This is a genomic window from Plantactinospora sp. BC1 (assembly GCF_003030345.1).
Taxonomy (GTDB): domain Bacteria; phylum Actinomycetota; class Actinomycetes; order Mycobacteriales; family Micromonosporaceae; genus Plantactinospora.
Window position 1 is genome coordinate 1,492,067 of record NZ_CP028158.1, and the last position, 113,647, is coordinate 1,605,713.

A 113,647-nucleotide genomic window follows, 5' to 3' on the forward strand; every position below is an offset into this window, starting at 1 on the left:
GACGGCGACCGGACGCCGGCCTACCGACGTCTCCGTTCGGACCCTGCCCTGACGCCCGGACGAGGTGACGGGCCCGAGGGCCGGCTCACCGGCGAGCGACCGTGCCGTGCCGGCAGCCGGAACAGGACACCCGGGTGATGCCGGACCAGGTGTTCAGGTCCGGGCTCGTCGCGGTCCAGATCCCGCCGTTGGTGTAACGGTCGATGTAGATCCGCCAGGTACCGTCGTCCATCCGGAGCACCGACGGCCCCTCGTGTCCCGCCGTCCAGAGCGCGGCACGCTGCACCCATCCGCTGGTCAGGCCCGCCGTGGTCGTCCAGTGTTCGATGTACTTGGACGTCTCGTCCTTGACGAACGCGTGATACGTGGCACCGTCCTTCACGACGAACGTGTCGATGTGGTTCGTGCCGAGGCCCCATATCTGCGCCGGACCGCTCCACGAGGTCAGCGTGCTGTTCTGCGCCGTGTAGACGTACGGCCGGAAGCAGGCCGAGCAGGTCGTCTGGGCGACGCTGGCGATGATCCGGATCGTACTGCCCTCGACGAAGAACTCCGGTGCCCAGACGAAGCGGGTGTTGGCGATGCCCGAGGCCACGCTCGCGACGTGTGTCCAGGACGTCAGGTCGGTACTCGTCGCGACGTTGAAGTGGGTCGAGTTCGTGGTCCACGACTGGACCGTGTATGCGATGTAGTACCGGCCGTTGTGTCTGATGATGCTCGGATCGCGCAACACGCCGGTCGGCCCCCGGTAGTTGGTGTCGGCGAGGACGCTGAAGCTGGTGCCGTTCGTCGACTGGTAGACCCACAGTTCCTGGTCGGCGGCACCGTCGCCCTTGAAGGTGGTGTACACGTAGCTGCTGGCGGCACTGGCCGGGCCGGCCGGCACGGCGAGCAGACCGGCCACGAGCATGAGCACCCCGACCAGTGCGGCCCACCATCGGCCACGACCGGACACGACCGTCTCGTCGGTTACCACTTCGGCTACCTCCTGGGAATCTCGTCGGAGAGCGGAACCCGGATCCGAACTCTGTGAGCGCTCACATCGGCGGCGGTTCTCCCTGGTACGCGACCGAGAGTCGGTGGCCTGACGTTGGCCTCCGAGGGGCTGCAAGGGTTGTACGCTCACGGTCGCAGGCCGGGCATCCGCGTCGGCGGAACGCCATCGGTGGTACGTCCGGCGTTGCGGGAAAGTGTTAGCGATCACATCAAGCCCTGTCAACCCTCGAAGACTGCCAATCCTTTCTCCGTACCGCTCCGCACGCCGCAGCCGGTCCGGCGACCGGAGCCGGCCACCGGCGGTCGGTGCGCGCCGACGGCGGCGTCGGGCTCCGGCGAGGCCGACCACCGGCAACAGCCTTCGACGCTCATCTATAGACTGGCTCCGACGTTCCAAGCCTGAGCTGGGCAGATGATTCTAGCGTGGATCGGACACGTCGCGGCAGCCACTGATGTTCGTTTATGAATGTCCGTGGATGAATCGGTTCGAAGTATGGCGCGCTGGTTGACGCTCGATTACCAAGGTGTTGCCGGACCGTCAACACCGGCGACCTGGCTGGCCGGTCGGAGGCCGGCGCCAGCACCGGAGGGCCGGGGCCGGGACGTGCCAGGCGGCACAGCAGGGCCGGGCCGCCCGCCCGACCACACCGGACGAACAGAAGGGACACAGCAGTGAAGAGGGAGAGGCGGTTGCTATCGCTGGGGCTGTCGCTCGCCGTCACCGCGGCGGCGATCGTGACAGCGGTGGCCGGGACGAGCACGCCCGCCCAGGCGGAGCCGGTCACCATCACCAACGGTACGCAGTTCAGGGACACCAGCGGCAACCTGCTACAGGCCCACGGCGGCGGGGTGCTCAAGGTCGGCAGCTACTACTACTGGTTCGGTGAGAACCGCAACGCGGACAACACCTTCCGCGCGGTCTCCGTCTACCGCTCCACCAACCTGCGCGACTGGGAGTTCCGCAACAACGTCCTCACCCAGTCGTCCGCGTCCGAGCTACAGGTCGCCAACATCGAGCGGCCGAAGGTCATCTACAACGCCAGCACCGGTCGGTACGTGATGTGGATGCACAAGGAGAACGGCTCCAACTACAGCGAGGCCCGCGCCGCCGTCGCCTCGTCGGCCACCGTCGACGGCAACTACACCTACCACGGCAGCTTCCGGCCGCTCGGCCAGCACATGTCCCGGGACATCACGCTCTACAACGACAACGGCACCGCGTACATGATCTCGGCCGCCGACGAGAACTACGACCTGCACATCTACCGGCTGACCGCGGACTACCTCAACGTCGCCACCCTGGTCGGCAACTTCTGGAACGACGCCCACCGAGAGGCACCGGCGATGTTCAAGCGGGGCAGCACGTACTTCCTGCTGACCTCGGCGGCCACCGGCTGGAACCCCAACCAGGCCAAGTACGCCACCGCGTCGAGCATCTCCGGCCCGTGGACCGGCTGGACCAACGTCGGGGACTCGACGACCTTCCGGTCCCAGCCGACGTTCGTACTCCCGATCCAGGGCAGCTCCACCACCAGCTACCTCTACATGGGCGACCGCTGGGCCGGCGCCTGGAGCGGACCCGTCAACGACTCCCAGTACGTCTGGCTGCCGATCACCTTCCCGTCCAGCACCAGCATGCGCCTCGACTGGTACCCGTCGATCACCATCGACGCCAGCACCGGCACCATCACCGGCCAGTCACCGCCGTACTACCGGATCACCGCCCGGCACAGCGGCAAGGTCATGGACGTGGTGAGCAGCTCGACGGCGAACAGCGCCGAGGTCAAGCAGTACGGCTGGAACGGCGGCGGAAACCAGAAGTGGGAGTTCCAGGACGCCGGCAGCGGTTACTTCAGGATCGTCAACCAGAACAGCGGCAAGTGCCTCGACGTCGCATCCGCCTCGACCGCCGACAGCGCGAACATCGTCCAGTACACCTGCGGGAACGGTACCAACCAGCAGTGGCAGTGGGTCGCCACCGGCAGCTACTACCAGCTCCGGGCGCGGCACAGCGGCAAGTGCCTCGACGTGGTCAGCAGCGGCACCACCGACGGCACCGACATCACCCAGTACACCTGCGGCAGCGGCACCAACCAGCAGTGGACACGCACCCAGTCCTGAGAGCCGGCACCGGTCCGCGCGCCCCGGGCGACCCCGGTCGGCACGGGCCTTCGGCACCGGGCCCGGACGGCGACCCGGAAGGTGGCCGCGATATCCGATCGTCCCCGACCCCGTGGAGAAAGGCGGAGAAGTGATGACCAGAGCAGCGATGCGCTGTCCGCGCGGCGCGGAGAGGTGGTGACGATGATCCGGACAGTCCGAGCCGTGCTCGCCCTCAGCACCCTGCTCGCCGGCACCGTGATGCTCGTCCAACCGCCGGCCCGGGCGGCCGCCTGGGAGACGCTGATCGACGGCTCGTCGTTCGCCGACCGCAACGCGCTGATGGCCGAGTGGAACTTCCGCTACCCCTGGGGCTCCGACCACAACGGCAGCGCCCGAATGTACGCGAGCGCCACCGACACCAACCACGTCTACCTCTCCCCCAGCGGACAACTCAACATCAAGGCCACCCGCATCACCTGGGACGAGGGGACCAGCTCGGCCGACCCACACCTGCCGATCCGGTACCACTCCGGCGCCATCCACGCGAAAGATCAGGTACTCGTCAACGACCAGTTCCCGAACTACGAGGTCCGCGGCGAGTTCCAGGCACCGTCGAGCCGTGGCACCTGGCCGGCGTTCTGGCTCACCGGAGCGAACAGTTGGCCGCCGGAGAGCGACATACTCGAATACAAGGGCGACGCGCGGAACTGGTTCAACACCTACGACGGGGCGTGGGACAACACCATCGTCGGTGTGTCGAACCCGGGCGCGTGGCACGAGTACCGGGTCTGGATCGCCAAGGTCAACGCGACCGACGTCGACATCCACTACTACCTCGACGGTCAGTGGAAGGGTCAGCACCGAGGGTCCAACTTCGTCGGCAAGCCGATGTGGCTGATCATCAACCTCCAGATGGAGGGCTCCTCCGGCTCACCCGGCCCGACGGCGGAGACCCTCTACCGCGCCCGCAACGTCTACCTCGGCCGTACCCGTAACTGACGACCCCGGCGGACCGGGACGTGGGCGCGGCCCGCCGGTGCCCACCAGCCGGGGTGCGGTCCGGGCGACTCGTCGGTGTGGCGTCCGGTCAGCGCGGCGATCGTCCAGGGGGCCGTCCCTGATCCCGGCGCATGTTCGTCTATGTCTGTTTGTGAACGAGTCGGTTCGGAAGATGGTGTGAGCGTTCACATTGAATTAAGAAGATGTTGCTGGAGTGTTGCGGCCCGCCGCCACGGCGTTTCCCGTCCGGGCCGGCCCCACCGGTGCACACCAAGAGGAAGGACGAGACATTGACAACGCAGCAGGGCATCCAGATCGGCCGAGGCATGCCCGACCCTCGACCCGACGAGGTGCCGACATCCCGTCGACGATCACTCGGTCGCGTCCTCGTCGGCGCCCTGGCCGCGGTGGCGCTGATTCCGGTCGCCGCCGTCAGCGGCGCATCCCCGGCCGGCGCGGCCACCAACCAGTTCAGGGGGATGAACTGGGCCGTGCTGGGCGACAACTTCAGCACGGGCCCACTGGTCGTCCAGGGCCTGAGCCAGTCCGACAGCAACGCGACCGTACGGGCCAAGGCCAACGCCCTCTACGACGACATGGCAGCCGTCGGCGTCAACACGGTCCGGCTACCGATCAACACCCACACCGTCGGTACGACGTGGTGGAACAACTACCGGGGCGCCATCGACGCCGCCACCGCCCGCGGATTCAAGGTCATCCTCGCCTACTGGGAGGACGGCGCCGCCTCCGGCGGCAGGATCACCAACCTCGCCGCGTGGAACACGATGTGGTCCCGGGTGACCAACACCTACGGCTCCAACACCAACGTCTACTTCGAACCGATGAACGAGCCCCACGGCTACAGCTCGGCGGACTGGCGCAACGTCGCGGCGAACTGGCTCAGCTACCACTACTCGGCGGTGCCGAGCCGGGTGCTCATCGGCGGTACCGGCTACAGCCAGGACCTGCGGGACGTCTGCAACGACAGCCGCTTCAGCGGGACGCTGCTCTCCTTCCACCACTACGCCTTCTTCTACAGCGCGATGACGTACGACGCCTTCCGGAGCCACATCCAGACCCGCCTCGGCAACTGCGCCTCCCGCGCGGTCGTGACCGAGTACGGCGCACCGATGTCCACCGGCCTCGACTACGCCAACGCGAACAGTACCGACAACTTCGTGCGTCACATCCGCGCCGTCACCCAGGTCATGCGGGACAACCGGATGGGCGGCACCTACTGGCCGGCGCTCGGCGGCAAGCCGACCGGAAGCCTCGGCTACGACCACTACTCGATGTTCGCCCTCAGCGGCAGCGGCACCAACCTGAACCTGACCGCCCGCAACGCCTCCGGCCGCGACCGCATCCGGTACGGCTGGGGACTGTAACTCCGCTCCCCGCCACGGGCGGTGGACCGCGCCGCCCAACGCTCGTCGCCACCTGATCGGCGATTCGCGGTACCAGGCGCCCCGGTGCCGAGCGTCGTGCGTCGTGCTCGGCACCGGGGCGCCGTCCGGGTCGGTGGGGCCACGGGTACCTTCGTGACCGGGCCGGAACCTGGTGCTCGTTACCTCGCGGTGATCGGGTAACCGATCGCGGCGAGGTCCTCCGTCAGGTCGGCGAGGGTGTGTCGCGGGTTCAGCGCCCGCAGCACGGTGTCGGTGAGCGGACGGTGGGCAACGACGTGCTCCACCGCCGCCCGGTCCGGCTCGATCTCGTAGTAGTCGGCGGCGAACTCGACGAACCGGTCGACGATGTCGTCGAGCAGGATCTCGAGCATCCCGGACCCGTCCGGCCCGCCATCATCGTCGAACCCGCTCGGTGGCGGGAAGGTGATGCCTTCACCGGCGTGCCAGCGGTCGTCGCCAACCAACCGCCACAGCACCGCGGTGGCGACGAACCGCCCGGCCTCGTCGCCGAAGGCGGGCTCCTCCACCAGCGGACGAAACACCACGGGGAGACCGTCGAGCAGGCCCGGCCACAGCTCGTGGTCCGGACCGCCGTAGGGCGACATCGCCGACTCGTGATCGAAGACCCGGATGAACGCGCCGTCGGCGGTGAACACCACGGCCCACTCGTCGCCGCTGCCGTTGCTCATCAGCGCCGCCTCGTCCGCACCCCAGGCCGAGGTGTAGGCGTAGTAGCCGTCCCCGTCGTCGATGATGCGGTCGAGCACGGCCAGTGCCTTGCAGCGCTGCCGCAGCCGGTCGATGCCGGGCAGTCCGGCGGCGATGTCGTACGCGGTCACCGGGTGACCGTACTTCGGCGGACAGCGCCCTCGATCACCTGACCTGACGCGCCCACCTGCGCCCGGTCGCCGCGCGCCCTGCCCCGTCGCCGTCCGCGCCGCACCGCCTCCTTTCGGGGGGTGACCCATAATGGCGCGATGCGGCCCGTTGACGACCTGATCCACACTCCGGACCCGGCATGGCCGGTACTCGAAGCGGAGCTGGCCGCGCTCGGCCCGGCTGTCGAAGTCCTTCCGGTCGATCCGGAGGCCGGTCGGGATTGCCTGCACCGGCTCCAGGTCACCGCCCGGTCCCGTCTGGGCGCCCTGGCGCTGCACACCGGCGGCCTGTTGGTCGACGGCGGCTGGCTGCGGGTGCTCGGCGGCGGCAGCCCCGAGCGGGGTCTGCCCTCGTTGGCCGAGGCCAACGGCCTACCCGGTGACGGCCAACCGCCCGCGGCCCTGCTGGTCGGCCACGACGTGCTCGGCGGCCGGTTCGAGGTCAGCGGCGCCGGTCCGGCCGCGATCGGCCGCCCGGGCGAGCCCGGCGAGGTCTGCTACTTCGCGCCCGACAGCCTGGAGTGGGAGGAGCTCGGCTGCGGGCACGGCGCCTGGCTGTCCTGGATCGCAGCCGGCGGGACGGCCGAGTTCTACGAGTCGCAGCGCTGGCCCGGATGGCGCGCCGAGGTCGAGCAACTGCCGGCGTCACACGGGTTGGCGGTCTACCCGTTCCTGTGGTCCAGCGAGGCGCAGGAGGACCTCGCCGCCACCGCACGTCGGCCGGCCCCGCTGCGCGAACTGTTCGCGATCCAGGACGAGACGGTCGCGTTCCTCGCCGCCAATCCAGACGCGGAAGCGGTACGGATCGACGTGCGGTAGCCGGATCTCTTTGCCGGTCAGGGTCGCGGGTACGGCCGGAGGGTCGAGTGGAGGCTCTGTCGGGGGCGTTCGGCGTGGCCCTGCCGTCGTGTCGTTAGCGTTGGCCGGTGGCGGGCAGCGCCGGCGACCGAGCTGGACCTGATCGTCGCATCGAGTGGTGCTGGTGGTGGTGGCGCACCCCGCGCCGCCACCGGTCCCGGCCGTTCCAGCCGGCGACCCGTTGACCGCCCGGACGACGATGGGAACCGATACGTCGCAGGATCGTCCGGGAGGTGAGCGTCGGATGCGGAACTGCCCGCCCGAGATCACGGAGATCGTCGCGGAGACCGGCCTCGGTGAGGTGGTCGAGCGCTATCGACAGGCGGTGGCGATGGAGCTGAGTTTCGCCGTCACCTGCGGCGTACTCGGGGTGTCCGGGTTGGTTTTCGGCGACGAGGTCGGGCGGGCGATCGGTGCCGGGGCCGGTGGGCTCGGGGTGCTGTTCGCCGTACCCGCCTGGCGCAGGTCCCGCTGTCACCTGTACCTCTGCACCGGTGGCCTGCTCACCACCACCGGGACGACCACCGTGACCCGCCTGCTCCGCTGGGCCGAGGTCGCGCACGTCCGGGTCTGGACCACCCGGATCTACCAGCTCGGCCCGGTGGAGGAGTTCCCGCGCTGCGTACTGGAGCTGACCGACGGCACGACGTTGAACCTGGCCAGGCCCCCGTACGCGGGCCTCGGCCGGCTCGCCGGGGCCGTGGAGCGGGCCGTGACCGAGACGACCTACCCGCGCCGGACCGCGGAGATCGCCGAGACCGGCACCAGTGTCTTCGGCCCGATCACCCTCAGCGCCGCAGGAGTGCGCGACGGCCGGCGATTCGTGGCCTGGTCGGACGTCGCACGGGTGGAGCGGGGGCGGGTGCGGCTGCGCATCTGGAACCGGGCCGGCCGGCAGGTCATCTCCCGGCAGGTCCGGACGATCCCGGATCTCGCCTGCCTGCTCAGGATCGCGTCCACCACACGCGGTGGGACGGCGAACCCGGCGAGGGCGCTGCCTTGACCGGGGGGCGCCAGGAGCGGGTTCCGGCGCCGAGAGCGTGCTGCGCTACCCGTCGTCTCGGCGTCGGGTGTCGAGGCCACTCGGCTCCGTGACGTCCGGCCAGGCCATCCGGAACTTGCGGGGAGCACCGTTGAGTCGGGACGGGTCTCCGCCGGGCGGTGACGCCGTCGCCGTCTCGACGCTGCGGGCTCCGCAGGCGCGGTAGAAGCGCTGCGCCGCCGTGTTCTGCTCCAGCACCCAGAGGTACATCCGTTCCGCCGTCGCGTGTTCCAGGACGGCTCGGGCGGCGCGGGCCAGGAGCCTGCTGCCGACACCGGTCCGCTGGTGGCCGTGCACGACGTGCAGATTGTCGACCAGGCTGCCCCACCGGGGGTCGTGGTCGAACACGACGTGGACGAAGCCGACGAGTCGGCCCTCCTCTTCGGCCACCACGGTCCGGCTGTTGGTCGGGGCAGCCAGGCGGGCCGACCAGACCGAGTGCCGGTCAGCGGCGACGTCACCGTCGAGGAAGGAGTCGGCGTAGGCGCCACGGTAGTGCCGGCGCCAACTCTCGGCGTGCAGTCGGGCGATCTGCTCGGCGTCGTCGGCGCCGGCGAGGCGCAGTAGTACCCGGCCGGTTGGCGTGGGGTGCTGTTCGGGTGCCGTGTCCTGGTCGAAGGAAGGGATCGACGACACCGGGACCTCCTGCTTCGCGGCTTGCTCGGCATCGCTCGTGCCGAGCCTGGTCCTCACCCGGAGCACCCCGCCCGCGAACGGAGGGTTGCCGGCCAGCGAGCCGGGGCTTGGCGCTGGCGCTCATGACCTGTACCGGCGATCGTAGCACCGCCCCCGTCGCGACCGGAGCGCCGAGGAGCGCCGGAGGCGCCGGAAGGCCGGCCTCCGGACATAGCCCGATTTCGATGGATGAAGACGCGTCAGTTGCCGGATGTCTGCCGTCGGTCGGCCCGGAACGCTGTGCGTATGGCGATGGACGTCAACCGCAACGCCCCGGTGGTCGTCGAACTGGAGGTCTTCACCCGCGCCGCGCCCGGCACGGTGTGGAACCTGCACACCGACATCGACCGTTGGCCGGAGTGGAACCCGCACATCGAGCGGGCGAACCTGCGCGGGCCGCTGCGGGTCGGCGCCACCTTCGACTGGTGCACCGCAGGCTTGGAGATCACGTCCACGATAGGTGAACTCGTGCCGCAGCGGCGCATCGCCTGGGGTGGCCGGACACGCGGCATCGACGGCCTGCACGTGTGGACGTTCAGCCCGCAGCCCGAGGGCGTCCTTGTCCGGACCGAGGAGTCCTGGGACGGCGAGCCCGTCCGGGTCGATCCGACCAACCTGCGCACCGCGCTGGAGGCCTCGCTGCGCGACTGGCTGAGCGCGCTGAAGAGGTGTGCGGAAACCGGCGCCCGACCGGCAGGAGAATCGGTGTGACCACCGCACGGCCCGGGTCGACCCCGATCCTGTTGCTGCACGGCTCCTGGCACGGTGCCTGGTGCTGGACGGAGGTCATCGCCCAGCTCGTGCCGTACGGCCGCCCGACCCTGGCGGTCGACATGGCCGGGCACGGGCTGCGCGCCCGTCGACCCGAGTGCCTGACCGTGCGTCCGTTCGACCCGGCCGCGCTGGCCACCGAGGTTTCGCCGGTGGCGGAGGTGGACCTCGACCGAGCGGCCGAGCTGCTGGTCTCGCAGATCGAATGGCTGGGCCGTGGCGGCCCGGTCACGGTGGTGGCGCACAGCATGGGCGGCCCCGTCCTGACCCGGGCGGCGCAGCAGGTTCCCGAACTGGTGGCGCACGCCGTCTACCTCGCCGCCATCATGCCCGGCTCGGACCGGGCGGCCGAGGGGTACTTCGCGCTGCCGGAGAACGCGGGCGCGCTGGTGCTGCCCGCCCTTCGGGGCGATCCGGGGGTGATCGGGGCGCTGCGGCTCGACCTCGCCTCGAACGACCCCGGCTATCGTCAGCAGCTTCGCGACGCGTTCTACGGCGACGTCGCCCCGGTCGTCGCCGACGCCGCCCTGGGCCTGCTCACCCCGGACGCCCCGGTCAGCATGATGCGCGGCACCACCCGGCTGACCCGGGACGGTTGGGGCTCCCTCCCCCGCACCTACGTCGTCTGCGCCCGGGACATGGCGATCCGCCCGGCACTCCAGCGGGTACTCGTCGCGGAGGCCGATGCCGCCTTCCCGGAGAATCCGACCTCCGTCGTGACGCTGGACTCCGCACACGCGCCGTTCCTGTCCAGGCCGGGCGAGGTGGCCGAGATCGTCGGACGACGGGGCTGAGAGCCGGCCCCTCCGGTCGGAAGCGCGCAACCGCGCCGCGAATCGGGGCGCCCCGCACGTCGCTGTCGCGACCTGGGGACGCCCCGGTCTCCGCTGGCTCAGCTCGCCGGCCCGATCAGCCGCCACGGCTCATGGTCGGGGTCCGGTCCGGTACCCGGAATGTTGCCCTGGGTCCACCACTTGGCTTGCCAGACCTTGCCGCCGTACTTCACGGTGATCTGTTCGACCGGCTGGGTCGCCGGGTTGTAGACCTTGCTCGCGTCCCAGGCCGGTGCGGAGCAGCCGCCCGCCGGTGGGGCCGTCTGCGACGATCCCCGGTTGTGTTCGGAAAGGAGCGCGAACCGCTGGTCGCCCACCCTCAGCGTGGTGTTCACGGGTCCGGTGGCCGGGAGGTAGTAGATGATCGGAATGTCCAGGCTCTTTCCCGGCGGGATGATCTGGCAGTAGTCCAGCTTGAGGCCGACCCGGTGGAAGTCGCCGCTCAGGCCGCCGCCGGCGTTCGGGCCGGTGTGTCCCGGCTCCACCTGCCACTTGCCGCCCTGCTGTCCGGTCTGCCAGTTGCCGTCCTTGACCAGCGGCGGGGTGGAGGTGGGCAGGTCGAAGCGGAGTTCGACGTCCTTGCCGCCGCCGAGCGTGCCGGCGGTGTTGTTGGTGATCCGGAGCTTGGGCTGCATCGGCCACAGCTCCGTGGCCGTGGAGCCGTACTCCACCAGCTCCACGTGGACGTCGATCGCCGCCGACGGCATCGTCACGGAGCTGCCCGTGTTACGGCTGGCCCCGTAGGCGCCCACCCCGGCCAGCCGCTCGTGCAGCCTGTTGGTCATCGTGTAGCCCATCCGGCAGGGATCCTGGCCGGTGACCCGCGCCGGGCAGTCGTAGTCGCCGCCCAGCTCCCACATCATCACGCCACCGGCGCCCTTGTCGATCACGTAGTCGGCGACCTCGTCCAGGCCCTCGGTGTCCATCGTGGAGAGGAAGACGTCCTTGCTGTCGTTCCAGAGCCAGGACGTCTTCGTGGTGTCGTCCCAGCGCCGGACGTACTCTCCGCTGATCTCGTCGGAGGGGTCGTCGTCCGGGGTCAGGCCGACGCTGTTCGCGTACCCGGGCATGACGTTCTTCTCCAGGTTCTTGGCGTGCCACATCGGGCTGACGCCGGCACCCAGTTCCTCCCCCTCGGCGGTCTTGTCGTGCCAGATGTTGTCGATGCCGACGGCACCGTTGCCGCACGGCCGGACGAGGCCGGTGCCGGGGGCACAGTCGGTACCCTTCGACGTCCCCCACAGCCCCGACTGGCCGCCGGTGACGCCCCGCCAGCCCCGGGTGTAGTACGGGATGCCGATGTTGATCCGTCCCGCCTGCATCGCGCCGCGCAGGTAGTGGAACGCCCAGTCGGTGTTGAAGTAGCCGAGGCCGTCGTACTCCGGTGTCTCGTAGAGCTCCTTCAGCTCCGCGTCCTTGCCGTCGTCGTAGAGCGGGGCGTTGGGGCCGACCACGTCGTTCCAGGTGCCGTGGAAGTCGTACGACATCAGGTTGGTGAAGTCCTGGTACCGCAGCGCCTGCTGGTTCGCCATGCCGCGTACCAGGTAGCCGGAGGCGGAGGAGGCGGACGTCAGCAGGTAGTACCTGCCGTCCGTGGCGGCGGCCCGGTCCAGCTTCTCGCGCAGCGTCTTCATCAGCGCGGTGTAGCTGGCCGGCAGTCCGGGGCGGCGGGACCGCGCCGTGTCCCAGTCGTCGGGGTTGCCGGTCTGGTCCAGCACGGTCGGGTACTCGTAGTCGATGTCCACCCCGTCGAAGCCGTAGCGGCGCAGGAAGTCGACCGCTGAGTCCGCGAAGGTGTTGATCCCGCCCTGGTTGACCGTGCCGTCGGCGTTGGTGGTCATCGTGTAGAAGCCGCGTGACTCGGCCCAGCCGCCGACCGAGATCAGCGTCTTCACCCGTGGATGCAGCCGCTTGTACTTGGTCAGCAGGTTGAAGTGCCCCTGGTACGGCAGGTCGGGAGCCATCTCGGCACCGCGCGTCCCGGGCCAGGTCATCCCGATCGCCGGGTTACCCGGACCGGCCTGCCCGACCGAGATCCGGTTGTTCTCGATGTGCGCGAAGGCGTAGTTGAGGTGCGTCACCTTCGACCACGGGATGTTCTTGACCAGGTAGTACGGCGTCCCGTCGGCGCCGGTGCGGCCACCGTTGAAGTAGCCGATCACCCGTCGGGACCGGCCCTGGCCGAGCCACTCCCGGCCGTCGCTCTGGTAGACGTGGCAGTACGGCGCGGTCACGCCGGCGGTCGGCGTCATCCCGTCCGGGCGGCACGTGTGGTGGGCACCGGTCGCCGGCTTGGTACCGCCGTCGTCGCCACCGGGGTGCTGCTCCATCGGGTCGCCCACCCCGCCGTTGCGCACGGGGTCGGCCGGGGTGACGTCGTTGTACGCGTTCCAGGTGTAGCCGAGGTCGGCGGAGTCGGGCTTGCCCGGCCAGTCGAAATAGTTGTGCACGAGTTCGGCGGGGTTGGTGGCCAGGTACCCCCGGCCCGGGAGGTCGTCGGAGTCGTCCCAGGCCCACGCCGGGTTGGCGGCGTCGGTGGGGCAGTCGCCGTCCGCCGGTCCGGCCACCCCGCCCTCGCCGCAGATGGCGCCGTACGGGTTGCCGCCGTCGTCACCGGCGAAATTGTTCGACGTGGCGAACAACGTCGTCAGGTTGCGGTTGGCCCACATGCCGTTCTGCGCGAAGATGTCGATCAGGGTGTACTGCACGTCCCGGTCGTTGGGCCCGTCGGGCACCTCGGCGGTGGTGCCGGGGTGGTAGAGGATGCCGTCGCCGTTGCGGAACTGGTCTCCGAGGTCCGGGGAGGGCTTCCGGGTGGCTCCCATGGCCCACGCGGCGTGGGTGCCGGCCTGCTGGGCCGTCCACGGGCGCTGGTGACCGTCGTCGTGCGGGCTGCCCCTGGTCGCGATCACCCCGTCGACGTCCTCGTCGCCGCTGGCGAAGTCGCTGCCCTCGGGTACCCAGGAGTAGAAGTCGCTGTGCGACACCGTGACGACGGCCTTGAGCGTGCCGTGCGCGGAGCCGTCGTTGGCCACGACGACGAGGGCGCCCTCGGCGTCGTTCTCGTGCTCGGTCGCGTCCTCCTCGTAGTCGTCGAGCGCGGCGTCCGCCCAGTCGCGGGGGTGGAAGAACATGTAGATCAGGTAGGAGAAGCTCCGGGTCTGGACCACGGAGTAGTAGACGTGGGCCGCCAACGGGTACTCGCTGGCGTTCTCCCAGTTGTTGCGGCCGTTGAGGTCGCCGTCGAAGTCGTACGACGTGATGTAGTCGGACTCGCCGCCGAACGAGGTCTCGCCGCTGGTGTCGACGTCCTGGAAGTGCACCGGCGCCCACCACTGGGCGAGTTCGGCGCGTTCGGCGGCGGTGGAGGGGATCGTCGTGGCGGCTGCGGCGGGCCGGGCCGGGCCGACGGCTCCGGAGACGGCCAGCAGGGTGAGGACGGAGAGCAGGATCAGAGATCTTCGGGGTACCCGGGCAGCTAACGTCATCGCCACAGCGTCCCCGGCCTCCCGGCGGCGGACATCAGGCAACTGACGCGGCTTCACCTATCGATGTTTGTCAATGTGTTGACTTCCCGGGCGATCTCCACCCGACTGTGCAGCTCCAGCTTGGCCAGTACCCGGGAGACGTGCGTCTGCACCGTACGCCGGGACAGGAACATGGTCGACGCGATGTCCGGCGTCGACCGGCCCTCGGCGATCAGCAGGGCGACTCGGCGCTCGGTGTCGGTCAACGCCGGCCAACCGCTGACGGCGCGGGACGTCCGGGTGCCGTGGACGCCCCGCCGGATCCCCCGCCGCCGCAGCCGGGCGTCGGTGCGGCGGATGTCCCAGGTCGCGCCGAACCCGGCGTAGAGCTCCACCGCCTCGTTCAGCGCGGCACGGCAGGCGGCGGTGTCCCGCCCGGCGAGCAGCACCGCGAGATCCTCCAGCGCGCCCGCCAGATCGACGGCCGGACCAACCGCGCGGTAGTGGGCCACCGCCGCCCGCACCAGGGCCGGATCGTCGCCGAAGAGTCCCTCGCAGCGCAGCCGGGCGGCCTGCGCCCGCCACGGCTCCGCCTCGGCGGCGGCCTCGCGCCGGCTCGCCTCCACCGCACCCCGGGCGGCAGCGCGGTCCCCGGCGGCGAGCGCGACGCGTACCAGGTCCGGCAGCCACTGGTGGATCAGCGTCATCTCGCCCGGACGCCGGTCCAGGATCTCGCCGAACGTCGACACGGCCAGCCGGAGCGCGCCGTCCCGCTCGGCGGCCAACGCCTGAGCGGCCAGCAGGAAATCCCGATTCTCCCGGTCCGCAAGGGTCTCCACCGGGAACGCCGAACCGGCCGCGAAATGTTCGGAGGCGGCGGTCGGGTTCTCCCGCCGGACGGCGAGCAGGGCGGCCACCCCGTGCCGCAGCACCGTGGGCCCCCGCTCGCGCAGCCCGGCGTACGTGATCCCGGGCCCGTCCTCGTCGACCGAGTGCAGCTCGGCGATCGCGTCGTCCCACCGCCCGGTCCAGTACAGCAGGACCGCGGCCGTCACCCCGGTCGCCGAACCCATCGCGTTGCCCGGCTCCCGGGCGACCTGGCGGGTCTGCCGCTCCGCCGCCTCGGCGTCCGCCCACCGGCAGAGGTTCTGCAAGGTGAACACCCGGGCATGCAGCGCGAACATCCGCACGTCGGCATGGTCCGGTTCGTCGCCGAGCACCCGCAGCGCCCGGTCCACCCGCTCCAGCGCGGAGCGGTGCCGCCGCCGGACCGACTCGGTCAGCCACAGATCCGTCAGGGCGTACCCGATGGCGTACGCGTCGCCGGAGAGTTCGGCCGCGTGCAGCGCCTCGACGGCGGCGGCGTCGGCCGCCACCAGGTCACCCCGGCTGGCGCGCAGCGCCATCGCCGAGGACGCCAGCAGCCGGGGGTGCCAGGACCCGAGCTGCCCCGGCTGCCCGAAGACGTCCCGCAGCGCGTCGAGGGCCTCGTCCGTACGGCCGCCACCGATCAGCGCCCGGGTGAGCACCCAGTACATCTCGCCCCGGTCCTCCGGCCCGGTCAACACCGCGATCGCCCGCCGGGCGTGCGACGCGGCCTCGGAGTGGCGGCCCATCCCGAGCAGGATCCGGGCCAGCGCGGCGAGTACCGGCGCCTGGTCCCCGGCCGCCGCCGACGGCCTGCCGAGCTCCCGTCGCAGGAGCGTCGCCGCGACATCGGGAGCGCGTGCCGCCACCACCGGCGCCGTCGCCACCAACCAGCCGCGGACCCACCGGTCACCGAGCTGATCCGCCGCGAGCAGTTGCTGCGCGACCGTCAGCGGATCACCGTCCGCGTCCGCGAGCACGCGGGCCGCGTCGAGGTGCAGAGCCGCGCGTACCGGCACCGGCATGCGTTCGTAGAGCGCCTGCCGGATCAGCGGATGCCGGAACGCCATCCGCGATCCCGAGCGCACCAGGATCCCGGCCGCGACGGCGTCCTTCAGCCCGTCCGACAGCACCGACACCGGTTCCCGCACCAGCGTGGCAAGCTCGGTCACGGCGAACTCGTGCCCGAGCATCGCGGCGGTGTCGAGCGCGTGCACCGCCAGGTCGGGTACGAAGCTCAACCGGCCACTCAGCGCGTCGGCCAGGGACACCGGGACCCGGTCGGCCTCGTCGTCGGGCAGGTCGGCGACGTCGCCGCGTACCCGGATCATCCGCTCCCGCAGCAGCGCCTCGACCAACTCCCGCAGGTGCAGCGGGTTGCCCATCGCGGCGGCCACCCAGCGGGCGAGGTTGGGGCCCGGCCAGCCTCCGACCAGCGTCGCCACCAGGGTGGTCGTGTCGGTCTCGGTGAGCGGTGCGAGTGTGATCACGGTATGGTCGCGCCGGCTGACCACGGTACGGACGTTGACCACCTCGGGCCGGCGCAGCACCGGACCACAGACCCCCACCAGCATCAGCGGCATCTGCTCGACGGCCAGGCAGAGGCGCTGCCAGACCGTCACCGACGCCGGATCGGCCCACTGGAGATCGTCGATCACGAGCACGGTGGGTGCGGCCGTACAGAGCTCGTCCACCAACGCGACCAGCATCTCGGCCGCCGCCGCGTAGACCACGTCGAAGTCGCGGACGAGCCGGGGACCGCGCCTGAGCAGGAATTCGGCGATCTCGGCGCGCCGCCGGTCGGGCGACCGCGCCCGGACGCCCAGGCAGCTCGCCATCACCCCGAGCGGGGAGCGCTGCGACAGGTGGTCGGCCGTACCCCACAACACCTCGCAACCGAGGCCACGGGCCGCGGCGATGCCCGCCTCGACGAGCGCGGACTTGCCGACGCCCGGCTCGCCCTCGACCCAGACCGCCGAACCCCGCCCGCGCGCCAGCTCGCCCACGGCAGCGGTCAACAATCCCAGCTCCTGGTCGCGCCCCACAAGGCGGTCCGGATCCGTCACCGTACCCCCGTCCGGTACTGCACCGTCTCGACGATCGCCTGGCTCGACCCCGGCCGCCGCCGTACCGGGCGTGGCACGGGTACGCCAGTCAGCCCGGCCACCCCACGGACGGCTGGCGGAGACCTTGACCCGACCGGGTTGCAGCGCCGACTCGTGACATTCGGAATCGTCCTCGGTGGATAGTGGGATGGGGCAGGCGGACGGGGTGCGCGGCAGCCGGCTGCCGCCCGGTGCGCAACGTCGTCGCGGCGTCATCGCTGACACCCTGGTCGGGAAAGAGTGGCCGGGCCGTCCGGCGCTGTCCCGGACGGCATCCGGGGCGGAGTGGCGGGCGCGGCGTCAGCCGTCGGAGCACCCACCGCCGCCCCGGGCGCGACCGTGACCACGCTCCGCGCGCCAGTGCGCAGCAGCGTACGGCGGACGACGGCTCAGACATCGATACTACCCTCTGCCGGTCCCCCGGCCGGCTCCCGCCCGGGGTGTCGGTCCGAACTTCGGCGCGGGCGCCGGATCGGATCGGAGCCTCTGATCCGTGGATAACCGCTCGCCCCGCCACGGCTGCGATGCGAAGATCGCCCGGTGTCCGCATCCCGTGCTGAGCTGCTGCGATGGCAGTTCGACCTGACCTGGTCGCTGCTCGAATACCACCTGGAGCGGCTGGAGCCCGCCCACCTGCTGTGGGAGCCGGCCGCGCTCTCCTGGACCGTACGCCCCGACGACGCGGGCCGATGGCTGCCGGACTGGTCGGAGACCGAGCCGGATCCGGTCCCGGTTCCCACCGTCGGCTGGCTCAGCTGGCACCTCGGCTGGTGGTGGAGCGCGACCGTCGACCACGCCCGGGGACGCACCCCGCCGGACCGCACCGAGGTGTACTGGCCCGGCGACCTCGCGGCGACCATCGCCTGGCTGCGCGCCCTGCGTACCGAGTGGCTGTCGGTGCTCGACGGGCTCACCGAGGCGGACCTCGACGAGACCGCCCCGTTCCCGTGGCAGGGCGACCCGGCGCACACCGTCGCGCACATGGTCGCCTGGGTCAACGCGGAGCTGATGAAGAACGTCGCCGAACTCGGCCAGCTCCGGCTGCTGCACGAGGCTCGTGCGATGCCCTGAGCCTCCGCGCCGGGCACGGACCGCTGCTCCGCGAGGTGTGGGGGACGACCGAACCGCCGTGCACGGAACGGATCCCGGCCGCCGCGAGCGGGCGCCCGCCGGGGCGGGACCGTCTCAGCGCAGGGTCACCGGATAGCGGAGGATCGTCCTCAGCCTCGGCGCGGCCGTCCGGGCCGGATTCGACAGGTAGATCTCGTGGTGGTGCCCCGAGATCCGGTACCCGGACTCGTCGAGGAAAGCCATCAGCCGGTCCCGGGTCGGCCGCTCCTCGCTGTACGGTCCGATGTGCAGCAGCTGCGCGCTCGTTCCCTCCGTCAACCGGCGCAGCTCGACCCGGTCCACAGGCACCCCGGGCTTCTTCCGGGCCGTCTCCGTGAGCACCTCCGCGACCAGATCCGGCTGCGCCGCCTGCGACGGCTGGAGGATCAGCATCGTCCAGTTCCAGGTCGACCGGTCCTGGCGGGTCGGGTCCCACTCCTGCGACCCCCACCACAGCCCCTCCAGCGGTGCGACGGAGTAATCCAGCACGTCGGCCCGGCGCAGCCGGGAGCGCAGTCCGTACGCGACCGTGTACAGCGCCCGCACCGCCTCCTGGTACCCGGAGCCGTCCGGGTCCCCGACACCGTCGATCGCCAGATAGGGCAACTCCGGTACCTCCACCAGGGCCGGGGCGGCACCCGCCGCGTAGAGCCGGGAATGCACCTTCTTCAGATCGGTCCTGGTCGGCGTGGTGGTCATCTCAGCTCGGCTCCTCGTCCTCGATCGGCACGACCACCCGGGTCACCAGTTGGGCCGGCTCGGTCGTCACCGGGTCGGCCAGGTACGCCTCCCGCACCTGGCCGCACGGGCGCAGCCCGCGCTCGTGGATCCAGGCGAAGACCGCCTGGTACGTCAACGTCAGGTGTTCGTACGGTCCGACGTGCACCGCCGCCACCACCGGACCCGGCGGCAGCTCCTCGACGGCCGTCCCCGGCACGGCGTCGGCGGGTACGTCGCTCTGCACCCCCACCGCGACCCGGAGCTGGCTGCCCAGGTCGACCGGGAAGAGGCCCCAGACCGGCGGTCTCCAGTCGAGGCCCGCCATCCCGGCCATCAGTGGGCCGATCTCGCCGCCGAGCGTCGCGCCGATCTCCTCCGGTGCGCAGACCGCGCGGCGGACCAGCAGCCGGCGGGCGGTCTCGTGCGCCATGGTCACCTCGTGCCGGAGCAGCCCGTCGGTGAGCAGGTCACCGGTGAGCAGCCGGTCCAGGAGCTGCCAGCTGCGTTGCTGTGCGGCGATCCGCTCCGCCAGCCGGCTCCGTTCGGTCCGCAACACGGCGGCCCGCGCCTCGTCGTCGCCGGTGAGCACCCGGGTGATCGCCGCGAGTGGGACGTCGAGGCCGCGCAGCAGGGCGATCACCATCGCGTCCCGCACCTGGTTCCGCCGGTAGTAGCGGTAGCCGGTGGCCGGATCGACGCTCGCCGGCCGCAGCAGGCCCACCTCGTCGTAGTGGCGCAACTGCTTGACGCTGAGTCGGCACAGCCGGGCGAACGCGCCGATCGGCAGGAGTTCCCTGGTCACCGCCACATCTTGAACCCTCCCACCGAGGGAGGGTCCAGCCGGCCGACCTGGCCGGTCCGGCGCGGTGCCCGGGGTACGCCCCCGGGCGGTCAGCGGTCGGACAGGCGTTGGAAGAGGATGTGGTCCTGCCACCGCCCCGCGATCTCGACGTATTCCCGGGCGACGCCGATCCGGTCGAACCCGTTGCGCCCGAGTACCCGCTGTGACCCCGTGTTGTGCAGCAGGGTGCCGGCCATCACCTGGTGCAGGTCCAGTTCACCGAAGGCGACGTCGAGGATCAGGCCCACCGCCCGGGTCGCGACGCCGCGCCCGTTGACGGACTCGGCGACCCAGTAGCCGAGGTTCGCCGACTGGGCCGGCCCGCGCAGGATCGCCGAGAGCGTGACGGTGCCGCAGATCTGCCCGTCGAGTTCGATCACGCAGCCGTAGCCGGTGCCGTTCTCCCGTTCCAGGGTCGCCTGTCGGAGCCGGGCACGCTGTCCGGCGGGAGTGAAGAAGCTCTCCGGGCGTACGGGTTCCCAGGGGGCCAGGAATTGCCGGTTGGCCACGTACGCCTCGGCGAGCGCGACCCCGTCGTCCACACCGGCGGGTCGGATCCGGATCATGGTCAGATTCTTCCAGCCAGCCCCGTCCGACGCTCTCCCCGCGCCATGGCCGCCCCCCGGTGCACCCGGCGGGGCCGCCTTGCCGAGCCCGGTTAACCTGGCGGGGTGTTGAAGGCCCGCAGGGTGAGCGCGTGGCGCAGCCGCTACGAGATCAGCGTCCGGGACCGGGTCGTGACGACCTGGGACGACGCCTTCTGGCGCAGCGGCGGCGACTTCGAGCTGGACGGCCAGCGATACCAGGTACGCGGCAACGCCTGGGGAACCCGCTACACCCTGCTCGACGGGGCGGGCGGGGCCGTCGCCTCGGCGGACCGGGTCGGCCGCAAGCGGTGGACGGTCGAGGCCGCCGGGCAGACGTACCACTTCCAGCGCGCCTCGCTCTTCGGCACCGAGCAGGAACTGCACGCTGGCGGGCGTCGGGTCGGCTCGGTGAAGCGGATCAGCTTCTGGCGCGGCGACGTCGCCGCCGACCTGCCCGGGCTGCCGTTGCCGGTGCAGGTCTTCGTGGTCGGCGTGGTGATCACGATGTGGAACCAGCAGGCGGCCGCGGCGAGCTGAGCCGCCGGGCCCCGACGCCGCACACCCCGCTCGCCGGGCACCGCTCGGTTCTTGGCGTCCATACCCAAGCGGCGCGGCCGCGCCCGCAGATCCGCGTTCGGGCGGGCAGGCGCCCGGCTATCGTGCCCGGAACCCGGCTCGTTCCCGGGTGCGGTGGCGCAGCCGACGCAGACCGGGATTCCGAAAACCTTTTCGGAGGATAGCGACCGGGTTGTGCGAGTACCCACCGTTCCCCGCGAAGGGGCAAATTACGGCGTAGTCGGCCTAGACTAGAATCTCGGTGGCTCGGCCTTCTCGAAAGACGGTCCGAAAGGATTTCGGTGGTCAGACAACGCTCTCAATCAGTGACCCTGACCGACGTGGCACGGCGGGCCGGGGTCTCGGTGGCCACCGCCTCCAAGGCGCTGAACGCGCGGGACGAGGTTGCGCCGGCCACCCGTCGCCGGGTCCTGGAGGCGGCCGAGGAACTCTCCTTCCACCCCAACGCCCTGGCCAAGGGACTGATCTCGGGGCGTACCCGGACGATCGGGCTGCTCACCGACGAACTCGGCGAACGCTTCGCCTTCCCGGTGCTGCTCGGCATCGAGAACGCGCTCGGCAACGAGCAGATGTGCGTACTGCTCTGCGATGCCCGTGGGGACGTCATCCGGCGCCGGCACTACATCCGTACGCTGCTGGCCCGCCAGGTGGACGGCTTCATCATCCTGGGCGACTCGAACGACATCCGCCCCTCGCTGACCCGGGACATCCCGGTCCCGGTCGTCTACGTCTACGGCGAGTCCGACGACCCGAACGACCTCTCGGTGCTCGCCGACGACGCCGGTGGCGCGCGGCTGGCCGTCGAGCACCTGGTCGCGCTCGGCCGGCGCCGGATCGGGCACATCACCGGCCCGGAGACCTACCGCGCCGCCCGTGACCGGGTGACCGGCCTGCACTCGGTACTGGCCGAGGCCGGGCTGCCGCTGGCCGGCGGCGACCCGCTGTACGGCGAATGGTCCCAGCGCTGGGGCCGGCACGCCGGCCGGATGCTGCTCACCGCCGATCCGGAGATCGACGCCGTCTTCTGCGGCAACGACCAGATCGCCACCGGGGTCGCCGAGACCCTGCTCGACCTCGGCCGGCGGATCCCGGACGACGTCGCGATCGTCGGCTACGACAACTGGGAGGTCTTCGCCGCCGACTGCCGGCCGCCACTGACCACCGTGGACCTCAACCTGCAACAGCTCGGCGCGACCGCGGTCAAGCAGCTCTTCGCCGCGCTCGACGGCGAACGGGCCGCCGGGGTGATCCGGCAGCCCTGCCGGCTCGTCGTCCGGGAGTCGACCGGCCCGGTCGCCTCGCTCGGCGCCGCCCGCGCGGGCATCCGGACCGAGATGGTTACCCAGGCCGATCGCGGGTAATCCCGCCAGCGCCCCCAGCGCGGTCCGACGGGCAAATAGCGATAACAGGCGACCCTCCCGCATCTCTCGGGGCATGCTCAGATGGTCGGCGGGGAAGGGAGTACGGCGTGAGGAACTACGATGACGACTGGACCGAGGACCAGCGCGCGCTGTACGACGAGTGCTTCAACCTCGGCGAGACCTGGGCCGGCGATCCGGAGACCGACGCAGACCAGCTCCAGGACGTGATCAACCTCGCCGAGGCCGACGACGACGAACTCGCCGAGGTCGACCTCACCTATCCCCCGCTGGTCGACGCGGTCGCCGAGGCGACCGGGGAACAGGTGACGAGCGTGACCGCCGACCGGGACGATCCGGCGTTCCGTGGCTTCGTCGACGGTGTCCGGCAGGGCGCCGAGGAGGACGTCTTCGGTCTCTGAACACCGGCAGGTCGGCGCGGGAGCCGGACCGACACTCCGGGCGGTCGACCGGCGCGGGCTACCCCGATCCCTGATGAGCGGGCGGGACGGGACAGACAGGATCGACCGGGGCCGGTAGACATGCTGGCATGCGGTACGCGATATCCCTCCCGCCGGCCGGATCGCCGGCCGACCTGATCGACGCCGCGGTCGCGGCCGACCGGACGGGCTGGCACGGCTTCTTCCTCTGGGACCACCTCGGTGCCGACGGCATGCCGATGCACGACCCCTGGGTCCTGCTCGGTGCGATCGGCGCCGCCACCGGGCGGGTCCGGCTCGGCGCGATGGTCACCCCGCTGGCCCGGCGACGGCCGTGGAAGGTGGCCAAGGAGGTGATCACGCTCGACCAGCTCAGCGCCGGCCGGGCCGTGGTCGGGGTCGGTCTCGGCGTCCCGGAGACCGACTTCACCGGATTCGGCGAATCGGCCGACCCTCGGGTCAGGGCGGCCGCGCTGGACGAGGCGCTGGTGGTGCTGGACGGGCTGCTGCGCGGCGACGAGGTGGCGCACGACGGTCCGCTCTTCCGGGTCCGGGCCCGGCTCGGGCCGGGTACGGTGCAGCGGCCCCGGCCGCCGATCTGGGTCGCCGCGACCTGGCCGCACCGGCGTCCCCTGGACCGGGCCGCCCGGTACGACGGGGTGTTCGCGCTCGGCCGGGACGCGGTCGGCGGGCTGACCCCGGCCCAGGTCGCCGAGGTACGCGCCACGGTCGGGCCGGACCGGGAGATCGTGGTGCCACACGATCCGGCGGTGCCGGTCGACGAGTACGCCGCCGCCGGGGTCACCTGGTTGGTGGTCGGTCCGGAGACCCCGGACGGTGACTGGCTGGCCCGGTTGCGCCGGCAGATCGAGGCGGGTCCGCCGGCCTGACCCTGACCCTGACCCCGGCCGTTACCCGGGCCGGTCCCGGGTCCGCCCGCTCCGGCTCGGCGGGGAGTTCGGCGGCCGGGGACGCCGGAGCCGGAGGTCCGGGCGGCGGCGTCGACCTATGGTGAACCGGTGCGCGGAGACCGGTGTCGTCCAGCGACGGAGGAGACGGAGCGGCCATGACCGTGACCAACAGAGCGGAACAGCCGGGGAGCGATCCCGGGCAGGACGTGCCGACCGGCACCTACACCATCGACCCGGAACGGTCGGTGATCCGGTTCGACACCCGGGCGGTCTTCGGGCTGCTACCGGTACGCGGCACCTTCCGGATCGGCAGCGGCACGATCACGGTGGCCACCCCGGTCGAGGAGTCCACGGCCGAGGCGGAGGTGCTCGCGGACAGCTTCGACAGCGGGCTCGGTCCCCGGGACTCCCACGTCCGCTCGGCCGACTACCTGGACGCGGCCGGTCATCCCTACCTGCGGTTCCGGGGCGAGCGGTTCGTACCCTCCGGTGCCGGCGGGACCCTGCACGGGCAGTTGACGGTACGCACCGTCACCCGGCCGGTGACGCTCGACGTCGAACGGGTGGCCGGTGGTACGGCGGAACTCAGCGCCCGGGCCGGCACCACCATCGACCGGTACGCCTTCGGGCTGACCAGGGCCCGGGGGATGACGGGCCGGCTGATCCGGCTGACGCTGGAGATCGTCGCGACCCGCCGTTGAGAGTGCGAGCGGGCGGCGCCCGGCCGCACTCCGCCCGGCCGGTCGGGGTTCAGGCCGGTTCGGGCATCGGACGGCCGGGAGCCAGCGTCGCCGGGAACTCCGCCAGGCTGATCCGGACCGGCAGGCTGGAGAGGACCGCGACGGCGGCGGTGTAGTCCGGGCCGGCGTCGAGGTCGTGCAGTTGCACCGGGCCGTCGAGGGGGTTCCCGGCGGCCCAGTCGACGAGCCGGGCCGGCTCGTCCGGCGGCGTCAGCGTGATCCGGTTCATCGGCACGGCCAGGCCGTGTCCGGTCGCCTTCAGCAGCGCCTCCTTGCGCGCCCAGTACCCGAAGAACGCCCGTCGGGCCGACTCGGCCGGCTGCTCCTCCCACCAGCGCAGCTCGGCCGGCGACAGCACGCTCCGGCTCAACGCGGCCACGTCGGTGCCGTCGGTCAACTCCTGCACGTCCAGGCCGACCGGGTCGGCCGCCACCGCCACGGCCACCCACTCCCCGGAGTGGGTGAGCGAGAAGTCGAGCTTGGTGGCGGGCCGGTCGACCACCGGCTTGCCGTGCCCGGCGCCGCAGTGCCGGCAGTGCCGGGAGAAGCTGAGCTGCCCGGCCGGTACCCCGAGGTAGTGCCCGAGCAGCATCCGTACCCCGACGTGGGCGGCCTGGTAGCGCTCCTGGTCGGCGACCCGCCGGAACCGGGCGTGCCGCTGCCGCTCCTCGTCGTCGAGCACGTCGGGTCCGGCCCAGTGCGCCGGACCGATCGGCAGCCGCCACACCTGGCACTCGCCCGGCGCCGGCGGCACCGGCCCGCCCGCTGCGGCAGGCGTCGGGGGGACCGCCTCGGGCAGGTCGGCGGGCGGGCGGCGGGATCCGGTCAACAGGCACCACCAGGGGTCGCGGATGGACGGCGGGCACGGACCCGCCCGCCGTGAGAACATTCTGGCGCGAGCATGCCAGCCGCGCGGCCGGCGCACCAGCCCGCAGCCCTGCCGCCGTCGACCCGCCCGGCCTGCGCCGTCGACCCGCCCGGCCTGCGCCGTCGACCCGCCCCGCCTGCGGCGTCGACCCGTCCGGTCTGCGGCGCCCGCTCGGCGGTCCGGAGGTCAGCGCTGGCCGTAGACCCCCTGGTAGCGCTCGTAGAGGGCGTCGATGTGCCGGGGCTCGATCGGCACCAGCGGGCCGCCGGTCCGGGCGATGTGCACGGTACGCGCGACGTCCTCGCACATCACCGCCGCCTTCACCGCCGCCTTGGCGCTGGCCCCGATGGTGAAGACACCGTGGTTGCGCATCAGCACCGCCGGTGAGCGGTGCCCCTCCAGGGTGGCGACGATCCCCTTGCCGATGTCGTCGCCGCCGATCAGCGCGAACGGGCCGACCGGGATCTCCCCGCCGAACTCGTCGGCCATGGCGGTGAGCACGCAGGGGATCGCCTCGTCCCGGGCCGCCCACGCGGTGGCGTACGGGCTGTGCGTGTGCACGACGCCGTTGACCTGCGGCATGTGCCGGTAGACGTACGCGTGCGCGTCGGTGTCGCTGGACGGCGAGTGGTTGCCGTCCACGACCTCCCCGTCCAGGGTCGTCACCACCATCGACTCCGGGGTGAGGTCGTCGTACGACACCCCGCTGGGCTTGATCACCATCAGGTCGGCGCCGGGCACCCGGGCGCTGACGTTGCCGCTGGTCCAGGTGACCAGCTCCCAGCGGGTGAGCTGCTCGTGCAGCCGGCACACCTCCTGACGGATCCGGGCGACCGTCTCGCTGACCGTGCCGGTGAGTTCGCCGCTGGTCATCGGCGCGCCTCCTCGCGTAGTGCGTGCAGCCGGTGCAGTACGTCGTTGCCGCCCCGGCCGAAGTAGTCGTGCAGTCGCTCGTACTCGGCGTAGAGCCGGTCGTACACGTCGGCGCTGGCCGGGTCGGGCTGGTAGACGCCCCGCCGGACCTTGCCCATCGCGTTGGCCGCGGCGGTGATGTCCGGGTACGCCCCGGCGGCCACCGCCGCGTGGATCGCCGAGCCGAGCGCGGGCCCCTGGTCGGAGTCGATCACCGAGAGCGGCCGGCGCAGCACGTCGGCGTAGACCTGCATCAGGAAGGTGTTCTTGAGCAGGCCACCGGCGGCGATGAACTCGGTCACCGGCACGCCGGCGTTCTCGAAGGCGGCGACGATGGTCCGGGTGCCGAAGGCGGTCGCCTCGATCAGGGCCCGGTACTGGTCCTCCGGCCGGGTGGCCAGGGTCTGCCCGACGATCACCCCGGAGAGGTCGTGGTCGACCAGCACCGAGCGGTTGCCGTTGTGCCAGTCGAGGGCGACCAACCCGTGCTGGCCGGGGCGCTGCGCGGCGGCCAGCTCGGTGAGGTACTCGTGCACCCCGATCCCCCGCCGGGCCGCCTCCTCGGCGTAGCCGGCCGGTACGCAGTGCTCGACGAACCAGCCGAAGATGTCCCCGACGCCGCTCTGCCCGGCCTCGTAGCCGAGCCGGCCGGGCACGATGCCGTCCCGGACCACGCCGCACATTCCGGGCACCTCGGCCAGGGTGTCGGCGACCATCACGTGACAGGTCGAGGTACCCATGATCGCCAGTAGCTGGCCGGGCTCCACGGCGTTCGCGGCGGCGGCGGTGACGTGCGCGTCGACGTTGCCGACCGCGACCGCGATCCCGGCGGGCAGCCCGGTCACGGCCGCCGCCTCCGGGGTGAGCCGGCCGGCGAGCCCGCCGAGCGGGGCGAGCGGGTGGGCGAGCCGGGTCTCGACGAAGTCGGCGAAGTCGGGGTGCAGCGCGGCCAGGTAGTCCCGGGACGGGTACTGCCCGTCCTGGTGGATGCCCTTGTAACCGGCGGTGCAGACGTTGCGGGTCTCCTCGCCGCAGAGCTGCCAGATGATCCAGTCGGCCGCCTCGATCCACCGCTCGGTCCGGGCGTAGACCTCGGGGTCCTCGGTGAGCACCTGGAGCGCCTTGGCGAACTGCCACTCGGCGGAGATCCGTCCGCCGTACCGGGGCAGCCACGACTCGCCGCGCTGCTCGGCCAGCTCGTTGATCCGGTCGGCGTGCCGCTGTGCGGCGTGGTGCTTCCACAGCTTCGGGTACGCGTGCGGCCGGTCGGCGAGCCCGGGGACCTCGTTCAGCGGGGTGCCGTCGGCGAGGGTGGGCAGCACGGTGCAGGCGGTGAAGTCGGTGCCGATCCCGATCACCGCGTCGGGCGGTACCGAGGCGGCGGAGAGCGCCTTGGGCACCGCCTCGCGCAGCACCGAACGCCAGTCCTCCGGCATCTGCAACGCCCAGCCGCCGGGGAGTTCGGCCCCGGTCTCCGGCAGCCGGTCGTCGATCACCCCGTGCTGGTACTCGTGCACCGCCGAGCCGAGTTCGGCGCCGTCCGACACCCGGACCACCACCGCCCGGCCGGAGAGCGTGCCGAAGTCGACGCCCACCACGTACCGGTCCGCACCGTTAGCGCTCACTCGTGTCCCTCCTGGACGTTCCCTGTTCTCCCTCGCCGGCTCCACCACCCGTACCCGGTGAACCGGCTCGCGGCGGCACCCGTCGGCGCCTCCGCCACCCGCCAGCCAACCACGGTGTTAGCGCTATCACCAACCCCGGGGTGTCCCGGCCGGCATCGTCGCCCGGCCCCGGGCCGGCGGGTCACCGCCTACGTCTGTCGTCGGGTCACGACGCGTTGCAGCACGATGAACACGAAGAGCAACACGCCGATCACGATCCTGGTCCACCAGGAGCTGAGATCGCCCTGGAAGGTGACGATCGTCTGGATGAGCCCGAGCACCAGCACCCCGAGCACGGTGCCGACCAGGTAACCCGAGCCGCCGGTCAGCAGCGTGCCGCCGATCACCACGGCGGCGATCGCGTCGAGTTCCAGGCCGACCGCGTGCCCGTTGTTGCCGGAGAGCATGTAGAAGCTGAGCAGCAGCCCGCCGAGCGCCGAGCAGAACCCGCTGATCGTGTAGACCGCGATCCGGGTACGCCCCACCGGCAGCCCCATCAGCAGCGCCGACTGCGGGTTCCCGCCGATCGCGTACGTGTTGCGACCCAGCCGGGTGTAGCCGAGCACGTAGATCCCGATCGCCACCACCACCAGCGCGATGACCACGCTGGTCGAGATGAAGAAGCCGCCGAACCGGATCCGCTGCTGCGCGATCGAGGTCCAGAACGGGTCGTCGATGGTGATCGACGAGGTGCTGATCGTGTAGCAGAGACCCCGGGCCAGGAACATCCCGGCGAGCGTGACGATGAAGGGCTGGATCTCGAAGTAGTGGATGATGCAGCCCATCGCGAAGCCGAGCAGGGCACCGATCAGCAGCACCAGCGGCAGCACCAGGTATGGCGACCAGCCCCGCTCCTCCAGCAGCGAGGCGGAGAGCATGGTGGTCAGCGCGACCACCGAACCGACCGAGAGGTCGATGCCGCCGGTCAGGATCACGAACGTCATGCCGACCGCGACCACCAGCAGGAAGGCGTTGTCGACGAAGACGTTCAGCACCACCTGGGTGTCGGAGAAGCCGTCGTAGCGCAGCACCCCGGCGCTGTACATCAGGACCAGCAGGGCGAGAGTGGCGAAGATCGGCAGGTACTTCTGCTGCGGGCGCAGCATCCGGCCCCGCCCGTTCGCGACCGTACCGGGGACGGCGGTCATGCCGGCACCTCCACCTTCGGCTGGCGCTCGCGCTCCGGAGCGGGCGGCAACGGCGGTTTCCGGCGGCGGCCGAAGACCTTGGCCCGGAAGGCCGGCGACTGGAGCAGGCAGACGATCGTCACGACCAGCGCCTTGAACAGCAGCGTGGTCTCCGGCGGGATGCCGATGCTGTAGATGGTGGTGGTGAGGGTCTGGATGATCAGGGCGCCGAGCACCGTACCGCCGAGGGAGAAGCGACCGCCGGCCAGCGACGTACCGCCGATCACCACCGCCAGGATGGCGTCCAGCTCGATCCAGAGGCCGGCGTTGTTGCCGTCCGCGCTGGAGACGTTGGAACTGATCATCAGTCCGGCGACCCCGGCGCAGAAGGCGGCGAAGACGTACCCGGTGAAGATGATCCGCCGGGCGTGGATGCCGGCCAGCCGGCTCGCCTCGGCGTTGCCGCCCACCGACTCGATCAGCAGGCCGAGTGCGGTACGCCGGGTCAGCAGCAGCGCGAGCCCGAAGACCAGCAGCGCGACCAGGATCGAGAACGGCACGGTCAGCCAGTAGCCGCCGCCGATCAGCTTGTACGGCGAACTGTTGACCGTGATGATCTGCCCGTCGGTGATGAGCTGGGCCAGCCCTCGGCCGGCGACCATCAGGATCAGGGTGGCGATGATCGGCTGGATGCCGAACTGGGCGACCAGCAGGCCGTTCCAGGCGCCGAGCAGCAGGGCCAGCCCGAGGGCGAGTCCCACCGCCATCAGTACCCCGAGCACGCTGTTCTGGTCACCCAGCTCGCTGATCCGCAGGCAGGCCAGCGCGCCGCAGATGGCCACGACCGAACCGACCGAGAGGTCGATGCCGCCGGTGGCGATCACCAGGGTCATGCCGAGCGAGACCAGGATCAGCGGCGCCCCGAACCGCACGATGTCGATCAGGCTGCCGTAGAGGTGCCCCTGCCGGACGTCGACGGCGAAGAAGTCGGGGGTGAAGAACAGGTTGCTGACCAGCAGTACCACCAGGGTCAGCACCGGCCAGAAGAACCGGTGCCGTACGAGGCCGGCCATCACACCTCCTCCCGGACGACGACCGCGTCCGTGTCGTGCGGTTGGCCAGCCGCGTCGGGTGGCGCCGAACCGTGTCCACTCGCGATGATCGCCATGATCCGCTCGGCGGTCACCTCGTCGTCGTTGGCGAGTTCGTCGACCATCCGCCGGTCCCGGAGTACGGCGATCTTGTGGCTGAGCCGGAGCACCTCCTCCAGCTCGGCGGAGATGAAGAGCACCGCCATCCCGCCGTCGGAGAGCGTGACCACCAGGCGCTGGATCTCCGCCTTGGCGCCGACGTCGATCCCCCGGGTCGGCTCGTCCAGGATCAGCAGCCGGGGTTCGGTGATCAGCCAGCGGGCCAGCAGCACCTTCTGCTGGTTGCCGCCGCTGAGCTGGCCGACCAGCGCCTCCGGGTTGGCCGGCACGATGCGCAGCGCCTTGACGTACTTGTCGACCAGCTCGTCCTGGCGGCGCCGGGGCAGCGGTCGGGACCAGCCCCGGGCGGCCTGTAGGGCCAGGATGATGTTCTCCCGGACGGTGAGTTCCGCGACCAGCCCCTCGGTGCGGCGGTTCTCGGAGCAGAAGGCGATGTCCCGGTCCATCGCGCTGCGCGGGCCGCGCATCACCACCGGCTCGCCGTCCACCCGCAGCTCTCCGGCGTCGGCCCGGTCCGCGCCGAAGAGCAGCCGGGCGATCTCGGTACGCCCCGAGCCGAGCAGCCCGGCCAGCCCGACGACCTCGCCCCGGTGGATGGTGAGGCTGAACGGGGCGACCGCGCCGCCCCGGCCGAGCCCGGCCGCCTCGACCACCGGCTGCCCCCGCTCCAGGGTGGCCAGGGAGCGCCGGGGCTGCTCCTCCAGTTCCTCCAGCACCGCGAGTTCCTTGCCGATCATCGCGCTGACCAGGTCGAGCTGGCTCAGCTCCCGGGTGGCGTACTCCCCGACCCGCCGACCGTTGCGCAGCACGGTCATCCGGTCGGAGATCTCGTAGACCTGGTCGAGGAAGTGGCTGACGAAGAGGATCGCCATGCCCTCCTGCTTGAGTTGGCGCATCACCCGGAAGAGCTGCCCGACCTCGTCGGCGTCCAGGCTGGAGGTCGGCTCGTCCAGGATGAGCACCTTGGCGGAGATGTCGATGGCCCGGGCGATCGCGACCATCTGCTGCACCGCCAGGGAGAGGCTGCCGAGCGGGGCCGAGACGTCGACGTCCAGCCCCAGCCCGTCGAGCAGTTGCCGGGACCGGCGCCGCAGCTCCGCCCAGTGGATGGCGCCGAAGCGGCGCGGTTCCCGGCCGATGTAGATGTTCTCCGCGACGGAGAGGTTGGCGCAGAGGTTGACCTCCTGGTAGACGGTGCTGACCCCGGCCTGCTGCGCCTGCAACGGGCCGGCGAAGCGGACCGGGGTGCCGTCGAGGACTATCTCGCCCTCGTCCACGTCGTACACCCCGGTCAGCACCTTGATCAGCGTCGACTTCCCGGCGCCGTTCTCGCCCATCAGGGCGTGCACCTCGCCGGGGAAGAGCCGGAAGTCGACCTCGTCGAGTGCCCGTACGCCGGGGAACCGCTTGCCGATGCCGGTCATGGTCAGGATCGCCCGGGGCTGCCCCGACGTCTCCATCCGCCCTCCTCCGTCCGTCGCGTCGTTCGGGTGCGGGATCCTCGGTCAGTACTGCCGGTTCGGCAGCGCGGCCTTGGCCTGCTCCTGGTTGAACGTGGTCTCCTCAGTGATCACCCGCTCCGGCACCGTCTCACCGGCGACGACCTTCTTCACCAGGTCCATCAGCTGTGGGCCGAGCAGCGGGCTGCACTCGACGATGAAGTTGATTTTGCCGTCGGCGAGCGCCTGCATGCCGTCCTTCACCGCGTCGACCGTGATGATCTTGATGTCGACGCCCGGTTTCTTGCCGGCGCCCTCGATCGCCTCGATCGCACCGAGCCCCATGTCGTCGTTGTGCGCGTAGAGCACGTCGATGTCCTTGTGGGCCTTGAGGAAGGCGTCCATCACCTCCTTGCCCTTGGCCCGGGTGAACTCGCCGGTCTGCGAGGCGATCACCTTGAACTTCGGGTCCGCCTTGATGACGTCCGCGAAGCCGGCCTTACGGTCGTTGGCCGGCGCCGAACCCGTGCTGCCCTGCAGCTCCACGATGTTCACCGGCTCGCTCTTGCCCTGGTACTCGGTGACCAGCCACTCACCGGCCTTCTTCCCCTCAAGCACGAAGTCGGACCCGATGAAGGTCTTGTACAGCGTCTTGTCCGGGGAGTCGATCGCCCGGTCGGTCAGGATCACCGGGATCTTGGCGTCCTTGGCCTCGCGGAGCACCGTGTCCCAACCGGACTCCACCACCGGGGAGAAGGCGATCACGTCGACCTTCTGGGTGATGTAGTTCCGGATGGCCTTGATCTGGTTCTCCTGCTTCTGCTGCGCGTCGGAGAACTGGAGGTCGATGCCGGCCTCCTTCGCCGAGTCCTGGATGGACTTGGTGTTAGCGGTACGCCAGCCGCTCTCGGCACCCACCTGCGCGAAGCCCAGCGTGATCTTGCCATCGTCGTTTCCGGAGCCGCTGCCCTCGCCGCCGTCGCCTCCGCAGGCGGCCAACGCGGTCACCATCAGTCCGCCGAGTACAACGGCGGAGATCTTTTTCAGCACCGTTTCCTCCTCGCCTGGGAACATCGTTGTCTGTCGTAGTTACCGTTCACACGCAAGGCCGACCAGTACCCCGCTGCGCCGCTGGCGCGATGCCGGAGATTCCTGGATTCGGCCCAGTCTGCCACGGAGAACGCCGACCTTCTGGGCACGCCGGACGATCCACAGGGCTTCCTGTTTCGTGAGTGTTAACGTTCTCATGCCGGCCGTCAAGAGGTACTTCCGGCGACGGTATGGATCCGTGATGCTGGAAGTCGGCGGACCTGCACGCCAGGCGGCCGGCCGAGACGAAGGAGCGGCTGTTGACAGCTGACCGTATCGACGCCGGTGACCAGCCCGGCGTCCCGGTACCCCGGACCCGGGGCTCCGTGATGCGCGACGTCGCACGCCTGGCCGGGGTCTCCCACCAGACCGTCTCCCGGGTGCTCAACGACCACCCGAACGTCCGGCCGGAGACCCGCGACCGGGTGCTCGCCGCGATGCGGGCGCTGAACTACCGGCGCAACTCCGCGGCCCGCACCCTGGTCACCCGCCGGTCCCGCACCCTGGGACTGATCGCCTACGAGACCACGCTCTTCGGCCCGGCCTCCACTCTGTACGGTCTCGAACAGGCCGCCCGGGCCGCCGGCTACTTCGTCAGCGTGGCGAGCGTACGCGCGCTGGACCGGGAGTCGGTGCTGGACGCGGTCGACCGGCTCTGCGAGCAGTCCGTGGAGGGGATCGTCGCGATCGCCCCGCAGAGCAGTGTGGGAACCGCCCTGGCCCAGGCGCCGGCCGGACTGGCGGTGGTCGGGGTCGGCGGCGGCGGCGAGCACGTACCGACGGTCTGCATCGACAACTCCACCGGCGCCGCGATGGCGACCCGGCACCTGCTCGAACTCGGGCACACCACCGTGCAGCACATCGCCGGCCCACCGGACTGGCCGGAGGCGCGGGACCGGATCGAGGGCTGGCGGGAGGCGCTGCACGCGGCCGGCGCCCCGGTGCCGGCGCCCCGGCCCGGCGACTGGAGCGCCCGGGCGGGTTACGAGCACGGCCGGCTGCTCGCCGCCGACCCGACCGTGACCGCCATCTTCTGCGGCAACGACCAGATCGCACTCGGCGCGCTGCGGGCCCTGCACGAGGCCGGGCGTCGGGTACCGGACGAGGTCAGCGTGGTGGGCTTCGACGACGTACCGGAGTCGGGCTACTTCCTGCCGCCGCTGACCACGGTCCGGCAGGACTTCGCCGAACTGGGCCGACGCAGTCTGGATCTGCTGATCGAGCAACTCGAAAGCGGCGGTCGGACCAACCGGCGGGTCTCGTTGACTCCCCGCTTCGTCGCCCGGACGAGTTCCGGACCGGCACCCGGCTGAGCGGCGCACCGGGCCGGGGACCCGCGCCCGAAATGCGGGGGCCGGATTAATCGCCGATAGCGCGCCACGCCCAGAATGACACCCGTCCACCCTGCCGTGGCGGCGCCACGCCGGCATACCACGGAAGCCTTACTCCGGTGGGGATACCGCGCGCGTCGACGCCAGAAGTGAAGTCCCGGCGGGCGCCGCCGACGCGCGAGAAATATCCAATGTCTTGCAGAATTGGCATGCGATCAGTCAAACTCGACTCCTAGCAATAAATGTTCACGAGGAGTAATCGACCATGGCGAAGCAGGTAATCACACTTCTGACCGACGACCTCGACGGCGGCGAGGCCGACCGCACTGTCGAGTTCGGCCTGGACGGCGTCAACTACACGATTGACCTGTCGGATAAGAACGCCGGCAAGCTCCGCAAGGCGCTCGATGTTTACATCCACGCGGGCAGCCGGGTCGGGCGCGGCCAGGTGGAAAGCCGTCGGTCGGTCCGGCGCGGCGGCACCACGAGCCCGACCCGAAGTGACCGCGACCTGAACCGCGCCATCCGGGAATGGGCCGTGCAGAACGGCTACGAGGTTTCCGAGCGGGGTCGCATTCCGTCGTCGGTGGTGCAGGCGTACAACAGCCGGTGAGCGGGCCGGGCACGGGCCGGGACCTGCCGATTCCCGGCCGGGGCGCGGGCCGGAATGGTCGCCCACCCCCCGCCGTAACACCAGGTGCCACCGGCGAGAGCGTCGCCGGTGGCACCCGCGTGCCGGGCCGCCGGGCTACCGGCCGCCGCTGCTCGACGACGGCGTCGGCGGGGCGGCGGGCTTGTCGGCCGGCCGCTTCTCGGCGGCCGGTGGTCCGCCGCTCGCCGGTGCACCCGGCGCCGGTGAGGCCGGCCTGACGTCGGCGGGCACCGGCAGGGCGCTGCCCTTGACGAACTCGTCCCAGCTCACGTTCCAGGCGGTCCAGCCGTTGCCCTGGTCGAGGGTGACCTCGGTGCCCTTGATCGTCACCAGGTCGCCGATCCTGGTGGTCTCCATCAACCACTCCGAGTTCGCGTCCGACACGTTCGTGCAGCCGTGCGAGACGTTCCGCTCCCCCTGCTCCCCGACGGACCAGGGCGCCGCGTGGATGAACTCGCCGCCCCAGGTCAACCGCTGCGCGTTGAAGACGGTGACCACGTAGGGGTCCGGGGAGCCCGTGGTGTCGAAGACCGTCGACTCGTGCTTCTCCATGATCACCATCTTGCCGCTCGACGTCGGGGTGCTGCTCTTGCCGAGGCTGACCGGGATCTTCTTGACCAGCACGTCGTCCTTGAACACCGACATCTGCTTGGTGGCGTTGTCGATCTCCAGGAAGACCCGGTTACCGATCTTCGCGGTGCCGGTGCGGTCGGTGTCACCGAAGCTGCCCTCACCCATCGGTACGCCGTCCAGGGCGGCCCGGACACTGATCGTGGTACCCGGACGCCAGAAGTCGGGAGCACGGTAGGAGACCTGTCGGCCGTTCTCGTCCCACGACCAGACACCCGGCTGCGGCGGGTCGGTGCTGACCAGCAGCCGTCGCTGGATCCCGGCGCGGGCGTCCTTCGGGATGTCGGAGGCGAATGAAACCGTTATCGGCATCGCCACCCCGTAGGTCTGGTCACTCTGCAGATTAAGGTTGCTCACGGTCCGCTTAGCCGGTTTGTCCATGGTGCTGAAGGTCGTCTTCTGGGTGACCACCTTCCCGGCGTCATTCTTCGCGGTTACCTCGGCGGTATAGGTCTGCTTGTTCGCCAACGCCTTGCTCGGCATCCAGCTCGTACCATCCGCACGCATCGCGCCATCGACCCGGACGCCGTTGGCATCCGTCACCACCACGTCGGCGACCTTCCCGTCCGTCACCGCCGTACCGATCTCGACACTGGTCGGCAGATCCCGGCTATCCGCTGCGGGGGTAATCGTCAGCTTCGGTGGTGGCGGTGCCGGCCGACCGACCCGCTCAAGCGGATTGCCCGTGCAGCCCGCCAGAACCAGTGGTATGGCGGTCATCACGAGCATCACCAACAACACCGCTCGACGCCTCATCACCATGCTCCCCCCACCCCATTCCTCCGCTCCCGCTCGCAAGGCTTTCGCCCTGGATGGTCACGCCGCAGCGCGGCGAGAACCGCCATTACCCCCGGAATCGCCGCTCAACCAAGGGGTAAACCCCGCCGACACCGGCGGTTTTTCCCGATCCCGGGCCTGCCGGTACCCCGGGAGGCGGTGGTTTCTGGCATCCTGCTCGGATGCAACAGATCGATCTCGGCCTGCCGACACCCCTGGACTGGGAGGTCGCGCCGGCCGACTGGGCCCGCGACGACGTCACCGCGCTCACCGTCAGCGCACCGGCCCAGAGTGACCTCTTCGTGGACCCGGCCGGCGGCGAGCCGGTGCTCTCCGCCCCCCGGTTGTTGACCGCCGCACCCGAGGGCGACTTCCAGTTCTCGGCCCGGGTCCGGGTCGGCTTCGCCGGCACCTACGACGCCGGCAGCCTGCTGCTCCACGCCGGCCCCCGGCACTGGGCCAAGCTCGCCTACGAGCACTCACCGCAGGGCACCGCGATGGTGGTCTCGGTGATCACCCGCGACGTCTCCGACGACGCCAACGGGTTCGTGGTCGCCGACGCCGCCCCGCTCTGGCTGCGGATCTCCCGGATCGGGCCGGCCTGGGCCTTCCACGCCAGCACCGACGGGACGTGGTGGGAGTTCGTCCGGCACTTCCGGCTCGACCCGACCGCGACACCGCTCCGGTTCGGCCTCTCGGCGCAGTCGCCGACCGGCGCCGGCTGCCCGGTCTGGTTCGACCGGATCAGCTTCTCCGCCACCCGCCTGGCCGACCTGCGGGACGGCCGGTAGCTCCGCCCGGCCGTCCTTCCCGGACGGCTCGAACCAGGTCCGGGAAGATCGCCGCTAGCGTAGCTGGCCGCCGCGCAGGTCCTCCTCGATCCGCTTCGCGGTGCCGAGCAGTGGCGGCAGCAGTTCCTTGCGGATCACCTCGGAGCTGCCCCGGCTGGCGTGTGCGGAGACGTTCAGCGCGGCGATCACCGCGCCGTCGGCGTCCCGGATCGGCGCCGCCAGGGACCGCAGCCCCTCCTCCAGTTCCTGGTCGACGATCGCGTAGCCCTGGTTGCAGATCCGGTTCAGGATGGTCCGCAACCGCGCCGGATCGGTGACCGTACGCCGGGTCAGCGGACGCAGCTCGGCGGTGTCGAGGTAGTTGTCGAGCCAGTCGGTCGGCTGGGCGGCCAGCAGCACCCGTCCCATCGAGGTGGCGTACGCCGGGAACCGGGTGCCGACGCTGATCGCCACCGTCATGATCCGTTTGGTCGGTACCCGCGCGACGTAGACCACCTCGTCACCGTCGAGTACCGACATCGAGCAGGACTCGTGTACCTCGGCGACCAGGCTCTCCATGTGCGGCTGGGCGACCTCGGGCAGGCTCAGGCTGGACAGGTAGGCGTAGCCGAGTTCGAGGATCCGGGCGCGCAGCGAGAAGAGCCGCCCGTCGGTACGCATGTAACCCAGCTCGACCAGGGTGAGCAGGAACCGCCGGGCCGCCGCCCGGGTCAGTCCGGTCGCCCGGGCCACCTCGCTGAGCGTCAACTGCGGATGATCGGCGTCGAACGCCCGGATGACCGCGAGTCCCCGCTCCAACGACTGGACGAACTCACCGGTCCGGGGCGTCTCCTCGGTCACCTCGGTCACCCGTCCTCCTGCCGCAGTGTCTCCTGGGCGACCTTGAACGCCCGGTTCGCCGCTGGAACGCCAGCGTAGACGCTCACCTGGAGCAGAACCTCCCGGACCTCGTCCGGGGTCAGCCCGTTGCGCAGCGCCGCCCGGACGTGCATCGCCAGCTCCTCGTCGTGGTGCAGGGTGGCGAGCACCGCCAGCGTGATGCAACTGCGGGTACGCCGGTCCAGCCCCGGCCGGGTCCAGATCTCGCCCCAGGCGTACCTGGTGATCAGGTCCTGGAAGTCCGCCGTGAACTCGTCGGTGCCGGCGACGGCGCGGTCCACGTGCGCGTCGCCGAGCACCTCGCGCCGGACCGCCATGCCGGCCGCGTGCCGCTCCCGGTCATCCATCCACCGACTCCCTCCACCCGCTCCGTTCCGGCCGCCCGCCCCCGGTCGGGTCTTCGAGGTGTGCCAGGAGCAGCCCGGCGACCCGGTCCGGCTGCTCCACACTGGCCAGATGGGCGGCGTCGCCGACCACCCGCAGCCCGGCGCCGGGAATCCGGTCGACAAGCAGCCGGACGTCCTCGATCGGGATCGCCGGATCGTTCGCGCCCGCGATCACCAGCGTCGGTGCGGTGATCCGGGCCAGGTCGTCCCGCAGGTCCATCCCGGCGATCGCCTCGCAACAGCCGGCGTACCCCTCGGGTGGGGTGGCGGTGAGCATCGACCGGTACTCGGCGACCACCTCCGGCCGGCTCGCCGCGAAGCCCTCGGTGAACCACCGCCGCAGCACCGGCTCGGCGACCGCCTCGACCCCGCCGGCCCGGGTGGCGGCGGCCCGGTCCCGCCAGCCCTGCGCCGGACCGAGCCGGGCCGAGGTGCAGAGCAGCACCAACCGGTCGATCCGGTCGGCGGCGTTGACGGCCAGCCACATCCCGACCATCCCGCCGAGGGAGAGCCCGGCGTACGAGACCCGGGGCACGTCGAGGTCGTCCAGCAGCCGGAGCACGGCGTGCCCGAGATCCGCGATCGAGTACGGGCCGGCCGGCACGTCGGAGTCACCGTGCCCGAGGTGGTCGTACCGGACCATCCGGTACCGCCGGGTCAGCGCGGGCAGCTGCGGCTGCCACATCGCCCCGGAGGTGCCGAGCGAACTGCCGAGTACCAGCACCGGCGCGTCGGCCGGCCCGTCGACGCAGGCGTGCAGCCGGGAGGTCATCTCGGCTTCTCCGTGTTCGGGTACGCCCCGGACGCCCGGTACTCCCGCAGCGCCCGGTCGACGAAGGTGCCGGCCGAGCCGAGCCAGTTGGCCGGATCGAGCGCCCGGTCCAGCTCCGGCTCGCCGAGCCGGGCCCGTACCGCCGGGTCGGCCAGGAGTGCGGCCCGGAAGTCGGGTGCGGCGGCCGCCCGGGTCAGCACGTCGTGCGCGTCGGCCCGGCCGAGCGCCGGGGCGAGTCGGGCGGCGACCGCCTCGGCGAGTACCCGGCCGCCGAGCGCGTCGAGGTTGTGCCGCATCCGCTCCGGGCGTACGTCGAGCCGGGAGAGCAGCCGGGCGATCCGGCTGGCCGCCCCGCCGGCCAGCCGGAGCAGGTCGAGCAGCGGTTCCCACTCGGCGTGCCAGCCGCCGGTGGCCCGTTCGTGCTCCTGCACGGCGGCGGCGAAGAGCGTGCCGACCAGGTGCGGCCCGCGCCGGGCGGCCGCGCCGAGCAGCACGGCGTCCACCGGGTTGCGTTTGTGCGGCATCGCCGATGAGCCGCCCCGGCCCGGACCGCCGCCCTCGGCGACCTCGGCCACCTCGGTCTGGGCGAGCAGCCCGACGTCCAGGCCGATCTTGCCGGCGGCCGCGAGCAGGCTGCCGAGCGCGGCGGCCAGGTCGAGCAGCGGCTGCCGCCGGGTGTGCCAGGGCAGCGTGGGCGCGGCGAGGCCGAGCCGGGCGGCGAACCGGGCGGCCACCTCCGGCCCGGCCGGGCCGAGCGCGGCCAGGGTGCCGACCGCCCCGCCGAGCTGTGCCGGCAGCGCGGACCGGGCGGCGGCGAGTCGGGTCCGGGCGTCCAGCAGGGCGAGCAGCCAGCCGGCGGCCTTCAGCCCGAAGGTGGTGGGTGCGGCCGCCTGGCCGAGGGTACGGGCCAGCGTCACGGTGTCCCGGTGTCGCTCGGCGAGCCCGGCGGCGGCGGCGAGTGCGGTGTCGAGCTGGCGCAGCAGCGGCTCACCGGCCCGGCCGGCGACCAGCACCAACGCGCTGTCCAGCACGTCCTGGCTGGTGGCGCCGTGGTGCACCCAGGGCCGGGCGGCGGCCGGTACCGCCTCGGTGAGCTGGCGGACCAGCGGCACCACCGGGTTGCCGGCGGCGTCGGCGCCCTCGGCGAGCGCGGCGAGGTCGAACCGGTCGGGATGGCACTGCCCGGCGATCGCCTCGGCGGCCGGCGCCGGCAGCACGCCGCAGTCGGCGCCCGCCTCGGCGAGCGCCCGCTCCACGTCGAGCAGCGCGGTCAGCAGTGCCCGGTCGGTGAGTTCGGCGTCCACCTCGGCCGCGCCGGAGAGCCCGGTGAGCAGCCCGGCGCCGGGCGCGGCCGCCTGCTCAGACCGCGAAGAAGACGGTTTCATCCGGGCCCTGTAGGTGGATGTCGAAGCGGAAGCCGTCCGGGGCCGGCCGGGCCACCAGGGTGGCGCGGCGGGCCGGGTCGATCGAGCCGAGCACCGGGTCGGCGGCGTTCGCCGCCTCCTCGTCCGGGAAGTAGAGCCGGGTCACCAGCCGGTGCAGCAGGCCGCGCGCGAAGATCGACAGGTTCAGGTGCGGTGCCTCGGTCTCACCGTCCGGGCCGGGCAGGGCACCGGGCCTGAGGGTACGGATCTCGTACCGGCCGTCGGGGTCGGTGGCGCTGCGGCCGAAGCCACGGAATCCGGGTACCGACGGCGGGCGGGCGCCCCGGGGGTCGTCCGGATGGTCGAACCGGCCGTCCGGATCCGCCTGCCAGGTCTCCACCAGCGCGTCCGGCACCGCCTCACCGGCGCCGTCGAAGATCTGGCCGCGGATCCAGATCGCCCCGGGGGTCCCGTCCGGCACCACGTCCGGGCCGTCCGGCCAGAGCAGGCCGATGTGCAGGTACGGCCCGACCGTCTGCGCGGGCGTCGAGCCGAGCGGCGGCGTCGGGGCCAGCGCCGCCGTGGCGGCCGGCTCGGCGGAGGTGTCGACGGCCGGGCCGGTACCGAAGGTCGGGCTCAGGTCGGTGTGCCGCTCAGTCATCGTCCTCGCCGTCCTCGAAGGGGGTGGCCTCCCGGCCGCGCAGTACCAGGTCGAACTCGAAGCCGAGCGCCCACTCCGGCTCGGTCACCGAGTGGTCGTAGCGGGAGATCAGCCGCTCCCGGGCCAGCGGGTCACGGACCGAGTTGAAGACCGGGTCCTGGAAGAAGAGCGGATCGCCGGGGAAGTACATCTGGGTGACGAGCCGCTGGGTGAACGCCTGGCCGAAGAGGGAGAAGTGGATGTGCGCCGGCCGCCAGGCGTTGGGGTGGTTCCGCCAGGGGTAGGCGCCCGGTTGCACGGTGACGAACCGGTAGTGGCCGTCGGCGTCGGTCAGGGTCCGGCCCACCCCGGTGAAGTTCGGGTCGAGCGGTGCCGGCCAGTTGTCGACCGCGTGCCGGTACCGCCCGGCCGCGTTCGGCTGCCAGATCTCCACCAGGGTGTTCGGCACCGGCCGGCCGTTGCCGTCCAGCACCCGGCCGTGCACGATGATCCGCTGGCCGAGCGGCTCCCCGGCGTGCTGCCGGGTCAGGTCGTGGTCCAGGTCGCCGAGCCGGCCCTCCCCGAGCAGCGGCCCGGTGACCTCGGTCAGCCGCTGCGGCAACAGGGCCAGCGGCTGCTTCGGGGCGCGCAGGTTGGTGGAGCCGTAGTCGGGGAAGAGCAGCGGCGGGTGGGTGTCCGGGTCGTCGTGCCGGTAGCGGGGCAGCACCAGCCGGCCGGCGCGGGTCGGGCCGGCGGTGCTGCCGGTCGCCGCGTCGACGGTCGGCAGGTCGGGGTCCGCGGAACGGATGTGCTCGGTGGTCATGGCCGTCCTCCGGTCAGGCTTCCAGTACGACGGCCAGGCCCTGGCCGACGCCGATGCAGATGGCGGCGAGGCCCAGCCCACCACCACGGCGGTGCAGTTGCCAGGCGAGCGAGCCGAGGATGCGTGAGCCGGACGAGCCGAGCGGGTGGCCGAGGGCGATCGCCCCGCCCTGCGGGTTCACGATCTCGGGGTCGAGTTCCTTCCACTGGGCCAGGCAGGCCAGCGACTGGGCCGCGAACGCCTCGTTCAGCTCCACCACGGCCAGGTCCGACCAGCCGATGCCGGCGCGCCGCAGCGCCTCCTCGGCGGCGCGTACCGGGCCGATCCCGAACAGTTGCGGTTCGATGCCGACCACGGCGCGGGAGACGATCCGGGCCAGCGGGGTCCGGCCGGCCGCCTCGGCACCGGCCCGGTCGGCGAGCAGCAGCGCGCTCGCCCCGTCGTTGAGCGGGGAGGAGTTGCCGGCGGTTACCGTGCCGTCCTGCCGGAACACCGGCTTGAGCCGGGCCAGCGCCTCGGTGCTGGTGCCCGGCCGGATGCTCTCGTCGGTCTCCAACTCGGTGCCGGGTACCGCGCTCACCTCGTCGGCGTACGCCCCGGCGGCCCAGGCCTGCGCGGCGAGCCGCTGGCTGCGTACGGCGAAGGCGTCCTGCTCGGCGCGGGAGATCCCGTACCGCTCGGCGAGGATCTCGGTGCACTCGCCGAGCGAGGCGGTCCACTCGGCCGGCATCGCCGGGTTGACCATCCGCCAGCCGAGGGTGGTGGAGTGCAACGTCTCGTGCCCGCGCGGATAGCCGGTCTCGGGCTTCGGCAGTACCCAGGGTGCCCGGGTCATCGACTCGACGCCACCGGCGACGCAGATCGAGGCGTCGCCGACCGCGATCGCCCGGGCGGCGCCGATCACCGCCTCCAGGCCGGAGCCGCAGAGCCGGTTGACGGTCGCGCCGGGCACGGTCGGCGGGAGCCCGGCGAGCAGGACCGCCATCCGGGCCACGTCGCGGTTCTCCTCGCCGGCACCGTTGGCGTTGCCGAGCAGTACGTCGTCGATCCGGGCCGGGTCGAGGTCGGGGCTGCGCCGGGTCAGCTCGCGCAGTACGTGCGCGGCGAGGTCGTCGGGGCGTACTCCGGCGAGGGCGCCGCCGTACCGGCCGATCGGGGTGCGTACGGCGTCGAGGACGTACACGTCGTTGGTCACCATGTCTCCTTACTGCCGGGGTCGCCGGGTCGGTCCGACGCTACCGGCGGTCGTCGTCATGGGCCCCCTCGACGCGTCCGGTCCACCGGTCAACGCCCGTTCGACATGCGGACTCCCGTGCTTATGACGAACGTAATCCCCGCCTCCGGATCCGTCAACGAGGTCCCGGTGCCGCTCGGCGCAGCGCCCGGTGCCGTTGCGGATAAGTTGCGGGGCGCTGGTTGACGTGAACTCGGTCACTGTGCCAACGTTCCAAATGAGAACATTCGTTCGGCTAGCGACCACCACCACCCCTCAGGGCTCCTTCGGGAGCCTTTCAGCCCGGTCCCGACAGGACCGCCGGACGCCGGGAGACCCGATGCGCCGTCTCGCCGCCACCAGCACCGCCGTTGCCGCCCTCCTCGCCGTCGCCGCCTGCGGATCCTCGTCCGACGACCCCGCCGGGGGCGGATCCGGCGGCGTGGACCGGGTGAAGGTCGGTGCGATCCCCATCGTGGACGTCGCCCCGCTGCACCTGGGCATCGCGAAGGGCTTCTTCAAGGAGCAGAACATCGAGGTCGAGGTGGTCAACACCACCGGCGGCTCCATCGCGGTGACCGGCGTGGTCAGTGGTCAGTTCGACTTCGCCTTCGGCAACGTCGTCTCGCTGATCACCGCCCGCTCGCAGAGGATCCCGGTCAAGGCGATCACGGTGGGGAACTCCTCCACCGGCAAGCCCGGCGCGGACTTCGGCGGCGTCGTGGTACCGCCGGACAGCCCGATCACCGACGCGGCCGGCCTGGCCGGCAAGAACATCGCGATCAACAACCTGAACAACATCACCGACACCACCACCCGGGCCTCGATCCGCAAGGCCGGCGGCGACCCGTCGAACATCAAGTGGACCGAACTGCCCTTCCCGGACATGCCGGCGGCGGTGCTGGGCAAGCGGGTCGACGCGGCCATGGTCGTCGAGCCGTTCTTCACCATCGCGCAGAACCAGGGCGCCCGGGTCGTGGCCTACAACTTCGCCGAGGCCATCCCGAACATGACGGTGGCGGCCTACTTCTCCACCGAGCAGACCATCGCGCAGAAGGCCGACCTGACCGGGCGGTTCAAGACCGCGATGGAGACCTCGCTGAAGTACGCCCAGGAGCACCCGGACGAGGCCCGCCAGGTGCTCCAGACGTACACCAAGATCGAGCCGGCGGTGGCCGCGAAGATCACTCTGCCGGCCTGGCCCGCCGAGATCAACCGCGAGTCGGTGCAGACCCTGGCGGACCTGATGCTGACCGACGGGCTGCTCAAGGAGAAGGTCGACGTCGCGGAACTGCTCCCGTGACCCGAGCCGCCACCGTGCCACCGCCCGCCGCGACCGCACCGGCCCCGGCCGGCCGGTCCGGCGGGACCGGCCGGCCGCGCGGCGACACCGCCCTGCTCGGACTGCTCGGCTTCGCCGCCTTCCTGCTCGTGCTGGAACTGGTGCCGAGGCTGGGCCTGGTCTCGGCGAACTACCTGCCACCGACCAGCGAGATCGCGGTCGCCCTCGGCGAACTGCTCGGCGAGTCCCGGTTCTGGACGGCCGTCGCCGACACGCTGCGCGGCTGGTTCCTCGGCCTGGCGATCGCGGTCGCCCTCGGCGTGGTGGTCGGCTTCGTCCTCGGCACCGTGCCGGTGCTGCGCGAGTTCACCGCCTCGACCGTCGAGTTCCTCCGGCCGATCCCCTCGGTCGCGCTGATCCCGCTCGCCGTGCTGCTCTTCGGCACCGACCTGCGCTCGGTACTGCTCCTGGTGGTCTACGCCGCGTTCTGGCAGGTACTCGTCCAGGTGCTCTACGGCGTCCGGGACGTCGACCCGGTCGCCCGGGACACCGCGTACACCTTCCGGCTCAGCCGGTGGGCCCGGATCCGGCACCTGCTCTGGCCGACCGCCCTGCCGTACCTGCTGACCGGGGTACGACTCGCCGCCGCCGTGGCGCTGATCCTGGCGATCACCGCCGAACTGATCGTCGGCGCCCCGGGGCTGGGCAACGAGATCAACCGGGCCCAGTCCGGCGGCGCCGTCGACACGATGTACGCCCTGATCATCGTCACCGGCCTGCTCGGGGTGGCGGTCAACGTGCTGGCCCGGCGCCTCGAACGCGCGGTGCTCTCCTGGCACCCCTCGGTACGCGGCGAGGGCACCCGGTGAAAGGTGACGTGCGGCCAGTGAGCGGTGACGTGCGGCCGGTGAGCGGTGACGCACGGTCGGTGAGCGGTGACGTGCTCCGCCGACCGGGGGCGGGCCGGGGGCGACGGATCGGGGCGGCCATCGGCCGGGCCCTGTGGTGGAGCGCCGCCGTCTTCGGCCTGCCGTTCGGGCTGCTCGCCCTCTGGTGGGTGCTCTCCGCCGACAGCGAGACCTTCTACCTGCCGCCGCTGTCGGAGATCCTGGCCAGCTTCGACGACGTCTGGTGGCACAGCGACCGGCTCCGCGCCGACGTGCTACCGAGCCTGCTGCGGCTCGCCGCCGGCTTCCTGCTCGCGGTCGCCGTCGGCGTCGGGCTCGGCGTCCTGATCGGCTCCTTCCGGCGGGTCCGCGCCTTCTGCGAGCCGGTGCTGGAATTCCTCCGGGCCATCCCGCCGCCGGTGCTGGTGCCGGTGCTGATGCTCTTCGCCGGCTTCGGCAACACCATGAAGGTGCTGGTGGTGCTCTCCGGCTGCGTCTGGCCGATCCTGCTCAACACGGTGGAGGGGGTGCGGGCGGTCGACGAGGTGCTGGCCGAGACCTGCCGCTGCTACGGCATCCGTGGCCCGGCCCGGCTCTGGCACCTGGTGGTCCGGTCCGCCTCCCCGCAGATCGTCACCGGCCTGCGCCAGGCCCTATCGGTCGGCATCATCCTGATGGTGATCAGCGAGATGTTCGCCGCGAACAACGGGCTCGGCTTCACCATCATCCAGTTCCAGCGGACCTTCGCGGTCACCGACATGTGGACCGGAATCCTGCTGCTGGGTCTGCTCGGCTTCCTGCTCGCCATGCTGCTGCGGCTCTTCGAGCGGTCGGCCCTGCGCTGGTACCTCGGCCTGCGGCACTCCCAACGAGACGATGGGCAGCGATGAACCCGACAGATCCCCGCCAGGGCGGCACCGAGGCACTGCTCGACGTCCGCGCACTGCGCAAGGTGTACAGCGGGCGCGGGCGGTCGGTCGAGGCGGTCCGGGACCTCACCTTCTCCGTCGGTGCCGGCGAACTCGTCTGCGTGGTCGGCCCCTCCGGCGCCGGCAAGACCACCCTGCTCAAGTGCATCGCCGGCCTGCTCCCACCGACCTCCGGCGAACTGCTCCTGGAGGGCGCGCCCGTGCAGGGTCCGTCGCCGGGCATGGCCGTGGTCTTCCAGGAGTACGGCCGCAGCCTCTTCCCGTGGATGACGGTGCAGCGCAACGTCGAGCTGCCGCTGAAGCAGAAGAAGCACCTGACCCGGTCCCGCCGGCAGGAACTCGTGCAGGAGGCGCTCGCCGCCGTCGGCCTCGGCGACGTGCCGGGCGCCTATCCGTGGCAGCTCTCCGGCGGCATGCAGCAGCGGGTGGCGCTGGCCCGTGCGGTCGCGTACGAGCCGCACATCCTGCTGATGGACGAGCCGTTCGCCGCCGTCGACGCGCAGACCCGGGCCGACCTGGAGGACCTGGTCCGGTCGCTGTGGCGGCGGCTCGGCGTGACCATCCTCTTCGTCACGCACGACATCGACGAGGCGGTCTACCTCGGCCAGCGGGTACTGGTGCTCTCCGGCTCGCCGACCGTGGTCCTCGACGACGTGGCGATCGACCTGCCGGCCGAGCGGGACCAGCTCGGTACCCGCTCGTCGGCCCGCTTCGCCGAACTGCGGGCCCAGGTGTTCGGCCAGATCCAGCGGGCCAAGAGCGGCTGGAGCACCGGCACCGGGCCGGCCGACGGGAAAACGCCGGCCCGCCAGCCAACGGACGCGGGAAGCCGATGACCACGGTCCGGGACGCCACCCTGGCGGTGCTGCGCCGGTACGGCGTGGACCGGATCTTCGGCAACCCGGGCTCGACCGAGGTGGCCTTCCTCGCCGACCTGCCCGACGACCTGACCTTCGTACTCGCCCTGCACGAGGGTTCCGTGGTCGGGATGGCCACCGGCCACGCGCTGGCCACCGGACGGCCGGCGGTGGTGAACCTGCACACCACGGCCGGCCTGGGCAACGCCGTCGGGGCGCTCGCCACCGCCCGGGTCAACCGGGCCGCACTGGTGGTGCTCGTCGGGCAGCAGGACCGCCGGCACCTCGCCGCCGAGCCGTTCCTCGCCGGCCGGCTCGACCAGCTCGCCGGCCCGTACCCGGTCTGGGTGGAGCAGCCGGTGCTGGCCCAGGACGTGCCGGCGGCGGTACGCCGGGCCTGGCACGAGGCCACCCTGCGGCGCGGCCCGGCCCTGGTGGTGGTGCCGATGGACGACTGGACCGCCGAGGTCGACCCGTCGCTGGGCCGGGCCGCGCCGGAGCGGGTCCACCCGCCGGTGCTCGCACCCGGCCCCGCGCTCGACGAGCTGGCCCGGCTCGTCGACGCCGCCACCGCCCCGGTGCTGGTGGTCGGCGCCGGAGCGGACGACGGGGCGACCTGGGACGCGCTGACGACCCTGGCGGACCGGATCGGCGCACCGGTCTGGCAGGAGGCGTTCGGCGCCCGGGCCGGATTCCCGCAGCACCATCCCCGGTTCGCCGGTCACCTGCCGGCCGCCCGGTCCCGGCTGCGCGCCACGCTGGACGGGCACGACCTGGCCCTGGTGGTCGGCACCGCCGCCTTCCGGCAGTACGTCTACGAGCCCGGCCCGCTGCTGCCGGCGGGCCTGACCGTCGCGGTGGTCTCGGCCGACCCGGCCGAGGTGCACCGCAGCGAGGCGGAGTTCGCCGTACTGGCCGACCCGGCCGCCTGCGTCGAGGCCCTCGCCGCCCGGGTGACCCGACGGAACCGTCCCGCCCCGGAGCGCCCCGGCCCGGCTCCGGTGCCGCCACCCGGTCCCGGCGAGCCGCTGCGGGCGACACACGTCTTCGCCGCGCTGGCCCGGCGGTTGCCGGCCGACGTCGTACTCGTCGAGGAGACCCCCTCCACCCGACCGGACCTGCACCGGATGCTGCCGGCCCGGCAACCGCGCGGCTTCGTCAGCGCGGCGATGGGCGGCCTCGGGTTCGGGCTGCCCGCCGCGGCCGGACTGCGGCTCGGCGACCCGACCCGGCCGGTGGTGGCGATCCTCGGTGACGGTTCGGCGCTCTATGCCGTGCAGGGACTCTGGAGCGCCGCCCGGTACGGCTGCGGCGTGCTCTACGTGGTCCTGGCCAACGGCCGGTACGCGGTGCTGGACCGGCTCACCGAGCAGTACGGCGGCAAGCCGCCCTGGCCGGCCTTCGGCGAGGTGGACGTGTACGGGCTGGCCCGGTCGTTCGGCTGCCCCGCCCGGCGGATCCGGACCCATCCGGAACTCCTCGCCGTGCTCGACGAGGTGGTGCCGGGCCTCGCCGAGCGGACCGAACCGCTGCTGCTCGACGTGGCCGTCAGCCCGGAGCCGCACTTCGCGCCGTGACCCGCTCCGCGTCGCCGAGGCGGCGCACCGCCACCACCCCAGGGAGGTTCCGATGACTCTTCTCGACTCGACCGACTGGCACGGCAGGATATTCAGCGACGGATGGGTCCGGGCCGACGGCGGTGACGCGGCGGTACGGGAACCGGCCACCGGCGACGAGATCGGCCGTACCGGGATCGCTAACGCCGCCGACGTGGCCCGGGCCGCAGCCCGCGCCGCGCAGGCCCAGCGCGACTGGGCCGCGACCCCCTACGACAAGCGGGCCGCCGTGCTGCGCCGGGCCGGGCGGTTGTGGGAGGAGCACGCGGCCGAGGTCGGCGACTGGATCGTCCGGGAGACCGGTTCGGTGCCGCCGAAGGCGACCCTGGAGACGGATACCGCCGCGCAGGAGTGCTACGAGGCGGCGGCGCTCGCCTCGCACCCGCTCGGCGAGATCATCCAGAGCGCGCAGCCCCGGCTCAGCCTGGCCCGCCGGCTTCCGGTAGGTGTGGTCGGGGTGATCTCCCCGTTCAACGTGCCGGTGATCCTCGGGGTCCGCTCGGTCGCCCCGGCGCTGGCCCTGGGCAACGCGGTGCTGCTCAAGCCCGACCCGCGGACCGCCGTCGCGGGCGGGGTCGCGGTCGCCCGGATCTTCGAGGAGGCCGGCCTGCCGCCGGGGGTACTGCACGTGCTGCCGGGCGGGCCGGAGGCGGGCGAGGCGCTCGTCGCCGACCCGCACGTCCGCCTGATCAGCTTCACCGGCTCGACGTCGGCCGGCCGCCAGGTCGGGCAGGCCGCCGCCCGGCACCTCAAGCGGGTACTGCTGGAACTCGGCGGCAACTCGGCGCTGGTGGTCCTCGACGACGCCGACCTGGAGCTGGCGGTCTCCGCCGGTGCCTGGGGTTCCTTCCTGCACCAGGGGCAGATCTGCATGACCACCGGCCGGCACCTGGTACACGAGTCGCTGGCCGACGACTACGTCGAGCGGCTGGCCGAGAAGGCCGCGCACCTGCCGGTCGGCAACCCGGCCCGGGAGCACGTGGCGCTCGGGCCGATCATCGACGAGCGGCAGCGCGACAAGATCCACTCTCTGGTCACCGGCAGCATCGACGCCGGGGCGACCCTGGTGACCGGCGGGACGTACGAGAACCTCTTCTACCGGCCGACGGTGCTCACCGACGTCACCCCGGCCACCCCGGCGTACGCGCACGAGGTCTTCGGCCCGGTCGCCCCGGTACTGCGCTTCGGCGACCTGGACGAGGCCGCGAAGCTCGCCGCCGACAGCGAGTACGGCCTCTCGCTCGGCATCCTCAGCCGGGACGTGATGAAGGCGCTGGCCTTCGCCGAGCGGGTGCCGAGCGGCATCGTGCACATCAACGACCAGACGGTCAGCGACGAGGCGGTCGCCCCGTTCGGCGGGGTGGCCGCCTCCGGCAACGGCCCCCGGCTGGGCGGGACGGCGGCGAACCTCGCCGCGTTCACCGAGACGCAGTGGGTGACCGTGCAGGGCGACATCACGAGGTACCCCTTCTGAACCGCGAGTCTCCGGTCCCGGACGCCCGGGCCGCCGAGCCGGGCGACGACGCCGGCTCGGCCGCTCCGGGCGGCGGGCGGTTCGGAATGGGCCGGGGCGGCTGGCTGACGCTGCTCGGGCTGGTCCTGCTGGCGTTGAACCTGCGGGCGGCGATCGCGGCGGTCCCGCCACTGCTGCCCGAACTCCAGGTCGACCTCGACCTGGGTCGGAGCGCCGCCGGGCTGCTCACCGCCCTGCCGGTGCTCTGCTTCGGGCTGCTCTCCCCGTTCGCCGCGCTGCTCGGCCGCCGGATCGGCATCGAGTGGGCGCTGCTCGCCGCGATGCTCGGCATCGTGCTGGGCAGCCTGACCAGGACCCTGCCGCACGCGGGCTGGATGCTCGCCGGCACCGCGATCATCGGCGCCGGGATCACCATCGGCAACGTGCTGGTGCCGAGCGCCGTCAAGCAGCACTTCGCGGGCCGGCCGGGCCTGGCGACCGGGTTGAGTACCGCCTCGATGACCACCGGGGCGACGGTGGCGGCGGCGGTGAGCGCGCCGCTGGCGTACGCGCTGGGGTGGGGTTGGCGGGGTTCCCTGCTGGCGCTCGGCGCCTTCGCCGGGGTGGCGGCGCTCGGCTGGCTCCCCCAGGTGCGCCGCCGGCACACCGCACCGGCCGCGGAGCCGCCGCAGCCGAGCGGCCGGGTGCTGCGCTCGCCGGTCACCTGGCAGGTCGCCGTCTTCATGGGGACGCAGTCGATGCTCTACTACGCGATCCTCACCTGGCTGCCGAGCCTGCTGCGGGACCAGGGCGTCGCGCCGACCCGGGCGGGCGCGGCGTTGGCGCTGTTCAACCTGCTCGGCATCGGCACCGCGCTGGTGGTGCCGACGCTGGCGGTCCGCCGGCCCGACCAGCGCGGGCTGGCGCTGGTGATCTGCGCCGGCTGGGCGGCCGGGGTGCTCGGCCTGCTGGCCGTGCCCTCCTGGTATCTGCTCTGGACGGTGTTGGCCGGGCTCGCCCAGGGCGCCGCGCTCAGTCTCACCCTGATCCTGCTGGTGCTCCGGGCCCGGACACCCGGGTCGGCCCGGCAGCTCTCCGGCGCGGTGCAGTCGATCGGCTACCTGCTCAGCGCCGCCGGGCCGGTGCTGGTCGGCGCGCTCCGGGACGCCAGCGCCGGCTGGGGCCTGCCGCTCGCCGCCCTGGTCGTGGTGACGGCGGTGATGGCGGTCAGCGCACTCGGTGCGGGCCGGGACCGGCAGGTGTGACGTGCCGGCGGCCCGGTGGTTCAGGAGAGTCGCGAGAGATCGGTTCGGGAGAGTCGCGAGAGGTCGGGGAGTGAACGATGCGTACCCAGGTCGGGATCGTCGGGGCGGGGCCGGCGGGTCTGCTGCTGTCGCACCTGCTGCACCGGGCCGGCATCGGGTCGGTGGTGCTGGAGTGCCGCAGCCGGGAGTACGTCGAGCACCGGGTCCGGGCCGGCGTGCTGGAGCAGGGCTCGGTCGACCTGCTCCGGCGGTGCGGGCTGGGTGAGCGGCTGGACCGGGAGGGGCTCCGGCACGAGGGCATCGAGCTGCGCTTCGGCGGTGCCGCACACCGGATCGCGATGACCGAGCTGACCGGTCGGGCGATCACGGTCTACGGGCAGCAGGAGGTGGTGAAGGATCTGATCGCCACCCGTACGGCCGCCGGGGGTGACCTCCGGTTCGAGGTCGAGGACGTACGCCTCGACGGGCTCGACTCCGACTCGCCGGTGATCCGGTTCCGGCACCACGGCCGCGACGAGGAGCTGCACTGCGACTTCGTCGCCGGCTGCGACGGCTCGCACGGGGTGAGCCGGGCGAGTGTGCCGGCCGGCGAGCTGACCGAGTACGACCGCGGCTATCCCTTCGCCTGGCTCGGGGTACTCGCCGCGGCCGCCCCGGCGGCCGAGGAGCTGATCTACGCCCACCACGACCGGGGGTTCGCGCTGCACAGCATGCGTTCCCCGGAGATCTCCCGGCTCTATCTCCAGGTCGAGCCGGAAACCGATCTGGCGGAGTGGCCCGACGAGCGGATCTGGGCCGAGCTGCGTACCCGGTTGGAGACGGTTCCGGGTTGGACGCTCAACACCGGGCCGATCCTGGAGAAGAGCGTCACCGGGATGCGGAGCCTGGTGGTGGAGCCGATGCGGTGGCGGCGGCTCTTCCTGGCCGGCGACGCGGTGCACATCGTGCCGCCGACCGGTGCCAAGGGGATGAACCTGGCGCTGGCCGACGTGACGCTGCTCGGCGACGCGTTCGCCGCCTGGTACCGGGAGGGCCGGGACGACCTGCTGGACGGCTACTCCGACACCGCGCTGCGGCGGGTCTGGCGCGCCCAGCACTTCTCCTGGTGGATGACCTCGCTGCTGCACCGGCTGAACACCGACGACCCGTACGAGGCGAGGTTGCAGCTCTCGACGCTGCGCTACCTCACCTCGTCCCGGGCGTATGCCACCAGTCTGGCGGAGAACTACGTCGGTCTCCCCGAGGTCTGATCAGGGGGTGGCGGCCACCGTGGCCGGCTCCTGGGCGACGCTGCGGCCCCGGCGCCGGGCGAGCGCCGCGTCCAGCGACCACCGTCCGCCGCCGAGGGCGGCGACCAGCAGGAAGGACCAGCAGAACAGGGCGGCGGTCTCGCCGCCGTTGTTCAGCGGCAGCAGCCCGTCGGGCTGGTGCACCACGAAGTACGCGTACGCCATCGAGCCGGAGCAGATGATCGCAGCGGGGCGGGTGCTCAGGCCGACCAGCACCAGCAGTCCGCCGACGAACTGGATGAGGGCCGCGTACCACCCGGGCCAGGTGCCGATCGCGATCGCCTCGCCGCTCCCCCGGTTGCCGCCGAAGATCCCGAAGAGGGAGGCGGCGCCGTGCAGGGCGAACAGCAGGCCGAGCACGATCCGGAACAGCGTGGTCACGAGGTCGGTGACTCGGGCATTGGACATGGGACACTCCTTGCGACTAGCAGTAATAGCTGTTGGGTCCCACGGCAGAGTCACGCTATCCATTCACATTGATAGCTGTCAATAGCCTTCCCGATAGGTCCTTTACCCGCCCCCTTGCGGCCGCTCAGGACTCGCAGGTGAAAGGCGAGACGAACGAGTCGCGCCGTTCAAATTGGAAAAGTTCCAATTTGAACGGCCGATCAGTCCGACCGCACCGGGTCGGTCACGTGGATGGTCACCTCGAACCGCCGCGCCGGGCGTTCCCCCGCCTCCCAGCCGCGCGACAGCACCAGTCGCAGCGCGGTCCGGCCGGCCCCGGTCGCGGTGAACCGCAGCTGCCTGCTCCCGACGCCACCCCACCCCTCCCGCTCCGGCCGGAACGAGTCCCCGGCCGGGGCGAGCACCGCACTGTCCACCGCGTCGAGCTGCCACCGGTAGCCCGAACTGGGCGTCTCGGCGAGCTGCACGACCACCAGATCCCCCGGTGCCGCCGGATAGGACCGGCCGGCGTCCGCCTCGGTCAGCTCAAGGCGCGCCACGCCGTACCCCGATCTCGGCGCGGCGGGCGGTTCCCCGGCCGGCTAGTGCGGCAACTCCACCGCACAGCACGCCTCTCCCTGATCCTGAAGCAGCCCGTCGAAGTCCCCGCGCTTCATCTTGAACCGGCCACCCCAACCCCAGGCCGTCCCCCAGGAGTTCTGGAAGAGGTATGCGTCCTCGGACTCGATCCGGTCGAGCATGAGATAACAGTGCCCGCCCGCTCCGGCACCGGTCGGCTTGACGAAGCCGTTCTCGTCCGGATTGAACATGTCGGCGGTCCAGGCGGTGCCCACCACGATCGAGCCCTGGTTGTCGATCCATTCGTCGATCTCCGCAGTGGTGCGCGCGAAGGCGAACGCGGCGAGCCGGCCCCGCTCCCGGACGGCGAGCGCCCCGGACCGGACGGTCGAGCCGTTCTCCTTGCCGGGCTCGCCGTCGATCACCTTGGCCTCGTAGTAGAGGGCGTGGCCGTCGGCGTTCTGGTAGGTGCCGGCGACCGGCATCGCGTCCACCCAGCCCGCCCAGCCGAACCCGACGCAGTGGCCCGTCTGCCCCTGGTCGAGCTGTACGGTCAACTCCCAGGCCGGCGCCCTGTCCCGGCTCGGGGCCGGGGTCGCCGTCGGCTGCCGCTGGGTCCGCAACCAACGCCAGAAGACCAGGTACGCCCGCCAGTCCGAGAAGTACGGCGTCTCGGTGAGCACCTGCTCCACCGTCATCTGCCGGATCGACTCGGCCGGCTCCGCGATCTCCAGCAGTCGCGGGATGTCCCAGTCCCGGGGGTCGGGCCGGTAGAGCCGGCCGAGCAGCTGCGGACCGGGAATGCTGCCCGCGCTCGTCTCCGGCGGATCCACCGCGAAACGCCTCTCCTGTTCCATCGACTCGCCTCCGGCCGGGCCCTGACGGGCGGTTGGACACCGACGGCGTCAGGCCAGCCCGGACATCGCCGCAGAACCCGTCCCGTAGCCGCCGCGGCACCCATTGTGCGCCCTGGGGGCAATCCGGTGGGTGCGATCCGGCGAGTCCGGCCGAACTGCCGGCGTGTCACTGCACGTCGTCGTACGCCGGTTTGGCCCGCTCGCCGTCCCGGGCCGCCCGCCGTACCGCCCGGCCGGCCTGACGGCTCGGACAACCGGTGGCCCGGAGGATGTCGGCGGCGCAGACCCGCAACTGCGTGACGAGCGCGTCGCCGAAGTTGTGCAGTCCCTCCCGGCGGGCCCGTCCACCCTGCCGGGCCGCCACCAGCGCCCGACGACTGGCACCCCCGGTGTCCCGCCCGATCCGCGCCTGGTGCTGCAACTCCTGTACCGCGCTCGCCAGCATCTCGATCGCGTCGGGCAGGCAGTGCGGGATCGGCTCCCGGTAGTCGACGACGGTGATCGCCCGCCGGGCCAGGTCGCGGGCGCCCTCGATCACCCGGGTCAGCTCGGTCACGCCCCGGGCGTGGCGCTCGAACTCCTGCCGACGTCGCCACCGCAGCGGTGCGACCCTGACCACCTCCTCCGCGCCGCTCACCGCCTCGCGCAGCCGCCGCAGGTCCGGTTCGATCCCGCGCAGCCCGTCCAGCGCCTGGGTGGCCCGGCCCACGTCCCGCTCCCGCAGCGCCGCCCCGGTGTCCCGGAGCCGGCCGATGAGGATGGCGAAGACCGGTGCGGCCGCCCGGTTGACGACCCGGATCGGGTTGAGTGGCAGCAGCAACGCCACCACGACGAGCCCCACCGCGCTGCCGACCGCCGCGTCGACGATCCGGGGAAGTTCGAGGTCGCGCTCGGTGGGCGAGAGGGTGGCGATCAGCACCGCCGTACCGCCGACCTGGCTGACCACCGTCCCGCCCCGGCCCACCAGGCCGAGCGCGACCCCGATGGCCAGGGTGACGATGACCGCGGTCTGCCACGGTCCGGTGCCGATCAGGAAGATCAATCCATCGCCGATGACGATCCCCAGCCCCACGCCGGCGAGCAGTTCGACCGTGCGCCGGGCGCGCTGGCCGATGGCGGCGACGATCGTGCCGACCGCCGCGGTGGGTGCGAAGACCGGGCCCGGGTTGCCGAGCAGGTTGTGCGCGATCCACCAGGAGAGTCCCGCCGCGAGTCCCGCCTGCACCGCGATCACCGCGATGATCTCCAGTTGCCGCACTCGCAACCGGGTGGCCTGGCGCCCCTCGTACCGGGCTCGACCGGCCGTCCCGCGCATCCGCTGCACGGCCGCGGCCAGCGGCGACCGGTAGTGGGGGCGGGGCGGCATGTCGGCTACTACCCGACCCGGCGCCGGGCAACCCGACCAGCCCATGATCCCGGCGTGCAGGGCGAACTACCCGCCGTGCTCGGTGGCGAAGGTACGGCGGATCAGCGTACGGGCGTCGGAGCGGTCGAGCCCGGTGGCCCGGAGCAGGTCGTACGCCATGGTGCGCAGTTGGGCGACCGCCGCCGTACCGTGGAACCCGAGCCGGGCCCGCGTGGCCCGGCCGGCCTCGGCGACCGCCCGCAGCGTCTCGGCCCTGGTCCGGTCGGCTTCCCGGCCACCGCTCAGCTCCCGGTGCAGCATCCGCACCGCCGCGCCGAACCGCTCGACGGCACCGGGCAGTTCGTCCGGCACCGGCTCGTCGTCGCGGATCATGCTGGCGATCCGGCGGACCAGCCCCCGGCTGTCCCGGAAGGCCTGCTCCAGGTGCTCGGCACCCTCCTCGTACTGGGCCAGGGTGCCGCGTCGGCTCCACCGCAACGGCGAGTAGGTGACCACCTCCCGGGCGGCCTGTAGCGCCTCCCGGAGCTGCCGCAGCTCCCGGTCGCCGGACAGCGTGTGCAGCGCGTCCTGGGCCTGCTCCGCGTCCCGGTTCCGCAGCGCCCGGGTGGTCACGGCGAGCTGCCTGGTGAGCTGCTCGAACAGCGGGGTCACCCGGCGCCGGACCAGGCGCAGCGGGTTCAGCGGCAGCAACAGCAGTGCGACGCTCAGGCCGACGGCGCCACCGATCCCGGCGTTGACGAACCGCGGTACCTCGAGATCCTGCGTCATCGGGGTGAGCGAGGCGATCAGCACGGCGGTACCGCCGGCCTGGGTGATCAGCGACGAGCTTCCCCGCAACACGATCGCCACCATGATGGCCAGGGCGACGATGACCCCGATCTGCCACGGTCCGGTGCCGGTCGCCGCGATCAGCAGGTCTCCGACGCCGATCCCGATGGTCACCCCCACCATGAGTTCGAGACTGCGGCGCAGCCGCCGGTCGATCGAGGTGGCGACGACCGCCACCGCGATGATCGGGGCGAAGACCGGTTCCGCCGCGCCGACGAGTTCGTGCGAGATCACCCAGGCCAGCGCGGCGGCCAGCCCGGCCTGCACGGCGAGTACCAGATAGGTACGCAACCGGCGCAGTCGGGCCGCTCCGCTGCGCCGACCCCGTCGGTGCAGCGCTGCCAGCGCGGCGCTGATCCGGCGGCCGTCGGCATCGGTGGACGGCACGGCACGCTCGCGGAGGGCCCGGAGGAGCGCCATGGGCGTTACTACCCCGCTCGACCCGGTCGAACCCCGCGTCGGCCGTCCGCCCAGAACCGGCAGCGGCGGTGCGGGCCGAGGTTAGCGGCAGCGCTGCGCGGGCATCCTGGCGCACAGTCCCAGAACGGGGGTACTCGTCGGTGCCGACCTCCGGGTTCCACGCCGCGCCCGAGCGGATTCCGTCGGAGTCGGCATGACCGACGCGTTCCCGCCGATCGACTCGTACGCCTTCCTCTCCGACACCCACACCTCGGCGCTGGTGGCCCCGGACGGCGCGGTGGAGTGGTTCTGCGTGCCACGGTTCGACGGCGACGCGGTCTTCGCCCGGCTGTTGGACCGCCGGGCCGGCGTCTTCTCGATGACCGTGGCCGGTGCGGACCTCCCGGACCGGCGGTACCTGCCGGAGACACTGGTGCTGGAGAGCCGTTACCGGACGGCGTCCGGCACGGCCGTCGGACACGACTTCCTGGCCCTCCGGGCCGGCTCCGCCGAGCAACCGACCCACGCCGTCCGCCTGCTGGTCCGCCGGCTCACCGCGGAGCGCGGAACGGTCCGGCTGGCCGTCCGGATCGCCGCCCGGCCGGACTACGGCCGCCGCGACCCGGGCTGGTCGCTGACCGGCACGCGGTGGTCGACTCCGGAGCCGTGTCTGCGCCTCCACGCCGATCTGCCCTTCCAGCTTCGGGACACCGACCTCTGCGCCGAGGTCGAGCTCGTCGAGGGGCAGAGCGTGGACGTCGTGCTCGGCTACGGCAGCCCGCCGGAGGGGAACGGGCCGGCCGAGCCGGGTGACGGAGCCGCCCTGCTCGCCGAGACCTGCCGGATCTGGCGGGACTGGTCGGCCCGGAGCGACTACACCGGAGTGGAGGCGGCGGCCGTCCGACACAGCGCCCTGGTGCTGCGCGGACTCTGCTTCGACGAGACCGGTGCGCTGGTCGCGGCGGCCACCACCGCGCTGCCCGAGGAGGTCGGCGGGGTACGCAACTGGGACTACCGCTACACCTGGCACCGCGACGCGGCCCTGCTGCTGCTCGCCCTGTTCCGGCTCGGCCACGCCGAGGAGGGCCGGCGTTATCTGCGGTTCCTGCTCGACGTCTGTGCCGGATCGGCGGACCGGCTCGCACCGGTGGTCGGGATCGCCGGTCCCATGGCCGAGGAGCGGGTTCTGCCGCACCTGAGCGGCTATGCCGACTCGTCGCCGGTCCGGGTCGGCAACGAGGCCGCCGACCAGGTGCAGTTCGACACGTACGGGCACGTGCTGGACGCGGCGCTGGCGTACCAGGAGCTGACCGGCGAGCTGACCGAACCGGAGTGGGCGGTGCTTCGGCACCATGTCGACACGATGGCCGAACGGTGGCGGGAGGAGGACCACGGTGTCTGGGAGATCCGTGGACCGCGCCGGCACTACGTCAACTCGAAGCTGATGTCCTGGGTGTGCCTGGACCGGGGCGTGACCTTGGCCGGCATGCTCGGCGACGACACGGCCCCGGTGTCGACGTGGTGCCAGGCCCGGGACGACCTGCGCGCCGAGATCCTCGACCGGGGCTACGACGCCGGGATCGGCAGCTTCGTGCTGGCGTACGGGTCGACCGAGCTGGACGCGTCGCTGCTGCGCATCCCGCTGGTCGGTTTCCTGCCCGGCACCGATCCACGGGTGCTCGGCACCATCGACCGGATCCGTGAGCGGCTCGGTGTCGCCCCGGCGCTGCTGCGCCGCTACACGACCGACGACGGACTCCCCGGCGAGGAGGGCGCCTTCCTGCTCTGCTCCTTCGAACTGGTCTCGGCCCTGGTGCTGGCCGGACGGGTGGAGCAGGCCCGGGACGCCTTCACCGAACTGTGCCGGCACGCCGGTCCACTCGGCCTGTACGCCGAACAGCTCAGCGCCGACGGCATCGCGTTCGGCAACTATCCGCAGGCCTTCACCCATCTGGCGCTGATCGAGGCGGCGCTGAACCTGGACGCCGCCGGTGACCGGGAGGCGCTGCACGCCTGGGCGGAACGGTCGGGCCGGAACTCCTGAGCAGCGACCCTCGTGATCCGTAAGCCGGAACGGAAGCTAGTCGACGGAGAGGTCGGCGCAGCTGGTCTCGTCCGGCAGCAGCGGTCGCAGACCGACCTGCCAACGGTCGCCGCCGGAGGTCCACGGCGTACGGGCGTTCGCCTTGGCTGCCGCCGCCAGCAGTGCGGTCGCCTCGGCGCCGCGTACCTCGACGCAGCCCTGGTCGACGCCGGGTGCCGGCGGTGACCCCGGCAGGGCCGGGCCGGGCCAGGCGATCTCCGGCGGGGCGGTCAGCCCGTTGTCGTCCGGCCGCCACGGGATCGCCACCGCCGCGACCGCCTGGGCCTGGTACGGCTGCGGCTGGTCGACCTTGTCCTCCCCCAGCGTCCCGGCCAGATCGGTGAGCGCGGCGAGCAGCTTCTGCAACTCGGCCCGGGCGGCCCGTTGCGGCTCGGTCAACCCCGGCGCGTCCTGCCCGCCCTCGGAGAGCGCGTAGACCTCCAGCTCGTCGACGCCAGCGGCGGACGACACGGTGAACCGGGTCGACGGGACGTCGGTGACCGACGGTCGGCCAAGATCGATGGAGGAGCCCACTCCGGCGGCCCGGGCCTGCTCGACCAGCCGGTCGACCTGGTCCGGCGCAAGACGCTGCTGCTGGAGGTTCGGCAGCGCCGGCCCGGGATAGATGGCGAGCTGGGGCCCCTCGGTGATGACCCGCCCGTCCGCGTAGATCGTCACCGTCGGCACCCGGGTCAGCCGGGAGGCCGGCGCCACGAACCCGCCGACCTGCTCCACCCGGAGCACCACACCGTTCGGGTCGGCGGGGCCGGAGTCGCCGCCGGATCCGCCGCCCGGCCCGTCCCCGCCCGACCCGGTGCCCTCGCGGGCACAGGCGGCCACCAGCAGAAGCAGTGCGCCGACACAGGTTATCCGGACACCTCGCCACGTTCTCATGCCAATCAGACGGGCCGCTGCCCCACTCGGTTCCACATCATCCGGCCGTCGCATGATCGAATCCAACCCGATCCGCGGCCCGGTCCTGCGGAGCGTCGTTCGCCCGTCCGGGACACTCGCCGCGCGGCGTACCCACCCCGACCCGTACGTGCGGCGGCTCATGCACTCGCAGCACGTGTCGCTCTGGCGGCGCCGCATGTTCGTGTGCGGATAGCGCCCATGACGGCGGAGTACGCGATCGACATCGTCACCTGGCAGTACCCGGCGCCCTACAACTGTTACGACATGATCCACTGCGATGGTCAGGCGGCGGGTCTCTGACCGCGTGGTGTGGCGGCCCGGTCGGCCGGCAGGTTGACCGGTGGAGGTACGACCGCGTCGGCGCCGTTCGATGCGGCGCTGTCGCGGCTGAGGAGGACGCGTAGCACCCGATCCGGTCGCAGCAGGCTGGTGGGCGCGGCGAGCAGGCCCGTCACGCGTACGAACGCGGCACCCAGGCTCGCGTCGGTGGCGGCTGCGGCGTGCAGCCGGGGCAGGTACGCGTTGACCATGCGGGTCCGTGCCGTGCGGCGGCCGGTTACCTCGGGAAAGGCAAGATCCGAGCCGGTGGCGATCTCCCACGGCGCGTCGACGACTTTGGCTATGGCCTGGAAGTAGCGTCGCGAGGTGGGCAGGCGCCCTGCGGCCAGCAGGTCACCGAACGCGGCGGCCTGGAGCGCGGCCACGGTCATACCCTGGCCGTAGATGGGGTTGAACCCGCATACTGCGTCGCCGAGGACGAACAGCCCGTCGGGGAAGCGGGAGAGCCGCTCGTACCGGTGCCGCACGTTGGCCGGGTACTGGAAGGTGGCCGCTTTGCCGAGCGGCTCGCCGTCGCGGATCGCGGTGTAGATGTCGTCGAAGGGCAGGCTCCGCGCGAAGGCGAGGAAACCCTCCAGCTCGGTCGGTGGTTGGTCGCCGAGCATCCCGACCTGGGTGGCCAGGTACCGCTCGCCCTCCTGCGCGACGAGCCCGGCGCCCCGCGGCTGCCCGGGGTGCCAGGAGTGCAGCATGAGCGCGTCGCTGCCCAGCGCGCCGGGCGGCAACCGGTAGGCGCGGCTGGTGTAGCACACCCCGACATGCACCTGGTCGGCCCGCGGTCGGGTGTAGCCCCAACTCTCCAGCCAGAGCGGGGTACGCGAACCGCGCCCGGTCGCGTCGACGACCAGGTCCGCGTCGATGAGCGTGATGTGGCCGTCGGCATCGCGCACCCGTACCCCGGTGACCCTGCAGCGGTCGGCCGTGGTGGTCGGCACGACGACATCGAGGCCGTCGGCGACGCGGACGTTGGGCAGGGCGCGGACGCGGTCGCGCACGCCGGACTCCAGCAGCGGCCGGCTGGGGAACAGGACCGGCTGGCCGATGTCCGCCTGCCTGATTCGATGGCCGGACAGGAACCATCGAATGCCGCCCAGCAGGTCCCCGGTAGGTGCGCCGCTCGCGATGATCTCGGCGGTCAGGCCGGGGAACAGCCCATCCAGCACCTGCGCGCCGCGAGCCAACAGCGCGTGTATGTGGTGTCCCTGCGGTACGCCGCGGCGCTGCGCCACGCCCGTGGGCAGGCGGTCGCGTTCGATGACCGTCACCCGCTCGAAGGACTCCGCGAGGACCCGTGCGGTGAGCAGGCCCGCCATGCTCGCGCCCAGAACGACCGCGTGCCCGCCGACGATGCGACCCATGGTCCTCCCATGCCTTTCGACAGGGATAATTGTCTGCGGTGAATCGCCCGCCTTTCTTCTCCGACATTGCGCTCACGCGAATCACCAACGCGGCGGGCCGGCGCGAACACCGGCCGCGACGCTGCTGGCCGACGCGGTCCACTAGGGAGAAGGGTTTGAAGCCCTGAGCCCGACCACACACGCTCTCGCTGGTCGGGCAGGGACCGCTAGCGCTGTCGGGCAGCAATGGCGACGAAGGCCCGCCACGCCGCCGGCCGGAAGGTCAGCACGGGGCCCGCCGGGTCCTTACTGTCCCGCACGGCGACCACGTCAGGCAGGTTGTCGGCCACCTCGACACAACCGCCACCGTTGGTGCCGCTGCGGGTCGACTTCCGCCACCGGGCGTCACTGAGGCGCATGCTGGCTCTCCACTTCCTTCAGCAGGGCGAGCGACAGGTTCTCCGGCAAGGCTACGCTGCGCACACCCTCCCACCGGGTGAGGAGCGTAGCGATGCCCTCCTCATCGTCCACGACGAAATCGGTGAGCTGGTTCTCGATGTTCCCCACCCAGTTTCCGTCGGCGGACCTCGCCAGGGAGAGCTGCCCGTTGAGGCCGACGTGCAGCCCCGCGTCGGCGGGGATCAGGTGCAACTGGACGTGAGGCAGTTCGGCCATCCGCAACAGGTGCCGGAACTGCTCGGCCATGATGGCGTCCCGGACGCGCAGCGCCGACTCGTCGATGACGGCGATCAGCAGGGGTGGCTGCTCGCGGGTCAGGATCTCCTGCCGTTCGAGCCGTGACGCGACCAGCTTCTCCAACTCCGCCTCGGGCCGGGTGGGTTCGAGGCGCAGCACCGCGCGGGCGTAGTTCTCGGTCTGGAGCAGGCCGGGAATCAGGGTCGGGTGGTAGTAGCGGAGCTGCGTTGCGGTGCGCTCGGCGTCCAGCCAGCGCTTGAACCAGGTGGGCTCGCTGTCCCGCTGCGCCGCCTTGAGTAGGGACACGAACAGGCCGCCGGTCTCCAGGATCTCGTCGGCCCGGGTGGCGTACGGCATGTCGACCGGTCGGGTACCCGTCTCCACGGCGGAGACCGTCGAGGCCGAATAGTTGCTCCGCTTGCCGAACTCCTCCTGCGGCATACCGCGCAGGGCTCGCTGCCTGCGGAGCTGGTCGCGGATGAACGCGAACGCGTCCTCGTGTTCCATCGGACCTCCAGAGGGTTGTTTTAGATCGCCAGGAGCTCGCCAGTCGCCGCCGCCGGCTCACCAGTGCTGTGCCGTGACCTGCGCGATCGCCTTTCGAGCCTAGTGGCGTCCACAGCAGAGTGTCACCCAGCGGAACTGCTCGGTGACCGTCAAGCGCCCGGGTGGAACCTGCCCCCGGGAGCCGGTCCCGACCCCGCCGGGACCGGCTCCCTCCAACTCCCGAGGAGGTTCGATGAAAAGGCTGCTCCGGCATCTGACCGGACCACGTCCCCACCACCGCCGGGACTGGCGCCGGCTCTGGCGGTACTGCCGCTGCGGTTGGCGCTGGCGCTGCCCGGATTCGATCGAGGTGATCCTCGCGCCGTACCAACCACCGCCGCCGGTCAAGTTGACCGAGGTGGAGCGGGCCGAGATTCGTACCCTCTCGGCCACGCCGCCGTCCGACGCACCGGGAGCGGCCCCGCCGGCTCGGGCCCGGGCGAAAAACCGCCGGCCAGGACGGGACGCGTCCACCCGGCCACATCTGGCGAACGGCCGGGCGCCCGGGCCGGAGCACCGGGCCCGGCGTGGTGCCCGGGTGTGACCCGTGATCGGCCCGCAGGAGCGCTGGCGTAAGCACATTCCGACGCACCCGTCGTACCGGTGCCGAAGCTGCACCGACCCCTGGCCCTGCCGAAACGCCCGGCTGGCGCTGGCGACCGCCTACCGCGACGACCGGGTGGGCCTGATGGTGTACCTCGGCACACACCTCGCCCGCGCGCTGCGGAAGCTGCCTGACACGCATCCCGCGCTGCTCGCCGGGCAGATCCTCTACTGGGTGCCCCGCCGCCGCTGATCGGTGGCGGCCGGTGTCAGGCGCACCCGGGCGCACAGGCGGGGCAGCTCGACAGTCTGCGAAACGACCACCTACCGGCCGGTCCGGAAGGTACGGAAGTCGTGCACCTCGGCGATGTGGTGGTCCGGCGGTCGACCGTAGCGCTCCGGTCGACCGCCGGACCGGGCCAGCCGGGTCGGCGGGTCCTGTGGCCTGTCGCTGGGGAGGGAGCGACCGCCGTCGGCCCCGACCCGCCGCCCGCTGGCGCGGGGAGATGGTCAGTTCACGCTGCCTCCGTCCGGCCGCCGGCCCCGGGTGGAGACGAACTGGTAGGAGAGCGAGGCGAAGGCAGGATCCTTGGCAAGCTCCCGGAACCCCTCCAACTGGTTCGGGGAGAGTCCGGTGGCGAGCAGCCGGGGTTCGAGCTGGCGGGAGTTCGTCTCGTGCAGCGAGGCCCCGGTCGACCCACCCGGCCAGCTCTGCGAGTGGGTGATGGTGTCGACGTCGGTCAACCCGGCCAGCACCATCTCGGTGTGTACGTCCTGCGCCCAGGCCAGGTCCGCGCCCCGGTCCTGGAGGATGCCGAGGGTCGCCTCCATCACCTGCTGGAAGAGCTTCGCCGCGTCGTCGGTCGGGGCGGCGAGCACCCGCAGTCCGGCGGTGCAGTCGAACTCCTCGACGACCAGGGCACCGCCCGGGGCCAGCGCACCGATCAGCTCGGCGAGTACCCGCCGCCGCTCGGGCAGGTGCAGCAGGACGAGCCGGGCGTGGATCACGTCGAACGGGCCGCCCTCCGGCGCGCCGGTCCGGACGTCGTGCTGGCGTACGACGAGGTTCCCCTCCGGCTCCAGCCGGGACGGCTCGATGTCGGTCGCGATGACCAGGCCGGTGGGGCCGACGACCCGGGCCATGTGCCGGGCGATGGAGCCGCCCCCGGCGCCCAGTTCCCAGCACTTCGCGCCGGGTGTCAGTACCGGGGCGAGCCGCTCCGCCGTTATCGGATCGAGGAACGCCTCCAGCGCACGCATCTGCGCCTCGGCCTCCGGCGAGCGGTTGTCGAACGCGTAGCTGCTCTTGACAGGGGTGGCAGTCACGATCGGTACCTCCTTCGTGATGATCTGTGACGACGACCCGCCCAGGCGTCATCGCGCGTCGGCACCGGGAAAGCATGGGGGGCCGGTGCGGACACGCCAGTCAGCGCTGTGACGAACGTCGGGATCCGACGGTTGTCAGGGTGCGGATGAGGAAGAGGATGTGGTCGGGGCGGACGCGGAGTCCGCCGGGGAGTGGGCGGACGCGGGGTCCGCCGGGGAGTCGGAGTCAGGGACGAGCGCGCCCGGGCCTCCCGTTGGCCCGGAACGGACGGAGCCGGGCCCGGTCGGGGCCGTCGACTCCTGGCCGGACGGGACCGGTCCGGTCCCTGCCGGCGTGGCCGCGCCCGCCACACTGAGTACCGCCTCCACCGGGGCGGGGTCGGCGCGCACGGCGGCCGTCGAGTCCGCGAAGACCAGCCGGCCGTAGTCCAGCACCGCGATCCGGTCGGCGACCTCGATCGCGTGCTGGAGTTGTTGTTCGACGAGCAGAATGCAGAGCCCGGCTCCGGCGAGCCGGGTCACCAGCTCCCGTACCCGGGCCGCCAGATCCGGGGCGAGCCCCTCGCCCGGCTCGTCGAGGAGCAGCACCCGGGGCTGGGTGAGCAGCGCCCGGGCGATGGCGAGCATCTGCTGCTCCCCGCCGGAGAGCTGGTTGCCCCGGTGGCCCAACCGCTCGGCCAGCCGGGGCAGTAGTTCCAGCACCCCGGGCACCGTCCAGTTCGGACCGGACCGCGAGCCGGCACGGCGGCGGAGCGATGCGGCCAGGGTCAGGTGCTCGGCCACGGTCAGCCGGGGAAACACCCGCCGCCCCTGCGGCACCAGCCCGACACCGGCCCGGGCCACCCGGTGCGCCGGCCTGCCGGCAAGGTCCGCGCCGTCGACCGAGACGATTCCCCGGTACGGCCGCAGCAGGCCGGCGACCGCGTGCACCAGGGTGCTCTTGCCGGCGCCGTTGCGGCCGACCAGCGCCTGCACCGTACCGGCCGGCACCTCGATGTCGATGTCGTGCAGCACCGTACCGCCGTCGTAGCCGGCGTACAGGCCCTGCACCCGGAGCATCACCGCACCGCCTCGGCGTACGCCCGCCGCACGGCGGGAGCGGTGCGGATCTCGTCCGGCTCGCCGCTGGCGACCAGCCGACCGTCGTGCAGCACGGTGACCGTGTCGGCCAGGGCGTACACCAGGTCCAACCGGTGCTCCACCAGCAGCACCGAGACGTCCCGGGGCAGCCCCGCCAGCAGCTCCGCCAGCCGGTGGACCTCCACATTGGAGAGCCCGGCGGCCGGCTCGTCGAGCAGCAGCAGGCGTGGCCGGCCGGCCAGCGCCATCGCGATCTCCAACTGGCGCCGCTGGCCGTGCGACAGGTGCGCCGCCGTGCTCGACGCCGTGCCGGCGAGGCCGACCCGGTCGAGCAGGGCCATCGCGGGCTCGCGCAGCCGCCGCCGGAACCGGTCCCGGGTACGCACCCCCCGGAACCCGCCGGCCTGGTGCCAGCCGGCGACCACGACGTTCTCCACAGCGGTCAGCGACGGCCACACCGCCGGACGCTGGTGGATCCGGCCGATCCCGATCCTCGCCCGGCGTGCCGGGCCGAGCCGGGTGATGTCCCGGCCGTCGAAGTGGATCCGTCCACCGTCGACCCGGGTCGCCCCGCCGATCAGGTCGAGCAGGGTCGTCTTGCCGGCACCGTTCGGCCCGATCAGGGCGTGCCGTTCCCCGTCGGCGACCCGCAGGTCCACCCGGTCCACCGCGACCAGCGAACCGTACCGGCGGACCACCGCCTCGGCCGTCAACAGTGCCGTCATCGTCTCTCCCCGTTCGACACGTGCGCGGCGCCGACGGGTTCGCCCCGGGACGGGCGGCCCTGGATTCCCGTCCCGGGGCGATCCCCCGGCCCGGTCCGGCCCCGCGAGCGGGACCTGACCAGGTTGGCGAGTTCGGTCGAGGAACCGGCCACGCCACGGGGGAAGAGATAGGCGGTCAGCACGAAGAGACCGCCGAGCAGCAGCGGCGCGTACCCGGGCAGCAGGCCGGAGAGCCAGTCCCGTACCGCGACCACCAGGGCGGTGCCGACGATCGCGCCGCCGATCGACGCCGCACCACCGATCACGACGCCGAGCAGCAGCAGCGCGGAGACGTCGAAGCCGAAGTCGGCCGGCGAGACGTACTGCTGTGCGGTGATCAGCAGTGAACCGGCCACCCCCGCCACGGCACCCGCCCCGACGAAGGTCACCGCCAGGTAACCGGTGACCCGGTGTCCGGAGGCGCGGGTCCGCGCCTCGTCGTCCCGGCTGGCCCGCAACAGCAGCCCTGCCGGCGTACGCAGCAGCATCACCATGGCCGCTATCACCACCCCGACCACGACCAGCGTGTACAGATAGCGTGCCCGGTCACTGGCCAGCGGAGCCATGCCCCAGACGGGCTGGATCGCCGGGATTCCGGCGAGCCCGTCGGTCCCTCCGGTGACGGACGTCCACCGACCGGCGGCGGTCACCGTCAGTTCACCGATGGCCAGGGTAATCATCAGGACGACCACGCCTCGGGCGTACACCACCAGCGGGACGGTGAGCAGGGCGAAGAGTGCCCCGACCGCCGCCCCGGCGAACACCTGCACCACCCCGACCGGCGAGACGTGCATCGCGACCAGGGCACTGGCGTAGGCACCGGCGGCGTACGGCCCGGTCTGGCCGAGCGTGGGCAGCCCGGCCAGCCCGGTCAGCAGCGCCACGCTCACCCCGACCAGCCCCAGCACCAGGGTGCGGGCGAAGAGCGAGGTGGTGTAGGCGTCCACCGACCAGGGCACCGCCACGGCGGCGGCGAGCAGCCCGGCTCCCCCGGCCCGGACCAGCCAACGGCGGACGGCCGGGCTCATGTCGTACTCCCGGCGCGCAGCCGCAGGAACCGACCCGGCAGCCCACGGGCCCGGACGGCCAGCACCAGGGCCATCGCCGCGAAGAGCAGGAACGGCGCGGCGGTCGGCGCCAGCGCGACGCCGAGGCTCTGGATCTCGCCGACCGCGAGGGCGGCCAGCAGGGTGCCCTGGACCGAGCCGAGGCCGCCGAGCACCACCACGACCAGCGAGAGCAGCAGCACGGTGTCGGCGGTCGTCGGGGCCGGACCGATGATCGGGGCGCCGAGCACCCCGGCGGCGCCGGCCAGCGCGCCGGCCGCGCCGAGCACGCCGAGCCGGATCCGGGCCGGGTTCACCCCGAGGCAGGCGACCATGTCGGCGTCGTCGACCGCCGCCCGGACCAGCATCCCGGCCCGGGTCCTGGCCACCGCCAGCCAGAGCAGCACCGCGATCAGCGCCGCCACCCCGATGAAGACCAGCCGGTACGCCGCGTACCGGTGCCCGGCCACCTCCACCGAACGGTCCAGCGCGGCGGGAATGTGCACCGGAAGGCTGTCCGGACCGAAGGCGGTGACCAGCAGGGCGCCCCCGGCGAGCGCGACCCCGAAGGTCAGCAGCGCCTGGGTCAGGTGGTCCCGCCGGGCGACCGGCGCGAGCAGGCCCGCGAGCAGACCTCCCGCACCGGCCGCCGCCAGCGTCCCCACGCCCAGGGCGAGCAGCAGACTCCCCCAGCCGCCGTCCAGCACCGCCGCGGCGAGGTACGCGCCGATCGCGTACAGCAGGCCGTGCGCCAGGTTGAGGATGTTCGCCACGCCGAAGCAGAACACCAGCCCGGATGCCGCGACGAAGAGCAGCAGCCCGTAGGCGACGCCGTCCAGCGCCGGGATCAGGTACGGGTCGACCGGGCCGAGTACCCGTGCCGCTTGCAGCATCATCCGCCCACGGTCGCCAGGTCACCGACAACCGTGTTGGAGAGCGCCCGCCCGTCCTGCCGGACCTGCCGCAGATACCACTTCTGCACCGGCGAGTGCGTCTCCTTGGAGAACTGCCAGGTGCCGCGCGGGCTGTCGATCTGGCCGAGCCCGGCGATCGCCTTGTTGATCTCCTCCGGGGTGGGGTTCTCGCCGGCCGCGCCGATCGCCTTGTCCAGCACCGCCGCCGCGTCGTACGAGGCCATCGCGTAGGTGGTCGGCGAACCGTCGTGGTTCTCCTTCCAGGCGGCGACGAAGGAGCGGTTCTCGGCGTTGTCCAGGTCGGGCGAGTAGTTGAGTACGGAGTAGATGTTCCGGGCCGCCTCGCCCTGGGCGTTCAGCACACCGCCCTCGGTGAGGAAGCCGGCGGCGTAGAGCGGCAGGTCCTTGATCTCCGACTGGGCGTACTGCTTGACGAAGTCGACGGCGGCGTTGCCGGCGTAGAAGGTGAAGACCGCCTCCGCACCGGACGCCTTGATCTTCGCGAAGTACGGCAGGAAGTTCGTCGTCTGCGGGAACGGCGTCCAGAGCGTCTTGCCGTCCGGGTTGGCGAGCTTGCCGCCGATCTCGGTGAAGGTCTCGGTGAAGCCGCGCAGCTCGTCCCAGCCGCCCTGGTAGTTCGGGCCGATCGCGAAGACCTCGCCCTTGACGTTGTCCCGCACGTACTCGGCGATCGCCGCGCCCGGCTCGTCGGAGAGGTAGGAGGTGAACCAGGACCGGGAGACGTCCTTCAGCCCGGGGTTGCCGTTGGAGCCGACGAACGGGATCTTCGCCTCGGCGAGCACCGGGGCGACCCCGGCCACCGAACCGCCGCCGACGATGCCGGTGAGCGCCTGCACCCGATCCTGTTTGATCAGCTTCGTCGCCGCCGGTACGGCGGTCTGCGCGCCGTTGCCCTCGTCGGCGACGATCAGGTCGACCTTGTGGCCGCCGAGCTTGCCGTCGTGCATCCGCAGGTAGAGCTCGAATCCGTCGCGGATCTCCGTGCCGACCGCCTCGTAGGTGCCGGAGAGTGAGGCGAGCAGACCGATCTTTATCGTGCCCGGCGTGCCGCCGGTGTCGCCGCCGCTGTTGCAGGCGCTGCCGGCCACGGTCAACCCGAGGGCGAGCAGCGCGCCGGTCAGGGCGCGACGCCGGCTCGTACCGGTGGGGAAAGGCATGACTTCTCCAGTCGAGGGGTGAGGAAGGTTGTGGGGAAGGTGTGCTCGTGGTGGTGGGTCGCCGGAACTGGCTCCGGACCCGGGTACCCCCCGCCGCGTCAGCGTCGCTGCGCCACCGCGGCGCGGGCGGCCGGCGTCAGTACGTCTCCAATCCGGTTCGCCAGTTCTGTCATCTCGTAGGAGACCTTGCCGACGTCGCAGGTGGGCGCCGCGAGCACGAGCAGCGAGGCACCGTCGTTGAACGCCATCGAGAACATGAAGCCGCCCTCGAGCTGGGTGACGTTGGAGATCACTGCACCCGCCTCGAAGAAGCCCGCCGCGCCCCGGAGCAGGCTGACCAGGCCGCTGCCGGTGGCCGCGAGCTGGTCGGCCCGGTCCGGCGGCAGGTTGCGGGTGGACGCCACCATCAGGCCGTCGCTGGAGATGGCGATCGCGTGGCTGACCTCCGGGGCCCGCTCGACGAAACTGTCCAGCATCCAGCCGAGATCTCGTTGGTTCACGTAGTACTCCCTGTCGCGTCGCTTGTCGCCGAGGCGTTCACCAGCTTGGGACGGCGGGCGGCCACGCCCCGGGCGTAGGCGGCCATCGCGTTGGCCACCTCGGCCGGGTCGCGGTGCTCCGAGACCGGCTGCTGTTCCGGTGGCGGGGCGACGCCGCCCGGCACGAGGTGCCGCTGCGGCTGACGGATCGGGAGCCCGGACGGAGTGGTCCCGGAGATGTCCGGGTTGACCAGCTCGGTGGCCGCCCGCCACCCGTCGTCACCCCGGGTCTGCCAGCCCGTCGCGGCGTAGCCACCGTTGGATCCGTCGGTCCCGTTGGACGCACCGACCGGCGGGCCGGCCGGAACGGGACTGCTCGGCACCGGGGTTCCCGCGCCGTTGCCGGTGGCGGCCCCGGCCGGCGGGCTCGACCGGTCGGTACGGAACCAGTTGTTGACCTGCTCGAAGATGACGAGTTCCTGGGTCGGGTCGTCACCCCGGTCCGTCCGCTGGGCCGCCGGCCGGAAGACCGACGTGGCCGGCAGGGCCCGCTCCGCGACCGGTCGCCGGGCCGGATCGTTCGGGCCGACCGTGGACGAGGCGGCCGGCACGGCGGTACCGCGCACCCGGCCCTCCGGCATCGTCGAGAGCCGGCCGGGCGCCAGCAACTGGGTCTCCGGCGGTACCGGCCGGATCAGCGTCGCCGGCAACGAGATCTCGGCGATGGTGCCGAGCTTGGGGCCGGGCCGCAGTTCGACCGTCACCCCCAGCCGGCCGGCGAGTTGGCCGACCACGACCAGACCCATTGCCCGGACCGCCGCCACGTCGGTGGCCGGTGGCCGGGCCAGCAGGTCGTTGAGCTGTGCCAGCCGTTGCAGCGAGAGCCCCACACCCTCGTCGCTGACCTGCACGATGACCCGGTCGCCGAGGCTGCGCGCGGTCACCCACGCCTCGGTCTCCGGCGGCGAGTACGTGGTCGCGTTGTCCATCAGCTCGGCGAGCAGGTGCACCACCTCGTCGACCTTGTCGGCCGCGACCGCCACGTCCGGGTCGACGACGCCGATCCGGACCCGGGTGTAGTGCTCGATCTGGGACAGCGCCGCCTGGACGACCTTCTGCATCGGTACGTCCTCGTGGCGTACCCGCCCGACGCCCACACCGCCGAGCACCAGGAGGCTGGCGTTGATCCGTCCCATCCGGGTCGCCAGGCTGTCCAGGGTGTAGAGCTGCTGCAACCGCTCCGGGTCGGTCTCGTCCTGCTCGACCTTGTCCACCTGGGCGAGTACCGCGTCCACCAGGCGCTGCTCGCGGCGGCTGAGGTGGACGAAGATGTCGGCGGTGTTGGCCCGCATGACCGCCTGCTCGGCGGCGGTCCGGACGGCGGCCTGGTGCACGGCGGTGAACGCCTGGCCCACCTCGCCGATCTCGTCCCCGCTGGTGGCCTCCAGTGTGGAGGCGGACGCCCGGGCCAGGGCCTCCGGGTGGATGCCGGCACTGTCGAGGCTGCGCAGTTCGGCGACCATCGCCGGCAGCTCGGTGTACGCGACGGAGTGCGCCGCGTCCCGCAGCCGCCGCAGCCGTCGGGTGATCTGCCGGGCGACCGCCCAGGTGACCAGTACGGTCAGCAGCAGCGCGACCGCCATCGCGGCGCCCTCGGCGACGGCCCGCCAGCGTTGCTCGACCCGGGCGGCGTCCACATCGGCCAGTACGGCGGCGTCGACCCGCTGCTGCACCTCGAAGAGCCGGGCGGCCCAGCCCTGGGTGGCCCCGATCCAGGCGTTGGTGCCGACCTCCAGCGGGGCGCCGATCTCGGCCCGGGAGACCTGGTCCTGGAGGCGTTGCAGGGTGAGCGCCTCCTTGCCGCTGCCGGCCTGTTCCCACCAGACCTGCCACTGGCCGGGCGCGAGGCCGAGGAAGGCCAGGCTGGATTCGGTGAAGCCGGTCCGGGCGGCGGTGATGTCCTGCTGCATCGCCGGGGTGAGCTGGCCGGCGGCGATGGCCCGCAGCACGGCCACCTGTTGCTGACCGAGCGCCTCCGCGGTCTTCGACAGCGCGGCGGCGGCCCGGATCCCGTCCGCGACCTCGGCGGAGACGACACCCTGGGCGATCGACTCCCGGTAGGCGAGCAGGTCGGCGATGATGATCCGGTAGCTGAACGTGGTGGCGGAGACGGCCGCGTGCGCGGCGGTACGCACCTGGGTACGCAGCGGCGGCAGGTCGGCCAGCGCGTTGTCGATCCGGGCCAGCACGACGCCCGGTCCGGTGGCCGGCTCGGGGGCGAGCGCGCGTTGGCGCTGGTAGCGCGCGACGATCTCGTCGGTGTCGGCGGCCTGCCGGGCGTAGGTGTCCTGCTGGCGGGGCGTGGCGGCGGTGAGCAGGTCGGCCGCGGCCGCCCGTTCCCGCTGGAGTTGATAGGCCAGCCGACCGGCCTCGGCGCCGAGTTGGGCCAGTACGCCGAGGTCGCTGGCCTGGTTGGCCTGCCGGGCGCTGTCTGCCAGCGCGAGTCCGGCGAACCCGACGACCGCCACTAACGGCGCGGCCACGATGATGCGCATCCGAGAGGCGATCTTCCAGCCGCGTCGGGGTACGGGCTGGGGTCGGGCCGCGTGGGATCGGGTGGTCGAGGCCAAGACTGACTCCCACGGCTCGTCATCGAGGAGATCTGCATCTTGCAGTTAGCAAGTCCCATTGCGCCGGACCGGCGAGGCGGACAACAGGGTTATCCGTGGTACAAACAGCTCGTACCACTATCTGTACCCGCCGATGAACAGGCAGTTACCTATGCAGGCAGCGGTACCCGCCGGGCCTCGCCGGAACCCCCGCCGACCGCTGCCGCCGCTGTGCCGTGACTCAGCGAACCCCCGGGTCGGGAGGGGTTCAGTGCCGGCGGCGCAGCGCGCCGACCCGACCGCGCCGGTGTGACTCGACGAAGGGCCGGCGGGGCTCGCCGGCCGCCGGCCGCCGCGACTCGGCCGCCGGCTGCCGGGACGCCTCCGCCGACGGCGGCTCCGCCGAGGGGCCGGCGTCGTCGCCGTGCAGCCGGTGTACCTGCGCCGCGAGGCGGTCCGCCTCCTCGGAGAGCCGGTCCGCCTCCACCGGCGGCCGCTCGGAGCCGGCCGGGAAGTGCACCCGCAACATCTGGTCGATCAGGTCCCGCAGCTCGTCGATCGCGTCCACCACGGACTGTCGCTCCCCGACGGCGGTCACGGGATCGGCTCCGGTCCCGTCCGGACCGCCGGCCGCGCCACCGCGCGGCCCGCGCCGCCCGTCCGCGGCGATCTGTTCGACCGCCACCCGGGGCCAGAGCGCGGTGAGCAGACCCCCGGTCCCGAGTACGTCGTCACAGCGCACGGCCAGCTCCTGGCTGCCGTACCGGCGACCCGCCTCGACCGCCGCCACCGTCTCCCGGCTGAACCGCACGCGGTCGGCGAGGGCGCGCTGGGTCAACCCCTTGCGGGTACGCCAGCGGCGCAGTTCGCGCTGGAACTGTCGGGTGGCCATCGATTCCGCGGTACCTGACGACGCAGCGTCCATTTGCTCACCTTCGTTGGTCAGCGATCCGATCAGTCGCACCAGGTCATGAGACGCCGGGACAGATCATGACCCGGCATTTGCCGGGGCCAATTCTTACCGTCGCAGCGACGGGTGTGAAGGCTTACGCGCCACCTATCGTTGACGGTAAGTGAAAAACCTCGCACGCCGATCTACTTGACGGTACGAAAATGATCTCGGAAGGAACCCGGGCTCGCCGGTTGCCCGGATTCACCCCTTCCGCCGCGAACGCGAATGGCGACACTCGGCATTGATCGGTCGGCGATCGGAGACGTCGGCGGCCCGTCGACATGACGACGTCGATCGATCCCTCGCCGTTCATTGACGGACCGTGATCCGGGCGGGCGGGCCTCGACCCGACGGCCGAACGCACCGCTGCACGCCGGGCCGGACGCACCGCTCCACGCGAGCCGGAGCCGCCGTCGGGCGCCGGTCGGGATCGGCCCGGCCGGTCAGTGGCGGAATCGGCCGGTCGGCACGGGATCGGGCTAGGCGGCGTAGCCGGCGAAGGTCTCCGGCGGATCCTCGGTCCGTTCGCCGGGCGCACCGGCGATATCGACGACCGCGGGCAGCATCCGGTGTGCACGGAACGCGACATTGGGCTTGTAGCTACTCACGTGACCCGGCACCAGACGCAGCCCGGGAATTGCCTCCGCGAGCCGCACGAGTGCGATCCGGGCCTCCAGACGGGCGAGTGCCGCCCCGATGCAGAAATGCGGACCGTAACCGAAGGAGAGATGATCCTTGACGTCGTCCCGGTCCGGATCGAACCGATCCGGACCGGTGAACGTCGCCGGGTCGCGGTTCGCGGCGCCGACGAGGAGCAGGCACCGTTGCCCGGCGGGGATGGTGACGCCGCCGATGGTGACCGGTCGCAGGGTGACCCGCAGCCAGCCGTCGATGGCCGGACCGAACCGGAGCGCCTCCTCCAGGAAGGCCGGCACGGAGGCCGGGTCGTCCGCGATCCGCTGCCAGCGGCCGGGCGTCGACAGCGCCTGTTCCAGGCCGTGGGCGAGGAGTCCGGCGGTGGTCTCGTGGCCGGCGACCAGAAGGTTGAAGGCCATGCTGGCGACCTCGGCGACGGTAAGGATCTCGTCGTCGCCGTCGCGGTAGCGCAGCGCCCGGGAGACGAAGTCGTCGCCGTCCAGGTCACCCCGGGCCCGCTGGTCGACCAGGTCCTGGCAGTAGTGCCAGAAGTCGAGCAGCGCCTGGGCCAGGCGTACCTGCTCGGCGGGGTCGGGCTGGCCCCAGACGAGGGCGATCTGTCCGTCGGCCCACTGCCGGATCCGGGCGGTGTCCCGGTCGGGCACGCCGAGGATGTCCAGCACCACCAGCAGGGGCAGCAGGGCGGTGAACTCTCCGACCAGGTCGACCACCTCGCCCCGGCGGGCGGCGACGGCCTCGACGAGTTCGTCGACCCGGCGCCGCACGATCGGCCCGTACTGGGCGGCGACCCGGGGACCGGTGTTGGCGAAGGTGGCCCGCAACGCCCGCCGGGTGCGGGTGTGCACCGGAGAGTCGGCCGCGGCCGTGGTCGGCGGCGCGTCGAGCCGCATCACGATCGCCAGCGCCTCGGGACACATCTCGTACACCGGCGCCAGGGTGAGCGCGTTGCCGAAACTGTCCGCGTCGCCGAACGCCTGCCGGACGTGCTCGTGCCGGCTGAGCACCCACATGCCGAGATCCTCGGCGTAGTGCACGCTCTCCGGACGGTCCAGCAGATCCCGCCACACCGTGGCCGGGTCGGTCAGATAGCTACCAGCGAACGGGCTGAGTTCCATGGCCGCCTCCTGGCCCACGCTCGGCGCGCTGTCGTAGGGATCCGATGGCGATCCGATGGCAATAGTGCACCCATCGGGAATCAGTTGCCCCGAAACTCCCGACGACATCTGGGAATCTCACGATGCGCTGTGGCAGACGGTAAGTCAAGGTATTCGTTTGTGCCATTGTATTGGCGCCGCCCCGGCGCACCGGGACGGCGCGGCGGAGGGCGCGCCGGCCCGGGGAGTGCAAGTTGCCGCCTGCACCTTGCCGGCTGGTCACACCGGCTGGTCGGACGTCACCCGCAGTTACCGGATCCCGGGCGAGCCGGGTCGCGAGACCCTCTCGGGACCGCCGGCCCTCCGGCCGGTACACCGTCCTGAAAGGACCGGATAATTGTGGCGCAAACAGTGCAGGCTGAGCGTTGGTTTGGGTAGATCGACGCCAATACCAATCAGCCCCGGAGGCGCACCCGTGACGTTCTGCGGAAACGCGTCGGTTCCCAAGTGGTCGCCGCACGGTCGCCGGGCCTCCCGGGACCATCGGGGCGGGCCGGGGCCTTGACATAAGTCGATCAAGGGACTGGTCTGTAACCACTCACCTCGACAACCCGTCAGGAGGTCCACGTTGGCCAGACAATGGTGGACGGCCACCGCCGCCACGCTGGTCCTGACCGCAGCGGCGCTCGGCAACCCGGGAGCGAGCATGGCCGCGCCCGACTCCGCGCCACCCGCCGCGAGCAGCCCGATCACCCTCGCCGCCGACGAGACCGCCCTGGTCCGCGTCCAGCTCCGCGACGAGGCACAGTTCCGGCAACTCCTCGCCGAGGGTGCCGACATCGCCAACCGGCCCCGGCAACGCGACGGTCAACTCCTCGCCGACCTGGTGCTCACCGGCCGGCAACTCACGGCGCTCACCTCGGCCGGCGCCGTCGCCCGGCAGGTGGTGCAGCGCGACGGCGACGCCGCCCGGCACTACACCGAGAGCATCCAGGCCGCGCAGGCGCGCAGCGCCGCCGGACGTGGCGCCCCGGCGGACCGGCGGGGAGTCGCCGTCGCCGCCGTCGACACCCTGCACTTCCTCCAGGCGTACTGGTGGACCAGTGGGGGGCGGACCTTCGTGCAGACCCAGGTGGCGACCACCGCCGCCGAGGACCCGGACGTGGAGATCACCGTCAACTGGCGTACCGCCGACGGCACCACCGGCAGCTTCCCGCTGGTCCGCTTCGCCGACGCCGGCGAATACCAGTACCACTACGCGCAGCCGCAACGGATTCCGGCCCGCCCGACCCAGGTCACCGCGACCTCCAGTCTCGGCGGGACCGCCCGGCCGACCACGCCGGCCAGGTGGCCGAACGCGACCCCGCCGGCCCTGCCCGAGGGCTACCAGTCCGACTTCATCGACGCGTACGTCACGCCGGTGGACGTACAGGCCCGGATCAAGCGGCTGGCCCGGCAGTACCGGAACCTGGTCGACGTCATCGACCTGCCGAACAAGACCCAGGGCTACCGGCGTACCGCCGCCGGTTACCTCGGCGACCCGGCCGCCGCCGCGATCGTGGTCGAGTCGGTGAAGTTCGGCGACCAGAAGATGAACGGCGTGCAGGTCCGCACCGTCGACCCCGGCCGGGCGAACCGCCCACTGTCGGCTACTTACCGTGACCGGGTGCTGACCATCTCGTTGGCCACCGACGCCGCCGGTAAGACCATCAGCACCACCGACCAGGTGGCGGCGTTCGTCTCCGCGCGGTACCCGCAGCACTTCTCGGCCTTCGTGGAGAACGGCTCCGCCGGGCTGCCGATGCCGGTCGCCGGCCCGGTACGCCTGGACGACGGCCTGGCCGGCGCCGAGGTGCCGAAGAAGCCGTGGACGGTACAGGCGCTGCGGATCGGCGTACACCGGGACGGCTCCCGGATCGGAGTGCTGGCGTACTCGCAGGAGCACGCCCGGGAGTGGGCGACCCCGCTGGTCACCCTGGAGTTCGCCGAGCGGCTGCTGGCCAACGCCAACACCGACCCGGCGACCCGGGAGCTGCTGGAGGCGGTCGACGTCTTCGTGATCCCGACGGTCAACCCGGACGGCGCGAACTACTCGTTCCACGACGCCAACTTCCAGCGCAAGAACCTGGTCAACCACTGCACCGGGGCACAGCGGGACCCGGCCAACCGGGACTCCTGGGGCGTGGACGTCAACCGGAACTACACGGTCGGCTCGCTCTTCGACGGCTACGCCGGGGCCAGCACCAACTGCCTCTCCGGCTCGTACGCCGGCACCGGCGAACTCTCCGAGCCGGAGAGCCGCAACGTGATCGACCTGGCCAAGGCGCACCCGAACATAAAGTTCGCGATGAACGTGCACAGCTACGGCGGGTACTTCATGTGGCCGCCGGGGGCGTACCAGGCCGAGGGGCGGATCCCGCTGCCCCGCCCGTCGATCGACGAGTCGAAGATGTTCCTGGACAGCGCCCGGCGGATCGTCTCGGCGATCGCCAGCGTGCGGGAGACCGTCACCTGGCCGTCCCAGACCGGTCCGGTCGCCGACGTGCTCTATTCGGCGGCCGGCAACTCCGCCGACCAGCTCTACTACGAGCTGGGCATCTTCGCCTGGGACTTCGAGGTCGGCAACGACATCTGGAACGAGGCGACCGGCGAGTGGGAGGCGGTCGGCTTCCAGCCGCCGTTCGCCGAGGCGCACGCCGAGTCGCAGGAGTACGCCAGCGGCCTGGTCGAGCTGCTCCGGGTGGCCCGGGACTACGCCGCCCAGCAGGAGGAGCAGGACCGCTCCTGACCGATCGAGCCGGGCCCCCTCTCCGTCGCCGCCGCGCCGGCAGGGGGCCCGGCCCGGTCCGGGGTCGACCCGTGTGAGGATGATCCACATGCGGGCGGTGGTGTTCGAGGAGTTCGGCGGGCGACCGGAGCTGCGTACCGTGCCGGACCCGGTGCCGAGCCCGGACGGCGTGGTCGTCCAGGTCGGCGCGACCGGGCTGTGCCGCAGCGACTGGCACGGCTGGCGGGGACACGACCCGGACATCCGGCTGCCGCACGTGCCGGGGCACGAGTTCGCCGGTGTGGTGGCGGCGGTCGGTCCGGCGGTCCGCGGCTGGCGGCCCGGTGACCGGGTCACCGCCCCGTTCGTCTGCGCCTGCGGCACCTGCCCGGCCTGCCTCGCCGGGGACCAGCAGGTCTGCGAGCGGCAGACCCAGCCCGGCTTCACCCACTGGGGCTCGTACGCCGAAATGGTCGCGGTCGAGCAGGCCGACGTCAACCTGGTCCGGCTCCCCGACGAGCTGGGCTTCGCCGGTGCCGCCGCGCTCGGCTGCCGGTTCGGCACCGCGTTCCGGGCGGTGGTCGCGCAGGGCCGGGTGACCGCCGGGGAGTGGGTGGCGGTGCACGGCTGTGGCGGGGTGGGACTCTCCGCGGTGATGATCGCGGTGGCCTGCGGCGCCCGGGTGGTGGCGGTCGACGTCAGCCCGGCCGCGCTGGAGCTGGCCCGCCGCTTCGGCGCCGCCGCCTGCCTGGACGCCGGCACGCTCTCCGGCCCGCAGGCGGTGGCCGAGGCGATCCGCGAACTGACCGGCGGCGGCGCCCACCTCTCGCTGGACGCGCTGGGCAGCGCGCCGACCTGTGCCGGGTCGATCGAGAGCCTGCGACGGCGGGGCCGGCACGTGCAGGTCGGGCTGCTGCCGGCCGCGCACGGGCACCCGGCGGTGCCGATGGACCGGGTCATCGCGTACGAGTTGGAGCTGCGCGGCAGCCACGGGATGGCCGCGCACGCGTACCCGGAACTGCTGGCCCTGGTCGGCGCCGGGGTGCTCCGACCGGCGGAGCTGGTGACCGAGACGATCGGGCTGGCCGAGGCCCCGGCGGCGCTGGCGACGCTGGACCGGCCGCCGGTCGGCGGCATCCGGCTGATCCGGCCGGATCGGGGCTGACCGCCGGACGCTACCGGCGAGTCGGTATCGGCGTTCGTCAAGGCCCTCTCCGGATGCTTTCATTGGTGCCATGGCGAACCCGGTGATCTTGACGGTCGACGACGACCCGGCGGTGTCGCGCGCGGTGGCCCGGGACGTGCGGCGACGCTACGGCGACCGGTACCGGGTGGTCCGCGCCTCCTCCGGCGAGGAGGCGCTGACCGCGCTGCGGGAGATCAAGCTCCGGGGTGACCAGGTGGCGGTGCTGCTCGCCGACTACCGGATGCCGCAGATGAACGGCATCGAGTTCCTCGAAGCCGCGATGGACCTCTTCCCGACCGCCCGCCGGGTGCTGCTGACCGCCTACGCGGACACCAACGCGGCGATCGACGCGATCAACGTCGTCGACCTGGACCACTACCTGCTCAAGCCCTGGCATCCGCCGGAGGAGAAGCTCTATCCGGTGCTGGACAGCCTGCTGGACGCCTGGGCGGCGACCCCGGAGGCCGCCCCGGACGAGGTACGCGTGATCGGCCACCGCTGGTCCGCGCCGTCGTTCGAGATCCGCGACTTCCTCGCCCGCAACCTGGTGCCGTACCGCTGGCTGCTCGCCGACGAGCCGGAGGGCGGGCGGCTGCTGGCCGCCGCCGGAGCCGACCCGGCCGACGTGCCGGTGGTGATCACCGCGGACGGCACCGCGCTGGTGAAGCCGACCGAGGCCGAACTGGCGGACCGGTGCGGGCTCTCCACCACCCCGGCCGCCGACTTCTACGACCTGGTGGTGGTCGGCGCCGGCCCGGCCGGCCTCGGCGCCGCCGTCTACGGCGCCTCCGAGGGGCTGCGCACGGTACTCGTCGAGCGGCAGGCGACCGGCGGCCAGGCCGGGCAGAGCAGCCGGATCGAGAACTACCTCGGCTTCCCCGACGGGGTCTCCGGGTCGCAGCTCGCCGACCGGGCCCGCCGACAGGCGCTGAAGTTCGGCGCCGAGCTGCTGACCGCCCGGGACGTCGTCGGGCTGGAGGCGGCCGGCGCGACCCGGCTGCTCCGGTTCAGCGACGGCTCGTCCATCGCCGCGCACACCGTGGTACTGGCCACCGGGGTCTCCTACCGGCAGCTCACCGCGCCCGGACTGGCCGACCTGACCGGCCGGGGCGTCTTCTACGGCTCGGCGTCGACGGAGGCGCCGAACTGCGCCGGCCAGGACGTCTACATCGTCGGCGGGGCGAACTCGGCCGGGCAGGCGGCGGTCTACTTCGCCCGGCACGCCCGCCGGGTGCACCTGCTGGTACGCGGCCCGGACCTGCGCCGCTCGATGTCGCACTACCTGATCGAGCAGATCGAACGGATCGACAACATCGAGGTGCACCCGCACTCCGAGGTGGTCGGCGGCGAGGGCACCGACCACCTGGAGCAGCTCGTCATCTGCGACAACCGGGTCGGGCAGCGGCGCACCGTGAAGGCCTCCTGGCTCTTCGTCTTCATCGGCGCCGAGCCGCGCACCGACTGGCTGGCCGACGTGGTGGCCCGGGACGCCCGGGGCTACGTGCTGACCGGGCTGGACCTGAGCAGCGACGGCCGGCGGCCGGCCGGCTGGTCGCTCCCCCGCGACCCGTACCCGCTGGAGTCGAGCCTGCCCGGGGTCTTCGCGGCCGGGGACGTCCGGGCCGACTCGATCAAGCGGGTCGCCTCGGCCGTCGGCGAGGGTGCCATGGTGGTCTCACTGGCCCACCAGTACCTGGCGGCGCAGTGAAGCTCCTTCGGGTTGGAGACGTTCCACGAACACGGATCGGGTGACGAGATGACCGGATCGGACGAGCGGCTGCCGATCGAGGAACTGCGTACGCTGTTCCTGTTCGAGTCGCTGGACGAGGAGAAGCTCGACTACATCCACCAGCACGGCCGGGTGCAGCGACTGCCGGCCGGATCCGACGTCTTCGTCGAGGGCGCCGAGGCGAACTGCTTCTTCGTGCTGCTCGACGGCACCGTCTCGCTGATCCGGCTGGTGCAGGGCGACCGGGTCGAGATCACCCGCAGCGACCAGCGCGGCGCGTACGGCGGGGCGACCCAGTCCTACCTGAACGAGCAGCGGGTGCAGACGTACCAGAACGGGATGCGGGCGATCACCGACGTGACGCTCTTCGTACTGCCGGCCGAGGTGATCAGCACCGCGATGCGCCGCTGGTTCCCGATGGCGATGCACCTGCTGGACGGCCTCTTCCTCGGCATGCGGACCACCCAGACCGTGGTCGGCGAACGGGAGCGGCTGCTGGCCCTCGGCTCGCTCTCGGCCGGGCTGACCCACGAGCTGAACAACCCGGCCGCCGCCGCCGTCCGGGCCACCTCGGTGCTCCGGGACCGGGTCGCCGGGATGCGGCACAAGCTGGCGATGATCGCCGACGGCCGGCTGGACGGGGAACGGCTGCAACGCCTGGTCGAACTCCAGGAGGCCGCCGTGAAGCAGGCCGCCACGGCACCGACGCTCTCCCCGCTCCAGACCAGCGACGCCGAGGACGCCCTGGCCGACTGGCTGGACGCGCACGAGGTCACCGGCGGCTGGGACCTCGCCCCGACGCTGACCGCCGGTGGCATCGACGTGGCCTGGCTGGAGCAGGTCGGCACGGCGGTACGCCCCGACGACCTGGAGCCGGCGATCCGGTGGCTGACCTACACCGTCGAGACCGAACTGCTGCTCGGCGAGATAGACGACGCGCTGAGCCGGATCACCGGGCTGGTCGGCGCGGCGAAGCAGTACTCGCAACTGGACCGGGCACCGCACCGGACGGTGGACGTGCACGACCTGCTCGACGCGACGCTGGCGATGTTCAACGCCAAGATCAAGGCTGGTGTCCAGGTCGTCCGCGAGTACGACCGCAGCCTGCCGGCGATCCCGGTCTACGCCGCCGAACTGAACCAGGTCTGGACCAACCTGGTCGACAACGCGCTCTACGCGATCGGCGAGCAGGGCGTGCTGACCGTACGCACCGGGCGGGACGACGACTCGATCGTGGTGGAGATCGTCGACACCGGGCCGGGCATTCCGGCCGAGGTCCGGTCCAGGATCTTCGAGCCGTTCTTCACCACCAAGCCGATCGGCGACGGGACCGGGCTGGGGCTGGACATCTCGTACCGGATCGTGGTCAACAAGCACCACGGGGACATCCGGGTCGACTCCGAGCCGGGGCGTACCACCTTCCGGGTCTGCCTGCCGATCTCCGGACCCGAGCCGGGCGCGGTCGAGGCCGCCCTCTCCTGACCCGCCGCCCTCTCCTGATCGGCCGCTCTGCCGGTCGGAGCGGTCAGCTCGTCGAGCGGAGCCGGCGGCCGGTGCCCTCCGTCCGCATCGCCGCGACCAGGTCCTCGCGGGCCCGAGCGACCCGGGACCGGATGGTGCCGATCGGGCAGTCACAGACCTCGGCCGCCTCGGCGTAGCTCAGCCCGGCCACCTGGGTGGCGACGAACGCCTCCCGGCGGTCCGCCGGCAGGTCCGCGAGGAGCCGGTCGAGTTCCACGGCGCCCTCGAAGCCGGTGCTCCCCCGGGCCAGTTCGGCGTCGGCGGCGAGTTGCCAGTCCGGCAGCGACGCCACGCGGGGTCGTCGCATGGCCGTCCGGACATGGTCGACGCAGGCCCGCCGGGCGATCGAGAGCAGCCACGTCTTCGCGGAGGACCTGGCCGCGAAGCGGGGCAGCGCGCGCATCGCCCGCAGGTAGGTCTCCTGGGCGAGATCCTCCGCCTCACCGGCACCGACCAGGTGGGAGACGAACCGCTGCACGTCGTGCTGGGTCGCCCGGATGAAGGCCGCTGCCGCCGAGCGGTCGCCGGCCTTGGCGGCCAGCGCCAGGCTGGTGATCTCGTCGCTGTCGACTCCGGGGGGAGGCATGCCCCAAAGCTACCCGTACCGGTGCTTGGTTCGAATACCCCCGGTGGGCATCCGATCGCTGCCCGGGGCGATCATGAGGTGCCGGCGGCCCCTCATCCGCCGGTCACGGCAGGGTCGGTGCCGGAATGCTTACCCCCGAGGGAACCGACGGCCGGTCAGGTCCGACTATGAATGTGTGCGGTGCGAAGAGTATCGAGAAGCCCTGTCGGCCCGGCTGGACGGCGAGGAGCACCCGGCCGAGCGGGCCGGGGTGGACCGCCATCTCGCCGCCTGCCCGGAGTGCCGGAGCTGGCTGGAGAGCGCGACGGCGCTGAACAGGCTGGCCAGGACCAGCCTGGTGCCGCCGCCGATGGAGATCGACGAGAGCATCCTGGCCGCCGCTCCCGGGCCGAGCCGGTTCGCCCGGCTGGCCGGTACGCTCCGGATCGCGCTCGGGGTGGTGGGCGTCGCCCAGTTCCTGCTCGGCGCGGCCCAGATCGCCGGCATCGGCTCGGCGGCGCACCCGCACGGACTCCAGGTCGTGTTCGGCGGCGGCCCCGACCACCTGTGGCACGAATCGGCTGCCTGGAACGTCGCGCTCGGGGCCGGATTCGCCTGGATCGCGCTGCGGCGTACCCGGCCGGTGGGTCTGGTACCCACGCTGACCGCGTTCGTCGCCGTGCTGACCCTGCTCTCGGTCAACGACGCGATCGCCGGCCGGGTCGAGCCCAGCCGGATCCTCAGTCACGGCCTGATCCTGGCCGGCTATCTGATCATTCTCGGTCTCTCCCGCCCGACGATCGAGTCGGGTGAGCCGCCGACCCGGCACGAGCGACGCCCCGGGCCGGGCTGGCGGGCGAGGTTCGAGGAGGAGCCGGCACCCGCGCCGCCGCGCCTGCGGCTGGTCCGGACCCAACCCGGCACGGCTCAGGCGCGGACCCACCACCGGGCTGCCTGAGCCCTCCCGACCGTCCCGCCCCGTCGACCGGCCGGCTGCCGTCGGCGGCCCGTCACCCGCCCGAGCCGCGCCCGCCGTGTGCCGGGTTCGGCGTGTGCGGGAGCTTGCCGAGCTGCCGCCAGTCGGACTCGGCGACCTGGATGTCGTAGTGCTTGGCCGCCGCGAGGATGTTCGCGAACGCCTGGTCCCGCTCGGCGTCGCTGACGTCGTGCGTCTGGTCGAACCGGGCGAGGGCGTTGCGGACGTGCGACGCGTCGGTGAGTGGTTCCTTGCGCTTCCCGGGAAAGGCGAACGCGCTGTCCGGCAGTTCACGGGACTGTTTGCTGCTGATCACTCCGTGCTGGTCGACGGGCTTCCAGGTGGTCTTCATGGTTTCCTCCCGACGAGGGTCGTCCACCCGGTTCTGGTACCCCCGGCGCGGGCCGATAACCGGCCGGCCGACTCGGCGGCCGTCCCGACCGATCTGCTGACAAAGTTTGGATTCTGTCAGTCGTCAGTCCATACTTGATGAAGCGGCGACACCCGCCCCGGCCAGCGGCCAGCCTGGAGTCGCCGCGCCCGGACGTCGCCGGCAACCGGTCCGCCGGAGCAGTGGCGGCACAGACGAAGGAGCAGAACATGGAGAACCGGACACTCGGCACCAACGGCCCCACGGTCTCCGCCCTCGGCCTCGGCACGATGGGGATGTCCGACCTCTACGGACCCGCCGACGAGACGGAGAGCATCGCGACCATCCACGCCGCCCTGGACGCCGGGGTCACCCTGCTGGACACCGGCGACTTCTACGGCGCCGGACACAACGAGATGCTCCTCGGCCGGGCGCTGCGCGAGCGCAACCGCGCCCAGGTCACGATCAGCGTCAAGTTCGGCGCGCTGCGCGACCCGGACGGCGGCTGGGACGGCACCGACGGCCGCCCGGAGGCGGTACGGAACTTCCTCGCGTACACGCTGCGCCGGCTCGACACGGACCACGTCGACGTGTACCGGCTCAGCCGGCTCGACCCGGCGGTGCCGATCGAGGAGACCGTCGGCGCGATCGCCGAACAGGTGACCGCCGGCCGGGTACGCCACATCGGCCTCTCCGAGGTCGGCGCGGCGACGATCCGCCGGGCCCAGGCCGTACACCCGATCGCCGACCTCCAGATCGAGTACTCGCTGCTGTCCCGGACCGTCGAGGCGGAGATCCTGCCCACCTGTCGGGAGCTGGGCATCGGCGTGACGGCGTACGGGGTGCTGTCCCGGGGGCTGCTCAGCGGGCACTGGACCGCCGACCGGCAGCTCTCCCCCGGCGACTTCCGCTCGTTCAGCCCCCGGTTCACCGGCGACAACCTCCAGGCGAACCTGCTGCTGGTGGACGCGCTGCGCGAGGTCGCGCAGTCCCGTGGCGCCACCGTCTCCCAGGTCGCCATCGCCTGGGTGCTCAGCCGGGGCACCGACATCGTGCCGCTGGTCGGTGCCAGGCGCCGGGACCGGTTGGCCGAGTCGCTCGGGGCGCTCGACCTGACGCTCGACGCCGACGACCTGGCCGCCATCGAGCGGGCCGTACCCGTCGGGTCCGCCGCCGGTGCCCGCTACGCCGCCCCCGCGATGGCCCACCTGGACAGCGAACGGTGAAATAGTGCCCATGGCCGACTCGACGCTGACCCCGGAACGGATCCTCGAAGCGGCGGAGGAGGTCCTCCGCCGCTTCGGCCCGGCGAAGGCGACCGTGGTCGACGTCGCCCGGGCACTGGGGGTGAGCCACGGCAGCGTCTACCGGCACTTCGCCAGCAAGACGGCGCTGCGCGAGGCGGTCGCCGACCGCTGGCTGGACCGGGTGCACGCGGAGCTGCCGGCGGTGACCGCCAGCAGCGCACCGGCGCCGGAGCGGCTGCGTTCCTGGCTGCACACGCTGCACGGCACGAAGCGGGCGACGGCGCTCGACGACCCCGAACTCTTCGCCACCTACATCGTGCTGGTCGGTGAGGCCAGTACGGTGATCGCCGCGTCGCTGGACGGGCTCGTCGCGCAGCTCTCCCGGATCATCGCGGACGGGGTCGCCGAGGGCGACTTCGCCGTCGCCGACGTGCCCCGGGCCGCCCGCGCGGTCCTGCACGCCACCGCGCGGTTCCACGATCCGACGCACTCGGCCCAGTGGGCCGACCCGGAGATCGAGCGGCAGCTCGACGCCGTCTGCGACCTGCTGCTCGACGGCCTCCGCCCGCGCTGATCCGGCGCACGCCACCGCATCCGTCCCGACGGTGGGCGATGCATTGACATTATTAGTTAACTTTCCTAATGTTTCAGCAACTCAGCGACATCGATCCCGATCCGCCTCGCCCGGGTGCCGGCGCCGAACCCCGCCGCCCACCGGTGCCGCGGCGACCCCCAACCCCACCAGGTCGGATCGAGCGGCTGAGGCCTGCGACAGAAGGGAACGTCGATGTCACCCACCACGAGCGCCGAGCGGGTCCCCCCGCCCGGACGTCGCCCCGGCTGGCGGTCCAGGCTCTGCACCGGAGCGCTCGCGCTCGCCACCGTCGCCACCGGGACGGCCTTCGCGCTCGCGCCGCTCTCCCCGGCCGAGGCCGTCGTGCTGCCCAACAACTTCAAGAGCGTCGGCTACCTGCCGAGCTGGGCCGGCGACGTCAACGCCGTCCAGTACAACAAGCTGACCCACATCAACTACGCCTTCGTACTGCCGAACCCGAACGGCACACTGCGGGCCGTGGAGAACCCGAGCAAGCTCTCCGCGCTGGTGTCGCGGGCGCACGGCAGCAACGTCAAGGTGTCGATCGCGATCGGCGGCTGGAACGACGGCGACGACTCCGCCTTCGAGGCCCTGGCCGCCAACTCGGCCAGCCGGACCACCTTCGTGAACAGCGTGATCAGCTTCGTGACGCAGTACAACCTGGACGGTGTCGACATGGACTGGGAGTACCCGGACCCCGGCACCTCGGCGAACAACTTCACCGCCCTGATGCAGCAGCTCAGCGGCCAGCTCCGCAGCCGGGGCAAGCTGCTCACCGCCGCCGTCGTCTCCGAGGGCGGCAGCGTCAACGGGGTACAGCCGGCCGTCTTCGGCTACGTCGACTGGCTGAACATCATGGCGTACGACGGCGGCAGCCCGCACGCCAACTACGACTGGTCGATCAACGCGGTGAACGGCTGGAAGTCGCGCGGCCTGCCGGCCAGCAAGGCGGTGCTCGGCGTACCCTTCTACAGCCGCCCCGGCTACTACACCTACTCCGCGCTGGTCGCGATGGACCCGGCCAACGCCAACCGGGACTGCACCACGGCCGGCGGTGCCCAGCAGTGCTACAACGGCATCCCGACGGTGAAGCGCAAGACCCAGTGGGCACTGGCCAACGCCGGCGGGATGATGAACTGGGAGCTGTCCCAGGACACCAACAACGCCACCTCGCTGGTCAGCGCCATCTACGACACGGTGATGGGCGGCGGCACCCCGCCGCCCGGCCGGACCGGGCAGATCACCGGCATCGGCGGCAAGTGCGTCGACGTCGCGGCGGCCTCCAGCGCGAACGGCGCGGCGATCCAGCTCTACGACTGCAACGGCAGCAACGCCCAGCGCTGGACGGTCGGCACCGACGGCACCCTGCGGGCGCTCGGCAAGTGCGCCGACATCACCGCCGCCGCGACCAGCAACGGCGCCAAGGTGCAGCTCTACGACTGCAACGGCACCGGCGCGCAGGTCTGGCAGGCGCAGAGCAACGGCACCCTGCGCAACCCGGCCTCGAACAGGTGCCTGGACGCCACCGACAACAGTTCGGCCGACGGCACCCGGCTACAGATCTGGGACTGCTTCGGCGGCGCCAACCAGGTGTGGCGACTTCCGGCCTGATCCCGGCACCGCAGCCGGCCCGGTCGCCACAAGCGGCCGGGCCGGCTGCCGTCCCGCCGGCTACCCCGCGCCGCCGGTCGACCTCCCGCCGACCGTCGGACGCACGCCGACACCCGGACCCGCCGCATTCGGCGTGACCGTCGGACCCTCGCCGACACCGGGAGCGGGCGCGCTCGGCGGAGCGGAGGCCGGCGGGCCGTCACCGGCGGGCGACCGCCACACGTTCACCGCCAGCCGACCGGTGGTGCCGAGGTCGATCCCGCCGCCCGGTGCGACGAGCTGGGTCGGTGCACCCGGCGCCGGAGCGATCTCCAGGTAGCTCGCGTTCGTCGCCGGCTCGGTCGACTCGGTGACGGTGTTCCGCCAGAGCACCCGGGCCCTCGCCGTCTCGCCCGGACCCAGCAGCACCGGCCGGGGCGGCACGTCGTAGCTGTCCGGGGCGCTCACCGGCGCCGACCCGTTGCCGACCGTGACGTCGACCGGCCGCCGCTCCTGGTCGAGTACCCGCACCACGGGATAGCCGTCGAGCCGGTACGGGGCCGCGCCGCAGTTGCGCAGCTCGATCCCGAGCGCCCGCAGGCCGAGCGCGGGCTCCACCTCACCGGCGGTGATCAGGAATCCGTCGGGACAGTCGACCGCGGTCGGCGCCGGCTCGGCGGTCAGGGTCGGCTCGGGGATCGGCGGCCTGCTCGGCGTGCCGCACGCGGCGAGCAGCGCGACCGCACCGAGCAGGGTGCCGAGCCGGCGCGACCGCCCGAGCCGGTACGGCGGAACGCCGATCGTCATCCAGGAGCCTCTCCGACCCTGCCGGGTCTCGTCGATCATCTCAGCCGAAGGTGTAGCCGGTCAGGTACTCCGGAACCACGATCCGGCTCCTCGGCGACGCCTTCCGGATCGTCGTGATCATCGCCTCCAAGCGCGGCCGGTCCGCCGGTGCGATCGGCGGCGGATTCCGCAGCTCGGTCTCGAAGTTGTCCCAGTGCACCGGTACCACTATCTCCGGATGGTCGAGCGCGGCCAGCAGCCGGGGCAGGTAGTCGTGGGTGGCACCACTGGCGGCCATCGCGACCATCGCAATGTCCGGCCGCAGCCCGGTCACGTTCCGTTCCACGAAGTCGCTGGCGCCCATGAAGAAGACCGCCGGGCCGTTCCTGATGCGCAGCTGGTAGGCGAGGGTGTCGCCCTCGGGCAGGTCGGCCACGGTGGCGGGCTTCGCCGGGCGGCTCAGCCGCAGCCCGGGGATGCCGATCGAGTACGCCGCGTTCCGGCTGTGCAGCGAGGCGACCACCTCGACGGTGTAGTCACCGAAGTCGAGGACCTCGCCCCCCTTGACCAGGCCGAGTTGCCCGGACGGGATGCCGGAGGCCAACCCGAGCTGGTACGTCGTCATCGTGCCGAGCACCCGCGCCCCGGTCGTCGTCGCGATGTGCGGTACGTCGTTGAAGTGGTCCCAGTGCGAGTGGGTGACGAGTACCGTCTCGGGCCGGCCGACGTGTTCGTCGACGGTGCCGGTGGCGACGGTCAGTGGGGTGGCCAGGTCCATCCCGCCGTCGAAGAGTCCGGTCCGGTACCGGCTCAGGTACGGGTCGACGAGTACCGTCCGGGAGCCGATGTCGATCCGCCAGCCGGCCGTACCGAACCAGCGGAACGTCGCGGCGGCGCCGCGCGCCCGCCGCCCGGTGGCGGCGGTCGGTGCCGGCCGGGTCGCCGCGACGGCCGGCCCCGGTGCGACGGTGGCGGCGAGCCCGGTCGCGGCGGCGCCGACGGCGGCGGTCCGGAGCAGGCCCCGGCGGTCGAGTCGAGGTTCGGGCATGGGTCTCCCCCTCCGATCGGGCCCGGCCGGGTGTGCGGCGCCTGAGCAGCGCCGGCACGCCCGGCCGAGCGGTCGAGTGCGGAAACCCAATCACCGGCCGGTCCGCGCCGTCCAAGACCATCCGGCGGATCCGCCGATAGGCGTTCCGATATCAGCCCTGGTGGCGGTGGTGCACAGGGCGGTCACCCGGCCCGGAAGAATCGTGCGGACACGGCGGACCGCCGACCGGACGAGCGGCTCAGTCGACTCCCCAGCGGTCCAGTTGAAAGCCGCGGTCCGACTCGGCGGAGCCGACGGCGGTGTCGGCGACCGGGCCGGTGCCGACCACCCTGCCGGCGGCGTCGAGCGCCTCCAGGACGAGCTTCTCGGTCGACGGCACCACGAGCAGCGCCGCGTCGTCGGCGACCGCCGCCCGGGCCACCTCCCGGCCGTCCCGGCTGGCCCGGATCTGCGTCGCTCCGGCCGGACTGACCACGAGCAGGGTCCGGCTCTCCCGTCCGAGCGGTATGCCGAGCAGCGCCCGGGGGTCGGTCGGGTCCGTGTCGGTGGAGAAGTAGCCGAGCGGGCTGCCGAGCGAACCGTCCGGCCTCGGCTGGGCGTACCTGACGTTCACCATGCCGGTCCACCCGCCGCCGAGCAGCGGACCGGCGACCACGGCCGCGACGCCGTCGTACTCCTTGCCGGGTGTGCCGGCGGTCCGGCCGCCCCAGACGAGGGACGGCAGGGCGAGGGCGTGGGTACGCAACGAGGAGTCCGCCTCGCGCAGGGCCGAGCGCGCGTGTTCGACGTCGGGGGTGCCCCGGGCCGCGGAGATCGTCCGGTCGAGTGCCGCCTCGGTGAACTCGCCCCGCAGCGCCGACCGGGGGGCGGGGAGCCGCTGCCGGACCACGCCGTCGCAGGTGATCTGCCACCACTCGTTCCGCAGCGTGTTGGGCGGCCGGACCAGGTAGGAGCCGGTCGGCTCCGGGGTCCACGGCGGTGCCGACGAGGTCAGCGTCGCCCGCGCGGCGGTGGCGAAGCGGCACCCGTCCGGCACGATCGAGACGTGGTAGAGACCGCCCGCACCGACCTCACTGCGGAGCGTGAGCTGCTCGTGGGGCATCAGCCGGACGGAGACGGCCTCGACCCGGGAGGGGTCGCCCAGCACCTGCGGGCTGGCGCCGGCCTCGGCCACCAGCCACCGCCCGACATGATCCGCTTCCTTCTGCGGCGCCTGCGGCTCCGGCTCCGCCCGGACGAAGGCGACGAAGGCGACCCGGTGCGGTCCGACGTCGTCGACGTAGAGCACCCTGATGTCCCGCATCGCCCCGGTGAGCTGGGCGAACCGGCCTGCGGCCTGCTCCTGCCGGACCTGCTGCGACAGCGCCGCGACATAGTCCCGGTCCACGCCGAGCGAGCCGCGCGGCGGGGACTGCACCAGCCGTTCGACCCAGGCCAGGCGGGTCTCCTCCGGCGTGGACGGCTTGGCGGTGGCGGTGCCACCGTCCGGAGTGCCGCGCCGGCCGGTGCCGGTGCTGGCGACGGCGACGCCGGTCGCGGTGAGCACGGCGACCACCGCGAGACCGGCCGCGACCGCCCGCCGCCGCATGATCCGCCGGTGTCGGGCCAGCACCCGGGCGTACGGATCGGGTACCGGCCTGAGTTCCTCGGTCATCTCGGCCAACGTCCGCCGGACCTCCTCGTCGACCCTCATCCCTTCGCTCCCATCACGTCCACCGCCTGCGTCTGACCGAGCGCCTCCCGGAGCCGGGCCAGTCCCCTGGACGCCCGGCTCTTCACGGAGCCGACGGAACAGCCGAGCGTCCTGGCCACCTCCGCCTCCGGCAGGTCCGCCACGTACCGCAGCACGATCACGGCCCGGGTACGCCGGGGCAGGTCGCGCATCGCCTCGCGCAGCGCCTGGTGCTCCACCACCCGGTCCGCCACGTCCCGCCCCGGCCGGTCCGGCAGGATCGCGGTCAGCACCTCGACCGCCCGGTGGCGCCGCCACACCGTGATGTGCTGGTTGGCGATCGCCCGGCGCAGGTACGCCATGGGTTCGTCGATCCGCCGCCACCGTCGCATCGCCTTGACCAGGGCGGTCTGCACGAGATCCTCCGCCTCCGGCGCCGACCCGGTCAGGTGGTACGCCACCCGTAACAGGTCCATGTAGCGTGTCTCGACGAACTCCCGGAAGCCGTCGTCGTCCACGGTCATCTGCTCTCCGCTTCTGTCAGCTACCCGAATGACCCGGAGCGGGGCGGAAAGGTTGAAGCACGGCGGCGGAAAACCAGCGGTGGAATCCGGGAGGGGCTCAGCCCTGGTTCACCTCGATTCGGAGGATACGGTCGTCGCCCGCCCGTGGGTCGGTGCCGCCCCAGGTGGCGCGGTCGGTGTTCGAGGTGACGATCCAGAGTGATCCGTCGGGGGCCACCTGCACGGTCCGGATCCGACCGTAGTCGCCGACGAGGTGGGCGATCGGGTCGGCGGTCGCCGCCCTGCCCTGGACGGGAAGCTGCCAGAGCCGCTGGCCGCCGAGCGCACCGATCCAGAGCGACCCCTCGGCGTAGGCGACACCCGACGGGCTCGCCTCGTCGGGGTGCAGCGTGGCGATCGGGGCTTCCCCGGTGGAGCCGGCGACGCCCTCGGTCTCCGGCCATCCGTAGTCGGCGCCCGGGCGGAGGACGTTCACCTCGTCCCAGGTGCGGTGTCCGAGTTCGGATGCGTAGGGGGTGCCGTCGGGTCCGAACGCGATGCCCTGGACGTTGCGGTGTCCGCTGGAGTAGATCGGGGATGGTCCCGGGTTGTCGCGGGGCACGGAACCGTCGACCGCGATGCGCAGGATCTTGCCGTTGAGTGAGTCGTCGGCCGCGGCGTTCTCCGGCTCGAAGGCGTCGCCCGTGCCGATCCAGAGGTGGCCGTCCGGCCCGATGACGATGCGGCCACCGTGGTGCCGGTCGGCGGTCTGGATGCCGTCGAGCAGTACCCGGTCGACGGTGAGCGAGCCGTAGTCGGCGGCGATCGTCAGCGCCACGATCCGGTTCTGGTCCGCTCCGGAGACCGACGCGAAGACCGTGCGGTCGGTCGCGTACCCGGCGGAGGCGACGATGCCGAGCAGTCCTCCCTCCGAACTGGCCCGGACCCCGGGTACGGTCCCGACCGGTTGCGGATCGCCGCCCCCGGCGGGGACGCGCAGGATCTCCCCGGTGATGCGCTCGGAGACCAGCGCCGACCCGTCGGGCAGGAAGGTGAGTCCCCACGGCGCTTCCAGGCCGGTCACCAGCTCGACCGGCTCACCGAGGGTCGCGATCCCGGCCGTCGGTGCGGCGTTCGACTGCGCCGTCCGGAGCGGCGTCGCCGTCGACTCGCCGGCCGAGTCCGTGCATCCGCTCAGCGCTCCCGCGATCGACGCGGCGACGACCGCCCCGCGCCACCGCGAGCGCCGGGGCACGGTCGGGTTTCCCATCCGGTCCGTCATCGCGCTGACTCGGATGTCTCGGCTCCGTCTGGACGTTGGACGAAGGCGTCGCTGGTCAGACCAGTGCATGAGCTACCTCCCCAGTATATGTACGATCTGTACACTACGGCCGCAGAGAGAAATGTACAACCAGTCCACAAGCAGGGAGTGGGAATGTCCGAGACCGCTGCCACCCGACGGGGACGCGGCCGCCGGCCGGCCGCCGAGGTACGGGCCGCCGTACTCGCCGCGGCGGGGCGCCTGCTGTTGCGGGACGGCATGCGAGCGGTGACCTTCGACCGGGTCGCCACCGAGGCGGGGGCGAGCAAGATGACCCTCTACAAGTGGTGGCCGTCGCCGGGTGCGCTCGCCGCGGAGGCGTACTTCACGCAGAGCCGCAGCACCCTCGACTTCCCGGACACCGGCGATCTTCGCGCCGACCTGATCGCGCAGGTCAGCGCGTTCGTCCGGCTACTCAAGGACGAGGGTGCGGAGAAACCCGTCACGGAACTCATCGGCGCGGCCCAACTGGACCCCGCGCTCGCGGAGGCCTGGTCCGAAAGCTATGCGCTGCCCCGCCGCGAACTCGCCCGCGCCCGGCTGCGGACCGCCCAGCGGCAGGGCCAACTGCGCGAGGACGCCGATCTCGACATCATCGTCGACCAGCTCTGGGGCGCCTGCTATCACCGGCTGCTCGTGCTCAGGGTGCCGTTCGACGAGTCGATCGTCGCGCGGCTGGTCGACCACGCGCTCTACGGGGCGGCACCGCGAGCTGGCTGACCTCGGAAGGGCGAGCCGTCGTGCGCCCGGGCCGGTGAACCGGACGACCCACCTGCCCCGGGTGCTGCTGCCCGGGACAGGTGGGTCGGGTCGAGACGCCGGCAGGTCGCGATCGACACGGTACGGTTCGGACACTCTCCGGCTGTGCGGTCCCGAACCGGTGCGCGGCGCCTCGGGCAGCGGTCAGCGGGCGGTACAGCTCGGCGTGAGACCGGCTCCGCTGCCGGTGCCCTGGAAGCCGAACTCCGTCGACTGGCCGGCGGCGATCCGTCCATTGTGGCTCACGTTGCTGAACTGGACGGCGCCGCTGCTGCCGCTGCGCTGGGTGTTCCAGGCGTTGGTGATCGTGGTGCCGGACGGCAGGGTGGCGTCGACCGTCCAGCCGGTGGTGCCGGCGGAGCCGGCGGTGACGCGTACGGTCGCCACGAAGCCGCCGTTCCAGGAATTGAGCGAGACCGTGGCGGTGCAGCCGGCCGGCGGGTTCGTCGGCGGGTTCGTCGGCGGGTTCGTCGGACCGCCGGTCGGCGGCGTGCTGGGCGTGCCGGTGGGAGTCGGGGTGGTGCCGCCGTCGGTGAGGCTGCCGGGCACCGCCAGCAGGGCGTTGTACCAGGTGGTGGCCATCTTGCTGTAGCCGGTCGCGTTCGGGTGCACGCCGTCGGCCAGGTCGGCGGCGGTGAGCGCGGCGTACATGTTGACCAGGTACACCTGTCGACCGGCGTTCGCCCGGGTCTGCACGATCTGCGGTATGGCGGCGTTGAAGCTGCGCACCTGGGCGTCGGTACTCGCGGACCCGGCCGGGACGATGGTGGCGACGAAGAGCTTCGCCTCGGGTGCGGTGCTGGTGATCCGGTCGATCAGCGCGGCCAGCCGGTTCGGTGCGTTGGGCAGGTCCCGGTTCTGGAAGATGTCGTTGGTGCCGATGTGCAGCAGGATGGTGCGTGGCTGATAGGTGTTGAGCCAGTTGACGATGTTGGCGTCGATCTGGTCGATCCGCCAGCCGGAGTGGCCCTCGTGGTCACGGTCGCCGAGGCTGGCCGGGCCGTTCGCCTGGGAACCGACGTAGTCGACGGTGTATCCGCCGGCCACCACCTTCTGCCATAGGTCGATCCGGTATCCGCCCGGCACGTTGAAGCCGTCGGTGATCGAGTCGCCGAGTGGCAGCACCCGGACCCCGGCCGCCGCCTCCACCCGCTGGCCACCGTGCAGCAGGATCGCGACGGTCACCAGTACGACCGCCAGCAGTGCGCCGGCACACCGACGCGTGGTCGTCGACATGGGGACCCACCTCCCAACGCATCCATCATCTTCGATTCAATCCATTGAATGCCCCGACCCGGCACCGGGACCGCCGGACGCGCGGCTGAGCGGCGAACGCGCCCTCACGTGCGCCGAACGGCCGAACGACCGAACGACCGAGCGGACGAGCGGACGAGCGGACGAACGGACGAACGGACGAACGGGCCAACAGGCCAACAGGCCAACGGGCGAACGGGCGAACGGACCGTCCGCACGGGGCGGCGTGCGGTCGGCCCGGTGCCTGCCGGACGAGGTGTCAGCCGAGCCGGAAGTCGACCACCCGGATCGGCGAGGGCGTCGTGCCGCTGGAGGAGCGCTGGTAGAGGATGGAGAGCACGCCGTCGCTCTCCACCCGGGTCCGGTCCACGATCACCTCACCGAAGGCGTTCAGCCCGGCGCCGTCGAAGCGTACGGTCCAGTCGGTGTAGCCGCTGGCCCGGCTGGCGGTGACGATCCGGCCGTACGGCAGCACCACGTAGGCGTTGTCGGCCGCGTCGAGCACGATCTGGGACCGGCCGGTCGCGTTCAACGGCACCGGGATCTCGATCTTGCGCCAGACTCCGGAGGAGTTGCGGAAGAGGTGGAAGGCGCGGCCGTTGGCCCGGCGCGCCGAGGCGTACGACGTGACGCAGGAGGTGAACCGGCCGGGTACGTAGCTGATCACCACGTGCGGGTTGCCGGTCGAGTCGACGTCCTGGCTCTCCTGGTTGATCAGCCCGTGGTTCGGCGGCAACGGGTCGACCACCAGCCCGGGGCTGGAGATCGACACCAGGTTGCCCGAGTTGGTGGTGCCGACCACCGCACCGGCGTTGTTGCGCCAGGTCCGGCCCTGGTCGTCGCTGTAGAGGTAGCCGGTGTCGTGGTTGGTCAGGCCGCCGCTGTTGCAGGTGACCGCGGAGTTCCCCTCCCGCCAGGTGAAGGCGGCGTGCAGCCGGCCGCCGGGGCCGTAGGTCAGGCCGTGCAGGTACATGTTCCGGGTGGTGCTGGTGGCGCCGTTCGCGCTGTACGAGCCGGTCGCCGACTGCCAGCGACCGAGCCGGCGCCAGGTGGAGCCGTCGTACTCGGCGAGTTCGTTGGTGCCGTTGCCGGAGCGTCCGGTCCGGTAGCTGAACTGGAGCCGGTTGCCGGGCGCGACCCGGAACTGCGGGTACGTCATCGCGCCCAGCCCGACCCCGTCCAGGCTGCGCTGCACCGCACCGAAGCGGCCGGCCTCCCAACTCCGCGAGCCCGGCGCGGAGACCAGCCCGGCCTCGGACTTCAGGTAGTAGATCTCGCTGTCGTGGGTGTCCATCGCGACGTGCAGCCGGCCGTCGCCGGGCGAGATGCCGAGCGCGATGGAGTTGTGCGAGTCGTTGGTGCTCAACCGGTGCGACAGTTGCAGGGTCTGCCACGCCCCGGACGGCAGTTGCCGGCGGGCGAGCACCGCGTTGCGGGTCGAGGTGTACCAGGCCGCGTACTGGTAGCCGGCGTGGCTGACGATGCCGTCACCGTACGAGTTGTTGTTGACCAGGCCGTCGTAGGAGACGAAGTAGAGCGCGGCGGGATCGAGCTGGGTGTCGCCGAGCCGGGTCACCCCCGGAGCCGCCGCGACCGCCGGGGACGGCGGGACCAGCGCCGCGACGACCCCGACGACGAGTGACGCCGCCAACGCGGCCCGACGGGAGGACGGGGCGGGCATGGCTTCTCCCTCGCGCCGGGCGCCACCGGGCGCTCCCAGATGAATGGATTCAACTTACATCCAGCTCCATCAATCTGGAAGGCCGTCCGGTCCGATACGGTCGCCGGGCGGGAAGCCGGGGCGCCGGTCCGGACGAGGCGGCCGGCGTCAGGATCGGCGGGCCGAGGTCTCCTCCCGGACCACGAACCGGATCGACCTGGCCTCGGTGATGCAGGCGCGCAGCGGCGCCGCCAGTTCACGGTGCCCCGGGCTGCGCTCCCACGCCTCGAAGTCGGCCAGTGACGCCCACTCACTCGTGATCAGCCACTGCTCGGAATCGCTCGACGCCTCGCAGACCTGGTCCACCAGGTGCCCCGGCACGCCCTCGGCGACCTGGTAACGAATCTGCTCGTACGCCTTCAGGAAGTCCTCGGTGCGCTCACGCGGCACCCGGATCAGGAACAGCACCCTGGCCTTCGACATCGCCCGTCGTCCTCTCCGCTCTGCAACCGGCCTACGCCGGGCCGCGCCGGACCACCACGGCGCTGTTGAAACCGTCGAACCCGCGCGCCCCGACCAGCGCCACGTCCACCCGCCGGGGCCCGGACTCCCGGACGAAGTCCAGCTCACAGCCGGGCGCCGGCCGGTCCAGCCCGGCCGTCGGCGGCAGCACCCCGTGCCGGAGGCTGAGCAGCGCGGTCGCCACGTCCAGCGCCGCCCCGCCCTGGTGCGCCCGGCCGATCAGCGGCTTCTGGGTGGTCACCGGCGGCGGCCGCGTCCCGAAGACCGCCCACAGCGCCTCGGCCTCGCTGCGGTCGTACCGGGCGACGCCGAGCGCGTCCGGGAAGAACACGTCGACCTCCGCCGGCCGCACGCCGGCCCGGTCGAGGGCGAGCCGCATCGCCCGGGCGTACTGCACCGGGTCCCCGGCCGCGCGCCGGTCGGTGTGCCGGGCGTCGTGGCTGGCCCCCCAGCCGGCGACCTCGGCATAGCCGCGCACCCCCCGGGCCCGGGCGTGGTCCAGATCCTCCACCACGAAGACCGCCCCGCCCTCCCCCGGCACGTAACCGCTGGCCGCCACGTCGAACGGCCGGTACGCCAACGTCGGCTCCGGACAGGTGCTCAGCAGTCCACCCCGGAGTTGGCAGGTCAGCGCGTACGGGCTCAGCGGGCACTCGGTGCCGCCGGCCAGCACCACGGGCGTACCGCGCCGGACCATCCGTACCGCGTGGGCGAGGCTGTCCAGCCCACCGGCGGACTCGGCGGCCAGCACCCCGCACGGGCCCTTGAACTGGTGCCGGATCGAGAGCTGGCCGACGCTCGCCGCGTAGAACCAGGCGATCGACTGGTAGGCCCCGACGGTACGCGCCGGACCACGCCAGAGCCGTTGCAGTTCCCGCTGCCCGAACAGGTTGCCGCCGGAGGAGCTGGCCAGGGTCACCGCGTACCCGTAGGGATCGTCGGCCGTCTCCGGCAGCCCGGCGTCGGCGAGCGCGAGTCGGGCCGCCGCGAAGCCGAGGTGCGTCCACCGGTCGGTCTGCACCAACTGCCGGCTGTCGGCGTAGTGCAGCGCGTCGAAGTCGGCCACCTCGCCGGCGAGCCGGCTGGGATAGCGCTCCGGGTCGAAGAGGGTGATCGGGGCGATCCGGTTCTGCCCGGCCAGTACGCACTTCCAGTGCGCATCCGCGCCGATCCCGCTCGGTGCCACCACACCGATCCCGGTGATCACGGCCCGAGGCCGCGACCCGGCTCCGCCCGCCCGCCCGGTCACCGCTCCGGCCCGTCGAACCGGGTGAAGACCATCGCCGACTGGAAGCCGCCGAAGCCGCTGCCGACGGAGAGGGCGACCCGCACCGGCAACTCCCGGGCGGTGTTCGGGATGTAGTCGAGGTCGCACTCGTCGTCCCGGTTGGCCCAGTTCGCCGTCGGCGGCACCACCCCGTGCTCGATGGCCAGCGCGCAGGCCGCCATCTCGATCGCGCCGATCGCCCCGAGCGAGTGCCCGACCATCGACTTGATCGAGCTGATCGGCACCCCGTACGCCGCCGGGCCGAGCGCCCGCTTGAAGGCCGCCGTCTCGTGCCGGTCGTTCTGCCGGGTACCCGAGCCGTGCGCGCTGACATACGACACGTCGGCCGGGTCGCACCGGGCCTGCGCCATCGCGTCGTCGATGGCCAGCGCCATCTCGACACCGTCCGGACGCAGCCCGGTCATGTGGTAGCCGTTGCTCCGGTTGGCGTAACCGGCCGCCTCGCAGTAGACCCGCGCCCCGCGCCGCCGGGCGTGCTCCGCCTCCTCCAGGACCAGCACCGCGGCGCCCTCGGCGAGGACGAACCCGTGCCGGTCCCGGTCGAACGGCCGCGAGGCGTGCGCCGGATCGTCGTTGTCCGGGGTGGTCGCCTTGATCGCGTCGAACGAGGCGACCGTGACCGGCGAGATCGGACTGTCCGAGGCGCCGGCCAGCACCACGTCCGCCTCGTCGTCGGAGATGAGCTGCTGGCCGTAGCCGATCGCGTCGATCCCGGAGGTGCAGCCGGTGGAGATCACCTGGGCCGGACCGTGCACGCCGTGCCGGCAGGCGACGTCGGCGGCGAGACTGCTCGGCATCAGCGCCTGGTAGAGAAACGGACCGGCCCGGTTCGGATCCACCAACCAGTCCGCACCGGAGTCGCTGACCTGCACGTACTCCCGTTCCAGCAGCATGGTGCCGCCCACCGCCGAGCCGAGCACCACTCCGGTGCGCTCCCGCGTCGCGTCGGTCAGCTCCAGTCCGCTGTCCGCCAGCGCCTCGATCGACGCGGCGAGCGCGAACTGGACGTACCGGTCGGCGCGCTGCCGCTCGACGACGCCGAGTCCGGCGCGCACCGGGTCGAAGTCGCACTCGGCGGCCACCTGCGAGCGGAACGGCGACGGGTCGAAGAAGCTGATCCGTCGGGTCGCCGTGCGGCCGGCGGTGATGGTCGCCCAGAACTCGTCCCGGGTCGCCCCGCCGGGCGCGACCACTCCGATCCCGGTCACCACGGCACGGCGCCCGGTCACGGCCCGGCCTCCGGCCCACCGGCGACCGCGCCCGCCGCCGCCCGGTCCGCGCCATCCCGCCGCGTCACGGGTACGCCGGTTCCGGTTCGACCGGCCGCCGGCTCGGTGCCCGCCGCCGGTTCGGTGCCCGCCGCCGGTTCGGTGTCGACGTGCCCGAGTTCCGGGCGCGGGGCCAGCGGTCCGAGCTGGAAGACCACCTCGGCCGGCTCGTCGGCCACGTTGCGCAGCCGGTGCCGGACGTTCACCGCCACGTACAACGCCTCCCCGGTGCCGACCGGCACCGGCTCGTCGTCCAGGTCCACCACGATCGCCCCCCGGGCGACGTAGAGGAACTCCTCGCTGTACGGGTGGTAGTGCTCGGCGATCCGCTCACCGGGGGCGAGGTTCGCCACCCCCAGGAAACCCGACCCGCTGCCCACGGTGCGGGGGCCGAGGAGTACCCGGATCTCGCCACCCCGACGGCGGTCCGGGGCGATGTCGCGGGCGGCCACCAGGCGGCGGCCCGGCTCACTCATCGCCGACCCCGGCCGGTGCCGGCGCGGCCGCCTCCAGCTCGGCGGCGATCCGCTCGATCCTGTCCCGGATGATGTCCAACTGGATCCGGCTGTTCGCGTTGATCCGGTCGGTCATCTGCGCGGTGCTCACCGGTGCCGTCGGACGCATCTCGAAGTCCTGGGTCCAGGTCATCCGGGTACCGCCCGGCGCCTCGGCGTAACGCCAGTGGATCCGCATGTACTCGAAGGGCCCGGTCTCCACCCGGTGCGCGTGCACCTCCCGGCGGACCGGATCGGCGGTACGCTCGCTGACCCAGCTCCAGGTGACCCCGTTCTCGTCCGGATACATGGTCAACCGGAACCGTACGGTGTCGCCGCTGCGCGCGATGATCTCCACCGACTGGTACTCCGTGAAGAGCCCGGTCCAGCCCGCGACGTCGTTGGTCAGGTCCCACACCAGCGGCAGCGGGGCGGCGATCAGCACGCTGTTCTCGGTGTGACCCGGCCGGCCGGCCCCGGCCGGGACGTCTGCCGGCTCGCTCTGCCGGGCCACCAGCTCGGCCACCTCCGCGATGCTGAGCCGCCCCGCCTCGTCCGGAAGCTGGACCCGGTAGCGGTCCGCGACCACCGCCTGGAGTTCGAGCAGCGCGAGCGAGTCCATGCCGAGTTCCTCCAGCGAGGCGCCGGGGGCGGCGGCCGTCGCGTCGGCGTCCAGCCCGCAGTGCCGGACCAGGATCGCGGTGATCTCCGCCGCCGTCACCGGCGACGGCACCGGCTCCCGCTGGGTCGGCCCGGTCAACGCCGGTTCCTCGTGCCTGACACTCATCTGGTCCTCCTCGGAAGGTTGGCGGTGCGGGACGGGGCGGCGCAACGGGCCTGGTCCCGGTCGGCCGGCGAGTCGGCGCTGCCGAGCAGCCGGTCGACCAGCCCGGTCGAATACCGGCCCTTGCGGAAACCCGGGTCGTCGAGCACCCGGCGCAGGAACGGGATGGTGGTGCGTACGCCGGGCCCGTCGACGTCGAACTCGTGCAGCGCCCGCTCCATCCGGCCGAGCGCCAGATCCCGGTCGGGTGCCCAGACCACCACCTTGGCGAGCAGCGAGTCGTAGTACGGCCCGACCAGATAGCCGGGATAGCCGTGCGTGTCGACCCGGGTGAACGGCCCGCTCGGCGGGACGAACCTGGTCAGCCGACCGGGGGTTGGCGCGAACCCCCGGTCGGGGTCCTCCACGTTGACCCGGCACTCCACCGCGACGCCGGAGAGCCGGACGTCGGACTGGCGCAGCCGCAGCGGTACCCCGGCGGCGATGTGCAGCTGCTCGTGCACCAGGTCGACCCCGGTGATCATCTCGGTGACCGGATGTTCGACCTGGATCCGGCAGTTGACCTCGATGAACGAGAACCGTTCGGCCTCGTCGACCAGGAACTCGAAGGTCCCGGCCCCGGTGTAGCCGGCCCGCAGCGCGCCGCGCAGCGCGGACTCGGCGAGCGCGTCGAGAGTACCGGCCGACAGGGCGGGCGCCGGACCCTCCTCGACCAGCTTCTGGTGCCGCCGCTGCACCGAGCAGTCCCGGGTGCCCAGGTGCACGCCGTTGCCGTACCCGTCGCAGAGCACCTGCACCTCGACGTGCCGGGCGTGCACGAGGTACCGCTCGACGTAGACCCGGTCGTCGCCGAAGACCGCCTGCGCGGTGATCCTGGTCCGCTCGTACGCCGTGTCGAACTCGTCGGCCGACCGGACCACGGTCATCCCGCGCCCGCCCCCTCCGGCGGCACACTTGACGATCACCGGGTAGCCGATCTCGTCGGCGACCCTGCGCGCCTGCGCCGCCGTGCCGACCGTGGCCAGGCTCCCCGCCGGCAGCGGCAGACCGGCCTCCCGCATCAGCGCCCGGGCCCGCGCCTTGTCGCCGAGGGCGAGCATCACCTCCGGCGGGGGTCCGATGAAGACGAGCCCGTTGTCGGCGCAGATCTCGGCGAAGTCGGCATCCTCGGAGAGGAAGCCGTAACCGGGGTGCACGGCCTGCGCCCCGGTCCGGCGGGCCGCCTCGACGATGGCGGCGGCGTTGCGGTAGCTCAGCCGGCCCTCCGGCGGCCCGATGCAGACCGCCTCGTCGGCCAGCCGGACGACGGCCGAGTCCCGGTCCGCGACCGAGTACACCGCCACGGTACGTATGCCCAGCTCCCGGCAGGCCCGGGCGACCCGGAGCGCGATCTCGCCACGATTGGCGATCAGGATCTTCTCGAACACCGCCGCACCGTCCTGGAAGTCACGCGGGTAGCAGGGCGATCAGTGGCTGCCCGAACTCGACCGGCTCGCCGTCCCGGACGAGTACCTCGGCGACCCGGCCGGCCTGGTCGGCGACCACTTCGTTCATCAGCTTCATCGCCTCGACGATGCAGACCACCTGACCGGGCTCCACCTTGTCGCCGACCTCGACGAACGGGGCGGCACCGGGCTCGGCGGCCTGGTAGTAGGTGCCGACCATCGGCGCGACCACGGTCCGCCGGCCGGCACCGTCGCCCTCGACCCGGTGGTTTCCACGGTCGGCGGCGTCGGCCGGAGCGGCGGTGGCGAGGTCGGCCGGAGTGTGCCCGGCTGGGCCGCCCGGCTCGGTCGAACCGGACGTGCCGTGCCACTCGATCTCCAGCACGGTCTCGCCGCTGCGCAGGTGGATCCGGCGTACCGGCCCGGCCGTCTCGGTCAGCAGCCGCCCCGCCTGCCGGCACAGCTCGGCGAGTTCGCCGGAGGGCGGCTCTGCCGGCTCCGGTCGTACCGGTCCGGCCGGGCCCGGCTGGCCGGGAACGGTCGCGGCGGTCACTCGGGACCCGCTTCCGCGCGCAGCACGCTGGCCGCCCCGCCGTACCTGCGGAACCGCCGCCGCCGACGCCGGACCAGCTCCCCGGCGGGTACGTCGAGCAGCGGCCCGAGGTTCTCCAGCAGCGCCCGACGCAGCGACCGGGCCGCCCCGACGGGATCCCGGTGCGCGCCACCGGGCGGCTCGGCGACGATCTCGTCGGCGACCCCGAGCCGCAGCAGGTCCGGTGCGGTGAGCCGGAGCGCGTCGGCGGCCCGTGGCACGGCGGCCCGGTCGTGCCAGAGGATCGCGGCGCAGCCCTCCGGGCTGATCACCGAGTAGACCGCGTTGCGCAGCATGAGTACCCGGTCCGCCACCGCCAGCGCGAGCGCCCCGCCGCTGCCTCCCTCGCCGATGATGACCGCGACGACCGGGGTCGGCAGCCCGGTCATCGCGAGGATGCTCTCGGCGATCGCGGCGGCCTGACCCTGCTGCTCCGCCTCGACCCCCGGATAGGCGCCCGGGGTGTCGATCAGGGTCACCACCGGCAGGCCCAGGTTGGCGGCGAGCCGCATCACCCGGATCGCCTTGCGGTAGCCGGCCGGGCTGGCCATGCCGAAGTTGCGGGCCCGCAGCTCCCGGGGCTGGTGCCCCTTCTGGTGCCCGACCACCGCGACGTAGTGGTCGCCGAGCCGGGCCAGCCCGGCGACGACCGCCGCGCAGTCGACGCCGAGCCGGTCACCGTGCAGCTCGACGAAGCCGTCGAAGGCGGTGGCCAGGTAGTCCAGCGTGGTGGGTCGGCCGGCGTGCCGGGCGGACCGGACGATCCGCCAGGCATCGCCCAGGTCGTCCGGGTCGGGCGGCGGAAGGACTCCGGTCGGGCGTTCCGGATCCGGCGCGGCCGCCGTGCCGGAGGGACGGTCCGGGGTCGACGCGACGGCGGCGAGCAGCCAGCGCAGCCTGGCCCGCAGCGCCCGCCGCTGCACCACCATGTCGACCTGGCCGTGCCGGAGCAGGAAGTCGGTGGTCTGGAAGTCGGGCGGCAGCGTCTGCCGGATGGTCTCCCGGATCACCCGGGGGCCGGCGAAGCCCAGCCGGGAACCGGTCTCGGCCAGCACGATGTCCGTGCAGGTGGCGAAGGACGCGGCCACCCCGCCGTAGGTGGGGTCGGTGACCAGGCTGACGGTCAGCAGCCCCGCCTCGCGCAGCGCGGCGATCGCCTGGCTGATCGTCGCCATCTGCATCAGCGCCAGCACGCCCTCCTGCATCCGGGCACCACCGGAGGCGGTGACCAGGAGCAGCGGCAGGCGGTTGGCCAGGGCGTGCTCGGCGGCGCGGGTGATCAGCTCACCGGTGACCGAGCCCAGGCTGCCGCCGAGGAACCGGAAGTCCATCACGGCGAGCACCAGGCCGTGCCCACCGAGCGTCGCCGTACCGCAGAGGACCGCCTCGGCCAGGCCGGTCTCCGCGCGGGCGGCGGCGAGCCGCTGCGGGTACGGCACCGAGTCGACGAACCCGATCGGGTCGACCTGGACAGCCGGGCCGGGCAACGGCCGGAACGTGTCCCGGTCGACGAGCTGGGCGATCCGCTCCGGCGCGTCCAGCCGGCGGTGGTCCCCACACTCCGGGCAGACGTCGAGGTTGCGCCGCAGCCGCTTGCGGTAGAGCAGCGCCGGGCAGGAACGGCAGCGGATCCAGGGCTGCTGGTCGAGTTCGGCGTACCGGCCGCGGCGCCTAATCGTGCCGGCCGGCGTACCCCCGGTCATCGCCGTACTCCGGCGGGCTCGGTCGGGGCGTCCCAGCGGTAGAAGCAGCGGGCCATCGCGTCCGCCGGTACCCGCCAGCTCGTCAGGTACGGCGTGATGTGCGGGGCGAGCCGCTCGCTGACCCGGACGAACTCGGGATGCCGGCGGGCGTTCTCCACCGCGGCGGTACCCGGGCTCTCGGTCTCGATCAGGTGCACGTACAGGTCGTGCAGCCGGTAGAGCGAGCGGTGCCGTACGCCCACCAGCCGGGGCAGGTCGGTCCGGTCCGACTCCGCGAAGATCTGCGCGACCTGCCCCTCGGCGGCCGGTACGACCTTGGCGACGATCAGTGAGCGATCCATGGCGCAGCCTCCCTGGCGGTTCCCGCGCTCCGGTTGGGTGACACCGGCACCCGGTCGCGACAAAGAGCCTCTCCCCCGGCTTCTCCCCCGACTGCGACCTCGTCCGAACGGCTGGTGACCACCCTGCCGACCGGGTGTCAACGGAATGTCACCCGATCGCGTACGACCGCCCCCCGGCGTGGTGACGCTCCGGTGACGGCGTACCGGCACAATGCCCGGTCGCGGGCCGGCGGAACAGCCCGGCAGCGGCGCCCCGGCGATCGAGCGGGTGGGCTTATGCGCAGGTCAGAGCGGTTGCTCGGCGGCCGAACGGCCAGGTCGGAATGTCGACCGGCGGATTGACCGAGCGTAACGGCGATTGATAACCTTCGTCACGCTTTGCGGTGTCGGTCGCCCGGACGGGCCCGGCGTGCGGAGCGGCATCGGCATACCGGGGAGCTGGGACGGGGCGGTCCGGGCAGAGCGGACTTCGGGACACGGGTTCCGGGTGCAGGAGGGTGGGGCCGTGACTCCTCAGGAGAGCGCGCCACACGACGGGGCGCACGGAGCACCCGCCCATCCGTCCGGGCGCCAGCCCGACCGGGCGATCCACCTGTTCCTGCTGGACGGGTTCAGCCTGCTGCACGACGGGACACCGGTGGTCGTACCGCGTGGACTGCAACGGATCATCGCGCTGGTCGGGTTGCGGCCGGGCGCGACCCGGGCACACCTGGCCGGTCTGCTCTGGCCGGACACCCCGGAGGAGCGGGCGATGTCCTCCCTGCGTACGGCGCTGTGGCGGCTGCGCCAGGAGGGCAGTTGCCCGGTGCTCACCGCCGGCGACACGGTACGCCTCGACCCGGCGGTACGGCTGGACATCGACGACCTCGTCCGGGCCGCCGAACGGGTACGCGACGGCGGTGATCCGCGCTGGGCGGCGAGGATCCGTGGTGCCGGACGGCACGACCTGCTCCCCGGCTGGTACGACGAGTGGGTCCTGCTGGAACGGGAGCGGCTGCGCCAGCTCCGGCTGCACATGCTGGAGGACATCGCCCGGGGTCACCTGCACGCCGGGCAGCACGGCGAGGCGTTGCAGGCCGCTCTGGAGGCGGTCCGCGCCGAGCCGCTGCGGGAGACGCCGCACCGCCTGATCGTCGAGATCCACCTCGACGAGGGGAACGCCTACGAGGCGCTCCAGGCCTTCTACGTCTACCGCGACCTGCTGCTCCGCGAGCTGCAACTGGAACCGTCCGAGACGATGTGCGACCTGCTCAGTGACCTGCTCGCGCCGATCTCCCGGCCGGCGGGGGCACGCCTGTCGGGTGCCCGGCCACCGGCGGGGCGCGCCGAGACGTACCCGGGCCGGTCGGCGCTGCCGGCGATGCCGGTGCGGCGCTGATCGGTCTCCCCGCCGCTTCCCGGCCGGCGCCGTCGACGGCATCCGTCGCGGTCGTTGTCCGCTCCGCCCCGCACGTGGTCCGTCGGCTCCGGGCCTGGTCCGTCCGCTGTGGGCGTGGCGCTGTGGTCGGGAGATGGTCCCACGTCGGCGCGGGCGTCACCGCGGCGTCACCGCAGGAGCACCGTGACGACACCCGCCGGTGACGGTCGGGTGACGTCACCGTCGGCATGGTGATCGGGCCCGACCGGACGGCCAGTTGGTCGTCCCGGCCGCACCGGGTCCGGGCGCCCGCCGGACCCGGTCCGGACCGATCCGGTACGGGCAGCCAGCCGAGCCGTCGCAGCCAGTGGGGAGACGAGATGAATCGCGTGCTGATCGTGGGCAGGATCGTTCCGGGGACCGAGGAGGAGATCGCCAAGATCTTCGCGGAGTCCGACGACACGGACCTGCACACCGTCACCGGTGTGCGGCACCGCTCGCTCTACCACCTCGACGACCTCTGCCTGCACCTGATGGAGACCGACGACTCCGGCCCGTCCCGGTTGGAACAGGCGAACCGGCATCCGCTCTTCGTCAGCGTGACGCAGCGGCTGGGACAGTACATCTCGCCGTACTCGCCGAACTGGCGGTCGCCGCGCGACGCGATGGCCCGGTGCTTCTACCGCTGGGACGGCCCGGGCGCCACGGTCGCGATGCCACCGGCCAGCCCGGCCGGCAGCCCCAACTAGGGGGTTCGATGCCCGCCCGACCGATACACGTGCTCGTCATCGGTGCCGGTACCGGCGGCATGTGCCTGGCGCACGGCCTCCGGCGGGCCGGCATCAGCGTCGCGGTCTACGAGCGGTACCGCGACCGTGGCGACGGCCTGCTCGGCTACCGGGTCGGGATCAACCCGACCGGCTGCCGGGCACTGCGCGAGTGCCTGCCGCCGGAACTGTTCAGCACGTTCCTCGCCACCTGCGCCCGGCCGCCCGGATACTTCAACGTGCTCACCGAGCAACTGCACCGGACGGCCTCCTTCGCGCTGCGCCCCGAGGCCGACCCGACCAGCATCGACCAGTCGGTCTCCCGGATGACGCTGCGCCAGGTGCTGCTGACCGGCATGGACGACGTGGTGCACTTCGGCAAGACGTTCACGCACTACGCGCAGCACGACGACGGCCGGGTCACCGCGTACTTCGCCGACGGCAGCTCGGCCACCGGGGACCTGCTGGTCGCTGCCGACGGCACGCACTCGGCGGTACGCCGGCAGTACCTGCCGCACGCCGAGGTCAGGGACGCCGGGAGCATCAACATCGCCAGCAAGATCCCGCTGACCGAGCGGACCCGTGCCCTGCTCACCGAGGAGATGCACCGGGGCATCTCGCTGATCTTCGGTGCCGGCGGCGTGATGGGCGTACTGCACGTGATGGAGTTCAAGTGGGACCAGCGCGGCTCGGTCAAGCCCGGGGTCGGGGTCACCGACGCCCGGCTGATCGGGCAGTGGCCGGGGCTGCTCTTCGACAACACCCGGGACTGCATCAACCTGATCATCTGGAGCGCGGCGAGTCGCTTCCCCTCCGACGTGCTGGAGTTGCGCGGCGAACGCCTCGCCGAGGTCGCCCGGGAGCTGACCCGGAACTGGCATCCGAACCTGCGTGAGCTGCTGCGGTGCAGCGACACCGGCAGCGTCATCCCGATCAAGGTCGCCACCTCGGTACCGGTCGCGCCCTGGCCGGCCAGCAACGTGACCCTGCTCGGCGACGCCATCCACACCATGACGCCGGGCCGGGGGGTCGGCGCCAACACCGCGTTGCGGGATGCCGCGCTGCTGCACCGGCAACTGGTCGCGGCGGCGGCCGGCGCCAAGCCGCTGCTCGGCAGCATCGCGGACTACGAGACGGAGATGATCCGCTACGGCTTCGCCCGGGTCGCCGACTCGCTGCGTACCAACGGCACCAACGGCGACGACCCGATCTACAAGCCGGTGATCGGCCGGCTCGCCATGCTGGCCGCGCGCGGCTATTTCAGCGTGACCAGCCGGCTTCCGCCGCTGCGCCGCCGGTTCGTCGAGGAGCTCTACAACTATCGCGGCGCGGAGACCTGAGTACCGGCCGCCGGTCCGGATCGGGCAGCGGCCGACGCGCCTGCCGCGCCAGCCGAACAGAAAACCCTTGACAACGGCAAAGGATTTGTTGAAATAGGCATATGACTTCCCCGCTGGCAGTGCAGGCGGACGCGGTACGCGACTTCAACCGCTTCTACACCCGGATCATCGGCGTGCTCGACGAAGGGATGGTCCGGACGCCCTTCTCGCTCACCGACGGCAGGGTCATCTACGAGCTGGCCCAACGCCCGGCCACCGAGGTGCCGGCACTCCGCCGCGAACTGGGACTGGACCCCGGCTACCTGAGCCGCATCCTGTCCCGGTTCGTCACCGACGGCCTCGTCGAACGCAGCCAGTCGCCGGTGGACGGGCGCCGGCAGGTGGTCGCGCTGACCGACGCCGGGCGCGCCGCGTACAAGCTGCTCAACGAGCGGACCCAGACCGAGATCGAGAGCCTGCTGACCCGGCTCTCCGACACGGATCGGGAACGGCTGGTCGAGGCGATGCGCACGATCCGTTCCCTGCTCGGCGAGGCGCCGCCGCCCCGGGCGTACCTGCTGCGGCCGGTCGGCCCCGGCGACCTCGGCTGGGTGGTGCACCGGCACGGCGTCCGCTACGCCGAGGAGTACGGCTGGGACATCACCTGCGAGGCCATGATCGCCCGGATCGTCGCCGACTACGTCGACCGGCGCGACCCCCGCCGCGAGGAGGGCTGGATCGCCGAGCTGGACGGCGCGCCGGTGGGCTCCGTCTTCTGTGTCCGCCGGGACGACGAGGTGGCCCAGTTGCGCCTGCTGCTGGTCGAGCCGGAGGCCCGGGGGCTGGGCATCGGCAGTCGGCTGGTCGACGAGTGCCTGCGCTTCGCCCGCCGGGCCGGCTACCGCGAGATCATGCTCTGGACCAACGACGTCCTCGCCGACGCCCGGCGGATCTACGAGAAGGCCGGCTTCGAGCTGCGCGAACAGGCCCCGCACCACAGCTTCGGTCAGGACCTGGTGGAGCAGACCTGGTGGCGCCGGCTCTGACCGGTCGACCGGGCAGCGGCGAATCCGCGCCGCCGGTCGGAACGGGTCAGGCCAGCACGGGGGTGCTGTCCCGGATGACCACCTCGGCCCGGATCCGGCGCAGCCGGGGCCGCTCGGCCCGGGGCTGCATCACGAGTTCCAGGGCGGCGGCGCCGACCTCCTCCAGCGGCAGCCGTACCGTGGTGAGCGACGGCGTGACGTCCCGGAGCGTGACGATGTCGTCGAAGCCGGCCACCGCCATCCCGCCGGGCAGCGGCACCCCGTGGTCGCGCAGTGCCGAGATGGCCCCGACCGCCATCACGTCGTTGACCGCGAAGACGCAACTGGGCGGCAGGTCGTGGGCGAGCAGGTCGCGCATGGTGCGGTAACCGCCGTCCCGGGTGAAGTCGCCGTACGCCACCCGCGTCCTGGGCAGCGCGACACCGGCGTCGGCGAGTCCGGCCTGGAACCCGGCGAGCCGGTCCCGGGCGGTGAGCAGATGCCTCGGCCCGGCGAGTACGGCGAACCGCCGGTGCCCCAACTCGACCAGCCGCCGGGCGAGCAGCCGGGCCCCGTCCCGGTTCTCCAGCAGCACCGTGTCGATCGGCAGGACGTGCTGGCTGATCAGCGCGACCCGGGCGCCCGCCTCCTCCAGGCTGCGCAGCCGGGCGCCGAGCCGCTCCCGCAGCGCCCGGTCGGCGGTCCGGCTGCCGGCCAGGATGACCGCCTGGGGCCGCTGGCCGCGCAGGGTCGCCAGGTAGTCGAGTTCCCGCTCGGCCCGGCCGGTGGTGCTGCACATCATCACGGTGCTGCCGTACCGCTCGGCGGCGCGCATCACGCCGGCCGCGATGGACGAGAAGAACGGGTCGGCGATGTCGTGCACCAGCAGTCCGACCAGGTTGGTGCGCCCCCGGGCCATCGCCTGGGCCGGCGCGTTGGCCGAGTAGTTCAGCGCGGTGGCGGCGGCGAGCACCCGGTCCATCAGGTCGGCCCGCACCTGGCGGCTGCCGTTGCCGTTGAGCACCCGGGACGCGGTCGCCACCGAGACGCCGGCCTGCTGCGCCACGTCCATCAGCGTGACGGTTCCGGACGATCGTCTGGTCATGGTGGCGGCCCCGAGGAGGTGTCGGTGTGGCGTCCGGGCCGGCGACCCGCCCGGCATCCGCACCCTACCGTCGGCCCGGCCCGATCCGGTCCACAGTGGCGCCAGCGCGACCGGAGAGCCCCTCCCCCGGTGCGGGGGACCGGTTCCCTCCGCAGCGGGAGGACGGTCCGGCCCGGCTGCGGCACCGTCGGGGCATGACCACGACACCGGGGACCGGCCGGCGGGGCGGCGCGCTGGTCGCGCTCGGCTTCGCCCTCGGGTACGGACTGCTGCGGCTCTACTGGGCGACCGGCGGCCGGTGGGGTTACACCGCCTGTGACCGTACCCGCTCGCCCGGACCGGCCGAGACAGCCGACGGATGCGGGGCGGAGCGGCTGGCGACGTTGCCGTTCTGGTCCGGTTGGGGCTCGGTGCTGCTCTGCGCCGCCCTCGTCGCCGTGGCGGCGGTGGCCGCGCTCCGGCCCGGTCGGCTCGGCTCGGTCGCCGCCTGGGTCTGCGCGGCGGCCCTGCTGATACTCGCGTTTCCGGGACACCTGCTCTTCCAGATTCCGATGGCGCTTGCCGGCCGGCCCTCCGACTGGGCCGACCTGACGGGCCGGCTGCTGCTGCTCGGCGGTGGGCTGTCGTTCGCCGCGGCTGCCGCCGGCACGGCCCGCCGGGACACCCCGGTGTGCCGACCGGAGCCTGGGCCGGTGCCCGCCTGGACCCGCCGCTGGGCGTACGCGGCCTTCCTGTTGCCGGTGCTCGGGTTCACCGTGCCGCACGCCTGCTGGCTGCTGGGCGTCCCGTTGGGCATCCCCGCCGACGAACTGCGCCGGGCCGCCGAGGAGATCGGGGCGCTGCCGGGGCTGCTGCTCACGCTGGCTCCGCTGCTCGGCGGGCTGCTCACGCTCGGCCTGGCCGCCCGGTGGGGGCAGGTCCTCCCCGGTTGGCTGCCGGGGCTGGCCGGGCGCCGGGTACCGCCCGCGCTGGCCGTGGTGCCGGCCGGGGTGACCGCGCTGGCGCTGGTCGCGTACGGGGTGATCGGCATCGTGATGATCGCCGAGGCGCTGGCCACCGGGGCCACCACCTGGGCGGAGCTGCGTACCGGCTGGGCGGTCGCCGGCACCGAGCTGGTCTTCCTCGGCTGGGGCGTCGCGCTGGCGGTGACGACCGCCGGTTACCACCGCACCACCCGGCCGAGGGTGCCGGTCGGAGTGGGCCGCAGCGGCGGGACGGCGGCCGAAAGTCTTTCAGGTGGTGTTGGATCTTGACGTTGCCGAGGGAAGGCGGTTAGCTCGGGAAAGCGGTTACCGCCACGCCACGAAAGGCACCGTCGCTTCCATGACCTCCGCGGAGAACACCACCGGCCGGATCACCGTGACCCACGAACACGGCCGCCAGATCGTCGTCGACGCGGACGGCGTGGAGATCGCCACCTACGTGTACGACCCTCCGGTGCCGGCCTTCGAGGGCCCCAAGCCCTACCTGCACCCGCTGCGCACCCTCGACGGAGCCCTCGTCTCGGCGTACCGGCCGAACGACCACCGGTGGCACAAGGGTCTCCAGATGACGATCTCGCACCTCTCCGGGCAGAACTTCTGGGGCGGCAACTCGTACGTGCACGGCGAGGGCTACCTCGTACGGGACAACGTGGGCCGGATGCGGCACGATGCCTTCGAGCTGGTCGACGTCACCCCGACCGAACTGACCCTGCGGGAGTCGCTGACCTGGATCACCTCGACCGACGAACACTGGGTCGCCGAGCGGCGGGAACTGCGGATCCACGGGGTGGACCCCGCACGCGGCACCTGGATGCTCGACTTCCGCACCGAACTGCGCAACATCCGGGGCGCGGAGCTGCGGGTCGGCAGCCCGACCACGCACGGCCGGCCGAACGCCGGCTACACGGGATTCTTCTGGCGGGGGCCGCGCGGCTGGACCGATGGCGAGATCATCACGGCCGACGGTGGTGGCGGGCCGGAGAGCATGGGTCGGCAGTCTCCGTGGCTGGCGTACACCGGGCGGCACGACGAGGTCGACGGCGGCGGCACCCTACTCGTCTTCGCCGGCACCTCCAGCGCGGCCGTACCTATCAAGTGGTTCGTCCGCAACACCCCCTTCCCGGCCGTCAACCCCTCCCCCGCCTTCGACGAGGAGGTGGTGCTCGCGCCCGACGACAGCCTCCGGCTCGCCCACCGGGTGGTCTTCGCCGACCGGGCCTGGCAGCGGGCCGAGATCGAGGCGTTCGCCGCGGAACACGCGCCATGACCGGCGACGACACGGCGCCGCCGCCCTTTCCCGGCGCCGTCGGCATCACCAACCTGCGGGTCTATCCCTGGCAGACCGACGACGGCCTGCACGGCGGCACCCCGCACGTGCACCTCTGCTGCACCGAGTGCTACGTGGTGGTCGGCGGCCGAGGACGGCTCCAGACCCTGACCCGGCGGGGCTTCGAGGAATCACCGCTGGCCCCCGGCGACGTGCTCTGGTTCACCCCGGGCACCATCCACCGGGCGGTCAACGACGACGGGGCACTCCAGGTCGTCGTGATCATGCAGAACAGCGGGCTGCCGGAGGCCGGCGACGCCGTACTCACGCTGCCGCCGGACCAGCTCGCCGACCCGGCGACGTACCGGCGGGCGGTCTCGCTGACCGGGCCGGACGGCTCCGACCCGCCCTCGGCCGAGCGGGCCCGGGCCCGCC

Annotated in this window: 103 protein-coding genes, 1 pseudogene and 1 riboswitch (1 of these 105 only partly in view); of the genes and pseudogenes, 43 read left to right on the forward strand and 61 right to left on the reverse strand. The window is 72.4% G+C overall.

The features are described from left to right. Positions 1-85 precede the first annotated feature (85 nt). A complete protein-coding gene (locus C6361_RS06300) occupies positions 86-955 on the reverse strand; it encodes a family 43 glycosylhydrolase (RefSeq protein ID WP_234359365.1) in 870 nt (289 codons plus the stop codon). A gap of 731 nt (positions 956-1,686) precedes the next feature. On the opposite strand from C6361_RS06300, the gene C6361_RS06305 reads away from it, so the two are divergent. The 3 genes from C6361_RS06305 to C6361_RS06315 all read left to right on the forward strand — a co-directional run bounded on the left by C6361_RS06305 (position 1,687) and on the right by C6361_RS06315 (position 5,483). Then, positions 1,687-3,117: an RICIN domain-containing protein gene (locus C6361_RS06305; RefSeq protein ID WP_369931365.1), complete on the forward strand. Its 1,431-nt coding sequence runs from the start codon at positions 1,687-1,689 to the stop codon at positions 3,115-3,117. Positions 3,118-3,300: 183 nt separating this feature from the next. Further along, the gene (locus tag C6361_RS06310) at positions 3,301-4,098 is read left to right on the forward strand and encodes a family 16 glycosylhydrolase (RefSeq protein ID WP_107270770.1); all 798 of its coding nucleotides are present in this window, start codon (positions 3,301-3,303) and stop codon (positions 4,096-4,098) included. A gap of 290 nt (positions 4,099-4,388) precedes the next feature. Further along, positions 4,389-5,483, forward strand: coding sequence for a glycoside hydrolase family 5 protein (locus tag C6361_RS06315; protein WP_234359366.1), 1,095 nt, complete (start codon positions 4,389-4,391; stop codon positions 5,481-5,483). 179 nt (positions 5,484-5,662) lie between these two features. On the opposite strand, the gene C6361_RS06320 is transcribed toward C6361_RS06315, so the two are convergent. Beyond that, positions 5,663-6,343 (reverse strand): hypothetical protein, encoded by a 681-nt coding sequence (locus tag C6361_RS06320; protein WP_107267092.1) that lies wholly within the window; start codon positions 6,341-6,343, stop codon positions 5,663-5,665. Positions 6,344-6,481: 138 nt separating this feature from the next. Between C6361_RS06320 and C6361_RS06325 the strand changes: the two genes are divergently transcribed. Next, entirely contained in the window at positions 6,482-7,201 is a 720-nt protein-coding gene (locus C6361_RS06325) for a DUF2625 family protein (protein WP_107267093.1), read from the forward strand. Positions 7,202-7,484: 283 nt separating this feature from the next. Further along, positions 7,485-8,243: a DUF6585 family protein gene (locus tag C6361_RS06330; protein WP_107267094.1), complete on the forward strand. Its 759-nt coding sequence runs from the start codon at positions 7,485-7,487 to the stop codon at positions 8,241-8,243. A gap of 45 nt (positions 8,244-8,288) precedes the next feature. Here the strand turns inward: C6361_RS06330 and C6361_RS06335 are convergent, their stop codons facing one another. Next, a complete protein-coding gene (locus tag C6361_RS06335; RefSeq protein ID WP_234359367.1) occupies positions 8,289-8,918 on the reverse strand; it encodes a GNAT family N-acetyltransferase in 630 nt (209 codons plus the stop codon). Between the two features lie 12 nt (positions 8,919-8,930). Further along, positions 8,931-9,046, reverse strand: a riboswitch (SAM riboswitch). A 157-nt stretch (positions 9,047-9,203) separates the two neighbouring features. On the opposite strand from C6361_RS06335, the gene C6361_RS06340 reads away from it, so the two are divergent. Together C6361_RS06340 and C6361_RS06345 are read left to right on the forward strand one after the other, a co-directional pair. Further along, a complete protein-coding gene (locus tag C6361_RS06340; protein ID WP_159079211.1) occupies positions 9,204-9,668 on the forward strand; it encodes an SRPBCC family protein in 465 nt (154 codons plus the stop codon). Then, complete coding sequence (locus C6361_RS06345) at positions 9,665-10,522, forward strand: alpha/beta fold hydrolase (protein ID WP_107267096.1); 858 nt, start codon at positions 9,665-9,667, stop codon at positions 10,520-10,522. The genes C6361_RS06340 and C6361_RS06345 overlap by 4 nt, the downstream gene beginning before the upstream one ends. A gap of 98 nt (positions 10,523-10,620) precedes the next feature. Here the strand turns inward: C6361_RS06345 and C6361_RS06350 are convergent, their stop codons facing one another. Beyond that, positions 10,621-14,049 (reverse strand): glycosyl hydrolase family 18 protein, encoded by a 3,429-nt coding sequence (locus C6361_RS06350; protein ID WP_199853268.1) that lies wholly within the window; start codon positions 14,047-14,049, stop codon positions 10,621-10,623. A gap of 53 nt (positions 14,050-14,102) precedes the next feature. Then, on the reverse strand, positions 14,103-17,216 hold the full coding sequence (locus C6361_RS06355) for a LuxR family transcriptional regulator (RefSeq protein WP_107267097.1): 3,114 nt from the start codon (positions 17,214-17,216) through the stop codon (positions 14,103-14,105). Between the two features lie 324 nt (positions 17,217-17,540). Between C6361_RS06355 and C6361_RS06360 the strand changes: the two genes are divergently transcribed. After that, the gene (locus C6361_RS06360) at positions 17,541-18,071 is read left to right on the forward strand and encodes a DinB family protein (protein ID WP_107267098.1); all 531 of its coding nucleotides are present in this window, start codon (positions 17,541-17,543) and stop codon (positions 18,069-18,071) included. Between the two features lie 114 nt (positions 18,072-18,185). On the opposite strand, the gene C6361_RS06365 is transcribed toward C6361_RS06360, so the two are convergent. The 3 genes from C6361_RS06365 to C6361_RS06375 form a co-directional block, all read right to left on the reverse strand. Next, entirely contained in the window at positions 18,186-18,809 is a 624-nt protein-coding gene (locus tag C6361_RS06365; RefSeq protein ID WP_107256296.1) for a GyrI-like domain-containing protein, read from the reverse strand. 1 nt (position 18,810) lies between these two features. Beyond that, entirely contained in the window at positions 18,811-19,632 is an 822-nt protein-coding gene (locus tag C6361_RS06370) for a MerR family transcriptional regulator (protein WP_107270773.1), read from the reverse strand. 89 nt (positions 19,633-19,721) lie between these two features. Further along, positions 19,722-20,237, reverse strand: coding sequence for a GNAT family N-acetyltransferase (locus C6361_RS06375; RefSeq protein WP_107267099.1), 516 nt, complete (start codon positions 20,235-20,237; stop codon positions 19,722-19,724). 105 nt (positions 20,238-20,342) lie between these two features. Between C6361_RS06375 and C6361_RS06380 the strand changes: the two genes are divergently transcribed. The 5 genes from C6361_RS06380 to C6361_RS06400 all read left to right on the forward strand — a co-directional run bounded on the left by C6361_RS06380 (position 20,343) and on the right by C6361_RS06400 (position 24,244). Continuing rightward, positions 20,343-20,795, forward strand: coding sequence for a hypothetical protein (locus C6361_RS06380; RefSeq protein WP_234359368.1), 453 nt, complete (start codon positions 20,343-20,345; stop codon positions 20,793-20,795). A 320-nt stretch (positions 20,796-21,115) separates the two neighbouring features. Beyond that, positions 21,116-22,195 (forward strand): LacI family DNA-binding transcriptional regulator, encoded by a 1,080-nt coding sequence (locus tag C6361_RS06385; RefSeq protein WP_107256300.1) that lies wholly within the window; start codon positions 21,116-21,118, stop codon positions 22,193-22,195. A 107-nt stretch (positions 22,196-22,302) separates the two neighbouring features. After that, the gene (locus C6361_RS06390) at positions 22,303-22,614 is read left to right on the forward strand and encodes a hypothetical protein (RefSeq protein WP_107256301.1); all 312 of its coding nucleotides are present in this window, start codon (positions 22,303-22,305) and stop codon (positions 22,612-22,614) included. Positions 22,615-22,742: 128 nt separating this feature from the next. Then, on the forward strand, positions 22,743-23,522 hold the full coding sequence (locus C6361_RS06395; protein WP_107267100.1) for an LLM class flavin-dependent oxidoreductase: 780 nt from the start codon (positions 22,743-22,745) through the stop codon (positions 23,520-23,522). A 176-nt stretch (positions 23,523-23,698) separates the two neighbouring features. After that, positions 23,699-24,244, forward strand: a complete 546-nt coding sequence (locus C6361_RS06400; protein WP_107267101.1) for a YceI family protein — start codon at positions 23,699-23,701, stop codon at positions 24,242-24,244. A 49-nt stretch (positions 24,245-24,293) separates the two neighbouring features. Here C6361_RS06400 and C6361_RS38965 read toward each other — a convergent pair whose 3' ends face one another. The 7 genes from C6361_RS38965 to C6361_RS06435 form a co-directional block, all read right to left on the reverse strand. Further along, a complete protein-coding gene (locus C6361_RS38965) occupies positions 24,294-25,112 on the reverse strand; it encodes a 4'-phosphopantetheinyl transferase superfamily protein (RefSeq protein WP_159079213.1) in 819 nt (272 codons plus the stop codon). A gap of 225 nt (positions 25,113-25,337) precedes the next feature. Continuing rightward, positions 25,338-26,024 (reverse strand): L-ribulose-5-phosphate 4-epimerase, encoded by a 687-nt coding sequence (locus C6361_RS06410; RefSeq protein WP_107256308.1) that lies wholly within the window; start codon positions 26,022-26,024, stop codon positions 25,338-25,340. Continuing rightward, the gene (araB, locus tag C6361_RS06415; protein WP_107267103.1) at positions 26,021-27,688 is read right to left on the reverse strand and encodes a ribulokinase; all 1,668 of its coding nucleotides are present in this window, start codon (positions 27,686-27,688) and stop codon (positions 26,021-26,023) included. The genes C6361_RS06410 and araB overlap by 4 nt, the downstream gene beginning before the upstream one ends. 188 nt (positions 27,689-27,876) lie before the next feature. Then, entirely contained in the window at positions 27,877-28,875 is a 999-nt protein-coding gene (gene yjfF, locus C6361_RS06420) for a galactofuranose ABC transporter, permease protein YjfF (protein WP_199853270.1), read from the reverse strand. Continuing rightward, a complete protein-coding gene (locus C6361_RS06425; RefSeq protein WP_107256312.1) occupies positions 28,872-29,927 on the reverse strand; it encodes an ABC transporter permease in 1,056 nt (351 codons plus the stop codon). Before C6361_RS06425 ends, yjfF begins: the two co-directional genes overlap by 4 nt. Beyond that, the gene (locus tag C6361_RS06430) at positions 29,927-31,525 is read right to left on the reverse strand and encodes a sugar ABC transporter ATP-binding protein (RefSeq protein WP_199853271.1); all 1,599 of its coding nucleotides are present in this window, start codon (positions 31,523-31,525) and stop codon (positions 29,927-29,929) included. The genes C6361_RS06425 and C6361_RS06430 overlap by 1 nt, the downstream gene beginning before the upstream one ends. 45 nt (positions 31,526-31,570) lie before the next feature. Continuing rightward, entirely contained in the window at positions 31,571-32,515 is a 945-nt protein-coding gene (locus C6361_RS06435; RefSeq protein ID WP_234359572.1) for an ABC transporter substrate-binding protein, read from the reverse strand. Between the two features lie 407 nt (positions 32,516-32,922). On the opposite strand from C6361_RS06435, the gene C6361_RS06440 reads away from it, so the two are divergent. Both C6361_RS06440 and C6361_RS06445 read left to right on the forward strand, forming a co-directional pair. Next, entirely contained in the window at positions 32,923-33,906 is a 984-nt protein-coding gene (locus C6361_RS06440; protein WP_107256316.1) for a LacI family DNA-binding transcriptional regulator, read from the forward strand. Positions 33,907-34,189: 283 nt separating this feature from the next. Beyond that, positions 34,190-34,537, forward strand: coding sequence for an Lsr2 family protein (locus C6361_RS06445; RefSeq protein ID WP_107256318.1), 348 nt, complete (start codon positions 34,190-34,192; stop codon positions 34,535-34,537). Positions 34,538-34,672: 135 nt separating this feature from the next. Here C6361_RS06445 and C6361_RS06450 read toward each other — a convergent pair whose 3' ends face one another. Beyond that, entirely contained in the window at positions 34,673-35,968 is a 1,296-nt protein-coding gene (locus C6361_RS06450; protein WP_107267104.1) for an Ig-like domain-containing protein, read from the reverse strand. A 197-nt stretch (positions 35,969-36,165) separates the two neighbouring features. On the opposite strand from C6361_RS06450, the gene C6361_RS06455 reads away from it, so the two are divergent. Beyond that, complete coding sequence (locus C6361_RS06455) at positions 36,166-36,774, forward strand: DUF1349 domain-containing protein (RefSeq protein WP_107267105.1); 609 nt, start codon at positions 36,166-36,168, stop codon at positions 36,772-36,774. A gap of 54 nt (positions 36,775-36,828) precedes the next feature. Here the strand turns inward: C6361_RS06455 and C6361_RS06460 are convergent, their stop codons facing one another. Genes C6361_RS06460 through C6361_RS06490 form a run of 7 tightly spaced genes read right to left on the reverse strand, consistent with a single transcriptional unit; the run spans position 36,829 to position 42,836 of the window. Beyond that, complete coding sequence (locus C6361_RS06460) at positions 36,829-37,623, reverse strand: IclR family transcriptional regulator (protein ID WP_234359369.1); 795 nt, start codon at positions 37,621-37,623, stop codon at positions 36,829-36,831. Beyond that, entirely contained in the window at positions 37,620-38,000 is a 381-nt protein-coding gene (gene pcaC, locus C6361_RS06465) for a 4-carboxymuconolactone decarboxylase (RefSeq protein ID WP_107267106.1), read from the reverse strand. The genes C6361_RS06460 and pcaC overlap by 4 nt, the downstream gene beginning before the upstream one ends. Continuing rightward, positions 37,993-38,811, reverse strand: a complete 819-nt coding sequence (pcaD, locus tag C6361_RS06470) for a 3-oxoadipate enol-lactonase (protein ID WP_107267107.1) — start codon at positions 38,809-38,811, stop codon at positions 37,993-37,995. The genes pcaC and pcaD overlap by 8 nt, the downstream gene beginning before the upstream one ends. After that, entirely contained in the window at positions 38,808-40,196 is a 1,389-nt protein-coding gene (gene pcaB / locus C6361_RS06475; RefSeq protein ID WP_107267108.1) for a 3-carboxy-cis,cis-muconate cycloisomerase, read from the reverse strand. The genes pcaD and pcaB overlap by 4 nt, the downstream gene beginning before the upstream one ends. Beyond that, positions 40,171-40,836, reverse strand: coding sequence for a protocatechuate 3,4-dioxygenase subunit alpha (gene pcaG, locus C6361_RS06480; RefSeq protein WP_107267109.1), 666 nt, complete (start codon positions 40,834-40,836; stop codon positions 40,171-40,173). The genes pcaB and pcaG overlap by 26 nt, the downstream gene beginning before the upstream one ends. Beyond that, positions 40,829-41,638, reverse strand: a complete 810-nt coding sequence (gene pcaH, locus C6361_RS06485) for a protocatechuate 3,4-dioxygenase subunit beta (RefSeq protein WP_107267110.1) — start codon at positions 41,636-41,638, stop codon at positions 40,829-40,831. The genes pcaG and pcaH overlap by 8 nt, the downstream gene beginning before the upstream one ends. Before the next feature lie 13 nt (positions 41,639-41,651). After that, a complete protein-coding gene (locus tag C6361_RS06490) occupies positions 41,652-42,836 on the reverse strand; it encodes a thiolase family protein (RefSeq protein WP_107267111.1) in 1,185 nt (394 codons plus the stop codon). A gap of 355 nt (positions 42,837-43,191) precedes the next feature. Between C6361_RS06490 and C6361_RS06495 the strand changes: the two genes are divergently transcribed. From C6361_RS06495 to C6361_RS06530, 8 genes are all read left to right on the forward strand, one after another. Next, complete coding sequence (locus tag C6361_RS06495) at positions 43,192-44,154, forward strand: ABC transporter substrate-binding protein (RefSeq protein ID WP_107267112.1); 963 nt, start codon at positions 43,192-43,194, stop codon at positions 44,152-44,154. Then, a complete protein-coding gene (locus C6361_RS06500) occupies positions 44,151-45,002 on the forward strand; it encodes an ABC transporter permease (protein WP_234359370.1) in 852 nt (283 codons plus the stop codon). The genes C6361_RS06495 and C6361_RS06500 overlap by 4 nt, the downstream gene beginning before the upstream one ends. A gap of 38 nt (positions 45,003-45,040) precedes the next feature. Further along, a complete protein-coding gene (locus C6361_RS06505) occupies positions 45,041-45,910 on the forward strand; it encodes an ABC transporter permease (RefSeq protein WP_234359371.1) in 870 nt (289 codons plus the stop codon). Then, positions 45,907-46,785, forward strand: coding sequence for an ABC transporter ATP-binding protein (locus C6361_RS06510; protein ID WP_107267113.1), 879 nt, complete (start codon positions 45,907-45,909; stop codon positions 46,783-46,785). The genes C6361_RS06505 and C6361_RS06510 overlap by 4 nt, the downstream gene beginning before the upstream one ends. Continuing rightward, entirely contained in the window at positions 46,782-48,383 is a 1,602-nt protein-coding gene (locus C6361_RS06515) for a thiamine pyrophosphate-dependent enzyme (protein WP_107267114.1), read from the forward strand. The genes C6361_RS06510 and C6361_RS06515 overlap by 4 nt, the downstream gene beginning before the upstream one ends. Before the next feature lie 52 nt (positions 48,384-48,435). Continuing rightward, positions 48,436-49,896 (forward strand): benzaldehyde dehydrogenase, encoded by a 1,461-nt coding sequence (locus C6361_RS06520; RefSeq protein ID WP_107267115.1) that lies wholly within the window; start codon positions 48,436-48,438, stop codon positions 49,894-49,896. Beyond that, complete coding sequence (locus C6361_RS06525) at positions 49,854-51,140, forward strand: MFS transporter (RefSeq protein WP_159079214.1); 1,287 nt, start codon at positions 49,854-49,856, stop codon at positions 51,138-51,140. The genes C6361_RS06520 and C6361_RS06525 overlap by 43 nt, the downstream gene beginning before the upstream one ends. 77 nt (positions 51,141-51,217) lie before the next feature. Further along, on the forward strand, positions 51,218-52,390 hold the full coding sequence (locus tag C6361_RS06530; RefSeq protein ID WP_107267117.1) for a 4-hydroxybenzoate 3-monooxygenase: 1,173 nt from the start codon (positions 51,218-51,220) through the stop codon (positions 52,388-52,390). Here the strand turns inward: C6361_RS06530 and C6361_RS06535 are convergent, their stop codons facing one another. The 5 genes from C6361_RS06535 to C6361_RS06555 form a co-directional block, all read right to left on the reverse strand. Then, the gene (locus tag C6361_RS06535; RefSeq protein WP_107256345.1) at positions 52,391-52,837 is read right to left on the reverse strand and encodes a DoxX family protein; all 447 of its coding nucleotides are present in this window, start codon (positions 52,835-52,837) and stop codon (positions 52,391-52,393) included. It lies immediately after the preceding gene. A gap of 200 nt (positions 52,838-53,037) precedes the next feature. Then, positions 53,038-53,376 (reverse strand): protease inhibitor I42 family protein, encoded by a 339-nt coding sequence (locus tag C6361_RS06540; RefSeq protein ID WP_107267118.1) that lies wholly within the window; start codon positions 53,374-53,376, stop codon positions 53,038-53,040. Between the two features lie 42 nt (positions 53,377-53,418). Further along, positions 53,419-54,093, reverse strand: a complete 675-nt coding sequence (locus C6361_RS06545; RefSeq protein ID WP_369931410.1) for a C1 family peptidase — start codon at positions 54,091-54,093, stop codon at positions 53,419-53,421. Between the two features lie 325 nt (positions 54,094-54,418). Continuing rightward, on the reverse strand, positions 54,419-55,618 hold the full coding sequence (locus C6361_RS06550; protein WP_234359372.1) for an aromatic acid exporter family protein: 1,200 nt from the start codon (positions 55,616-55,618) through the stop codon (positions 54,419-54,421). 66 nt (positions 55,619-55,684) lie between these two features. Beyond that, on the reverse strand, positions 55,685-56,866 hold the full coding sequence (locus tag C6361_RS06555; RefSeq protein WP_107267120.1) for an aromatic acid exporter family protein: 1,182 nt from the start codon (positions 56,864-56,866) through the stop codon (positions 55,685-55,687). Between the two features lie 193 nt (positions 56,867-57,059). On the opposite strand from C6361_RS06555, the gene C6361_RS06560 reads away from it, so the two are divergent. Continuing rightward, the gene (locus C6361_RS06560; protein ID WP_107267121.1) at positions 57,060-58,889 is read left to right on the forward strand and encodes a glycoside hydrolase family 15 protein; all 1,830 of its coding nucleotides are present in this window, start codon (positions 57,060-57,062) and stop codon (positions 58,887-58,889) included. A 36-nt stretch (positions 58,890-58,925) separates the two neighbouring features. On the opposite strand, the gene C6361_RS06565 is transcribed toward C6361_RS06560, so the two are convergent. The 4 genes from C6361_RS06565 to C6361_RS06580 all read right to left on the reverse strand — a co-directional run bounded on the left by C6361_RS06565 (position 58,926) and on the right by C6361_RS06580 (position 62,722). After that, the gene (locus C6361_RS06565) at positions 58,926-59,822 is read right to left on the reverse strand and encodes a hypothetical protein (RefSeq protein ID WP_107267122.1); all 897 of its coding nucleotides are present in this window, start codon (positions 59,820-59,822) and stop codon (positions 58,926-58,928) included. A gap of 302 nt (positions 59,823-60,124) precedes the next feature. Then, positions 60,125-61,540 carry an NAD(P)/FAD-dependent oxidoreductase gene (locus C6361_RS06570; protein WP_199853272.1) on the reverse strand — a complete coding sequence of 472 codons (1,416 nt, stop codon included), beginning with the start codon at positions 61,538-61,540 and terminating at the stop codon, positions 60,125-60,127. Between the two features lie 206 nt (positions 61,541-61,746). Then, positions 61,747-61,938: a DUF397 domain-containing protein gene (locus C6361_RS06575; protein WP_107267123.1), complete on the reverse strand. Its 192-nt coding sequence runs from the start codon at positions 61,936-61,938 to the stop codon at positions 61,747-61,749. Beyond that, a complete protein-coding gene (locus C6361_RS06580) occupies positions 61,925-62,722 on the reverse strand; it encodes a helix-turn-helix transcriptional regulator (protein ID WP_107267124.1) in 798 nt (265 codons plus the stop codon). Before C6361_RS06580 ends, C6361_RS06575 begins: the two co-directional genes overlap by 14 nt. Positions 62,723-62,954: 232 nt before the next feature. On the opposite strand from C6361_RS06580, the gene C6361_RS06585 reads away from it, so the two are divergent. Together C6361_RS06585 and C6361_RS06590 are read left to right on the forward strand one after the other, a co-directional pair. Beyond that, a complete protein-coding gene (locus C6361_RS06585) occupies positions 62,955-63,305 on the forward strand; it encodes a hypothetical protein (protein WP_159079215.1) in 351 nt (116 codons plus the stop codon). Between the two features lie 3 nt (positions 63,306-63,308). Continuing rightward, the gene (locus C6361_RS06590; protein ID WP_107267126.1) at positions 63,309-63,557 is read left to right on the forward strand and encodes a flavin reductase; all 249 of its coding nucleotides are present in this window, start codon (positions 63,309-63,311) and stop codon (positions 63,555-63,557) included. Between the two features lie 257 nt (positions 63,558-63,814). Here C6361_RS06590 and C6361_RS06595 read toward each other — a convergent pair whose 3' ends face one another. The 10 genes from C6361_RS06595 to C6361_RS06635 form a co-directional block, all read right to left on the reverse strand. Next, entirely contained in the window at positions 63,815-64,630 is an 816-nt protein-coding gene (locus C6361_RS06595) for a bifunctional 2-polyprenyl-6-hydroxyphenol methylase/3-demethylubiquinol 3-O-methyltransferase UbiG (protein ID WP_107256362.1), read from the reverse strand. A gap of 135 nt (positions 64,631-64,765) precedes the next feature. After that, the gene (locus C6361_RS38085; RefSeq protein WP_107267127.1) at positions 64,766-65,689 is read right to left on the reverse strand and encodes an ABC transporter ATP-binding protein; all 924 of its coding nucleotides are present in this window, start codon (positions 65,687-65,689) and stop codon (positions 64,766-64,768) included. Continuing rightward, positions 65,689-66,435, reverse strand: coding sequence for an ABC transporter ATP-binding protein (locus C6361_RS38090; RefSeq protein WP_107267128.1), 747 nt, complete (start codon positions 66,433-66,435; stop codon positions 65,689-65,691). Before C6361_RS38090 ends, C6361_RS38085 begins: the two co-directional genes overlap by 1 nt. Then, positions 66,432-67,502: a branched-chain amino acid ABC transporter permease gene (locus C6361_RS37530; RefSeq protein WP_199853273.1), complete on the reverse strand. Its 1,071-nt coding sequence runs from the start codon at positions 67,500-67,502 to the stop codon at positions 66,432-66,434. The genes C6361_RS38090 and C6361_RS37530 overlap by 4 nt, the downstream gene beginning before the upstream one ends. Next, positions 67,499-68,416 carry a branched-chain amino acid ABC transporter permease gene (locus C6361_RS37535; protein ID WP_234359373.1) on the reverse strand — a complete coding sequence of 306 codons (918 nt, stop codon included), beginning with the start codon at positions 68,414-68,416 and terminating at the stop codon, positions 67,499-67,501. The genes C6361_RS37530 and C6361_RS37535 overlap by 4 nt, the downstream gene beginning before the upstream one ends. Continuing rightward, entirely contained in the window at positions 68,413-69,612 is a 1,200-nt protein-coding gene (locus C6361_RS06615) for an ABC transporter substrate-binding protein (RefSeq protein WP_107256365.1), read from the reverse strand. The genes C6361_RS37535 and C6361_RS06615 overlap by 4 nt, the downstream gene beginning before the upstream one ends. Positions 69,613-69,710: 98 nt before the next feature. Next, positions 69,711-70,088 (reverse strand): roadblock/LC7 domain-containing protein, encoded by a 378-nt coding sequence (locus C6361_RS06620; protein ID WP_107256367.1) that lies wholly within the window; start codon positions 70,086-70,088, stop codon positions 69,711-69,713. Between the two features lie 20 nt (positions 70,089-70,108). Continuing rightward, positions 70,109-72,646 carry a nitrate- and nitrite sensing domain-containing protein gene (locus tag C6361_RS06625; protein WP_107267129.1) on the reverse strand — a complete coding sequence of 846 codons (2,538 nt, stop codon included), beginning with the start codon at positions 72,644-72,646 and terminating at the stop codon, positions 70,109-70,111. 322 nt (positions 72,647-72,968) lie between these two features. Then, positions 72,969-73,592: a helix-turn-helix transcriptional regulator gene (locus C6361_RS06630; protein WP_159079216.1), complete on the reverse strand. Its 624-nt coding sequence runs from the start codon at positions 73,590-73,592 to the stop codon at positions 72,969-72,971. Positions 73,593-74,131: 539 nt separating this feature from the next. Then, the gene (locus C6361_RS06635; RefSeq protein WP_159079217.1) at positions 74,132-75,424 is read right to left on the reverse strand and encodes a cytochrome P450; all 1,293 of its coding nucleotides are present in this window, start codon (positions 75,422-75,424) and stop codon (positions 74,132-74,134) included. A gap of 685 nt (positions 75,425-76,109) precedes the next feature. Between C6361_RS06635 and C6361_RS06640 the strand changes: the two genes are divergently transcribed. From C6361_RS06640 to C6361_RS38970, 4 genes are all read left to right on the forward strand, one after another. Continuing rightward, on the forward strand, positions 76,110-78,191 hold the full coding sequence (locus tag C6361_RS06640; RefSeq protein WP_107267131.1) for a M14 family zinc carboxypeptidase: 2,082 nt from the start codon (positions 76,110-76,112) through the stop codon (positions 78,189-78,191). 88 nt (positions 78,192-78,279) lie between these two features. Beyond that, the gene (locus tag C6361_RS06645) at positions 78,280-79,335 is read left to right on the forward strand and encodes a zinc-dependent alcohol dehydrogenase family protein (protein ID WP_107267132.1); all 1,056 of its coding nucleotides are present in this window, start codon (positions 78,280-78,282) and stop codon (positions 79,333-79,335) included. 70 nt (positions 79,336-79,405) lie between these two features. Next, positions 79,406-81,064 (forward strand): FAD-dependent oxidoreductase, encoded by a 1,659-nt coding sequence (locus C6361_RS06650; protein WP_107267133.1) that lies wholly within the window; start codon positions 79,406-79,408, stop codon positions 81,062-81,064. 48 nt (positions 81,065-81,112) lie between these two features. Beyond that, entirely contained in the window at positions 81,113-82,567 is a 1,455-nt protein-coding gene (locus C6361_RS38970) for an ATP-binding protein (protein ID WP_107267134.1), read from the forward strand. 43 nt (positions 82,568-82,610) lie between these two features. Here C6361_RS38970 and C6361_RS06660 read toward each other — a convergent pair whose 3' ends face one another. Continuing rightward, positions 82,611-83,192: a sigma-70 family RNA polymerase sigma factor gene (locus C6361_RS06660; protein WP_107267135.1), complete on the reverse strand. Its 582-nt coding sequence runs from the start codon at positions 83,190-83,192 to the stop codon at positions 82,611-82,613. Between the two features lie 175 nt (positions 83,193-83,367). Here C6361_RS06660 and C6361_RS06665 point away from each other — a divergent pair, with 175 nt between their 5' ends. Then, the gene (locus tag C6361_RS06665) at positions 83,368-84,129 is read left to right on the forward strand and encodes a zf-HC2 domain-containing protein (RefSeq protein ID WP_107256385.1); all 762 of its coding nucleotides are present in this window, start codon (positions 83,368-83,370) and stop codon (positions 84,127-84,129) included. A 52-nt stretch (positions 84,130-84,181) separates the two neighbouring features. Here C6361_RS06665 and C6361_RS06670 read toward each other — a convergent pair whose 3' ends face one another. Further along, on the reverse strand, positions 84,182-84,499 hold the full coding sequence (locus C6361_RS06670) for a DUF6582 domain-containing protein (protein WP_107256386.1): 318 nt from the start codon (positions 84,497-84,499) through the stop codon (positions 84,182-84,184). Positions 84,500-84,747: 248 nt separating this feature from the next. On the opposite strand from C6361_RS06670, the gene C6361_RS06675 reads away from it, so the two are divergent. The 3 genes from C6361_RS06675 (at position 84,748) to C6361_RS06685 (ending at position 87,970) form a co-directional block, all read left to right on the forward strand. Next, the gene (locus tag C6361_RS06675; RefSeq protein WP_107270779.1) at positions 84,748-85,743 is read left to right on the forward strand and encodes an aldo/keto reductase; all 996 of its coding nucleotides are present in this window, start codon (positions 84,748-84,750) and stop codon (positions 85,741-85,743) included. Positions 85,744-85,753: 10 nt separating this feature from the next. Further along, the gene (locus C6361_RS06680; RefSeq protein ID WP_107267136.1) at positions 85,754-86,338 is read left to right on the forward strand and encodes a TetR family transcriptional regulator; all 585 of its coding nucleotides are present in this window, start codon (positions 85,754-85,756) and stop codon (positions 86,336-86,338) included. Between the two features lie 213 nt (positions 86,339-86,551). Further along, the gene (locus tag C6361_RS06685; RefSeq protein ID WP_107267137.1) at positions 86,552-87,970 is read left to right on the forward strand and encodes a glycosyl hydrolase family 18 protein; all 1,419 of its coding nucleotides are present in this window, start codon (positions 86,552-86,554) and stop codon (positions 87,968-87,970) included. Positions 87,971-88,030: 60 nt separating this feature from the next. Here C6361_RS06685 and C6361_RS06690 read toward each other — a convergent pair whose 3' ends face one another. From C6361_RS06690 to C6361_RS06710, 5 genes are all read right to left on the reverse strand, one after another. Beyond that, positions 88,031-88,756, reverse strand: a complete 726-nt coding sequence (locus C6361_RS06690; RefSeq protein ID WP_107270780.1) for a DUF4232 domain-containing protein — start codon at positions 88,754-88,756, stop codon at positions 88,031-88,033. Between the two features lie 40 nt (positions 88,757-88,796). Next, complete coding sequence (locus tag C6361_RS06695) at positions 88,797-89,783, reverse strand: MBL fold metallo-hydrolase (RefSeq protein ID WP_107267138.1); 987 nt, start codon at positions 89,781-89,783, stop codon at positions 88,797-88,799. Between the two features lie 238 nt (positions 89,784-90,021). Then, entirely contained in the window at positions 90,022-91,476 is a 1,455-nt protein-coding gene (locus tag C6361_RS06700) for a hypothetical protein (RefSeq protein WP_107267139.1), read from the reverse strand. Next, a complete protein-coding gene (locus C6361_RS06705; RefSeq protein ID WP_107256396.1) occupies positions 91,473-91,979 on the reverse strand; it encodes a SigE family RNA polymerase sigma factor in 507 nt (168 codons plus the stop codon). Before C6361_RS06705 ends, C6361_RS06700 begins: the two co-directional genes overlap by 4 nt. A gap of 97 nt (positions 91,980-92,076) precedes the next feature. Then, complete coding sequence (locus tag C6361_RS06710) at positions 92,077-93,240, reverse strand: sorbosone dehydrogenase family protein (protein ID WP_199853275.1); 1,164 nt, start codon at positions 93,238-93,240, stop codon at positions 92,077-92,079. Between the two features lie 153 nt (positions 93,241-93,393). On the opposite strand from C6361_RS06710, the gene C6361_RS06715 reads away from it, so the two are divergent. Further along, complete coding sequence (locus C6361_RS06715; protein ID WP_107267140.1) at positions 93,394-93,999, forward strand: TetR/AcrR family transcriptional regulator; 606 nt, start codon at positions 93,394-93,396, stop codon at positions 93,997-93,999. Positions 94,000-94,182: 183 nt separating this feature from the next. Here the strand turns inward: C6361_RS06715 and C6361_RS06720 are convergent, their stop codons facing one another. From C6361_RS06720 to C6361_RS06770, 11 genes and pseudogenes are all read right to left on the reverse strand, one after another. Then, positions 94,183-95,274, reverse strand: coding sequence for a GDSL-type esterase/lipase family protein (locus C6361_RS06720; protein WP_107267141.1), 1,092 nt, complete (start codon positions 95,272-95,274; stop codon positions 94,183-94,185). A 277-nt stretch (positions 95,275-95,551) separates the two neighbouring features. Then, a complete protein-coding gene (locus tag C6361_RS06725) occupies positions 95,552-96,973 on the reverse strand; it encodes a BNR repeat-containing protein (protein ID WP_107256403.1) in 1,422 nt (473 codons plus the stop codon). Between the two features lie 147 nt (positions 96,974-97,120). Next, positions 97,121-97,435: an antibiotic biosynthesis monooxygenase gene (locus C6361_RS06730; protein ID WP_107267142.1), complete on the reverse strand. Its 315-nt coding sequence runs from the start codon at positions 97,433-97,435 to the stop codon at positions 97,121-97,123. 31 nt (positions 97,436-97,466) lie between these two features. Beyond that, positions 97,467-98,723: a beta-ketoacyl synthase N-terminal-like domain-containing protein gene (locus C6361_RS06735; RefSeq protein ID WP_107267143.1), complete on the reverse strand. Its 1,257-nt coding sequence runs from the start codon at positions 98,721-98,723 to the stop codon at positions 97,467-97,469. Further along, on the reverse strand, positions 98,720-99,991 hold the full coding sequence (locus tag C6361_RS06740) for a beta-ketoacyl synthase (protein ID WP_107256409.1): 1,272 nt from the start codon (positions 99,989-99,991) through the stop codon (positions 98,720-98,722). The genes C6361_RS06735 and C6361_RS06740 overlap by 4 nt, the downstream gene beginning before the upstream one ends. 137 nt (positions 99,992-100,128) lie before the next feature. After that, positions 100,129-100,506 (reverse strand): annotated as a pseudogene (locus C6361_RS06745) (cupin domain-containing protein); the annotation flags it as partial. Then, on the reverse strand, positions 100,499-101,311 hold the full coding sequence (locus tag C6361_RS06750; RefSeq protein ID WP_107267145.1) for an SRPBCC family protein: 813 nt from the start codon (positions 101,309-101,311) through the stop codon (positions 100,499-100,501). The pseudogene C6361_RS06745 and the gene C6361_RS06750, both read right to left, overlap by 8 nt. Then, positions 101,308-102,735 carry an acetyl/propionyl/methylcrotonyl-CoA carboxylase subunit alpha gene (locus C6361_RS06755; protein ID WP_107267146.1) on the reverse strand — a complete coding sequence of 476 codons (1,428 nt, stop codon included), beginning with the start codon at positions 102,733-102,735 and terminating at the stop codon, positions 101,308-101,310. Before C6361_RS06755 ends, C6361_RS06750 begins: the two co-directional genes overlap by 4 nt. Positions 102,736-102,754: 19 nt before the next feature. Next, positions 102,755-103,216 carry an acetyl-CoA carboxylase biotin carboxyl carrier protein gene (accB, locus tag C6361_RS06760; RefSeq protein WP_369931411.1) on the reverse strand — a complete coding sequence of 154 codons (462 nt, stop codon included), beginning with the start codon at positions 103,214-103,216 and terminating at the stop codon, positions 102,755-102,757. An 86-nt stretch (positions 103,217-103,302) separates the two neighbouring features. Continuing rightward, on the reverse strand, positions 103,303-105,048 hold the full coding sequence (accA, locus tag C6361_RS06765) for an acetyl-CoA carboxylase carboxyl transferase subunit alpha (protein ID WP_107267148.1): 1,746 nt from the start codon (positions 105,046-105,048) through the stop codon (positions 103,303-103,305). After that, positions 105,045-105,389, reverse strand: a complete 345-nt coding sequence (locus C6361_RS06770; protein ID WP_107267149.1) for a TcmI family type II polyketide cyclase — start codon at positions 105,387-105,389, stop codon at positions 105,045-105,047. Before C6361_RS06770 ends, accA begins: the two co-directional genes overlap by 4 nt. A gap of 505 nt (positions 105,390-105,894) precedes the next feature. On the opposite strand from C6361_RS06770, the gene C6361_RS06775 reads away from it, so the two are divergent. The 4 genes from C6361_RS06775 to C6361_RS06790 all read left to right on the forward strand — a co-directional run bounded on the left by C6361_RS06775 (position 105,895) and on the right by C6361_RS06790 (position 109,878). Next, entirely contained in the window at positions 105,895-106,767 is an 873-nt protein-coding gene (locus tag C6361_RS06775) for a BTAD domain-containing putative transcriptional regulator (RefSeq protein ID WP_107270782.1), read from the forward strand. Between the two features lie 359 nt (positions 106,768-107,126). Continuing rightward, positions 107,127-107,495, forward strand: coding sequence for a TcmI family type II polyketide cyclase (locus tag C6361_RS06780; RefSeq protein ID WP_107270783.1), 369 nt, complete (start codon positions 107,127-107,129; stop codon positions 107,493-107,495). Positions 107,496-107,503: 8 nt separating this feature from the next. Then, the gene (locus C6361_RS06785; protein ID WP_107267150.1) at positions 107,504-108,853 is read left to right on the forward strand and encodes an NAD(P)/FAD-dependent oxidoreductase; all 1,350 of its coding nucleotides are present in this window, start codon (positions 107,504-107,506) and stop codon (positions 108,851-108,853) included. Between the two features lie 101 nt (positions 108,854-108,954). Continuing rightward, positions 108,955-109,878 (forward strand): helix-turn-helix domain-containing GNAT family N-acetyltransferase, encoded by a 924-nt coding sequence (locus C6361_RS06790; RefSeq protein ID WP_107267151.1) that lies wholly within the window; start codon positions 108,955-108,957, stop codon positions 109,876-109,878. A 46-nt stretch (positions 109,879-109,924) separates the two neighbouring features. Here the strand turns inward: C6361_RS06790 and C6361_RS06795 are convergent, their stop codons facing one another. Beyond that, positions 109,925-110,962 (reverse strand): LacI family DNA-binding transcriptional regulator, encoded by a 1,038-nt coding sequence (locus tag C6361_RS06795; RefSeq protein ID WP_107256425.1) that lies wholly within the window; start codon positions 110,960-110,962, stop codon positions 109,925-109,927. Positions 110,963-111,156: 194 nt separating this feature from the next. Here C6361_RS06795 and C6361_RS06800 point away from each other — a divergent pair, with 194 nt between their 5' ends. The 3 genes from C6361_RS06800 to C6361_RS06810 all read left to right on the forward strand — a co-directional run. After that, positions 111,157-112,215 (forward strand): hypothetical protein, encoded by a 1,059-nt coding sequence (locus C6361_RS06800; protein WP_107267152.1) that lies wholly within the window; start codon positions 111,157-111,159, stop codon positions 112,213-112,215. A gap of 70 nt (positions 112,216-112,285) precedes the next feature. Beyond that, a complete protein-coding gene (locus tag C6361_RS06805) occupies positions 112,286-113,212 on the forward strand; it encodes a PmoA family protein (RefSeq protein ID WP_107267153.1) in 927 nt (308 codons plus the stop codon). Continuing rightward, positions 113,209-113,647 carry the 5' portion of a cupin domain-containing protein gene (locus C6361_RS06810; RefSeq protein ID WP_107267154.1) on the forward strand. 314 nt of this gene lie beyond the right edge of the window, so the window shows 439 of its 753 coding nt (coding positions 1-439); the start codon lies at positions 113,209-113,211; its stop codon lies beyond the right edge, outside the window. The genes C6361_RS06805 and C6361_RS06810 overlap by 4 nt, the downstream gene beginning before the upstream one ends.

What these genes read in the sequence shown, in the direction of transcription:
- C6361_RS06645 (WP_107267132.1), top strand. Translation starts at nt 78,280, where the DNA reads ATGCGGGCGGTGGTGTTCGAGGAGTTCGGCGGGCGACCGGAGCTGCGT.
- C6361_RS06675 (WP_107270779.1), top strand. Translation starts at nt 84,748, where the DNA reads ATGGAGAACCGGACACTCGGCACCAACGGCCCCACGGTCTCCGCCCTC.
- C6361_RS06780 (WP_107270783.1), top strand. Translation starts at nt 107,127, where the DNA reads ATGAATCGCGTGCTGATCGTGGGCAGGATCGTTCCGGGGACCGAGGAG.
- C6361_RS06565 (WP_107267122.1), bottom strand. Translation starts at nt 59,822, where the DNA reads ATGAGAACGTGGCGAGGTGTCCGGATAACCTGTGTCGGCGCACTGCTT.
- C6361_RS06350 (WP_199853268.1), bottom strand. Translation starts at nt 14,049, where the DNA reads ATGACGTTAGCTGCCCGGGTACCCCGAAGATCTCTGATCCTGCTCTCC.
- C6361_RS06560 (WP_107267121.1), top strand. Translation starts at nt 57,060, where the DNA reads ATGACCGACGCGTTCCCGCCGATCGACTCGTACGCCTTCCTCTCCGAC.
- C6361_RS06490 (WP_107267111.1), bottom strand. Translation starts at nt 42,836, where the DNA reads ATGGTGACCAACGACGTGTACGTCCTCGACGCCGTACGCACCCCGATC.
- C6361_RS06575 (WP_107267123.1), bottom strand. Translation starts at nt 61,938, where the DNA reads ATGCGCCTCAGTGACGCCCGGTGGCGGAAGTCGACCCGCAGCGGCACC.
- C6361_RS06695 (WP_107267138.1), bottom strand. Translation starts at nt 89,783, where the DNA reads ATGCCCGAACCTCGACTCGACCGCCGGGGCCTGCTCCGGACCGCCGCC.
- C6361_RS06450 (WP_107267104.1), bottom strand. Translation starts at nt 35,968, where the DNA reads ATGGTGATGAGGCGTCGAGCGGTGTTGTTGGTGATGCTCGTGATGACC.
- C6361_RS06430 (WP_199853271.1), bottom strand. Translation starts at nt 31,525, where the DNA reads ATGGAGACGTCGGGGCAGCCCCGGGCGATCCTGACCATGACCGGCATC.
- pcaG (WP_107267109.1), bottom strand. Translation starts at nt 40,836, where the DNA reads ATGACTGAGCGGCACACCGACCTGAGCCCGACCTTCGGTACCGGCCCG.
- C6361_RS38970 (WP_107267134.1), top strand. Translation starts at nt 81,113, where the DNA reads ATGACCGGATCGGACGAGCGGCTGCCGATCGAGGAACTGCGTACGCTG.
- yjfF (WP_199853270.1), bottom strand. Translation starts at nt 28,875, where the DNA reads ATGACCGCCGTCCCCGGTACGGTCGCGAACGGGCGGGGCCGGATGCTG.
- C6361_RS06800 (WP_107267152.1), top strand. Translation starts at nt 111,157, where the DNA reads ATGACCACGACACCGGGGACCGGCCGGCGGGGCGGCGCGCTGGTCGCG.
- C6361_RS06620 (WP_107256367.1), bottom strand. Translation starts at nt 70,088, where the DNA reads ATGCTGGACAGTTTCGTCGAGCGGGCCCCGGAGGTCAGCCACGCGATC.
- C6361_RS06530 (WP_107267117.1), top strand. Translation starts at nt 51,218, where the DNA reads ATGCGTACCCAGGTCGGGATCGTCGGGGCGGGGCCGGCGGGTCTGCTG.
- C6361_RS06585 (WP_159079215.1), top strand. Translation starts at nt 62,955, where the DNA reads ATGAAAAGGCTGCTCCGGCATCTGACCGGACCACGTCCCCACCACCGC.
- C6361_RS06670 (WP_107256386.1), bottom strand. Translation starts at nt 84,499, where the DNA reads ATGAAGACCACCTGGAAGCCCGTCGACCAGCACGGAGTGATCAGCAGC.
- C6361_RS06365 (WP_107256296.1), bottom strand. Translation starts at nt 18,809, where the DNA reads ATGACCACCACGCCGACCAGGACCGATCTGAAGAAGGTGCATTCCCGG.
- C6361_RS06445 (WP_107256318.1), top strand. Translation starts at nt 34,190, where the DNA reads ATGGCGAAGCAGGTAATCACACTTCTGACCGACGACCTCGACGGCGGC.
- C6361_RS06510 (WP_107267113.1), top strand. Translation starts at nt 45,907, where the DNA reads ATGAACCCGACAGATCCCCGCCAGGGCGGCACCGAGGCACTGCTCGAC.
- pcaH (WP_107267110.1), bottom strand. Translation starts at nt 41,638, where the DNA reads ATGACCACCGAGCACATCCGTTCCGCGGACCCCGACCTGCCGACCGTC.
- C6361_RS06725 (WP_107256403.1), bottom strand. Translation starts at nt 96,973, where the DNA reads ATGCCCGCCCCGTCCTCCCGTCGGGCCGCGTTGGCGGCGTCACTCGTC.
- C6361_RS06700 (WP_107267139.1), bottom strand. Translation starts at nt 91,476, where the DNA reads ATGAGGGTCGACGAGGAGGTCCGGCGGACGTTGGCCGAGATGACCGAG.
- C6361_RS06750 (WP_107267145.1), bottom strand. Translation starts at nt 101,311, where the DNA reads ATGAGTGTCAGGCACGAGGAACCGGCGTTGACCGGGCCGACCCAGCGG.
- C6361_RS06795 (WP_107256425.1), bottom strand. Translation starts at nt 110,962, where the DNA reads ATGACCAGACGATCGTCCGGAACCGTCACGCTGATGGACGTGGCGCAG.
- C6361_RS06630 (WP_159079216.1), bottom strand. Translation starts at nt 73,592, where the DNA reads ATGGCCACCCGACAGTTCCAGCGCGAACTGCGCCGCTGGCGTACCCGC.
- C6361_RS38090 (WP_107267128.1), bottom strand. Translation starts at nt 66,435, where the DNA reads ATGACGGCACTGTTGACGGCCGAGGCGGTGGTCCGCCGGTACGGTTCG.
- C6361_RS06495 (WP_107267112.1), top strand. Translation starts at nt 43,192, where the DNA reads ATGCGCCGTCTCGCCGCCACCAGCACCGCCGTTGCCGCCCTCCTCGCC.
- C6361_RS06650 (WP_107267133.1), top strand. Translation starts at nt 79,406, where the DNA reads ATGGCGAACCCGGTGATCTTGACGGTCGACGACGACCCGGCGGTGTCG.
- C6361_RS06660 (WP_107267135.1), bottom strand. Translation starts at nt 83,192, where the DNA reads ATGCCTCCCCCCGGAGTCGACAGCGACGAGATCACCAGCCTGGCGCTG.
- C6361_RS06375 (WP_107267099.1), bottom strand. Translation starts at nt 20,237, where the DNA reads ATGATCCGGATCCGACCCGCCGGTGTGGACGACGGGGTCGCGCTCGCC.
- C6361_RS06355 (WP_107267097.1), bottom strand. Translation starts at nt 17,216, where the DNA reads ATGACGCCGCGACGACGTTGCGCACCGGGCGGCAGCCGGCTGCCGCGC.
- pcaC (WP_107267106.1), bottom strand. Translation starts at nt 38,000, where the DNA reads ATGGATGACCGGGAGCGGCACGCGGCCGGCATGGCGGTCCGGCGCGAG.
- C6361_RS06685 (WP_107267137.1), top strand. Translation starts at nt 86,552, where the DNA reads ATGTCACCCACCACGAGCGCCGAGCGGGTCCCCCCGCCCGGACGTCGC.
- accA (WP_107267148.1), bottom strand. Translation starts at nt 105,048, where the DNA reads ATGACCGGGGGTACGCCGGCCGGCACGATTAGGCGCCGCGGCCGGTAC.
- C6361_RS06395 (WP_107267100.1), top strand. Translation starts at nt 22,743, where the DNA reads ATGCGGTACGCGATATCCCTCCCGCCGGCCGGATCGCCGGCCGACCTG.
- C6361_RS06730 (WP_107267142.1), bottom strand. Translation starts at nt 97,435, where the DNA reads ATGTCGAAGGCCAGGGTGCTGTTCCTGATCCGGGTGCCGCGTGAGCGC.
- C6361_RS06520 (WP_107267115.1), top strand. Translation starts at nt 48,436, where the DNA reads ATGACTCTTCTCGACTCGACCGACTGGCACGGCAGGATATTCAGCGAC.
- C6361_RS37535 (WP_234359373.1), bottom strand. Translation starts at nt 68,416, where the DNA reads ATGATGCTGCAAGCGGCACGGGTACTCGGCCCGGTCGACCCGTACCTG.
- C6361_RS06400 (WP_107267101.1), top strand. Translation starts at nt 23,699, where the DNA reads ATGACCGTGACCAACAGAGCGGAACAGCCGGGGAGCGATCCCGGGCAG.
- C6361_RS06410 (WP_107256308.1), bottom strand. Translation starts at nt 26,024, where the DNA reads ATGACCAGCGGCGAACTCACCGGCACGGTCAGCGAGACGGTCGCCCGG.
- C6361_RS06680 (WP_107267136.1), top strand. Translation starts at nt 85,754, where the DNA reads ATGGCCGACTCGACGCTGACCCCGGAACGGATCCTCGAAGCGGCGGAG.
- C6361_RS06790 (WP_107267151.1), top strand. Translation starts at nt 108,955, where the DNA reads ATGACTTCCCCGCTGGCAGTGCAGGCGGACGCGGTACGCGACTTCAAC.
- C6361_RS06580 (WP_107267124.1), bottom strand. Translation starts at nt 62,722, where the DNA reads ATGGAACACGAGGACGCGTTCGCGTTCATCCGCGACCAGCTCCGCAGG.
- C6361_RS06805 (WP_107267153.1), top strand. Translation starts at nt 112,286, where the DNA reads ATGACCTCCGCGGAGAACACCACCGGCCGGATCACCGTGACCCACGAA.
- C6361_RS06770 (WP_107267149.1), bottom strand. Translation starts at nt 105,389, where the DNA reads ATGGATCGCTCACTGATCGTCGCCAAGGTCGTACCGGCCGCCGAGGGG.
- C6361_RS06535 (WP_107256345.1), bottom strand. Translation starts at nt 52,837, where the DNA reads ATGTCCAATGCCCGAGTCACCGACCTCGTGACCACGCTGTTCCGGATC.
- C6361_RS06570 (WP_199853272.1), bottom strand. Translation starts at nt 61,540, where the DNA reads ATGGGTCGCATCGTCGGCGGGCACGCGGTCGTTCTGGGCGCGAGCATG.
- C6361_RS06635 (WP_159079217.1), bottom strand. Translation starts at nt 75,424, where the DNA reads ATGGAACTCAGCCCGTTCGCTGGTAGCTATCTGACCGACCCGGCCACG.
- C6361_RS06545 (WP_369931410.1), bottom strand. Translation starts at nt 54,093, where the DNA reads ATGACGGTGGAGCAGGTGCTCACCGAGACGCCGTACTTCTCGGACTGG.
- C6361_RS06615 (WP_107256365.1), bottom strand. Translation starts at nt 69,612, where the DNA reads ATGCCTTTCCCCACCGGTACGAGCCGGCGTCGCGCCCTGACCGGCGCG.
- C6361_RS06330 (WP_107267094.1), top strand. Translation starts at nt 7,485, where the DNA reads ATGCGGAACTGCCCGCCCGAGATCACGGAGATCGTCGCGGAGACCGGC.
- C6361_RS06515 (WP_107267114.1), top strand. Translation starts at nt 46,782, where the DNA reads ATGACCACGGTCCGGGACGCCACCCTGGCGGTGCTGCGCCGGTACGGC.
- C6361_RS06715 (WP_107267140.1), top strand. Translation starts at nt 93,394, where the DNA reads ATGTCCGAGACCGCTGCCACCCGACGGGGACGCGGCCGCCGGCCGGCC.
- C6361_RS06555 (WP_107267120.1), bottom strand. Translation starts at nt 56,866, where the DNA reads ATGGCGCTCCTCCGGGCCCTCCGCGAGCGTGCCGTGCCGTCCACCGAT.
- pcaD (WP_107267107.1), bottom strand. Translation starts at nt 38,811, where the DNA reads ATGACCTCCCGGCTGCACGCCTGCGTCGACGGGCCGGCCGACGCGCCG.
- C6361_RS06640 (WP_107267131.1), top strand. Translation starts at nt 76,110, where the DNA reads ATGGCCGCGCCCGACTCCGCGCCACCCGCCGCGAGCAGCCCGATCACC.
- C6361_RS37530 (WP_199853273.1), bottom strand. Translation starts at nt 67,502, where the DNA reads ATGAGCCCGGCCGTCCGCCGTTGGCTGGTCCGGGCCGGGGGAGCCGGG.
- C6361_RS06710 (WP_199853275.1), bottom strand. Translation starts at nt 93,240, where the DNA reads ATGACGGACCGGATGGGAAACCCGACCGTGCCCCGGCGCTCGCGGTGG.
- C6361_RS06720 (WP_107267141.1), bottom strand. Translation starts at nt 95,274, where the DNA reads ATGTCGACGACCACGCGTCGGTGTGCCGGCGCACTGCTGGCGGTCGTA.
- C6361_RS06455 (WP_107267105.1), top strand. Translation starts at nt 36,166, where the DNA reads ATGCAACAGATCGATCTCGGCCTGCCGACACCCCTGGACTGGGAGGTC.
- C6361_RS06435 (WP_234359572.1), bottom strand. Translation starts at nt 32,515, where the DNA reads ATGGTGACCGCGTTGGCCGCCTGCGGAGGCGACGGCGGCGAGGGCAGC.
- C6361_RS06690 (WP_107270780.1), bottom strand. Translation starts at nt 88,756, where the DNA reads ATGACGATCGGCGTTCCGCCGTACCGGCTCGGGCGGTCGCGCCGGCTC.
- C6361_RS06310 (WP_107270770.1), top strand. Translation starts at nt 3,301, where the DNA reads ATGATCCGGACAGTCCGAGCCGTGCTCGCCCTCAGCACCCTGCTCGCC.
- pcaB (WP_107267108.1), bottom strand. Translation starts at nt 40,196, where the DNA reads ATGAAACCGTCTTCTTCGCGGTCTGAGCAGGCGGCCGCGCCCGGCGCC.
- C6361_RS06440 (WP_107256316.1), top strand. Translation starts at nt 32,923, where the DNA reads ATGCGCGACGTCGCACGCCTGGCCGGGGTCTCCCACCAGACCGTCTCC.
- C6361_RS06325 (WP_107267093.1), top strand. Translation starts at nt 6,482, where the DNA reads ATGCGGCCCGTTGACGACCTGATCCACACTCCGGACCCGGCATGGCCG.
- C6361_RS06625 (WP_107267129.1), bottom strand. Translation starts at nt 72,646, where the DNA reads ATGCGCATCATCGTGGCCGCGCCGTTAGTGGCGGTCGTCGGGTTCGCC.
- C6361_RS06550 (WP_234359372.1), bottom strand. Translation starts at nt 55,618, where the DNA reads ATGCCGCCCCGCCCCCACTACCGGTCGCCGCTGGCCGCGGCCGTGCAG.
- C6361_RS06705 (WP_107256396.1), bottom strand. Translation starts at nt 91,979, where the DNA reads ATGACCGTGGACGACGACGGCTTCCGGGAGTTCGTCGAGACACGCTAC.
- C6361_RS06425 (WP_107256312.1), bottom strand. Translation starts at nt 29,927, where the DNA reads ATGGCCGGCCTCGTACGGCACCGGTTCTTCTGGCCGGTGCTGACCCTG.
- C6361_RS06785 (WP_107267150.1), top strand. Translation starts at nt 107,504, where the DNA reads ATGCCCGCCCGACCGATACACGTGCTCGTCATCGGTGCCGGTACCGGC.
- C6361_RS38085 (WP_107267127.1), bottom strand. Translation starts at nt 65,689, where the DNA reads ATGCTCCGGGTGCAGGGCCTGTACGCCGGCTACGACGGCGGTACGGTG.
- C6361_RS06340 (WP_159079211.1), top strand. Translation starts at nt 9,204, where the DNA reads ATGGCGATGGACGTCAACCGCAACGCCCCGGTGGTCGTCGAACTGGAG.